This is a genomic window from Phenylobacterium montanum (assembly GCF_018135625.1).
GTDB lineage: Bacteria > Pseudomonadota > Alphaproteobacteria > Caulobacterales > Caulobacteraceae > Poindextera > Poindextera montana.
Window position 1 is genome coordinate 5,163,247 of the sequence record NZ_CP073078.1, and the last position, 112,017, is coordinate 5,275,263.

At 67.3% G+C, this 112,017-nt stretch carries 107 protein-coding genes (1 of these 107 only partly in view); 67 read left to right on the forward strand and 40 right to left on the reverse strand.

Annotated elements, in window-relative coordinates; all coding sequences use genetic code 11:
- The 3 genes from uvrA to KCG34_RS23605 all read right to left on the reverse strand — a co-directional run.
- Positions 1-2,316, reverse strand: partial view of an excinuclease ABC subunit UvrA gene (gene uvrA, locus KCG34_RS23595; RefSeq protein WP_211938033.1) — the 5' portion only. It extends 582 nt beyond the left edge of the window; 2,316 of the gene's 2,898 nt are visible here — the first part of the coding sequence; it begins with the start codon at positions 2,314-2,316; its stop codon lies beyond the left edge, outside the window.
- A 143-nt stretch (positions 2,317-2,459) separates the two neighbouring features.
- On the reverse strand, positions 2,460-3,809 hold the full coding sequence (locus KCG34_RS23600) for a VWA domain-containing protein (RefSeq protein ID WP_211938034.1): 1,350 nt from the start codon (positions 3,807-3,809) through the stop codon (positions 2,460-2,462).
- Between the two features lie 174 nt (positions 3,810-3,983).
- Complete coding sequence (locus KCG34_RS23605) at positions 3,984-4,928, reverse strand: AAA family ATPase (RefSeq protein ID WP_211938035.1); 945 nt, start codon at positions 4,926-4,928, stop codon at positions 3,984-3,986.
- Between the two features lie 367 nt (positions 4,929-5,295).
- Here KCG34_RS23605 and KCG34_RS23610 point away from each other — a divergent pair, with 367 nt between their 5' ends.
- Positions 5,296-6,867: a long-chain-fatty-acid--CoA ligase gene (locus tag KCG34_RS23610; RefSeq protein ID WP_211938036.1), complete on the forward strand. Its 1,572-nt coding sequence runs from the start codon at positions 5,296-5,298 to the stop codon at positions 6,865-6,867.
- Between the two features lie 12 nt (positions 6,868-6,879).
- Here the strand turns inward: KCG34_RS23610 and KCG34_RS23615 are convergent, their stop codons facing one another.
- The 3 genes from KCG34_RS23615 to KCG34_RS23625 all read right to left on the reverse strand — a co-directional run bounded on the left by KCG34_RS23615 (position 6,880) and on the right by KCG34_RS23625 (position 10,061).
- A complete protein-coding gene (locus tag KCG34_RS23615) occupies positions 6,880-7,485 on the reverse strand; it encodes a hypothetical protein (RefSeq protein ID WP_211938037.1) in 606 nt (201 codons plus the stop codon).
- 104 nt (positions 7,486-7,589) lie between these two features.
- Entirely contained in the window at positions 7,590-9,122 is a 1,533-nt protein-coding gene (locus KCG34_RS23620; RefSeq protein WP_249138135.1) for a DHA2 family efflux MFS transporter permease subunit, read from the reverse strand.
- Between the two features lie 60 nt (positions 9,123-9,182).
- Positions 9,183-10,061, reverse strand: coding sequence for a LysR family transcriptional regulator (locus tag KCG34_RS23625; RefSeq protein WP_211938038.1), 879 nt, complete (start codon positions 10,059-10,061; stop codon positions 9,183-9,185).
- A 238-nt stretch (positions 10,062-10,299) separates the two neighbouring features.
- Here KCG34_RS23625 and KCG34_RS23630 point away from each other — a divergent pair, with 238 nt between their 5' ends.
- From KCG34_RS23630 to KCG34_RS23655, 6 genes are all read left to right on the forward strand, one after another.
- A complete protein-coding gene (locus KCG34_RS23630; protein ID WP_211938039.1) occupies positions 10,300-11,796 on the forward strand; it encodes a CoA-acylating methylmalonate-semialdehyde dehydrogenase in 1,497 nt (498 codons plus the stop codon).
- Between the two features lie 22 nt (positions 11,797-11,818).
- Positions 11,819-13,006 (forward strand): isobutyryl-CoA dehydrogenase, encoded by a 1,188-nt coding sequence (locus KCG34_RS23635; protein ID WP_249138136.1) that lies wholly within the window; start codon positions 11,819-11,821, stop codon positions 13,004-13,006.
- Positions 13,003-14,082, forward strand: a complete 1,080-nt coding sequence (locus tag KCG34_RS23640; protein ID WP_211938041.1) for an enoyl-CoA hydratase/isomerase family protein — start codon at positions 13,003-13,005, stop codon at positions 14,080-14,082. The genes KCG34_RS23635 and KCG34_RS23640 overlap by 4 nt, the downstream gene beginning before the upstream one ends.
- Positions 14,079-14,975 (forward strand): 3-hydroxyisobutyrate dehydrogenase, encoded by an 897-nt coding sequence (gene mmsB, locus KCG34_RS23645; RefSeq protein ID WP_211938042.1) that lies wholly within the window; start codon positions 14,079-14,081, stop codon positions 14,973-14,975. Before KCG34_RS23640 ends, mmsB begins: the two co-directional genes overlap by 4 nt.
- A 39-nt stretch (positions 14,976-15,014) precedes the next feature.
- Complete coding sequence (locus tag KCG34_RS23650; RefSeq protein ID WP_211938043.1) at positions 15,015-15,791, forward strand: enoyl-CoA hydratase; 777 nt, start codon at positions 15,015-15,017, stop codon at positions 15,789-15,791.
- A gap of 86 nt (positions 15,792-15,877) precedes the next feature.
- Positions 15,878-16,030, forward strand: coding sequence for a hypothetical protein (locus tag KCG34_RS23655; RefSeq protein ID WP_211938044.1), 153 nt, complete (start codon positions 15,878-15,880; stop codon positions 16,028-16,030).
- Between the two features lie 37 nt (positions 16,031-16,067).
- Here KCG34_RS23655 and KCG34_RS23660 read toward each other — a convergent pair whose 3' ends face one another.
- Positions 16,068-18,779: an MHYT domain-containing protein gene (locus tag KCG34_RS23660; RefSeq protein WP_211938045.1), complete on the reverse strand. Its 2,712-nt coding sequence runs from the start codon at positions 18,777-18,779 to the stop codon at positions 16,068-16,070.
- 303 nt (positions 18,780-19,082) lie between these two features.
- On the opposite strand from KCG34_RS23660, the gene KCG34_RS23665 reads away from it, so the two are divergent.
- From KCG34_RS23665 to KCG34_RS23725, 13 genes are all read left to right on the forward strand, one after another.
- Positions 19,083-21,230: a methyl-accepting chemotaxis protein gene (locus tag KCG34_RS23665; RefSeq protein ID WP_211938046.1), complete on the forward strand. Its 2,148-nt coding sequence runs from the start codon at positions 19,083-19,085 to the stop codon at positions 21,228-21,230.
- A 319-nt stretch (positions 21,231-21,549) separates the two neighbouring features.
- On the forward strand, positions 21,550-23,124 hold the full coding sequence (locus KCG34_RS23670) for a globin-coupled sensor protein (protein ID WP_211938047.1): 1,575 nt from the start codon (positions 21,550-21,552) through the stop codon (positions 23,122-23,124).
- Between the two features lie 3 nt (positions 23,125-23,127).
- Positions 23,128-23,430 (forward strand): STAS domain-containing protein, encoded by a 303-nt coding sequence (locus tag KCG34_RS23675; protein WP_211938048.1) that lies wholly within the window; start codon positions 23,128-23,130, stop codon positions 23,428-23,430.
- Positions 23,427-23,792, forward strand: a complete 366-nt coding sequence (locus tag KCG34_RS23680; protein WP_211938049.1) for a response regulator — start codon at positions 23,427-23,429, stop codon at positions 23,790-23,792. The genes KCG34_RS23675 and KCG34_RS23680 overlap by 4 nt, the downstream gene beginning before the upstream one ends.
- Positions 23,793-23,819: 27 nt before the next feature.
- Positions 23,820-26,060 carry a chemotaxis protein CheA gene (locus KCG34_RS23685; RefSeq protein WP_211938050.1) on the forward strand — a complete coding sequence of 747 codons (2,241 nt, stop codon included), beginning with the start codon at positions 23,820-23,822 and terminating at the stop codon, positions 26,058-26,060.
- A 4-nt stretch (positions 26,061-26,064) separates the two neighbouring features.
- Positions 26,065-26,529, forward strand: coding sequence for a chemotaxis protein CheW (locus KCG34_RS23690; protein ID WP_211938051.1), 465 nt, complete (start codon positions 26,065-26,067; stop codon positions 26,527-26,529).
- On the forward strand, positions 26,526-27,404 hold the full coding sequence (locus KCG34_RS23695) for a CheR family methyltransferase (protein WP_211938052.1): 879 nt from the start codon (positions 26,526-26,528) through the stop codon (positions 27,402-27,404). Before KCG34_RS23690 ends, KCG34_RS23695 begins: the two co-directional genes overlap by 4 nt.
- A 7-nt stretch (positions 27,405-27,411) precedes the next feature.
- On the forward strand, positions 27,412-28,443 hold the full coding sequence (locus KCG34_RS23700) for a protein-glutamate methylesterase/protein-glutamine glutaminase (RefSeq protein ID WP_211938053.1): 1,032 nt from the start codon (positions 27,412-27,414) through the stop codon (positions 28,441-28,443).
- A gap of 7 nt (positions 28,444-28,450) precedes the next feature.
- Positions 28,451-28,840 carry a response regulator gene (locus KCG34_RS23705; protein ID WP_211938054.1) on the forward strand — a complete coding sequence of 130 codons (390 nt, stop codon included), beginning with the start codon at positions 28,451-28,453 and terminating at the stop codon, positions 28,838-28,840.
- A complete protein-coding gene (locus KCG34_RS23710; protein WP_211938055.1) occupies positions 28,837-29,421 on the forward strand; it encodes a chemotaxis protein CheD in 585 nt (194 codons plus the stop codon). The genes KCG34_RS23705 and KCG34_RS23710 overlap by 4 nt, the downstream gene beginning before the upstream one ends.
- An 8-nt stretch (positions 29,422-29,429) precedes the next feature.
- The gene (locus KCG34_RS23715; protein WP_211938056.1) at positions 29,430-29,819 is read left to right on the forward strand and encodes a DUF8776 family protein; all 390 of its coding nucleotides are present in this window, start codon (positions 29,430-29,432) and stop codon (positions 29,817-29,819) included.
- 10 nt (positions 29,820-29,829) lie between these two features.
- A complete protein-coding gene (locus KCG34_RS23720; RefSeq protein WP_211938057.1) occupies positions 29,830-30,438 on the forward strand; it encodes a response regulator in 609 nt (202 codons plus the stop codon).
- Positions 30,435-30,956, forward strand: coding sequence for a chemotaxis protein CheE (locus KCG34_RS23725; protein ID WP_211938058.1), 522 nt, complete (start codon positions 30,435-30,437; stop codon positions 30,954-30,956). The genes KCG34_RS23720 and KCG34_RS23725 overlap by 4 nt, the downstream gene beginning before the upstream one ends.
- A 7-nt stretch (positions 30,957-30,963) precedes the next feature.
- Here the strand turns inward: KCG34_RS23725 and KCG34_RS23730 are convergent, their stop codons facing one another.
- Positions 30,964-32,772, reverse strand: coding sequence for an acyclic terpene utilization AtuA family protein (locus KCG34_RS23730; protein WP_211938059.1), 1,809 nt, complete (start codon positions 32,770-32,772; stop codon positions 30,964-30,966).
- Positions 32,773-32,841: 69 nt separating this feature from the next.
- Positions 32,842-33,621 carry an SDR family NAD(P)-dependent oxidoreductase gene (locus KCG34_RS23735; protein WP_211938060.1) on the reverse strand — a complete coding sequence of 260 codons (780 nt, stop codon included), beginning with the start codon at positions 33,619-33,621 and terminating at the stop codon, positions 32,842-32,844.
- 180 nt (positions 33,622-33,801) lie between these two features.
- Here KCG34_RS23735 and KCG34_RS23740 point away from each other — a divergent pair, with 180 nt between their 5' ends.
- Together KCG34_RS23740 and KCG34_RS23745 are read left to right on the forward strand one after the other, a co-directional pair.
- The gene (locus KCG34_RS23740) at positions 33,802-34,119 is read left to right on the forward strand and encodes a 2Fe-2S iron-sulfur cluster-binding protein (protein WP_211938061.1); all 318 of its coding nucleotides are present in this window, start codon (positions 33,802-33,804) and stop codon (positions 34,117-34,119) included.
- A gap of 29 nt (positions 34,120-34,148) precedes the next feature.
- Positions 34,149-35,240, forward strand: a complete 1,092-nt coding sequence (locus KCG34_RS23745; RefSeq protein WP_211938062.1) for a ferritin-like domain-containing protein — start codon at positions 34,149-34,151, stop codon at positions 35,238-35,240.
- 8 nt (positions 35,241-35,248) lie between these two features.
- On the opposite strand, the gene KCG34_RS23750 is transcribed toward KCG34_RS23745, so the two are convergent.
- Positions 35,249-37,846 carry a serine/threonine-protein kinase gene (locus KCG34_RS23750; RefSeq protein WP_211938063.1) on the reverse strand — a complete coding sequence of 866 codons (2,598 nt, stop codon included), beginning with the start codon at positions 37,844-37,846 and terminating at the stop codon, positions 35,249-35,251.
- A gap of 331 nt (positions 37,847-38,177) precedes the next feature.
- Between KCG34_RS23750 and KCG34_RS23755 the strand changes: the two genes are divergently transcribed.
- Positions 38,178-38,756: an ECF-type sigma factor gene (locus KCG34_RS23755; RefSeq protein ID WP_211938064.1), complete on the forward strand. Its 579-nt coding sequence runs from the start codon at positions 38,178-38,180 to the stop codon at positions 38,754-38,756.
- Here the strand turns inward: KCG34_RS23755 and KCG34_RS23760 are convergent.
- A complete protein-coding gene (locus tag KCG34_RS23760; protein ID WP_211938065.1) occupies positions 38,738-39,478 on the reverse strand; it encodes a PP2C family protein-serine/threonine phosphatase in 741 nt (246 codons plus the stop codon). The two genes, KCG34_RS23755 and KCG34_RS23760, sit on opposite strands and share 19 nt — an antisense overlap.
- Before the next feature lie 360 nt (positions 39,479-39,838).
- Here KCG34_RS23760 and KCG34_RS23765 point away from each other — a divergent pair, with 360 nt between their 5' ends.
- Positions 39,839-40,645, forward strand: coding sequence for a glycosyltransferase family 2 protein (locus tag KCG34_RS23765; protein WP_211938066.1), 807 nt, complete (start codon positions 39,839-39,841; stop codon positions 40,643-40,645).
- Here KCG34_RS23765 and KCG34_RS23770 read toward each other — a convergent pair.
- Both KCG34_RS23770 and KCG34_RS23775 read right to left on the reverse strand, forming a co-directional pair.
- The gene (locus tag KCG34_RS23770) at positions 40,637-41,251 is read right to left on the reverse strand and encodes a DedA family protein (protein ID WP_211938067.1); all 615 of its coding nucleotides are present in this window, start codon (positions 41,249-41,251) and stop codon (positions 40,637-40,639) included. The two genes, KCG34_RS23765 and KCG34_RS23770, sit on opposite strands and share 9 nt — an antisense overlap.
- A 180-nt stretch (positions 41,252-41,431) precedes the next feature.
- Positions 41,432-41,710 carry an HU family DNA-binding protein gene (locus KCG34_RS23775; protein ID WP_211938068.1) on the reverse strand — a complete coding sequence of 93 codons (279 nt, stop codon included), beginning with the start codon at positions 41,708-41,710 and terminating at the stop codon, positions 41,432-41,434.
- A 328-nt stretch (positions 41,711-42,038) separates the two neighbouring features.
- Here KCG34_RS23775 and KCG34_RS23780 point away from each other — a divergent pair, with 328 nt between their 5' ends.
- Positions 42,039-44,954: an ATP-binding protein gene (locus tag KCG34_RS23780; protein WP_211938069.1), complete on the forward strand. Its 2,916-nt coding sequence runs from the start codon at positions 42,039-42,041 to the stop codon at positions 44,952-44,954.
- Here KCG34_RS23780 and KCG34_RS23785 read toward each other — a convergent pair.
- The 3 genes from KCG34_RS23785 to KCG34_RS23795 are packed head-to-tail and all read right to left on the reverse strand — an operon-like array spanning position 44,937 to position 49,215.
- Positions 44,937-46,481, reverse strand: coding sequence for a DHA2 family efflux MFS transporter permease subunit (locus tag KCG34_RS23785; protein ID WP_211938070.1), 1,545 nt, complete (start codon positions 46,479-46,481; stop codon positions 44,937-44,939). The genes KCG34_RS23780 and KCG34_RS23785 overlap by 18 nt on opposite strands.
- A gap of 32 nt (positions 46,482-46,513) precedes the next feature.
- On the reverse strand, positions 46,514-47,677 hold the full coding sequence (locus tag KCG34_RS23790; RefSeq protein ID WP_211938071.1) for an HlyD family secretion protein: 1,164 nt from the start codon (positions 47,675-47,677) through the stop codon (positions 46,514-46,516).
- A 47-nt stretch (positions 47,678-47,724) separates the two neighbouring features.
- Positions 47,725-49,215 (reverse strand): efflux transporter outer membrane subunit, encoded by a 1,491-nt coding sequence (locus KCG34_RS23795; protein WP_211938072.1) that lies wholly within the window; start codon positions 49,213-49,215, stop codon positions 47,725-47,727.
- Between the two features lie 59 nt (positions 49,216-49,274).
- Here KCG34_RS23795 and KCG34_RS23800 point away from each other — a divergent pair, with 59 nt between their 5' ends.
- The 4 genes from KCG34_RS23800 to KCG34_RS23815 all read left to right on the forward strand — a co-directional run bounded on the left by KCG34_RS23800 (position 49,275) and on the right by KCG34_RS23815 (position 54,805).
- Positions 49,275-49,943 carry a TetR/AcrR family transcriptional regulator gene (locus KCG34_RS23800; protein ID WP_211938073.1) on the forward strand — a complete coding sequence of 223 codons (669 nt, stop codon included), beginning with the start codon at positions 49,275-49,277 and terminating at the stop codon, positions 49,941-49,943.
- Positions 49,944-50,150: 207 nt separating this feature from the next.
- Positions 50,151-50,828: a winged helix-turn-helix domain-containing protein gene (locus tag KCG34_RS23805; RefSeq protein ID WP_211938074.1), complete on the forward strand. Its 678-nt coding sequence runs from the start codon at positions 50,151-50,153 to the stop codon at positions 50,826-50,828.
- 62 nt (positions 50,829-50,890) lie between these two features.
- A complete protein-coding gene (locus tag KCG34_RS23810; RefSeq protein ID WP_211938075.1) occupies positions 50,891-52,261 on the forward strand; it encodes a sensor histidine kinase in 1,371 nt (456 codons plus the stop codon).
- Between the two features lie 327 nt (positions 52,262-52,588).
- Complete coding sequence (locus KCG34_RS23815) at positions 52,589-54,805, forward strand: TonB-dependent receptor (protein ID WP_211938076.1); 2,217 nt, start codon at positions 52,589-52,591, stop codon at positions 54,803-54,805.
- Positions 54,806-54,931: 126 nt separating this feature from the next.
- On the opposite strand, the gene trhA is transcribed toward KCG34_RS23815, so the two are convergent.
- On the reverse strand, positions 54,932-55,603 hold the full coding sequence (gene trhA / locus KCG34_RS23820; protein WP_249138137.1) for a PAQR family membrane homeostasis protein TrhA: 672 nt from the start codon (positions 55,601-55,603) through the stop codon (positions 54,932-54,934).
- A 201-nt stretch (positions 55,604-55,804) separates the two neighbouring features.
- Between trhA and KCG34_RS23825 the strand changes: the two genes are divergently transcribed.
- Both KCG34_RS23825 and KCG34_RS23830 read left to right on the forward strand, forming a co-directional pair.
- Positions 55,805-56,311 (forward strand): CinA family protein, encoded by a 507-nt coding sequence (locus KCG34_RS23825; RefSeq protein WP_249138138.1) that lies wholly within the window; start codon positions 55,805-55,807, stop codon positions 56,309-56,311.
- On the forward strand, positions 56,308-57,045 hold the full coding sequence (locus KCG34_RS23830; protein ID WP_211938077.1) for a class I SAM-dependent methyltransferase: 738 nt from the start codon (positions 56,308-56,310) through the stop codon (positions 57,043-57,045). The genes KCG34_RS23825 and KCG34_RS23830 overlap by 4 nt, the downstream gene beginning before the upstream one ends.
- A gap of 8 nt (positions 57,046-57,053) precedes the next feature.
- Here the strand turns inward: KCG34_RS23830 and KCG34_RS23835 are convergent, their stop codons facing one another.
- Together KCG34_RS23835 and KCG34_RS23840 are read right to left on the reverse strand one after the other, a co-directional pair.
- Positions 57,054-57,590, reverse strand: coding sequence for an NADPH-dependent FMN reductase (locus KCG34_RS23835; protein ID WP_211938078.1), 537 nt, complete (start codon positions 57,588-57,590; stop codon positions 57,054-57,056).
- A complete protein-coding gene (locus tag KCG34_RS23840) occupies positions 57,580-58,536 on the reverse strand; it encodes an EamA family transporter (RefSeq protein ID WP_249138139.1) in 957 nt (318 codons plus the stop codon). Before KCG34_RS23840 ends, KCG34_RS23835 begins: the two co-directional genes overlap by 11 nt.
- A gap of 56 nt (positions 58,537-58,592) precedes the next feature.
- On the opposite strand from KCG34_RS23840, the gene KCG34_RS23845 reads away from it, so the two are divergent.
- The 3 genes from KCG34_RS23845 (at position 58,593) to KCG34_RS23855 (ending at position 61,780) form a co-directional block, all read left to right on the forward strand.
- Positions 58,593-60,140 (forward strand): DHA2 family efflux MFS transporter permease subunit, encoded by a 1,548-nt coding sequence (locus KCG34_RS23845; protein ID WP_249138140.1) that lies wholly within the window; start codon positions 58,593-58,595, stop codon positions 60,138-60,140.
- A 115-nt stretch (positions 60,141-60,255) separates the two neighbouring features.
- Entirely contained in the window at positions 60,256-60,786 is a 531-nt protein-coding gene (locus KCG34_RS23850) for a Spy/CpxP family protein refolding chaperone (RefSeq protein WP_211938079.1), read from the forward strand.
- Positions 60,787-61,000: 214 nt separating this feature from the next.
- Positions 61,001-61,780 (forward strand): EF-hand domain-containing protein, encoded by a 780-nt coding sequence (locus KCG34_RS23855; protein ID WP_249138141.1) that lies wholly within the window; start codon positions 61,001-61,003, stop codon positions 61,778-61,780.
- Between the two features lie 34 nt (positions 61,781-61,814).
- On the opposite strand, the gene KCG34_RS23860 is transcribed toward KCG34_RS23855, so the two are convergent.
- The 6 genes from KCG34_RS23860 to KCG34_RS23885 all read right to left on the reverse strand — a co-directional run bounded on the left by KCG34_RS23860 (position 61,815) and on the right by KCG34_RS23885 (position 66,214).
- A complete protein-coding gene (locus KCG34_RS23860; RefSeq protein ID WP_211938080.1) occupies positions 61,815-63,419 on the reverse strand; it encodes an alpha-amylase family glycosyl hydrolase in 1,605 nt (534 codons plus the stop codon).
- Positions 63,420-63,430: 11 nt separating this feature from the next.
- Entirely contained in the window at positions 63,431-64,678 is a 1,248-nt protein-coding gene (locus tag KCG34_RS23865; RefSeq protein ID WP_211938081.1) for a cytochrome P450, read from the reverse strand.
- A gap of 188 nt (positions 64,679-64,866) precedes the next feature.
- Positions 64,867-65,139, reverse strand: a complete 273-nt coding sequence (locus tag KCG34_RS23870; protein WP_211938082.1) for a hypothetical protein — start codon at positions 65,137-65,139, stop codon at positions 64,867-64,869.
- A gap of 102 nt (positions 65,140-65,241) precedes the next feature.
- Positions 65,242-65,442, reverse strand: a complete 201-nt coding sequence (locus tag KCG34_RS23875) for a hypothetical protein (RefSeq protein WP_211938083.1) — start codon at positions 65,440-65,442, stop codon at positions 65,242-65,244.
- A 35-nt stretch (positions 65,443-65,477) separates the two neighbouring features.
- The gene (locus KCG34_RS23880; RefSeq protein WP_211938084.1) at positions 65,478-65,804 is read right to left on the reverse strand and encodes a hypothetical protein; all 327 of its coding nucleotides are present in this window, start codon (positions 65,802-65,804) and stop codon (positions 65,478-65,480) included.
- 83 nt (positions 65,805-65,887) lie between these two features.
- Positions 65,888-66,214, reverse strand: a complete 327-nt coding sequence (locus tag KCG34_RS23885; RefSeq protein WP_211938085.1) for a type II toxin-antitoxin system RelB family anti-toxin — start codon at positions 66,212-66,214, stop codon at positions 65,888-65,890.
- Between the two features lie 349 nt (positions 66,215-66,563).
- Here KCG34_RS23885 and KCG34_RS23890 point away from each other — a divergent pair, with 349 nt between their 5' ends.
- The 3 genes from KCG34_RS23890 to KCG34_RS23900 are packed head-to-tail and all read left to right on the forward strand — an operon-like array spanning position 66,564 to position 68,332.
- A complete protein-coding gene (locus tag KCG34_RS23890) occupies positions 66,564-67,019 on the forward strand; it encodes a GcrA family cell cycle regulator (RefSeq protein ID WP_211938086.1) in 456 nt (151 codons plus the stop codon).
- Positions 67,020-67,042: 23 nt separating this feature from the next.
- A complete protein-coding gene (locus tag KCG34_RS23895; RefSeq protein WP_211938087.1) occupies positions 67,043-67,753 on the forward strand; it encodes a hypothetical protein in 711 nt (236 codons plus the stop codon).
- Between the two features lie 27 nt (positions 67,754-67,780).
- The gene (locus KCG34_RS23900; protein WP_211938088.1) at positions 67,781-68,332 is read left to right on the forward strand and encodes a cytochrome b/b6 domain-containing protein; all 552 of its coding nucleotides are present in this window, start codon (positions 67,781-67,783) and stop codon (positions 68,330-68,332) included.
- 24 nt (positions 68,333-68,356) lie between these two features.
- Here KCG34_RS23900 and KCG34_RS23905 read toward each other — a convergent pair whose 3' ends face one another.
- Complete coding sequence (locus KCG34_RS23905) at positions 68,357-68,815, reverse strand: c-type cytochrome (protein WP_211938089.1); 459 nt, start codon at positions 68,813-68,815, stop codon at positions 68,357-68,359.
- A gap of 179 nt (positions 68,816-68,994) precedes the next feature.
- Between KCG34_RS23905 and KCG34_RS23910 the strand changes: the two genes are divergently transcribed.
- From KCG34_RS23910 to KCG34_RS23925, 4 genes are all read left to right on the forward strand, one after another.
- Positions 68,995-69,606, forward strand: coding sequence for a YceI family protein (locus tag KCG34_RS23910; protein WP_211938090.1), 612 nt, complete (start codon positions 68,995-68,997; stop codon positions 69,604-69,606).
- Between the two features lie 139 nt (positions 69,607-69,745).
- Complete coding sequence (locus KCG34_RS23915; RefSeq protein ID WP_211938091.1) at positions 69,746-70,102, forward strand: hypothetical protein; 357 nt, start codon at positions 69,746-69,748, stop codon at positions 70,100-70,102.
- Between the two features lie 237 nt (positions 70,103-70,339).
- The gene (locus KCG34_RS23920) at positions 70,340-70,504 is read left to right on the forward strand and encodes a Flp family type IVb pilin (protein WP_211938092.1); all 165 of its coding nucleotides are present in this window, start codon (positions 70,340-70,342) and stop codon (positions 70,502-70,504) included.
- Positions 70,505-70,646: 142 nt separating this feature from the next.
- On the forward strand, positions 70,647-71,282 hold the full coding sequence (locus KCG34_RS23925; RefSeq protein WP_211938093.1) for a sugar transferase: 636 nt from the start codon (positions 70,647-70,649) through the stop codon (positions 71,280-71,282).
- A 43-nt stretch (positions 71,283-71,325) separates the two neighbouring features.
- On the opposite strand, the gene KCG34_RS23930 is transcribed toward KCG34_RS23925, so the two are convergent.
- Entirely contained in the window at positions 71,326-71,607 is a 282-nt protein-coding gene (locus tag KCG34_RS23930) for a hypothetical protein (RefSeq protein WP_211938094.1), read from the reverse strand.
- Between the two features lie 164 nt (positions 71,608-71,771).
- On the reverse strand, positions 71,772-72,578 hold the full coding sequence (locus tag KCG34_RS23935; protein WP_211938095.1) for a polysaccharide deacetylase family protein: 807 nt from the start codon (positions 72,576-72,578) through the stop codon (positions 71,772-71,774).
- Positions 72,579-72,847: 269 nt separating this feature from the next.
- On the opposite strand from KCG34_RS23935, the gene KCG34_RS23940 reads away from it, so the two are divergent.
- The 3 genes from KCG34_RS23940 (at position 72,848) to KCG34_RS23950 (ending at position 76,432) form a co-directional block, all read left to right on the forward strand.
- Positions 72,848-74,515 carry a hypothetical protein gene (locus KCG34_RS23940; protein WP_211938096.1) on the forward strand — a complete coding sequence of 556 codons (1,668 nt, stop codon included), beginning with the start codon at positions 72,848-72,850 and terminating at the stop codon, positions 74,513-74,515.
- Between the two features lie 113 nt (positions 74,516-74,628).
- Positions 74,629-75,135: a hypothetical protein gene (locus KCG34_RS23945; RefSeq protein WP_211938097.1), complete on the forward strand. Its 507-nt coding sequence runs from the start codon at positions 74,629-74,631 to the stop codon at positions 75,133-75,135.
- On the forward strand, positions 75,095-76,432 hold the full coding sequence (locus KCG34_RS23950; protein WP_249138142.1) for a DNA-packaging protein: 1,338 nt from the start codon (positions 75,095-75,097) through the stop codon (positions 76,430-76,432). Before KCG34_RS23945 ends, KCG34_RS23950 begins: the two co-directional genes overlap by 41 nt.
- Here the strand turns inward: KCG34_RS23950 and KCG34_RS23955 are convergent.
- Entirely contained in the window at positions 76,420-76,854 is a 435-nt protein-coding gene (locus KCG34_RS23955; protein ID WP_211938099.1) for a hypothetical protein, read from the reverse strand. The genes KCG34_RS23950 and KCG34_RS23955 overlap by 13 nt on opposite strands.
- Before the next feature lie 26 nt (positions 76,855-76,880).
- Positions 76,881-77,420, reverse strand: a complete 540-nt coding sequence (gene ppa, locus KCG34_RS23960) for an inorganic diphosphatase (protein WP_211938100.1) — start codon at positions 77,418-77,420, stop codon at positions 76,881-76,883.
- 152 nt (positions 77,421-77,572) lie between these two features.
- Between ppa and KCG34_RS23965 the strand changes: the two genes are divergently transcribed.
- Entirely contained in the window at positions 77,573-78,886 is a 1,314-nt protein-coding gene (locus KCG34_RS23965; protein ID WP_211938101.1) for a phage portal protein, read from the forward strand.
- Here the strand turns inward: KCG34_RS23965 and KCG34_RS23970 are convergent.
- The gene (locus tag KCG34_RS23970; protein ID WP_211938102.1) at positions 78,831-79,241 is read right to left on the reverse strand and encodes a DUF6491 family protein; all 411 of its coding nucleotides are present in this window, start codon (positions 79,239-79,241) and stop codon (positions 78,831-78,833) included. The genes KCG34_RS23965 and KCG34_RS23970 overlap by 56 nt on opposite strands.
- A 127-nt stretch (positions 79,242-79,368) precedes the next feature.
- Between KCG34_RS23970 and KCG34_RS23975 the strand changes: the two genes are divergently transcribed.
- The 4 genes from KCG34_RS23975 to KCG34_RS23990 all read left to right on the forward strand — a co-directional run bounded on the left by KCG34_RS23975 (position 79,369) and on the right by KCG34_RS23990 (position 82,866).
- Positions 79,369-80,454, forward strand: coding sequence for an HK97 family phage prohead protease (locus KCG34_RS23975; protein WP_211938103.1), 1,086 nt, complete (start codon positions 79,369-79,371; stop codon positions 80,452-80,454).
- A gap of 311 nt (positions 80,455-80,765) precedes the next feature.
- On the forward strand, positions 80,766-80,951 hold the full coding sequence (locus KCG34_RS23980; protein ID WP_211938104.1) for a hypothetical protein: 186 nt from the start codon (positions 80,766-80,768) through the stop codon (positions 80,949-80,951).
- Between the two features lie 10 nt (positions 80,952-80,961).
- The gene (locus KCG34_RS23985) at positions 80,962-82,197 is read left to right on the forward strand and encodes a hypothetical protein (RefSeq protein WP_211938105.1); all 1,236 of its coding nucleotides are present in this window, start codon (positions 80,962-80,964) and stop codon (positions 82,195-82,197) included.
- Between the two features lie 6 nt (positions 82,198-82,203).
- Positions 82,204-82,866, forward strand: a complete 663-nt coding sequence (locus tag KCG34_RS23990) for a hypothetical protein (RefSeq protein ID WP_211938106.1) — start codon at positions 82,204-82,206, stop codon at positions 82,864-82,866.
- Positions 82,867-82,997: 131 nt separating this feature from the next.
- Here KCG34_RS23990 and KCG34_RS23995 read toward each other — a convergent pair whose 3' ends face one another.
- Entirely contained in the window at positions 82,998-84,119 is a 1,122-nt protein-coding gene (locus KCG34_RS23995; protein WP_211938107.1) for an acyltransferase family protein, read from the reverse strand.
- Between the two features lie 278 nt (positions 84,120-84,397).
- Positions 84,398-85,774: a phage holin family protein gene (locus KCG34_RS24000; protein WP_211938108.1), complete on the reverse strand. Its 1,377-nt coding sequence runs from the start codon at positions 85,772-85,774 to the stop codon at positions 84,398-84,400.
- A 413-nt stretch (positions 85,775-86,187) separates the two neighbouring features.
- Here KCG34_RS24000 and KCG34_RS24005 point away from each other — a divergent pair, with 413 nt between their 5' ends.
- The 7 genes from KCG34_RS24005 to KCG34_RS24035 all read left to right on the forward strand — a co-directional run bounded on the left by KCG34_RS24005 (position 86,188) and on the right by KCG34_RS24035 (position 91,103).
- Entirely contained in the window at positions 86,188-87,258 is a 1,071-nt protein-coding gene (locus KCG34_RS24005) for an acyltransferase family protein (RefSeq protein WP_211938109.1), read from the forward strand.
- Positions 87,259-87,400: 142 nt separating this feature from the next.
- Positions 87,401-88,435 carry an acyltransferase family protein gene (locus tag KCG34_RS24010; RefSeq protein ID WP_211938110.1) on the forward strand — a complete coding sequence of 345 codons (1,035 nt, stop codon included), beginning with the start codon at positions 87,401-87,403 and terminating at the stop codon, positions 88,433-88,435.
- Positions 88,436-88,610: 175 nt separating this feature from the next.
- Positions 88,611-89,534 (forward strand): hypothetical protein, encoded by a 924-nt coding sequence (locus tag KCG34_RS24015; RefSeq protein ID WP_211938111.1) that lies wholly within the window; start codon positions 88,611-88,613, stop codon positions 89,532-89,534.
- Between the two features lie 13 nt (positions 89,535-89,547).
- Entirely contained in the window at positions 89,548-89,874 is a 327-nt protein-coding gene (locus KCG34_RS24020) for a hypothetical protein (protein WP_211938112.1), read from the forward strand.
- Between the two features lie 37 nt (positions 89,875-89,911).
- Positions 89,912-90,370, forward strand: a complete 459-nt coding sequence (locus KCG34_RS24025) for a cell wall hydrolase (protein WP_211938113.1) — start codon at positions 89,912-89,914, stop codon at positions 90,368-90,370.
- Between the two features lie 5 nt (positions 90,371-90,375).
- Complete coding sequence (locus KCG34_RS24030) at positions 90,376-90,819, forward strand: hypothetical protein (protein ID WP_211938114.1); 444 nt, start codon at positions 90,376-90,378, stop codon at positions 90,817-90,819.
- The gene (locus KCG34_RS24035) at positions 90,816-91,103 is read left to right on the forward strand and encodes a hypothetical protein (RefSeq protein ID WP_211938115.1); all 288 of its coding nucleotides are present in this window, start codon (positions 90,816-90,818) and stop codon (positions 91,101-91,103) included. The genes KCG34_RS24030 and KCG34_RS24035 overlap by 4 nt, the downstream gene beginning before the upstream one ends.
- On the opposite strand, the gene KCG34_RS24040 is transcribed toward KCG34_RS24035, so the two are convergent.
- The gene (locus KCG34_RS24040) at positions 91,100-92,281 is read right to left on the reverse strand and encodes an MFS transporter (RefSeq protein WP_211938116.1); all 1,182 of its coding nucleotides are present in this window, start codon (positions 92,279-92,281) and stop codon (positions 91,100-91,102) included. The genes KCG34_RS24035 and KCG34_RS24040 overlap by 4 nt on opposite strands.
- Before the next feature lie 76 nt (positions 92,282-92,357).
- Between KCG34_RS24040 and KCG34_RS24045 the strand changes: the two genes are divergently transcribed.
- Positions 92,358-92,759, forward strand: a complete 402-nt coding sequence (locus KCG34_RS24045) for a hypothetical protein (RefSeq protein ID WP_211938117.1) — start codon at positions 92,358-92,360, stop codon at positions 92,757-92,759.
- Between the two features lie 133 nt (positions 92,760-92,892).
- Here the strand turns inward: KCG34_RS24045 and KCG34_RS24050 are convergent, their stop codons facing one another.
- Positions 92,893-93,036, reverse strand: a complete 144-nt coding sequence (locus KCG34_RS24050; RefSeq protein WP_211938118.1) for a hypothetical protein — start codon at positions 93,034-93,036, stop codon at positions 92,893-92,895.
- A 216-nt stretch (positions 93,037-93,252) separates the two neighbouring features.
- Between KCG34_RS24050 and KCG34_RS24055 the strand changes: the two genes are divergently transcribed.
- Complete coding sequence (locus KCG34_RS24055) at positions 93,253-94,671, forward strand: amidase (RefSeq protein ID WP_211938119.1); 1,419 nt, start codon at positions 93,253-93,255, stop codon at positions 94,669-94,671.
- A gap of 111 nt (positions 94,672-94,782) precedes the next feature.
- Here the strand turns inward: KCG34_RS24055 and KCG34_RS24060 are convergent, their stop codons facing one another.
- Together KCG34_RS24060 and KCG34_RS24065 are read right to left on the reverse strand one after the other, a co-directional pair.
- The gene (locus tag KCG34_RS24060; RefSeq protein ID WP_211938120.1) at positions 94,783-95,094 is read right to left on the reverse strand and encodes a hypothetical protein; all 312 of its coding nucleotides are present in this window, start codon (positions 95,092-95,094) and stop codon (positions 94,783-94,785) included.
- 22 nt (positions 95,095-95,116) lie between these two features.
- Entirely contained in the window at positions 95,117-95,416 is a 300-nt protein-coding gene (locus KCG34_RS24065) for a hypothetical protein (protein ID WP_211938121.1), read from the reverse strand.
- Positions 95,417-95,632: 216 nt separating this feature from the next.
- Between KCG34_RS24065 and KCG34_RS24070 the strand changes: the two genes are divergently transcribed.
- Positions 95,633-96,502: a TauD/TfdA dioxygenase family protein gene (locus KCG34_RS24070; RefSeq protein ID WP_211938122.1), complete on the forward strand. Its 870-nt coding sequence runs from the start codon at positions 95,633-95,635 to the stop codon at positions 96,500-96,502.
- A 1-nt stretch (position 96,503) separates the two neighbouring features.
- On the opposite strand, the gene KCG34_RS24075 is transcribed toward KCG34_RS24070, so the two are convergent.
- Positions 96,504-97,976, reverse strand: a complete 1,473-nt coding sequence (locus tag KCG34_RS24075) for an NAD(P)/FAD-dependent oxidoreductase (RefSeq protein ID WP_211938123.1) — start codon at positions 97,974-97,976, stop codon at positions 96,504-96,506.
- 328 nt (positions 97,977-98,304) lie between these two features.
- Between KCG34_RS24075 and KCG34_RS24080 the strand changes: the two genes are divergently transcribed.
- The 8 genes from KCG34_RS24080 to KCG34_RS24115 all read left to right on the forward strand — a co-directional run bounded on the left by KCG34_RS24080 (position 98,305) and on the right by KCG34_RS24115 (position 109,816).
- Positions 98,305-99,507, forward strand: coding sequence for an efflux RND transporter periplasmic adaptor subunit (locus KCG34_RS24080; protein WP_211938124.1), 1,203 nt, complete (start codon positions 98,305-98,307; stop codon positions 99,505-99,507).
- A gap of 6 nt (positions 99,508-99,513) precedes the next feature.
- On the forward strand, positions 99,514-102,720 hold the full coding sequence (locus KCG34_RS24085; RefSeq protein ID WP_211938125.1) for an efflux RND transporter permease subunit: 3,207 nt from the start codon (positions 99,514-99,516) through the stop codon (positions 102,718-102,720).
- A 5-nt stretch (positions 102,721-102,725) separates the two neighbouring features.
- Positions 102,726-104,171, forward strand: coding sequence for an efflux transporter outer membrane subunit (locus KCG34_RS24090; RefSeq protein WP_211938126.1), 1,446 nt, complete (start codon positions 102,726-102,728; stop codon positions 104,169-104,171).
- Complete coding sequence (locus KCG34_RS24095) at positions 104,171-105,625, forward strand: cryptochrome/photolyase family protein (RefSeq protein ID WP_211938127.1); 1,455 nt, start codon at positions 104,171-104,173, stop codon at positions 105,623-105,625. The genes KCG34_RS24090 and KCG34_RS24095 overlap by 1 nt, the downstream gene beginning before the upstream one ends.
- A gap of 168 nt (positions 105,626-105,793) precedes the next feature.
- Positions 105,794-107,026, forward strand: coding sequence for a 3-methyl-2-oxobutanoate dehydrogenase (2-methylpropanoyl-transferring) subunit alpha (locus KCG34_RS24100; RefSeq protein WP_211938128.1), 1,233 nt, complete (start codon positions 105,794-105,796; stop codon positions 107,024-107,026).
- 4 nt (positions 107,027-107,030) lie between these two features.
- Positions 107,031-108,044 carry an alpha-ketoacid dehydrogenase subunit beta gene (locus KCG34_RS24105; protein WP_211938129.1) on the forward strand — a complete coding sequence of 338 codons (1,014 nt, stop codon included), beginning with the start codon at positions 107,031-107,033 and terminating at the stop codon, positions 108,042-108,044.
- 6 nt (positions 108,045-108,050) lie between these two features.
- On the forward strand, positions 108,051-109,337 hold the full coding sequence (locus KCG34_RS24110; RefSeq protein WP_211938130.1) for a dihydrolipoamide acetyltransferase family protein: 1,287 nt from the start codon (positions 108,051-108,053) through the stop codon (positions 109,335-109,337).
- 29 nt (positions 109,338-109,366) lie between these two features.
- Positions 109,367-109,816, forward strand: a complete 450-nt coding sequence (locus KCG34_RS24115; RefSeq protein ID WP_211938131.1) for a YybH family protein — start codon at positions 109,367-109,369, stop codon at positions 109,814-109,816.
- 95 nt (positions 109,817-109,911) lie between these two features.
- Here the strand turns inward: KCG34_RS24115 and KCG34_RS24120 are convergent, their stop codons facing one another.
- Both KCG34_RS24120 and KCG34_RS24125 read right to left on the reverse strand, forming a co-directional pair.
- Positions 109,912-111,357: an ammonium transporter gene (locus KCG34_RS24120; protein ID WP_211938132.1), complete on the reverse strand. Its 1,446-nt coding sequence runs from the start codon at positions 111,355-111,357 to the stop codon at positions 109,912-109,914.
- 28 nt (positions 111,358-111,385) lie between these two features.
- Positions 111,386-111,724, reverse strand: a complete 339-nt coding sequence (locus tag KCG34_RS24125; RefSeq protein WP_211938133.1) for a P-II family nitrogen regulator — start codon at positions 111,722-111,724, stop codon at positions 111,386-111,388.
- Between the last annotated feature and the right edge of the window lie 293 nt (positions 111,725-112,017).

Below are 112,017 nucleotides of genomic sequence, written 5' to 3' on the forward strand. Positions count from 1 at the left end.
GTCGCAGGTGACGTAGACGTCGGGCAGGAAGTGCATCTCGATCTTGATCAGCCCGTCGCCCTGGCAGGCCTCGCAGCGCCCGCCCTTGACGTTGAAGCTGAACCGCCCCGGCCCATAGCCTCTAGCCTTGGCCTCGGGCAGCTGGGCGAACCAGTCGCGGATCGGCTGGAAGGCGCCGGTATAGGTTGCTGGGTTCGATCGCGGCGTGCGCCCGATCGGCGACTGGTCGATGTCGATGACCTTGTCGAAATGCTCCAGCCCCTCGATCCGCTCGTGCGCAGCCGGGGCGTCCGAGGCGTTGTTCAGCCGGCGGGCCGCGGCCTTGTAGAGGGTTTCGATGGTGAAGGTGGACTTGCCGCCGCCGGAGACGCCGGTGATGCAGGTGAACACCCCGACCGGGATTTCGCCGGTCACTTCCTTCAGATTGTTTCCCCGCGCGCCGATCACTTTCAGCTTCTTCTTGCCGATCGGCCGGCGGTCCTCGGGGATCGCGATCTCGCGCTCGCCGGTCAGATACTGGCCGGTCAGGCTCTTGGGATTGGCCATGATGTCGGCCGGCTTGCCCTCGGCGACGATCTCGCCGCCATGCACGCCCGCCGCCGGGCCCATGTCGATGACATGGTCGGCGGTCAGGATCGCCTCCTCGTCGTGCTCGACCACCAGCACCGAATTGCCCAGGTCCCGCAGCCCCTTCAGGCTGGTCAGCAGGCGATGGTTGTCGCGCTGGTGCAGGCCGATCGAGGGCTCGTCCAGCACATAGAGCACGCCGGTCAGGCCCGAGCCGATCTGCGAGGCCAGGCGGATGCGCTGGCTCTCGCCGCCCGACAGGGTGCCGGAATTGCGCGACAGGTTCAGGTAGTCCAGGCCCACATCGACCAGGAAGCGCAGGCGGTCGTTGATCTCCTTCAGGATCCGCCGGGCGATCTCCATCTGCTTCTCGGAGAGGGTGGTCTCCAGGCTCTCGAACCAGTCGCGGGCCTGGCGGATGGCCAGCAGAGAGACCTCGGCGATATGCCGGCCGGCGATCTTCACCGCCAGGGCCTCGGGCTTAAGGCGAAAGCCGGTGCAGGCCTCGCACGGGGTGTCGGACTGGTAGCGGCCCAGCTCCTCGCGGACCCAGCTTGAATCGGTCTCGCGCCAGCGCCGCTCAAGGTTTGGCAGCACGCCCTCGAAGGTCTTGTTGACCTCGTATTTGCGGGCGTTGTCGTCATAGACGAAGTTGATCTTCTGGCCGGCCGAGCCGTGCAGGATCACCTTCTGCGCCTCCTCCGGCAGCTTGTGCCAGGGCACGTCCATCGAGAAGCCGTAGTGCCGTGACAGGGCCTGCAGGGTCTGGGTGTAGAGCGGCGAGGGCCCCTTGGCCCAGGGCGAGACCGCGCCCTTGTGCAGGCTCTTGTCCTTGTCGGGAATGACCAGGTCGGCGTCGAATGCCAGCTTGGCCCCCAGGCCGTCGCAGACCGGGCAGGCGCCGAACGGGTTGTTGAACGAGAACAGCCGCGGCTCGATCTCGCTGATGGTGAAGCCGGAGACCGGACAGGCGAACTTCTCGCTGAACAGAAGCCGCCTGGGCTCCTTCTCGCCCTCTTCCACATTGGCCCATTCGGCCACCGCAATGCCGTCGGCCAGGCGTAGAGCGGTCTCCAGCGAGTCCGCCAGCCGCTGTTCCATGCCGTCCTTGGTGACGATGCGGTCGACCACCACGTCGATGTCGTGCTTGAACTTCTTGTCGAGCGCCGGGGCGTCCTCGATCGGATAGAACTCGCCGTCGATCTTAAGCCGCTGGAACCCCGAGCGCTGCCACTCGGCGATCTCCTTGCGGTACTCGCCCTTGCGGCCGCGCACCACGGGGGCCAGCAGATAGAGGCGCGTGCCTTCGGGCAGGGCGGTGATCTTATCGACCATCATGCTGACGGTCTGGCTCTCGATCGGCAGGCCGGTGGCCGGCGAATAGGGCACGCCGACCCGCGCCCATAAGAGGCGCATATAGTCGTGGATCTCGGTCACCGTGCCGACGGTCGAGCGCGGGTTGCGGCTGGTGGTCTTCTGCTCGATGGAGATGGCCGGCGACAGGCCCTCGATCAGGTCCACGTCCGGCTTGCTCATCAGCTCCAGGAACTGGCGGGCATAGGCCGATAGGCTCTCGACATAGCGGCGCTGGCCCTCGGCGTAGATGGTGTCGAAGGCGAGCGACGACTTGCCCGACCCGGAGAGACCAGTCAGCACCACCAGCTGGTCGCGCGGAATGTCGACGCTGACATCCTTCAGATTGTGCTCGCGCGCGCCGCGCACGCGGATGAACCGGTTCGGATCGGACATTCAGATGCTCGCCTAGGGGACCACCCCATTTAGGGCGGCCCAGCCCAAATTGTAATAGCGGGAGTCTGTCCCACAGCAAGAACGAAATGGGAACTGGTGGCGGGCTGCTGACAGAACCTGTCAGGAGACTGGCGGTGGGCCCCTTACCGCGGCAAATACGTCCGCAGCACGTCGTCGATGATCCGCTCCAGCTCGTTCAGCGTGTTGCAGGTCTTGGCCACGTGGCAGAAGCGGCGGTAGCGCTCCATCTCGCTGTCGCCGCGGCTCCAGAAGCTTTCAGGCTCCGGGTTCAGCCAGATCACCGCCCGGGCGCGCTTGTGGATCTGGCGCATCAGGTCGATGCGCGGGTTGACGTAGTTCGACCGCGCGTCGCCCAGGATGATCACGGTGGTGTGCCGGTCCAGCTGGTCCAGATGCAGGGCGCAGAAGTCCTCCCAGGCCTGGCCATAGTCGGTGGACCGCATGCCGATCCGCGCCAGCACCGCAGCGATGGCGCCCTCGACCTGCTCGTCCTCCAGGATGTCGCCCACCGCCACCAGCCTGTTGGAGAAGGCGAAGGCGTCCAGCCGCTCGACCACCTCGTGCAGGCTGTAGAGGAACAGCAGCAGAAACCGCGCCGCCGCCGCGACCGAGCCGGAGACGTCGCAGATGGCGACGATCTTGGGCTTTTCGATGGTCTCGTGCTTCCAGACGATGTCGAACGGCACCCCGCCATGGACCATCGATCGGCGCAGGGTGCGGCGCACGTCCAGCTTGCCGCGCTTGGAGCGGCGCTGCTGGTGGCTGTAACGGGCGGCCAGGCGCTTGGCCATGCGGCGGACCAGGGTCTGCATGGTCCCGATCTCGTGCCCGTCCAGCCCGGTCAGGCGCTCGTCGGCCAGGATCTGCTCGCGCAGGCGCTGGCTGGATTCGCCGGCATAGAGGTCGTGCTGACGCTCGACGTAGCTGTTGGCCTCGTCGAACAGGGCCTGGCGGCGCTCGGTCAGGCGCTGGGCCAGGGCGGCGCCTTGCGGATCGCCCGCCTGCTGCAGCCGGGCGATGAAGGCCTCCAGGTCCTTCAGCCCCATCTCGTCCAGCATCCGGCGGGTCAGCAGGCGCCGCTGGCTGGAGAGTCGGATGTCGGCCACCCCGGCGCGCTCGGCGGCCTCCTCCATGGCCTGGGACAGCGCCGCGGCGTCGTTCTCCATCAGCATCTGTCCGAGGGCGGACTCGCTGGCCTGGCCGCCCTGCGAGGGCGAGGCGTCCGGCTTGGGCGGCGGGGCCTTGCCGGGCTTGAACTCGTCGCGGCGGAAGAAGGTTTCGAAACAGGTCTCGAACCGAACGACCTCATCGGCGGTCTTGGCCGTGGCGGCGCACAGGGCGTCCTTCAGCGTCTCGCGGTCTGCATAGCCCACCAGCCGTACCGCCTGGTGCGCGTCGATCGCCTCGGCCGGCGAGACCCGGACGTCGACGGCGCGCAGGGCGCGGAGGAAGGATTCCAGGGTGCGCTGCATTAGGCTTGGCCTTCCAAGCCTCGAACGGCGGCGAGCCCCCTCCACCATGCTTCGCATGGTCCCCCTCCCCCGATGGGGGAGGAATGAGGGCCGAGCGCGCAACAGCAATTCCTCCCCCCTTGGGGGAGGGGGACCGCCCGCAGGGCGGTGGAGGGGGCTCGCTGCCGCACTAGTCTATCCCGCCTTGATCAGCTCGTTGATCTGCGGCTCCACCGCCGCGATGTCCTGCTCGAATTTCAAGAGCACGTTCAGGGTATCGCGCACCATCTCGCCTTCCAGGGCATGGGCGTGCAGCAACAGCAGCACCCGCGCCCAGTCCACCGTCTCCGAGATCGACGGTGACTTGCGCAGGTCCATCGCCCGCAGCTTCTGCACAAAGCCCACCAGCTGGTGGTTCAGAGCCTCCTCGATCCCCGGCACGCGGGTGGAGACGATCCGTTGCTCCAGCTTGGCGTCGGGCAGGGGGATGTGCAGGTGCAGGCAGCGGCGCTTCAGGGCGTCGCCCAGGTCGCGGACGTTGTTCGAGGTCAGGAACACGATCGGCGGCGTCACCGCCTTGATCACTCCCAATTCCGGCACCGAGACCTGATAGGCCGAGAGGATTTCCAGCAGGAACGCCTCGAACGCCTCGTCGGCCTTGTCCACCTCGTCGATCAAGAGCACGCAGCCCGCCTCGGTGCGCAGCGCCTGCAGCAAAGGCCGCGGCTCAAGGAAGGGCTCGGAGAAGAACAGGTCGGCCATGCCGTGCAGCCGGTCCATGGCCAGGTCCATGGTCGGCGCGTCGCCCAGGGTCTCGCCGATGCGGTCCTTCAGGATCTGGGTGTAGAGCAACTGCTTGCCGTACTTCCACTCATAGAGGGCGCGGCTCTCGTCCAGGCCCTCGTAGCACTGCATGCGGATCAGCGGCAGGCCGAGCATGGCGGCGGTGGACAGGGCCAGCTCGGTCTTGCCCACCCCGGCCGAGCCCTCCACCAGGATGGGCTTGGTCAGGTGCGAGGCCATGAACAGGGCGGTCGCGATCCGGCGCGAAGCGATATAGCCGACGGCGGCCAGGTTCTCGACGATGGCCTCGACCGAGGCGAGCGACGCCGGTTCCGGCGCGGAAGCGGAAATGGTCAAGCTGGAAAACTCATCAATGGGTGCGGCGAATGAATGGCTCCATGTGGGGCGCTGATTGACGCGAACGCAAGGGGAAACCGAACCACGTGAATGACCCGATCTCTTCCCGCTCACCCCGGCGAATGCCGGGGCCCAGATCGTATGGCTCCGACCGTTCACGCAAACCAAGATCAATCCCCGAAGGCACAGCTCTATGATCTGGACCCCGGCATTCGCCGGGGTGAGCGGGGCTTTGTTGGGCAGCTTCCAGGCGCCAGCCGATTGCTGCTCGCGCATCCATCGCAATCCCTGGACGCCCGCCGTCCTCTGTGAAAAATCACTAGCAGCGCCCGCGGGCGGGGAACGACCCGCGGGGCGAGGGAGTGAAATGTACGAACCTGACAAGATCCGCACGGTGGCGGACATTGCGCGCGTCCAGGCCGAGTTGCGCCCCGACGCCGTCGCCCTGGTCTGCGACGACCTCGAAATCACCTATGCCGCGTTCGAGCGCCTGACCAACCAGTGCGCCCACGCCCTGATTAACGCCGGCGTTCGCCCTGGCGACCGCATCGCCTGCCTGACCAAGAACAGCGCCGAGTTCTTCGTCCTGTGGTTCGGGGCGGTAAAGGCGCGCGCCTGCCTGGCCCCCGTCAACTGGCGCCTGGCCCCGCCGGAGGTGGCCTTCATCCTGCAGGACGCGGGCGCCAAACTGCTCGTCGCCAGCCGCGACTTCGAAGCGGTGGTCGACATGATCGTCTCCGACTGCCCCGACCTGCACCGCCTGATCCAGGTCGAGCCCGGCCACCCGCGCTGGCCCGCCTTCTTCGACTGGATCGGCGCCTATCCCGAAACCGACCCCGGCCTTCAGCTCCAGCCCGACGACGACGTCATCCAGCTCTACACCTCCGGCACCACCGGCCTGCCCAAGGGTGTGCGGCTGACCTCGGCCAATTTCGAGCAGGTGTTCGCGGCGGCGGCCAAGGGCCTGTGGGCCGACTTCGACGCCGGCAAGACCGTGCTGGTGGCCATGCCGACCTTCCACGTCTCCGGGACCAATGTCGGCCTCCTGGGCCTCTTGCAAGGCAGCCGCAACGTGGTGCTGCGCGAGATCAATCCGGTCCATCTGCTAGAGGTGCTGGAACAGGAACAGGTCGCCTACGCCTTCCTGGTGCCGGCGGTGATCAACATGCTGCTGCAGACGCCGGGCATCGAAACCGCCGACGTCTCCAAGCTCGAGCGCCTGTTCTACGGCGCCTCGCCGATCGCCGAGGAGGTGCTGCTGAAGGCCTCCGAGCGCTTCTCCGCCACCTTCACCCAGCTCTACGGCCTGACCGAGACCATCGGCGTCGGCGCCATGCTGCCGCCCGAGGACCACGACCCGCGCCGCGGCAAGCTCAGGGCCTGCGGCAAGCAGTGGGAGGCGGCCGAGCTGCGCGTGGTCCGCCCCGACGGCGAGATCGCCGAACCCGGCGAGGTCGGCGAAATCCAGATCCGCTCGAAAGGGGTGATGAAGGGCTACTGGAACCGCCCCGAGGCCACCGCCCAGGCCATCGACGCCGAGGGCTGGTTCCGCTCCGGCGACGCCGGCTATTTCGACGACGACGGCTATCTCTACATCTACGACCGGGTGAAGGACATGATCATCTCGGGCGGCGAGAACGTCTATCCCGCCGAGGTGGAGAACGCCCTGTTCAGCCACTTCGCGGTGGCCGACGCCGCCGTGATCGGCGTGCCCGACAGCCGCTGGGGCGAGGCGGTGAAGGCGGTGGTGGTCCTGCGACCCGGCATGTCCGTCTCCGCCGCCGACCTGATCGCCCACTGCAAGAAGCGCATCGCCGGTTACAAATGCCCCAAGAGCGTGGACTTCATCGCCGTGCTGCCACGAAATCCGTCGGGCAAGGTGCTGCGGCGGGAGCTGAGGGCGCCGTACTGGGAGGGGAAGCAGCGGCAGGTGGGGTAGAGCGCGCCGACTTCACCCCCGCGCCACCGACGCATAGATCCCGAAGTCCTGCTTCGCCAGCGGGCGCAGGAGGGTGACGATGGGGCCGATCTGGCCGACGCACTCCACAGCGAAGTCGAACGAGGACTCGCGCCCCTCGAACAGGGCTTCCAGCCGCGCAGTGGTTTCGGCCAGGGCGGGGTGGTCCGGGCCCATGGTCCGGACCTCGTCCTCCAAGAGGGCGATCCGCGCGCCGGTGTCGGCGAAGCCCTCCAGGGCCAGGGTCAGTCGCACCATCAGGGCGTGGATCTTGCCCCGCAGCTCGGCGTTGCGCAGGTCGTACAGCGCCTCGCGATTGCGGTCGTAGGTTTCGGCCTCGCGCCGCACCGCCCGCATCAGCCGCACCGTGAACGGCCCATAGGGTTCGCCCCGGCCGCGCGCGTCGTTGGCCAGTTTGGTGATCAGTTCCAGGATCGAGAGGATCTCGCCGAACAGCAGGGCTGCGGCGCGTTCCCGCTCGCGCCGGCGCAAGACCCCCTCCAACTGGGCGGAGACGAACCCGCCCGCGGTCGCCAGGACCGCGCCGATGACTACCGCGAGCAGGGTCTCGTCGCCCGGTTTGTAGTGCAGGCCGCCCACCTAGCCCCCTTCGGCCGATCGAATCTGGGGGCTCGCCCCGCGTCAGCTCATTCGCAGCACACCGCCGAAACGCGCGCAATGCAACTGGCCCGGCGAGGCGCGGCCTATTCCGAAATCTCCACCTCGATCGGCCCGCTCATCGAAGGCTTCCTGAGCAGCATCACCATCGGGATCAGCACCGCCGTGGCGATGAACATCATGCGGAACACGTCGATATAGGCGACCATGGCCGCCTGGCGGCTGACCTCGCCCTCCATCGCCGCAAGACCGAGCGGGGTGGTCAGGGGCGCCTGCAGATAGGGCGGCTGCATCAAGGGGTTGTCGGTGCGCACCGCCTCGGTCAGGCGCGCGTGCACCGCGTCGGAATTCCTGACGAACAGGGCCTGCATGATCGAGACCCCGACGCTCTGGCCCAGGTTGCGCACCAGGGCGAAGGCGCCGGCCGCGTCGGCGCGCAAGGCCGGGTTCAGGGTGGCGAAGGCCAGCACCGTCATCGGCATGAACACCAGCCCCGTGCCCAGGCCCTGGATCAGGCCGGTCATGGCGATGGCGTAGGCGTTCATCTGCAGCGAGAAGTGGCTCATCATGAAGAACGAGGCGCAGAAGAAGGCGAAGCCGGTGGCGATCAGCAGCCGCGCGTCGAACCGGTTGACCAACTGCCCCACCATCAGCATCGAGACCAGCCCGCCCAGGCCCCGCGGCGCCATGACCAGGCCCGTGGTCACCACCGGATAGCCCAGCAGGGTCTCGGCCATCGGCGGAAGCAAGGCCAGGACCGAGAACACCAGCATCCCCACCACCAGGCTCATGCCCGAGGCGGTCATCAGGTTGGCGTCCTTGAACAGGGCCCGCGGCAGGAACGGCCGGTCGAACAGCAGGGTGTGGATGGTGAACAGCACCAGGGCCAGCATCGACGCGGTGAACTCGATCTGCGTCTCCACCGAGTTGAACCAGTCGTTGTTCTGGCCGCGGTCTAGAAAAAGCTGCAAGCCGCCCAGGAACACGGACAGGAGGGAGAAGCCGACCACGTCGAAGCGGATCTTCCGCGGCTGATCGGTGTCGTGGATGAAGCCCATCACCCCCATCAGGCACAGCACCCCGATCGGCAGGTTGATGTAGAACACCCAGCGCCAGGAGAAGTCGTCGGTCAGCCAGCCGCCCAAAACCGGCCCGACGATCGGCGCCACCATCACGCCGACGCCCCAGATGGCCATGGCGGGGCCGCGCTGAGCGCCGGGAAAGGTGTCGAGCATCACCGCCTGGGACAGCGGCCCCATGGCCGCGCCGAACGCCCCCTGCAGGATGCGGAACAGCACGATCTGCTCCAGGCTCTGGGCCGCGCCGCACAGGGCCGAGGCGACCGTGAAGCCGATGATCGACCAGACGAACACCTGCTTGCGCCCCAGCCGCCCGGCCAGCCAGCCGCTCATCGGGGTCATGATCGCCGAGGCCACGATATAGCTGGTCAGGACCCAGGTGATCTGGTCCGCCGACGCCCCTACCGTTCCGGCCATGTGCGGCAGGGCGACATTGGCGATGGTCATGTCCAGCGCCGTCATGATCGTCGCCAGCATCACCGAGACGGTGACCATCACCTGGTTGACGGGCGCTTCGGTCTCGGCGGCGACGGCGGTCAAGGCGGTTCCTCTGGTCTTGTGATCAGGCTTCACCTGATTGCCGAGGCGGATGCAAGGGGCTCAGTAGGGCGACAGCAGTCTCCGCTGCTCCACCACCAGCCCCTTCATCCAGTCCCTCAGGGTCTTCAGCCGCGCGGTGTTGGAAAGCTCGCGGTGGGCGCTCATCCAGAAACGCCGGGTCAGCAGCACCTGGTCGTCCAGCACCCGCGTCAGGCCCTCGGCCATGAAGCAGGGCAGGACGCCCACCCCGCCGCCGGCGGTGATGATCTGCTGCTGGGCGCGGATCGAGGAGGAGGAGAGGGTGGGGCGCAGGTCCGGGTCCAACTCCTCCAGGTATTTCAGCGCCGCGGCAAAGATCAGGTCGTCGACATAGCCCACCAGGTCGAAGCGGTGCAGGTCGGCGATCTGCTCCGGCGTCCCGGCGCGCTTCAGGTAGTCCGGCGCGGCATAGAGGGCGAGCTGGTAGTCGGTCAGGGGTTCGATGAACAGGCGCGGGTCCGTGGGCGTGTCCAGGGTGATGGCCATGTCCACCTCGCGCCGGGTGGGCGAGAGAAAGCCGGCGTGGGCCGCCAGCTCGATCCGCACATTGGGCCTCAGGCGATGGAAGGCGGGCAGGGCGGGGGCCAGGACCGCGGTGCCGAAGCCTTCCGCGACGCTGATCCGCACCGTGCCGCCGACCACGTCGCTCTCGCCGACCTGGGCCACCGCCGCCATCGCCGCCTCGGCGTTCAGCCCGATCTCGAACAGCCGCGCGCCCGAGGCGGTCAGCTCCAGTCCCTGGGCCGAGCGGATGAACAGGGTCGAGCGCAGCGAACTCTCCAGCCGCGCCACCCGCCGCCCCACCGTGGCCGCATCTATGCCCAGCCGCCGCGCCGCCCCGGTCTGCGACCCGGCCCGGGCCGCGGCGACGAACACTTTGAGATCGTCCCAATCGTACAAGTGGCTCCTCCGCCCCCTCCACCGCTCATCCCGGCGAACGCCGGGACCCAGATCGTATGGAGAGGTCGAAGGGGGATGAGCCTCGAGCCTCCAGTGCCCTATGATCTGGGCCCCGGCATTCGCCGGGGTGAGCGGGAAGGATGGATCTGCAAATCTGCGTAGCCTATCCCGCAATTATGCAATAGCCGGCCCCGGCTTCGAGTGCTACCCCGCGCCCATAACTCCCCGAGGACATCCCATGCGTCAGATCGCCAACTTCGTGAACGGCCAGGCCTCCGAATCCACCTCCGGCCGGTTCGGCGACGTCTACAACCCCAACACCGGCGAGGTGCAGGCGCGGGTCGGCCTTTCCAGCGAGGCCGACATGGACCGGGCCGTCAAATCGGCCCTGACCGCCCAGCCGATCTGGGCGGCCATGAACCCGCAGCGCCGCGCCCGCGTGATGTTCGAGTTCAAGCGCCTGGTGGAAGCGCGCATGGACGAACTAGCCGAACTGCTCTCGTCCGAGCACGGCAAGGTGATCGCCGACTCCAAGGGCGATATCCAGCGCGGCCTGGAGGTGATCGAGTTCGCCTGCGGCATCCCCCATGCGCTGAAGGGTGAATATACCGAAGGCGCCGGCCCGGGCATCGACGTCTATTCCGTCCGCCAGCCCCTGGGCGTCGTGGCCGGCATCACCCCGTTCAACTTCCCGGCCATGATCCCGATGTGGATGTTCGGCGTGGCCATCGCCGTCGGCAACACCTTCATCCTAAAGCCCTCCGAGCGCGACCCTTCCGTGCCGGTGCGCCTGGGCGAGCTGATGATGGAGGCTGGCGCTCCCGCGGGCGTCCTGAACGTCGTCCACGGCGACAAGGTCGCGGTCGACGCCATCCTGCACCACCCGGCGATCAAGGCGGTCAGCTTCGTCGGCTCTTCCGACATCGCCCAGTACGTCTACGCCACCGGCGCCGCCAACGGTAAGCGGGTCCAGGCCATGGGCGGGGCCAAGAACCACGGCATCATCCTGCCCGACGCCGACCTCGACCAGGCGGTCAAGGATATCATCGGCGCCGCCTACGGCTCGGCCGGCGAGCGCTGCATGGCCCTGCCGGTGGTCACCCCCGTGGGGACCAAGACCGCCGAGGCTGTGCGCGAGCGCCTGCTGGGCGAGATCGACAAGCTGAAGGTCGGCATCTCCACCGACGCCTCGGCCCAGTACGGACCGGTGGTCAGCGCCGCCCACAAGCAGCGGATCAAGGACTACATCCAGATGGGCGTCGACGAGGGCGCCGAGCTGGTGGTCGACGGCCGCGAATTCGCGCTGCAGGGCTATGAGAACGGCTACTTCCTGGCCCCGACCCTGTTCGACCACGTCAAGCCCGAGATGAAGTCCTATCAGGACGAGATCTTCGGTCCGGTGCTGCAGATCGTCCGCGCCGACAGCTTCGAGGAGGCGCTGAGCCTGCCCTCCAAGCACCAGTACGGCAACGGCGTCGCCATCTTCACCCGTAACGGTCGCGCCGCGCGCGAGTTCGCGTCCCGCGTCGACGTCGGCATGGTCGGCATCAACGTGCCGATCCCGGTGCCGGTGGCCTACCACACCTTCGGCGGCTGGAAGCGCTCGGCCTTCGGCGACACCAACCAGCACGGCATGGAGGGGGTCAAATTCTACACCAAGGTCAAGACCATCACCGCCCGCTGGCCCGAAGGCATGACCGAGGACTCGGCCTTCGTCATCCCGACGATGAAATAGGGGGTAGGATGCCGTTGCGGCGATGAGGGATAGCCCCTCGTCGCCGTCCCGACTGCGGCATGGAGGTCGCATGAGCTTTGACCTGAATGAAGACCAGCGCGCGATCCAGGACGCGGCCCGCGCGTTCGCGACTGCGGAACTCGCCCCGCATTCGGCCCGCTGGGACGAGGAGTCCTTCTTCCCCGTCGACACCCTGCGCAAGGCGGCCGAGCTGGGTTTCGCCGGCATCTATGTGCGCGAGGACGTGGGCGGCTCTGGCCTGACGCGTCTCGACGCCTCGCTGATCTTCGAGGCCCTGTCCTACGGCGACGTCTCCACCGCGGCCTATATCTCGATCCACAACATGGCGTCGTGGATGATCGACCGGTTCGGCTCGGACGAGTTGCGCCAGCGCTACCTGCCGCGCCTGACCACAATGGAGCTGATCGCCTCCTACTGCCTGACCGAGCCGGGCTCGGGCTCGGACGCGGCAGGCCTCAGAACCACCGCCAAGCGCGACGGCGACCACTACGTCCTGAACGGCTCCAAGGCGTTCATTTCCGGCGCCGGGGTCTCGGACGTCTATGTGGTGATGGTCCGCACCGGCGAGTCCGGCCCGCGCGGGGTCTCGACCCTGGTGGTGGAGAAGGGGACCCCGGGCCTCTCCTTCGGCGCCAACGAGAAGAAGATGGGCTGGAAGAGCCAGCCGACCGCGGTGGTCAATTTCGACAACTGCCGGGTGCCGATCGAGAACCGGGTCGGCGAGGAGGGCGACGGCTTCAAGTTCGCCATGGCCGGCCTCGACGGCGGGCGCCTCAACATCGCCTCCTGCTCCCTGGGCGGCGCGGCGCTGGCGCTGGACTGCGCCAAGAGCCACCTGGAGACCCGCCACCAGTTCGGCCGGCCGCTGCGCGAGTTCCAGGCCCTGCAGTTCCGCCTGGCCGACATGGCCACCGAGCTGGAGGCCGCCCGGCTGATGGTTCGCCGGGGCGCCGCGGCCCTCGACGCCAAGCACCCCGACGCCACCCAGTTCTGCGCCATGGCCAAGCGCTTCGCCACCGACGCCGGCTTCGAGGTCGCCAACCAGGCCCTGCAGCTGCACGGCGGCTACGGCTACCTGAAGGACTATCCGCTGGAGCGGATCGTCCGCGACCTGCGTGTCCACCAGATCCTGGAAGGCACCAACGAGATCATGCGCGTGATCATCGCGCGGGAGATGTTCCGCCGATGAGCGAGGCCGAAGTCCTGACCCGTATCGAGGGCGGCGTTGGCCGCGTCACCCTCAACCGCCCCGCCGCCCTGCACGCCCTGACCACCAACATGTGCCGCCTGATCACGGCTGCGCTCTTGGACTGGCGCGGCAACCCGGCAGTGAAGGCCATCCTGCTCGACCACGCCGGCGAACGCGGCTTCTGCGCCGGCGGCGACATTCGCATGCTGGCCGAGAGCGGGGCGGGCGACGGCCGGGCCGCGCGCGAGTTCTTCCATGCCGAATACCGCCTGAACCACCTGCTGTTCGGCTATCCCAAGCCGGTCGTGGCCATCATGGACGGCGTGACCATGGGCGGCGGCGTGGGCCTTTCGATGCCGGCGCGCTACCGCATCGCCACCGAGCGGACCACCTACGCCATGCCCGAGACTGGCATTGGGCTGTTCCCGGATGTCGGCGGCGGCTGGTACCTGCCGCGCAAGCCCGGCAAGGCGGGCCTGTGGCTGGCCTTGACTGGCGCGCGGATCAAGGCGGCCGACTGTCTGGCGCTGGGCGTCGCCACCCACTACGCCCTCAGCGCCAATATCGAAGCCCTGAAGCAGGCCCTGGTCGAGGCCCTGGCGGACGGCGAGGCGGTCGACGCCATCGAAACCGTCCTGCCGCAGTTCACCGCCAACCCCGACCCGGCGCCGGTCGCCGCCCACCGCGCCGAGATCGACCGCCTGTTCGCCGGCCCCTCGGTCGAGGCGATCTTCGCCGCCCTTGAGGCTGACGGTGGCGAATGGGCGACCGCCCAGCTGAAGACGCTGAACACCAAATCGCCCCAGACCATGAAGGTCGCCTTCCGCCAGCTGGCCCTGGGCGCGGCCATGACCGACTTCGCCGACAACATGGCCATGGAGTACCGCATCGGCGCCCGGGTGGTGCAGAAGCACGACTTCATCGAAGGCGTGCGCGCGGTGATCGTCGACAAGGACAACAGTCCCCGCTGGCGCCCGGACACGCTGGAAGGCGTCACCGAGGCCCAGCTGGACGAGATCTTCGCGCCCCTGCCGCCGGGCGAGGAATGGACCCCGCTTCCGGAGTTGCAAGCATGACCCGCATCGCCTTCATCGGCCTTGGCAATATGGGCGGGGGCATGGCCGCCAACCAGGCCAAGGCCCAGCATCAGGTTGCGGCCTTCGACCTGTCCGAGGCCGCAGTGGCCCGCGCCGTCGAGCACGGCTGCCGCGCCGCCGGCTCTGTGGCCGAGGCGGTCAAGGACGCCGAGGTGGTGATCACCATGTTGCCCGCCGGCGCCCACGTCCGCGCCGTCTACGGCGACCACGTCCTGCCCCACGCGCCCAAGAGCGCGCTGCTGATCGACTGCTCGACCATCGACGTCGAAAGCGCCCGCGCCGTGGCCAAGCAGGCCGCCGAGGCCGGCTTCCGCTTCGCCGACGCCCCGGTCTCCGGCGGCACGGCCGCGGCCGACGCCGGGACCCTGGCCTTCATGGTCGGCTGCGAGGCGGCCGATTTCGCAGTGGTCGAGGCGGCGCTTCAGCCCATGGCGCGGGTGGTGATCCACGCCGGCTCCAGCGGCGCCGGCCAGGCGGCCAAGATCTGCAACAACATGCTGCTCGGCATCTCCATGCTGGGGACCTGCGAGGCCTTCGCCCTGGCGGAGAAGCTGGGCCTGGAGGCCGATCGCTTCTTCGAGATCGCTTCGAAGTCCTCCGGCCAGTGCTGGTCGATCACCAGCTATTGCCCGGTTCCCGGCCCCGTGCCGGCCGCCCCCTCCAACCGCGGCTATGCCGGCGGCTTCGCCACGGCGATGATGCTCAAGGACCTGAAGCTCGCCCAGGACGCCGCCGCCAAAGCCGGCGCCGCCACCCCGCTCGGCGCCCAGGCCGAGGCCCTCTACGCCTTGTTCGAGCGCCTGGGCCATGGCGGCAAGGACTTCTCGGCGGTAATCCAGATGCTGCGCGGCCAGCTCGACGCCCTCAACTGAACCAACACGCCCCCAAAAGACGCCCGAAGGATCCTCCCCATGGCCTACGAGACCCTGCTGACCGAGACCCACGACGGCGTGCGCCTGATCCGGCTGAACCGGCCCGAGGCGCTGAACGCCTTCAACAACCAGCTGATGAACGACCTCACCGCCGCCCTCGACGAGGCTGAGGCCGATGATGCGATCGGCTGCATGGTCATCACCGGCTCGGAAAAGGCCTTCGCCGCCGGCGCCGACATCAAGGAGATGGCCTCCAAGTCCTATGCCGAGGTCTATGGCGAGGACTTCATCACCCGCAACTGGGAGCGGGTCACGCGCTGCCGCAAGCCGGTGATCGCGGCGGTGGCCGGTTTCGCCCTGGGCGGCGGCTGCGAGATGGCCATGATGTGCGACTTCATCATCGCCGCCGACAACGCCAAGTTCGGCCAGCCGGAGATCAATCTCGGCGTCTCGCCGGGCGCCGGCGGCACCCAGCGCCTGACCCGCTTCATCGGCAAGTCCAAGGCCATGGACATGATCCTGACCGCCCGCTTCATGGACGCGGCCGAGGCCGAGCGCTGCGGCTTGGTCAGCCGGGTGGTGCCGGTGGCCGAACTGATCGACACGGCGATGGCTGCGGCGAAGAAGATCGCCTCTCTGTCGCCCAACGCCGTCAAGCTGACCAAGGAAATGGTGAACGCCGCCTACGAAACCCCGCTTTCGCAAGGGGTTATGCTCGAGCGCCGCCTGTTCCACTCCCTGTTCGCCTTCGAGGACCAGAAGGAGGGCATGGCCGCCTTCGTCGAAAAGCGTAAGCCTGCGTTCAAGGGGCGGTGAACGCCCGGGCTCAGCCTTGACGGACCGGGGGATCCGGATAAGCTTTCCCCCATAGAAACGAGCCAAACCCCCAGATGGGAGGCCGCATGGAAACGACAGGTCTCAGGCGCCGTCTTCCGACCCCGGAGGAATGTGTCGCCTCGTTGCGCTTCGAAGCCGCCAGCACGACCGTGGCCCTGATTTCGCTTGGGATCAGCGCGGTGATGATGGCGCTGGTCTGGCGGGTGCTGACCAGCTGAGGGTGGGCGAAGCGGCCTCCGCGCATTGCGCGGCGATCTATGTCGTGACCGGCTCGGGGCGCTTTGGCGCCCCTTCGTTTTGCTCGCTGTTCGCCAGCCGGCGGGCCACGGTGCGCAGGAAGGCGCTCGCGTCGATTGGCTTGGAGACGAAATCGTCCATGCCCGCGGCCAGGCAAGCCTCGCGGTCGCGGTCCATGACGTTGGCGGTCATGGCCACGATCGGAACCTGAGAGCCCGAGGCGCGGATCAGGCGCGTGGCCTGCAGCCCATCCATGACCGGCATCTGCAGGTCCATCAGGATCAGGTCGAAGCTCTGGTGCGCGGCGGCCGTCACCGCCTCCGCCCCGTTCGGCACCGTCCGCACCTCGAAGCCGACCTGTCTCAGCAGGGTCGTCGCCAGCAGGGTGTTGATCTCGTTGTCCTCGGCCAGGAGGATGCGCCCTGTCTCGCCCGGCGCGCGCATCGGCGCCGGGGCCGGCGTTTCGGCCGCGGTGAGTTCGCCGCCTCGCGGCCTGGCCAGGCCGGTCAGGGCCTCGACCAGGGCTTGGCGGCGCACGGGATTGGTCAGCCGCCGATAGTCGATCGGGGTCTCGCAGGCGGCGAGCGGCGCCTCCAGGTCGTCGAACACGACCAGCTTCGGCGGATCGCCGTCATTCAGGTTCATGAACGGTTCGGCGAGGCCGCAGTCGGTCGCTTCAGGCGCCCGGTGATCGCTGATGACCAGGTCGAAGGGCGCGCCTTCGTGTTCGGCCCGCTCCGCCAGCGCCAGGGCGTCGCGGCCGGCTTCGGCTTCGGACACCACCGCGCCTTCCGCCGCGAGCCGCCGGACCTGCAGCGCGCGCCGCAAGGGTTGATCGTCCAGCAGCAGGATGCGCAGGCCGGCGAGAGGCTCGTCCGCCCGCATGGGAGCGCCTACCTGGCAAAGCTCCACCTCGAACCAGAAGATCGCACCGCCGCCGGGACGGTCGGCCACGCCGATCGCGCCGCCCATCAGCTCGACCAACTCGCGACTGATCGACAGGCCCAGGCCGGTGCCGCCGTACTGACGCGTGATCGAGCCGTCGGCCTGCTGGAACTTCTGGAACAGTTTCTGTTTCGAGGCGTGATCCACTCCGATGCCGGTGTCCTGCACCTCGATTCGGATCTGTTGGCGGCCGGACGGGGCCTGGACGGCGCCGACCTCGACGGTCACGGCGCCGTCGCGGGTGAACTTGATGGCGTTGGAGACCAGGTTCAGCAGGATCTGGCGCAGGCGCAGCGGGTCGCCCCGCACCTTGCCGCGGGCGAGGGGGGCCACGAAGGCCCCCAGGGTCAGGCCCTTTTCGGCGGCCCTGGGCGATAGCAGCTCGACCACATCCTCGACCAGGGTTTCGAGGCAGAACTCCACCGCCTCCAGCTCGACCTTGCCGGCCTCGAGCTTGGAGATGTCCAGGATGTCGTCGATGATCGCCAGCAGTGAGCCGGCGGACTTTTGCACCGCCTGGGCGAAGCTGTGTTGTTGCTCGTCGAGGCCGCTGCGCAGCAGAAGCTGGTTCATGCCGATCACGCCGTTCATGGGCGTACGGATCTCGTGGCTCATATTGGCCAGGAATTCACTCTTGGCCAGGTTGGCCGCCTGCGCCTCGTCGCGGGCGCGGGCCAGGGCGCGGGTGTTGTGCTTGGCGCTGGTGATGTCGACGCAGACCGAGACCACGCCGCCCTGGCGCGTCGGCCGGTGGTGCACGCGCAGCCAGCCGCCGTCGCGAAACTCCTGTTCGCGACCCCCGACGTCGACGCGGTTGAGGGCCACGGCGGCGCTCGCCCACACGGCCTCTTCGCCCACGGGCACGGCGGGCGGGCGACGGCGGGACACGCTGGCCACCAGGTCGGCATAGCTCATGCCCACGACGAGGTCGCCGTCCTGCTGGCCCAGCAGTTCGGCGTAGCGACTGTTCCAGCTGACCAGGCGATCGGCGATGTCATAGATGGCCAGGCCGTCGGGCATGGCGTCGATGGCGTCGCGCAGATGGCCGAAAGCCTGACGCCGGCTGCGCCCGTCCAGGGCCAGGGCGCCCAGCACCAGGGCGATCACCGAAATGGCCAGGACCGCAACGGTGACGGCCATGGCGTCGTGCGACATCAGGGAGGTCGGCGCTTTCACGCTCGGGTCCGGCAGGATGCTAACCGCGGTCATGCCGGTGAAGTGCATGCCGCAGATGCCCAGGGTCAGCAGCAGCGAGGCAGGGAGCTGGCGGCCGGCCGCCTTGCCGTCCCGGGCGACCAGCAGGGCCATGGCGCCGAAGCCGGCGCCCACGGCAACCGAGGCGGCTACATAGCGAAAGTCCCAGAGCAGGCGCCCCTGGACCTCGAACGCGGCCATGCCGGCATAGTGCATCAGGCCTATGCCGAAGCCGAGCAAAGCGCCGCCGATCGCATGCCGCCGCTTCAGTCGCGTCGTCGTGGCGACGGCCAGGCCGCCGGCCGATACCAAAACGGCGATCAGCAGCGAGGCGAGGGTGAGAACCGGCTCATAACCCGTGCGGCCCCCAGGCTGGAAGGCGAGCATGGCGATGAAGTGGGTCGCCCAGATCCCAGACCCGGTGACGAGGCCGGTCAGGCCTAGCCAGGCCGCCCGCGCCGCCCCGTTGCTGTCGGGCGCGCGGCCATAGAGATTGAAGGTGATCCGCACGGAGGTCAGGCAGACCAGGCCGGCCAGGACGATCAGGCGCCAGTCGTGCCCCGTGCTGATGCAAGCCAGCACCTTCAGCATCGCACGCCCTCCTGCGAGGTCCGGCGCCGGCTGGCGCGCCGATATGGAAAGGCGCAAGATCGCATGGCACGAGGCGTACGCGGCCGTCCTTTCCCCACCCTTACCGACCCCCCGGAATCGGGCGGGGTGCGACAATTCGTGTAAGCGGCCAATCGATTGAGCGCGTTGAAGGAATCGGCCTACGGTTTAGTTCCGAGCACGCTCAAGAACCGCGCGTGATGATGGCCGGCCGTGAAGGTCGTCGCGCCCCTCGAAACCCGCGCGGCGTGCGATCTGCGGACGGCGCAGGATGACCGAACGGGCATGGGCGACAAACTCAACGCCAGGCTGTCGATCCGAGCGCGCTTGCGCCTCGTCGCGCTACTGTTCGCCGCGCCCGTGCTGATCGCCGGGGCGCTCGCGGGGCTGGGCCTCTGGCGCCAGCTGGATCAGGCCGAGCGCGAGCTGCGCGGCGCCGCCTACCTCGCCCAGATCTGGCCGGCGATGAACGCCACGGACCGCGATCTCGGCCCTTCGGAGCCGGCCTACGACCTCGAGTTCGGCACCTCCGAGGCGGCGGCTGCGATGATGCGGGCCACCGCCACCGATACGCGCTTCCGCGCCGGGGCCGCCCTGGTCGCAGACGTGGCCGACGGCTCGCGCCTGACCCTGGACCCGGACCTCGCCAGCTACCACCTGATGGCCGTGGCGACCCAGCGCCTGCCGACCTTGCTGAACGCCGCCACCGAGCTTTCCGAGGCGGCCCAGATCCGCACGCCCGACCAGCCCCAGCGCCTGGCCGTGGCCCTCGACCATCTGCAGGCCGCCGGCGACCAGGCCGAGGCCGAACTGGACATGGCCATGAATCGCGACGCCAGCGGGGTGGCCCACAGCGTCCTGCGCCCGCATGCCGCCGGGCTCGCCGGCGCGGTCCGTGATCTGCTGACCCACGGCCAGGCGGTGGCGCTCGGCGGCGACCCCAACGCCGTCACCGGCGCGCGCTTCGCCCTCCAGCGCCAGCTGGATTCGGCCTGGCGCGCCACGCAGGGCGAGCTTTCGCGCCAGTTGGAGGAGCGCGTGCTGCGCCTGCAGGTCATGCTCGCCGCCGAAGCCCTGGCGCTGGTTGCGCTCCTGGCCCTGGCGAGCCTGGTCGGCCGGAGCGTGGCCCGGGGGCTGACCCGTCGCGCCGACGACTTCGCTGAGGCGGCCGAGCGCCTGGCCACCGACGACATCCGCTTCGACACCCCGCACCTGTCCGACCGCGCCGAAAGCGGGCGTCTCGCCCGGGCGCTGTCGATCCTCAAGGATCGCCTGATCGAGCGCGAGCAGGGGCGCACCGATTCCGGCGAACTCAGGCAGGCGCTCGAGGCCCGGCTGGCGACCGCCGAAGCCGCCCTGGCCGCGGGCGAGGCGCAGCGGCGACGGGTGGTCGAGGCCCTGGGCGCCGCGCTGAACCGCCTGGCGGATGGCGATCTCGCCGTGACGCTGAAGAGCGAGCTCGATGGCGGCTTCGAGCAGCTGAAGGAGGATTTCGGCGCCCTGGTCGCCGTGCTGCGCGAGGTGATCTCGGGTCTGGCGGGCGGCGCCGAGTTGGTCCGCCGCAACGCCATCGACGCCGCCCAGGCCGGCCAGGAGCAGGCCCGGCGCGAGGCGGGCCGAGCCGCAAGCCTGGACGCTGCGGTCGGCGGGCTCGGCGCGGTGTCGCAATCCCTTGGCCAGTCGGCGGCCGGGACCCGCCAGACCATCGAGGCGGTGGGCGCCGCGCGCACCGAGGCCGAAGCCGGGGACGCCGTGCTGCGCCAGGCCGTTGGCGCCATGGGCGAGATCGAGCGCTCCGGCCGGCAGGTGGCCGAGGTGGTGGCGATGATCGACCAGATCGCCTTCCAGACCAATCTCCTGGCCTTGAACGCCGGCGTCGAAGCGGCGCGGGCGGGGGAGGCGGGCCGCGGCTTCGCCGTGGTCGCCCAGGAAGTGCGGGCCCTCGCCCAGCGCGCCTCCGAGGCCAATGGCCAGATCAAGGCCTTGATGGCCGAGAGCGCCGTCCAGGCTGGGCGTGGCGCGGCCCTGGTCGGCCAGAGCGGCGAGGTGCTGAAGCGGGTGCTGGAGCGCGTCGCCGATGTCGAGGTTCTGGTAGAGGCGCTGAACGCGGCTGGACAGGAGCAGGCCGAGGGTGTCGCGGGGGTCGGCGAGGCGCTGTCCCGGATCGAAAAGTCCGAACGCCAGGACGCCGAGGCCTCGGAAACCTCGCGCAGGGCCATCGCAGCGCTCGACGAGGAAGCCGCCGAACTGGCCCGCCAGGTCTCGGGTTTCCATCTGGGCGCGGCTTTCCGCCAGCCGGAGCGGCCGCCCGCTACGCCTACGCCCAGTTCGCCGCCCCGGCCTCCCGCGCCGGTCGTCCGGCTGCATGGAGTCCGCGGCGGCCTGCGGTCGCCTTCGCGCCCGCCCAAGCCTGCGGGCCCGGACGAGCGCTGAAATCCGGGCCGCGTCTCGCGGACCCGCCGCGCCAGAACGTCGCAGCCCGGTCGCTTTGTACTTAATCATGCCTTCACGGGCCGCCCCGTAAAGCTGCCAGCGACTCCATTCACGGAGGGGACGGTGAGCCTCCCGGTCGCTTCGGCGGTCGGGCCGCGCTTGCGGTTCTCCTGGACGGAGCCGCGCGCCGAACACATCGCGCAACAACAGTAAGCATAACCGAAATCGGCCCTGCGTTAACGATACCGCTTACCAAGCCTTAACTTCGAAAACGCAGGATCGGACCGTGCCTAATGGGTCAGCTGGCTGGGGGAACGACGTGACGTCGGAAATTAGTCTTGGAGCGCGCCTGAGCTTCATCAAGCTCGATGAGAAGAGCCGCTCCGCGCTTCGGGGCCTCGGGCCGGTGGTGCGCAAGGACCTGCCGGGCGCGATCGAAGGGTATTTCAGCCAGTTCCAGTCGTTCTCCGAAACCCGCTCGGCCTATCGCGACAGCGCGGCCAAGAGCCGTCAGTCGGCGCACCTCGACGCCCTGGTTTCCGGCCAGGTCGACGAAGGCTTCGCCCGCGACGCCCGCAGCGTCGGCGAGGCTCTCGGCCGCGGCGACATCGACCCGTCCTATGTCATCGGCGCCTATGCCAGCCTGCTCGAACCCCTGATCCGCGCCGCCATCGTCGGCCGCTGGCCCAAGGGCTTCATGGGCGGCAAGAGCGAAGCCGCCGGCGAGGTCGCCGAATCGGTTACCGCCCTGGTCAAGGCGGCCCTGCTCGACATCGACCTGTGCCTGGCCGGCCATCGCTCGGTTGGCGGCATGGGCGGCCACAACGAATTCGAGGCCGTCGCGCTGGCCGCCGCTGAGCAGGAGCGGGTGATCGTCGCTCTGGGGCAGGCGCTGGGCAGCCTTTCGGAAGGCGACCTCACCGCCGAGCTGAACGGCCAGTTCGCCAAGGAATACCAATCGCTGAAGAGCGACTTCAACACAGCCGTCGCCGCCTTGCGCGAAGCGATGTCGGCGGTGATCGCCAATACCGACGGCATCCGCAACGGCGCCGACGAGATCGCGCACGCTTCCGACGATCTGTCCCGCCGCACCGAACAGCAGGCCGCCAGCCTCGAACAGACCGCCGCCGCCCTCGACCAGCTGACCGCCACGGTCAAGAAGTCGGCCGAAGGCGCCCGCCAGGCTAGCGACGTGGTCGACGAAGCCAAGGGCGAGGCCGAGCACAGCGGCGAAGTGGTCCGCCAGGCCGTCGCCGCCATGGGCGAAATCGAAAAGTCCTCCCACCAGATCAGCCAGATCATCGGGGTGATCGACGAGATCGCCTTCCAGACCAACCTTCTGGCCCTGAACGCCGGCGTCGAAGCGGCGCGGGCGGGCGAGGCGGGCCGCGGCTTCGCCGTTGTCGCCCAGGAAGTGCGGGCCCTGGCCCAGCGCTCGGCCGAGGCCGCCAAGCAGATCAAGACCCTGATCTCGGCCAGCTCGGCCCAGGTGGGCTCGGGCGTCGAGCTGGTCGGCCAGACCGGCGACGCGCTCAACCGGATCGTCACCAAGGTCGCCGAGATCGACAGCCTGGTCTCCGAGATCGCCGCCTCGGCCCAGGAGCAGGCCGTCGGCCTCTCCCAGGTCAACACCGCGGTCAACCAGATGGACCAGGTGACCCAGCAGAACGCGGCCATGGTCGAAGAGTCCACCGCCGCCACCCACACTCTGCGCAACGAAGCCGCCGACCTGATCCGCCTGGTCAGCGCCTTCCGCATCGGCTCCGGCGCGCCCTCGGCCCGTCCGGCCGCCCGCTCTGCGCCGACCGCCGCGGCGATGAAGCACGTGGGCGGCCGCGGCGCTTCCGCCGTCCGTAAGCCCGAGCCGGCCGCCGGCGAATGGGAGGAGTTCTGATCCATGTCGGAAGCCGTTGACGCCGTCGAGAGCTTTCAGCTCGCGCCGGTTCTGGACCTGAAGGCCGCTGCGCCCCTCAAGGCCGCTCTGATGGAGCGCCGGGGCCATCCGCTCGAGATCGACGCCGCCGATGTGCAGCGTATGGGCGGCCTTTGCCTGCAAGTGCTCCTGGCCGCCGCCGCCGCCTGGCGGACCGACGGCGTGTCCATGCGGATTGGCCCGCGCTCCGAAGCGTTCCTGGACGCGCTTCGGATTTTCGGCGGCGAGTCCGCCTTTCAGTATCAACCCGAGGGAGTCTCCCTGTGAGCCGCACCATCCTGACCGTCGATGACTCGCGGACCATGCGCGACATGCTGCGCCTGGCCCTGGTCAAAGCAGGCTTTGACGTGGTGGAGGCCGTCGACGGTCTTCACGGCCTTGAAGTCCTTGGCGGCGTCGAGCCCGACGTCATCATCACCGACATCAACATGCCCAACCTCGACGGCTTTGGCTTCATCGAGGCGGTTCGCGACGACGACCGCCATCGCGCCACGCCGATCCTGGTCCTGACCACGGAAAGCGATCCGGAAAAGAAGAGCCGCGCCCGCCAGGCCGGCGCCACCGGCTGGATCGTGAAGCCTTTCCATCCTGAAAAGCTGGTCGAAGCCATCCGACGCGTCGCCGCCTAACTCAAGCTTGCCTGGACGCTGATCGTCATGGACGAACTCGAAGAAATCAAAGCCACCTTCTTCATGGAATGCGAGGAACTGCTCGCAGACCTGGAGAATGGCCTGTCGGCCATGGAGTCCGGCTCGGCGGATGGCGAGACCATCAACGCCGTGTTCCGCGCCGTCCATTCGGTCAAGGGCGGCGCAGGGGCGTTCGGCCTCGACCCGCTGGTGCGGTTCGCGCACGTCTTCGAGACGCTGATGGACGACATCCGCAGTGGCAAGGTGCAGGCGACCGCGGTGCTGGTGCGCGAACTGCTGCGCGCCGCCGACATCCTGGCCGACCATGTCCAGGCGGCCAAGGGCGGCTTCGTCGCCGATGAAGAGCGCTCCGCCGAGATGGCGCGCATACTCGAAGCCCTGTCCTTCGATGGCCAGGCCGCCGCCGGCGCTGCGCCGGCCGCGCCGGCCCCGACTCCCATCGCCTTTACCCCCGCGCCGGCTCCCGCGGTGGGAGGCGATGACGATATCGGCGCCGGCTTCAAGCCGATGACCATCAGCCTTCCCACCTTCGACGAGCCCGCACCGGCGGCGCCGGCGGAACCCTGGAAGGTGACCTTCCGTCCCAAGGCCGAACTCTATCGCAACGCCAACGATCCGCTGCTGCTGCTGCGCGAGTTGGAGCGACTGGGCCCGATCACCGTCGAGATCGACGACAGCGGCCTGCCGGCCCTGGAAGAGATGGAGCCCGAGGGCGCCTATCTCGCCTTCACCGTGACGCTGGATGCGCCGGTCGAAGAGAACACCATCCGTGACGTCTTCGAGTTCGTCGATGGCGACTGCGATGTCGAGATCTCTGGTGGCGTGGCTGCTCCCGCCTTCGACCTCGCCGCCCTGCTGGCCGCCGCCGACGCGGTCGAGCCCCTGGCGGCCCCGCAAGCGGCTGCGCCGATCATCGAAGCCGCAGCGCCGCCTGCGTCTGAGCCTGCGCCCGCTCCGGTCCCGGAATTCACAGGCACGCTCGCCAACGCCATCAAGGCCCCGGCCCAGCAGCAGCCCACGAAGGCCGCGCCTGAGGCTCAGGCCACCATCCGTGTCGATCCCGAACGCATCGACCGCCTGATCGACCTCGTCGGCGAACTGGTCATCAACCAGGCCATGTTGGCCCAGCGCGTGATCGAGTCCGGCCTAGCCTCCTCTTCCGGCGTGGCCCTCGGCCTCGATGAGCTCGAGCAGCTGACCCGCCAGATCCAGGACGGGGTCATGGCCATCCGCGCCCAGTCGGTGAAGTCCGTATTCCAGCGCATGCCGCGCCTGGTGCGCGAAGTCGCCAACATGACCGGCAAGCAGGTCCGCCTGGTCACCGAGGGCGAGTCCACCGAGGTCGACAAGACCGTGATCGAACGCCTCGGCGAGCCGATCACCCACATGCTTCGCAACGCCATCGACCACGGGCTCGAGACGCCTGAGGAACGCAAGGCCGCCGGCAAGCCGCTCGAAGGCACGGTCAAATTGGTGGCCCTGCACCGCGGCGGCCGGATCGTCATCGAGGTCTCGGACGACGGCAAGGGCATCAACCGCAAGCGCGTGCACTCGATCGCCATCGAAAAGGGCCTGATTTCGCCTGAGGCGGTGCTGACCGACGAGGAGATCGACAACCTGATCTTCCTGCCGGGCTTCTCCACCGCCAGCACCGTGTCAGACATCTCCGGTCGCGGCGTCGGCATGGATGTGGTGCGCCGGAGCGTTCAGGCGCTGGGCGGCCGCATCTCGATCAGCTCGCGCCCGGGCGAGGGCTCGACCTTCACCATGAGCCTGCCCCTGACCCTGGCCGTGCTAGACGGCATGGTGGTCGACGTGGCCGGCCAGACCCTGGTGATCCCGCTGACCGCGATCGTGGAAAGCCTAAGGCCCAAGCCGGAAGAGGTGAAGGGTCTCGGCCCGCAGGGCGCGGTTCTGTCGGTCCGCGACACCTTTGTGCCCCTGGTCGATATCGGCAATGCGCTCGGCTATCGCGCTGAAAAGCGCGCGCCCACCGAAGGCGTTGTCCTGCTGATCGAGGTCGAGGATGGCGGCCGAGCGGCCCTCGTCGCCGACGCCATCCAGGGCCAGCGCCAGGTGGTGATCAAGAGCCTGGAGTCCAACTACCGCCAGGTCGAGGGCATCGCCGCCGCCACCATCCTCGGCGACGGCCGCGTGGCCCTGATCGTGGACGTCGACGCCCTGGTGGCCATGCGCAAACGCGAAACCGCCCGCTCCTCCGAACCGACGCTAATCGCAGCGGAATAGTCCCATGACCGAACCGAACGTGAACCTGCAAAATCGCCGCGAACTGATCTCCTTCCGCATCGGGGAGCAGGAGTTCTGCGTCGACATCATGGCCGTCCGCGAGATCCGCGGCTGGACGCCGGCCACGCCCCTGCCGCAGTCGCCGCCCTTCATCTGCGGGGTGATCAACCTGCGCGGCGCGGTGCTGCCGATCATGGATCTGGCCGCCCGCCTGGGCTTCGCCACCGCTGAAACCTCGGCCCGCAGCGTCATCATCGTGGTCAAGGTCGGCGAGCGCATGATCGGCCTCTTGGTCGACGCCGTGTCCGACATCCTGATGATCACCGACGACATGCTGCAGGTGGCGCCCGACGTGGCCTGCGACCGGGTTCGCAGCTTCGTCCGCGGCCTGATCTCGATCGACAACCGCATGATCAGCCTGATCGCGCTCGATCGCCTGCTGCCCGAACTGGAACAGCTCGCCGCATGAGCCTCGCCGTCCGTCCAACATCGGCTGCAAGCCGCCAGGAGAGCGTGGTCGACGGGGAATACCCGTTCACCGCGGACGACTTCCGGCGCATCGCCGCGCTGCTCTACGACACCGCGGGCATCACCCTGTCGGACTCGAAGACGGCGCTGGTCTATTCGCGCCTGGCCAAGCGCCTGCGCCTTCTGGGGCTATCCAGCTTCCGCGACTACTGCAAGCTGGTCGAAGGGCCAAACGGCCACGAGGAGCGCCAGGACATGCTCCGGGCGCTGACCACCAACGTCACGCGTTTCTTCCGCGAGCCGCACCACTTCGACCACCTGTTGCAAAACGTGATCCAGCCAGCGATCGACGGCGTGCGCCGCGGCGCCCGGCTTCGGATATGGTCCGCGGGCTGTTCCAGCGGGCAGGAGCCGTACTCCATGGCCCTGACCATCCTCTCGGCGCTGCCGGACGCGCCGAACTACGACGTCAAGATCCTGGCGACCGACATCGACACCAATGTCATCGCCAAGGGCTTGGCTGCGTCCTATGCCGAGGAGCTGGTCGACGCCATCCCCACGAGCGTCCGCTCCAAGTGGATGGAGCGCGATCCCGACGAACCGCGCAACTGGCGGATGGGGGAGGCGGCGCGCGCCCTGGTCGCTTTCAAGCCGCTGAACCTAATGGGAGACTGGCCGATGAAGGGCCAGTTCCAGGCGATCTTCTGCCGCAACGTGGTGATCTACTTCGACGAACCCACCCAGGAGCGGATTTTCCGCCGCTTCCATGGGCTGCTTACACCGGGCGGGCGCCTTTACGTCGGTCACTCGGAGCGGGTTGGCGTGCCCGGCTTCGAGACCGACGGCCTGACCACCTATAGACATGTGAGGGGTTAGAAGACCCATGTCCAAAGTTCGCGTTCTAGTCGTTGACGACAGCGCCACAATGCGCGGCCTGATCACGGCCGCCCTGCGTCGTGATCCCGAGATCGAGGTGGTGGGCACCGCCGGCGATCCGCTCGAGGCCCGCGAGGCCATCAAGGCCCTCAATCCCGATGTCATCACCCTGGACATCGAGATGCCGAACATGAACGGCCTCGATTTTCTGGAAAAGATCATGCGCCTTCGGCCGATGCCGGTGGTCATGGTCTCGACCCTGACCCTGGCCGGCGCCGAGGCCACCTTGCAGGCCCTGGAGCTGGGCGCCGTGGACTGCATCGCCAAGCCGGCCAACCTGGCCAGCAGCAGCGAGGTGTTCGCTGAGATGACCCTCAGGGTCAAATCGGCCGCCCGGTCCTCCGTCCGCCCGCGCACTACCAACCATGCGCCCGCGCCGCGCCGTGCGGGCTATCGCGCCAATGGCAGCCTGGTCGCGATCGGCTCTTCTACCGGCGGGGTCGAGGCCCTGCTGCAGATCATCAGCCGGTTCCCGGAAAACTGCCCGCCCACCGTTCTGACCCAGCACATGCCGGCGACCTTCACCAAGAGCTTCGCCGCGCGCCTCGACCGCGCCTGCGGGGCCACGGTGGAAGAGGCCTATGACGGCGCGCCGCTGGATCCTGGCCGAATCTATCTGGCGCCCGGCGGCTCGACCCACCTGGAGGTGGTGCGCTCCGGCGGCCATCTGCGCTGCCGCCTGCGCGAAGGCGACCCGGTCAGCGGCCACCGTCCCTCGGTGGACGTGCTGTTCAAGTCGGTCGCCGACGCCACCGGCGCCGCTTCGCTGGGCGTGATCCTGACCGGCATGGGCCGCGACGGGGCGCAAGGCCTTCTGGCCATGCGCAAGGCCGGCGCCAAGACCCTGGGCCAGGACGAGGCCACTTGCGTTGTCTATGGCATGCCGCGCGCCGCCTTCGAACTCGGCGCTGTCGAGCGTCAACTTCCACTCCCGGCGTTGGGCGAGGCGATCCTCGACCAGTGCTCGAACCTGCATTGAGATCGCCATGCCCGCCGCATCCGCTCTCCAGATCCTGGTCGTCGACGATCAGCTCACCATCCGCTCGCTGGTCCGCAATGGCCTGCAGCACATCGGGGTCAACGATATCCGCGAGGCCGCCGATGGCGAGGACGCCCTGCGCGCCCTGATCACCAAGCCGGCTCACCTGGTGATCTCGGACTACAACATGCCCAAGCTGGACGGCCTGGGCCTCCTGCGCGCGGTCCGCGCGCACCCGCCGCTGCGCAATACGGCCTTCATTATGCTTACCGGCCGGGCGGACAAGGACCTCGTCGAGCGCGCCGCCCAGTTCGGCGTCAACAACTACCTGGTCAAACCATTTACGGTCGTCACCCTGAGGGAGAAGATCGAGGAAGTGTTCGGGGCGCTCACATGACCTCACCGCAGCTTCGCGCGGCGCCCCCTGAAGACGATTACCCGAACGCCCGGAAGATTGCGGTCATCCAGGGAGAGTATCGCGTCGTCGACGACCCCAATGTGGTGCTCACCACCGTGCTCGGCTCCTGCGTCGCGGCCTGCATGCGCGATCCGGTGGCCCGGGTCGGCGGCATGAACCACTTCCTGCTGGCCAATCCGCAGAATGGGGCGGCCGGCGCGGACCAGGTCCGCTATGGCGCCTACGCCATGGAGCTCCTGATCAACGACCTGCTGAAGCGGGGCGCTCGCCGCGACCGGCTCGAGGTCAAGCTGTTCGGCGGGGCCAAGCTGTTCGACACCCTGCAGGATATCGGCGACAGCAATGCGCGCTTCGCCGAGCAGTTCATGCGCGACGAAGGCATTCCGGTCTCGGGGGGCAGCCTCAGGGGGCGCAGCGCCCGCCGGGTCGAGTTTTGGCCCATCAGCGGCCGGGTTCGCCAGCGCATGGTCGAAGACCGTTCGGTCGCCGAACAGGAAACCAGACTGGTGCGCCGGGCGCCTCCCGCTCCCGCCGACACCGGCGCCGTGGAGTTGTGGTAAGCCAAGCCATGAGCCTGAAGCCCAAAGAAATACAAGACGTCAGCATGGCCGACCTGCCGGTGAGGGAGCTCGCCAGCCGCCTGGGCGCCGAGGCGGCCCGGGCCGCCGAATTCTGCGACGACTGCCAGGCCATCTCGGCCGGCTTCTTCACCGCCAAGGAGCCGACGCCGGACCTGATCGCCCGGGCCCAGGACCTGGACCGGCTGAGCCAGCAGCTGCGCGCCATCGCCACCGCTCTGCACAGCCTGGCCGGCGAAGCCATGCCCGACTGGGCGGTGCCCGCCGGCAAGATCACCGAGGGCATCAGCCTGGCCGAGGTGGCCGACCGCCTGGATGGCGGCGCGCGCAACCTGCCAGACCACATTCGCGCGCCGGCTGGCGACATGGAGATGTTTTAGGCGCTCCGCAATGGTGACGGTCACCAACCCATCACCGACCACGCGCATCAACCTCGCCAAGGTGAGTGTGCTGATCCTCGACGATAACCAGCAGTCCCTGGATATCATGAGCCAGGTCCTGTCCGGGTTCGGCGTCGGCTCGATGGTCAAGTGCGAGACGGCGGACGAGGCGCTGAAGGTCATCGCGCGCCAGGCCTTCGACTTCATCATGACCGACGCCAATATGCCGGGCATGGACGGCTATGAGTTCATTCAGACGGTGCGCCGGCTGCCCAACCAGCCCAACGCCCATATTCCGATCCTTCTGGTGACCGGGCACACACGTGAATCCCAGGTCATGAAGGCGCGCGACTGCGGGGCGAACTTCGTCGTCGCCAAGCCGATCACGCCCAAGGTCCTGCTGGACCGCATCTTCTGGGTCGCCAAGGAAGATCGCATGTTCGTCGAGACCGACACCTATGTCGGCCCCGACCGGCGCTTCAAGCGCGAGGGCCCGCCGGTCGGCATGGCGGGTCGGCGCAAGGACGATCTGCCGCTGGAACTCGGCGCCGCCTCCACCCCCAACCTGTCCCAGGACCAGATCGACGGCTTGCTCAAGCCGATGAAGGTGAACCTATGAGCGAGCCACGCTTCTTCAAGGTGCCCAACAGGCTGCGCAAGAAGATCGCCGAGGCCGGCGGCGCCCGGGTCATGGAACACCTGGCCGCGGCGGACCAGAACCTCGAAGACCTGCGCGAGCCCAGCCTGGCGATGATCGACGGCATCATCGCCGAGATGATCCAGACCTACGGCAAGGCCAACCGCAGGGGCGACGAGGATTTCGCCGATCTGTACAGCCTGGCGGCGCGGATCATCGATGTTTCGGCGCCGGTCGCCGAGCTGGAAATCGATCGCGCCGCATTCCACATGTGCGAACTGGTGGACCGCTGCATGGGGCTGGACCGCTGGGACTGGCCCTCGGTGGACGTGCACCTCGACGCCCTGGTGCTGCTGCGCAACGACGAAGGCGCCCTGCCGGCCGCGGCGCGGGCGCAGATCTTCCTCGGCCTGAAGAAGGTGCACGACAAGCTGCCCAAGCCGCCCCCGCCGGCGGCCGAGGACGCCGTCGACGGTGAGGCGGCCCAGCTAGAGGCCTGAAAACAGGCTATTGCAGCGTCAGTCGCCGCGGAACCTCGATCGGCATGTCCAGCAGCTGCTGAGCCTTGCCCTTGGCCAAGGGGTCCAGCCTCAGGCTGGCGAACTGGCCGCCGCCGAGAGCCTGCAGGCAGTGCAGGTTGATCGCGCTCATCCCCGGCAGGTCGTAGCGGATCACCTTTGGACTTTCCGCCCCTTCGAACTCATGGGCGAAGAAGGCCAGCACCGCAGTTTCCGTCAGGCCACGCCGGATCCATGGCAAAAGCTCCGGCCGCCGGGCGATCACCCCGATATTGAAGGCGTCGCCCTTGTCGCCCGACCGCGCCCAGGCGAGCTCGATCAGCGGGACCTTGATCGTGTCCGCCTCGGGCGTCGGCTCCTGCGGTGAAGGCGGGCGATCGATCATGGCCTGTGTGAAGGGTTCGACCGGAGCGGGTGATGCGACCGCGAACTCGTCCGCGCCGATCGAAACCTGCGCCGGCGCCTCTTCGCCCGGCAGAAGTCCGGAGAACACCCGCGCCACCGGAGAAATGGTCGGCCGCCCGCCGAACCAGCCGGTCGAACCGACGCTCATCGAGGTGGTCGGAGAGTCGAACTCCCGCGCCATGATTCCCAGCGCTTCGGCGCTGTCGTGCTCGGCGCCCAGCCGACAGATCACCTCGCGGCTCGCGCCCGCCTCGGCCCGGGCCTGGGCGCCGTAGCTGGACTCTGTGCCCAGAAGCTCGATCCGGTGGTCCCGCAACGGCGGCAGATTGCGGTCGCGCAGCATTTCGTCCACCCGGATCAGCACCGCTTCGGCCTGGCGCTGGGCCTTTCGCGCCGCGTCGCGCCCGACCACCGGCATGGTCCCGATGAAGCGCCAGCCGTCCTCATGGGTGATGCAGACCTTCAGCTTGCCGCTGGGCGGATAGCCCTTGGCGCCGGTCACCCGCACTCGCTGCGGCCCGGCCGTCTCCACCTTCACCTGCGAGAAGTCGCAGACCACGTCGGGCAGGGCGTAGGCCTGAGGATCGCCGACCTCGTACAGGATCTGCTCGGCCACCGCTGCCGGGCTGACCAGGCCGCCCGTGCCTTCGGGCTTCATCACCACGAAGTCGCCGTTCGAGTGGCACTCCACGACCGGATAGCCGATATGGGCCCAGTCCTCGACCTCCTCCCAGTCGGTGAACAGGCCGCCGGTGGCCTGGGCGCCGCACTCGATGACATGGCCGGCCAAGGAGCCGGCCGACAGGCGATCATGCTCGTCCGCCGTCCAGCCGAACTCGTGCATAAGGGGGCCGAGCGTCAGGGCGCTGTCGACCACCCGCCCGGTGATCACCACCTCGGCGCCGGCGGCCAGGGCGGCGGCGATCGGCCCACCGCCGAAATAGGCGTTGGCGGTGAACACCCGCGCCGGATCGGGAAACGAGGCGCCGCTGAACATTTCCGTGTAGCCCGCGCCGGCCAGGGCCGGCAGGCGCTCCATCAGATCGTCGCCCTCGATCACCGCGATCTTGAATGACAGGCCTGCTTCGGCGGCGATCTCTTCCATGCGCTCGCGGCAGGCCCTGGGGTTCACCCCACCGGCGTTGGTGACCACCTTGACCCCTTGGGCCTTGAATTCCCTCAGATTGTCCTTCCACACCCACTCGGTGAAGTCGCGGGCGTAGCCCTGGTCCGGCCGCGCGCGCTTCAATTGGCCCAGCGCGGACATGGTCGCCTCGGCCAGATAGTCCAGGATCATGTAGTCCAGCCGCCCGCCGCGCAGCAGCTGGGGCGCGGCGGTCGAACTGTCGCCCAGAAACCCGCCGGCCCCGCCGATCCGAACCACCTTGGCCATGTCGTTTCTCCCTTGCGGGGAACGATCGCCCCTGGGTCGGCCCGGATCAACCGTGACCCAACGGCAGGGTCAGAAGATCGTATAACCGCCGTCGATCACGAAGCTGTCGCCGGTGTGGAAGCGGGCGGTGTCCGAGGCCAGATAGACCGCGATGCCGGCGAAATCCTCCGGCTCGCCCCAGCGGCGCATGGGCACCCGTCCGATGGCCTTTTCGTTGAACTTGTCCCAGGCCTGCAGGCCCGCGGTCATGTCCGAGCGGATCCAGCCCGGCAGGATGGCGTTGGCGCGGATCTCATAGCGCGCGTACTCCACCGCCAGGCCTCGGATCATGGCGATCACCCCGCCCTTGGTCGCGGCGTAGGCCTCGTTGCGCGGGGCGCCATGGATGGCCGAGGTCGACGACGTGACGACCAGGGAGCCGCCGGGATCGCCCGCCTGGGCGCGGGCGATCATGGACTTGACCGCCTCGCGGAAGGTCCAGAACACCGCGTCCAGATTGACGGTGGTCACGCGCCGCCAATTTTCCGTGGTCATGTCTTCAAACGGGCCGCCGCCGCCCACTCCCGCGTTGGCGGCGACGAAATCCAGCCGGCCCATCCGCTTCAAGGCTTCGGCCACGCCGTCGACCACCGCCGCCTCGTCCGCCACGTCGACACGCTGTACCAGCACGTCGCCGCCATAGGCCTTCAGCTTCGCCTCGGCGGCGGCGTTCTTATCCGGGTTCAGGCCCCAGACCACCACCTTGGCGCCGGCCTGGGCCAGGCCCTCGGCCATGCCGAGCCCGATGCCGCCGTTGCCGCCGGTGACCAGCGCGACCTTGCCGCTGAGATCGAACGGTTTGTAGCTCATGGTCCTGGCTTCCTCTGTTCTCTTTCCGCGACGGTTCAAGGCCCGGGCGTCATCGGCGTCAAGCCGTGACGCCACGGAAGGCGGCGAAGCGGGGGCTTGATCCAGATTAAAGATGACGCCAGCGTCATTTTTTAGGGTTTCCCAAATGCGCCCGCCAGCGGCGTCGACAGGAAGGAGACCATGGTCAAGCTTACCTACATCGAAAATACCGGCGCGCGCCGCGAGGTCGACGCCCGGGCCGGCGTTTCCGTGATGGACGCTGCTCACCGCTTCGACATCCCCGGCATCGACGGCGACTGCGGCGGCGCCTGCGCCTGCGCCACCTGCCACGTCTATGTCGAGGACGGCTGGTACGACCGGCTGCCGCCGATGGAAGAACTCGAAAGCGGCATGCTGGCCTTCGCCTGCGATGTCCGCCCGAACAGCCGTCTCGGCTGCCAGATCAGGCTCGACGAAGCCCTCGACGGCCTCGTGGTCCGCGTCCCCCAACACCAATAGCTGCAAGCCAGGCCCAGGGAGGTCCAATCATGACCGTGATCGACATCAACACGCCCAAGACACGGGACCAGTGGAAGGTCTCGATGAATCCAGACGACATCTACCGCAACCCGATGAGCATCGCCTGGTCGTTCAAATACCTGATGTCGGGCGACAAGGTCGAAGACCTGTACAAGCGCGCCAAGCAGAACCAGTGGGACGCCGACGAACTTCTGCCCTGGGACACCCCGGTCGATCCGTCCAAGCCGCTGATCAACGACCGCTCGGACATCTATCACCAGATGCCGTTCTTCAAAAAGCTGTCCAAGGCGCAGCAGGAAACCTTCACCGCCCACTCGACGGCCCAGCTTCTGTCTCAGTTCCTGCACGGCGAGCAGGGGGCCCTGATGACGGCGGCCTGTGTCACCCACTCGGTCCCCGACGCCACCGCCAAGCTCTACGCGGCCACCCAGACCATGGATGAAGCCCGCCACGTCGAGGTCTACGCCCGCTATTGCGACAAGATCGCCCTGGTCTATCCGATGTCGCTCTGGCTGAAGGCCCTGATCGACGCCACGCTGAAATCGGACCGCTACGAGAAGGTCATGATCGGCATGAACATGATCGTCGAGGGGCTGGCCCTGGGCGCCTTCAACAACATGTACCGCACCACCCAATGCGACCTCCTGAAGAAGATCACCTTCAACGTCATGCGCGACGAGAGCCGCCATGTCTCCTTCGGCCACGCCTATCTGGGGCCGGTGATCGCCAAGCTGCCGGAGGACGAGATCGAGGACCTTGCCGAGTTCGCCTTCCAGGCGGTCAACATTCTGGCCCACGGCGGCACCGCCGGCACCCTGGCCAGCCGGGTCGATCCGGGCTTCATGCAGGTGCTGGAGAACAGCAACATCGACCCCGACGACTTCTTCAAGGGGCTCGAAGAGGCGGAGGCTGCAGGCATAACTCAGGAACTGCCCCCCGGGCAGATTCATTCGCTGAAGGACCTGATGCTGCCGGCCCTGGCCCGGGTCGGCCTGCTGACGCCTACGGCGCGCAAGAAATACGTTGAAGCGGGGATCCCTGTGGACACCGATCCGCGGGTGCTCGAGGCCATGGAGGGCGGGCGGCCCATCGCCGCCTGAGCGGTCTCTCAGCGCGCGCCGCATCCTGCCAGGCGACCCTTGAGCCTGGCGATCGGGCCGTCTGCCGCGACATCGATCGGCATGGCGGCCCGGCCCTGCGCGACCAGGGTCCATTGCCCGAGCGCCCGGCTCGCGGCGGCGCATTCGGCGGCGTGGTTCTGGGCCATCTGCTCGATCTTGGCCGCGGCGCTCAGGTACAGGGCGAGGTTCCGCTGCACCGAAGCGTCTGCGGGTTGCCGGGCGATGGCGGCCTGGGTCGCGGCGATCGCCTGGCCGACCAGCCGCCGCGCCTCCGGATACTGCCCCGCCTGGGCGAGGGTGCTGGAAAGGCTGGCGGTCGTATAGATCAGGTTGCGAGAGACCTGATCGTTTGGGCCATTGGCCAGCAGCGTGTTCTGCAGGTCGATCGATTGGCGAAAGCGCGTGATGGCCGGCCCGTACCGCTTCAGCTTCGACAGCTGCCGAGCCATGCCGGCCAGGATGGATGAATCCATGAACTCGCTGTCCAGGCCCAGCCGGCCGGCCGCGCGCATGGCGTCGATATTGTCGTGGGCGCGGGTGAAGTAGGCCAGGGCCTGCTCGGGATGGCCTAGAGCCTCGGTGTTTTCCGCCAGGATCAGGTAGGAGCCGTTCAGCAGGTACTGGCGCTCCTGCTTCTGGTACTCGCTCACGGGCGCAGGGATGGGCGCCGCCAGCGCGGCGCTGACTGTGGCCGCGGCCTTGGCCGGATCGCCCTGGTACTGGATCAGCCGGGCGTGCATCACCTCGCCCCGCCAGCGTCCGAGCGCGGCGTCGATGTCGCCCGGGTTCTGCTTCAGATAGCGCGCATAGAGCGCTCTGGCCTGCTCCAGCGCTCGCACATTGGCGGCCATGGAATTGCTGTCGGGGGCGGCGAACACCTCGCAGGCTTGGGTCAGTTCGGCCTGGGCCTTGGCCAGCAGCAGGGCCGGGTCACCGGGATTGGCCCGCTCCAGCTGGTCGATGATCTGCTGCGCCCGCGCCAGGCTCTGGCGGGCCGCGGGCAGGTCGCCGAGCCCGCCGCTGACGTCCAGGCCATAGATCCGCGCCAGCCGCACATAGCCCATCGCCACTTCCAGCCTCAGGCTGGGCGAGGCGAACCGGTCCTGCTCCAGCGCCTGCAGATAGGCTTGGCTCTTCGAGACCAGCTCGCGCCGGAGGGGCAAGGCGCCGGGCAGTTGGGCCAGCTGGGCGTCGACATCGTTCATCATGTAGTTGGCCAGGCGCCGCGTGTCCGCAAACCGCCGCTCGGCCAGGGCGCGGCTCTTCTCGCTGTCGACATAGAGCAGGCTCGATCCCACGGCCGCCAGGGTCGCCAGCACCAGGGTCGCGGCTGTGAGCGAAAGGCCGACCCGATGGCGCACCATGAAGCGCCAGGAGCGATACTGCCAGCTGTCGGGCAGCGCCTTGACCGGCTGCCCGCGGAAATAGCGGTCGATGTCTTCCGACATCTGCACCACGCTGGCGTAGCGATCAGCCGGCTCTTCCGCCAGGGCCTTGAGCACTATGGCGTCAAGGTCGCCTCGCAGCTCATGCGGTCGCGCCACGGCGCCCGGCGTCACGGCCGCAGCTTGGCTGGGCGGGGTGACGGCGAAGGCTCCGGCCTCCGCCTCGCTGTCGGCCGGCGCATTCGGCAGGGTTCCGCTCAGCAGCTCGTAGAGCACGACGCCAAGGCTGTAGACGTCGCTGGAGACGCTCGGCGGGGCGCCCCGCCGCCGCTCCGGCGCGGCATAGGCGCGGGTCATGGGCTCGGGCTGCCCCTGGGTGGCGTCCTCGGCCAGCAGGGGCGCCAGCGCCCGCGCGATGCCGAAGTCCACCAGCTTCACGACGCCCTTGTCGGTGACGATGATGTTCGACGGCTTGATGTCGGCGTGCACCACGAGGTTCTGGTGCGAGAACTGCACCGCCGAGCAGGCGTCGAGGAACAGGCGCAGTATCTGGTTCAGGGAGGGGCGAGCCGTGGCGACATAGTCGGTAATCGCCTGGCCCTCGAGGTGCTCCATGACGATGAAGGAGTGGCCGGAGGGCGCCTCGCCGCCATCGAACAGCTGGGCGATGTTCGGGTGCTGCAGGCTCGCCAGAATCCGGCGCTCCTCGGCGAAGCGTTTGGCGAGTTGGCCGGAAAAGAGACCCTGCTTGATCACCTTGACCGCGACCGTGTGTTTGAACAGGCCGTCGTCGCGGACGCCCAGATAAACCTCGCCCATGCCCCCGCCGCCAAGCCGTTCGACAATGCGATAGGCGCCGATCCGCTCCGGCGGCCGGGCGGAATCGAACGGCATCGGCGCCGGGGGCGTGGTGGGCAGGTCTCGTCTGGCCCTGGCCTCAGCCTTCAACAGGGCTGCGACGCGGGTGGCCAGGATCGGATCGCTCGCAGCCGCCTCGGCGAACCAGGCGCGCCGGTCTTCTTCCGGAAGGTCGATCAACTCGTTCATGGCCTGAAGCACGCGGCGCTCGTGTTCGAACGCTGTGGCGTGGGCCATCGCCGGCATGGGGTCGGAACCGGTTTCAGCGTCTGGTCGCGGGCGCGCCTCGATCTCGGCCCCGTTCGGCGAAGGCGGTTCCAGGCTTTGCGACAACCGTGTCATCTGCGCCCCCGGCCCGCGAACGGCGACGCTTGGGCCTGATGGCGCATCAAGCGCCCGCGAGCTTCGAATTTGCAAGCCGGATCAAAGAAAACGAGCCCGCTTCTACCAACTGACATAGATGAGAGCGCGAGGCGCCGTATTAATTCTCGCCTGAATTGTGATTTTTCTGCGCTGCGCTGAAAGCTTCCAACCTTAGCAATACCGGCCTTCGTTAGCGCTGTCAGATCGCCGGGCTTTCAAATCTGGCCGATTGGGCAAAGTTAGAGCTTTCCTTTCTGGCGGCGGCGCCCTGTAATCACGCCTTGCGAACTCCGTCGGGTCGGGGCCGTCGATGTCGCTGATGACAAGTGATCTGCTGGACGCCACCGAGGCGCTGTGGACTGGGTTCTGCGCCGGCGATGCGGGTGCGCGCGATCGGCTCCTGGCCCTGCACTACCACGAGTTCCGCCGGATCGCCCGCAGCGTGCTGGCGGGCGACGGGGCCAAGCTGCAGATCCAGCCGACAGACCTCGCCCACGAGGCGGCGATCCGGGTGATGCGGCTCGACCGCATCCAGGTGCGCGACCGCGCCCACTTCATGGCCCTTTCCAGTCGCATCATGCGCCAGATCCTCCTGGACGAGGTGCGCCGCTTTCGCGCCTCCAAGCGTCAGGTCCCGTCGGTGGAGACCTACTGGGGCGAAGTGCTTGAGCGCCAGCGGGCGCCCGTCTTCGATCTGGAAGCCTTCGACCAGGCGCTGGAGCGGCTGATGGCGGTGGATCCGGAAAAGGGGCGCATCGTCGAGGACCGCTTCTACGGCGGCCTGACAATCGAGGAGATCGCCGAGGTTCGCGGGGTCTCCGAGAGCACCGTCAAGCGGCAATGGCGTGTGGCGCGCGCCTGGCTTCTGGGTCAGCTGTCCGAAGACTGATCCGCACGGATCAGCACCACGGTGACGTTGTCGCGGGCGCCGCGGTCCAGCGTGGCGCCAATCAGGCCGTCCGCGGCTGCGTCCAGGTCATAGCCTTGCAGCAGCGCGGCGATCTCCTCGTCCTCCATCATGCCGGTGAGGCCGTCGGAGCAGAGCAGGTAGAGATCGGACGCCTCGACCTCGCCCTCCACCTGATCGACCTCGAGCTCGGGATAGACTCCGACCGCCCGGGTGATGACATTGGCGCGCCTGCTGGTCCTGGCGTCTTCCGGGCTCAATTCGCCGCTGTCGATCAACTCCTGCACCACGCTGTGGTCGTGCGACAGGCGGCGCAGTTCTCCCTGGCGAAATACATAGCAGCGGCTGTCGCCAGCCCACAGGCAAGTGAAGCGGGACCCGTCGGCGATCAGCACCACGGCCGTCGATCCGATCACCGATCCGGGATCAAGCTGAGCGGCCCTTTCCACCAGGGTTCGGTTGACGCGGCCGAGCTGCTCTCGGGTTGCGTCGACCAGGCTATGCTCGCTCCTGGCCGAAGGCATGTCGCTCAGCGCTTGCACGATCAGGCCCGACGCCAGCGCCCCGCCCTGATGCCCGCCCATCCCGTCCGCCACCGCCCATAGGCGATCTTTCGGCCGATCGACGAAGGCGTCTTCGTTGCGCCGCCGCACGCAGCCGATATGGGTCCTCGCCGCTGACTGGAAACGAAAGGACATCGCCATGAGTGTGACCAGCCTTTCGATGCAGGTCTCGGCGCCCGTAGTGCGGCTCCTTCCAAAGCCCGCTCGGCGTGCGCCTGTCAATGAAAGCGTGGGCGAAAACGGTTTCGGGTCGGCCCTCCGGAGGGTGGAACACTTGCCCGAGAGCGCGCATTTGAGTGGCGGAGGTGCAGAAGGCTGGAATGGAAACCATTGCTCAGCCGCTGATGTTTTGGCATCACTGACGCGGAGAGTCGTCGTCTGTCCGGGGAATCATCCCGCGGCAGATCAACATCAGGCCAACCGACCCGATTCTGATCGGGCCCTGAGGAATTTGATGCGGATCACCCCTTCGACGGCCGCCCGGCGCATAACCTTGGCGCCATGTTGATCGACAGCCACAAGCCGAAGGTCCAATTCGCCCCGCCCTGGGGGGCGAGGCCTGTTCCTGCGCCGCGGCGGGTCAACCCGAACGCCAGCATCTCCTGCGTGGTCTGCGCCTATAACGAGGCTGACCGCATCCGTAACATTCTCGAAGCTGTCGACGGCCACCCCGCCCTTTGCGAGGTGATCGTGGTCAATGACGGCTCGACCGACGCCACCGAGGCCTTGCTCGCCGCCTATCCCAGCATCCGGGTGATCTCCTACAGCCCCAACCGGGGCAAGACCTACGCCCTCAGCCGCGGCATCGCAGCGGCCAAGGGCGACTATCTGATGCTGCTCGATGCGGACTTGGCCGGGGTCACCGCCGCCGACGTTCAGGCCCTGGCGGACCCGGTGATGACCGGCTGGGCCGACGCCAGCATCAGTCTGCGCAGCAACAGCCTCGCCCTCTATCGCCTGATCGGCCTGGACTTCGTCTCCGGGGAGCGCGTGCTGCCGGCCCCGCTGATCCGCGAGGCGGTGGCGACCATGGAGCAGCTGCCGCGTTGGGGCGGCGAAGCCTTCATCAACAATCTTGTCATCCGCGAGCAGCTCTCGATCGCTGTCGTGGACTGGCCCAAGGTGTTCAATATCCGCAAATACGCCAAACAAGGCCTTTGGCGCGGGATGCTGTCCGAATTCACCATGATCGGCGACGCCTTCCGCGTGCTCTCGCCGATCGGGGTGGTGCGCCAGAACCTGGCCTTGCTGCGGCTGGTCAAGCGCCGCCGCCGCGCCGAAGCGTTCGAACTGGCGACCTCAGACTGAGATATCGCCCGCCACGTCCTTCCAGAGGCGTCGGCGCAGGACGAAATACAGCACCAGGATGATCATGGCGGCGCCGAACAGCGTCACCGTGGCGTAGTCGAAATAGCGGGTCGAGTGCATGACGCTGTTGCCGATGCTGCGGCCGAGGAAATAGCCGACCAGCTCGAACAGGACCACCTTGGGCACAGTGCCGATCAGGTTCAGCACCATGAAGCGCAAGAACGGCATCCGCGTCGCGCCGGCGAAATAGAGGATCACCGATCCCAGGGCCTGGGTCTTGCCGATCATGATCAGCTTCCAGTCGTTCTCGAGGAAGCGTTGCTCGAGCGGCTTCAGCCGTTCGGCGGTCTGGGTCAGCCGCTTGCCGATCTGCTCTATCAGCGGGGCGTGGGCATAGCGTCCGATGCCGTAATAGACCGCATCGCCCACGAGGTCTGCGAGCACCAGCAGGACGCAGGAGGTGACCGCGTCGAAGTTCTGCGTTGCGACCAGGACACCGGCGATCATGGCGACGGCCGGCCCCTCGATCACTGCGATCGGCAGCAGGATCGCGTAACCGAAGCGGGCCAGCAGCGGCAGCAGGCGGGTCAGGAGGAGGTGAAGCATGGCTGCTCCTCAAAAAGACCCCTTGCCAACACGGTTGGAGCAGAAGGTGGGCTTGTTCGCGCCCCGCTTCAAGGCGCGGTTGAGGTAATCAGGAAGTCCAGAAAGGCGAGCTGGCGGCCCGCGCCGAAGCGGGGCCGCCGCGCGCCATGATCGCCTCGGGCGACCATGGCGGATGCCGGATCAGCCGTTTACGGCGTCCTTGAGGGCCTTGGCCGGCTGGAACACCACCTTCTTGGAGGCGGCGATCTGGATGGCGGCGCCCGTGGTCGGGTTGCGGCCGGTGCGGGCCGGCTTGGCCTGGACCTTGAACTTGCCGAAGCCCGGCAGGGAGACTTCCTCGCCGCGCACTGCGGCGTCCTTCAGGGCGCCCAGCAGGGCGTCGACCAGGGCCTTGGCCTGGGTCTTGGTCAGCTTTTCGTCGGCCGCGGCGAGCGTGTCGACAAGATCAGCAGTGTTCACGGGTTTGGCTCCATGGCTTCGAATCGAAGGCTCGGACCCTGCCAAGCCCTCCGCGGCTTGTCACGGGTTGATGCTCCAAAACCCCCAGAAATGGCCGATTTCGGCCCCAAATGCGGTGTCATTGGGGTAGAACGAGCTTGGCCGGGCGCTTCCCGGCGAGGCCGGCGCGAATCGGTTGCGCCGGTGAAAGGCCTGCTTTGGGTCGGCGTCGAGGTCGCAGGTGTTCGTTTGTGGGTGATTTAGTCCGGTGGCGAGCGTAGCGTTGGGCCATGGGCCAGAGGTTGCGGCTTCGAAAGACGCCGTTGTTGTCTGACTGATCGGGCCGAGATTGGACGATGGTAGGATAGACGGTGCGAGCGCGCCGCCGGAAGGGGTCCCTCCGGCGAACGGCTTCCTGTTGCCGGTCGGCGTCGCCTTAGCCACCTTTGGCCTGGCCGCCGTCAGCCTGCTCTATACCCGCGCGCTCGGCCACATCGCGGCGGTCTGGCCAGCCAACGCGATTCTCCTGTCGGCTCTCCTGAGCATCCGCACCTCGCGATGGGCCCTCGTCACCGCCTCGGCTTGGGCGGGGCTGGCGGGGGCCTTGCTTGTGGTATCTGGATTCAACTACTGGCCGGCGCCGATCATGGCTGCCTGCAACGCAGGCGAGGCGCTGCTCTGCGCCGCAGGTCTGCGCCGCGTCCTGGGACGAGACCTGGACCTCATAGAGGCCCGTGACCTATCGGTCTTTGTGGCGATGGCCGGCGTCGCTGCGCCCCTGGCCTCGGCGGTTCCGGCGGCCGCCATGCTGAGCTGGATCAAGCACGGACCATTCTTGCGCTACGCTGTCGAGTGGTTCGGCTCGACAGGCCTGGGCTTTCTGATCCTGACGCCGGCGCTCACCGCCCTGACGCCGGAGGCGCTGGCGCCGCTCGCAAGTCCTGACCGACGGTGGCGGGCGATCGGCCTCTTCGCCCTGCTCGGCGTCAGCCTCGGGCTGGTGTTCCTGCAGAGCCGCAATTCGCTGCTGTTCCTGCTGATGCCGGTCCTGATGGCGATCACCTTCCTGCTGGAGCAGGCTGGCGGCGCACTGGCCATGCTCGTCACCGCCATCGTCGCCGTGGCCGCCAGCATCGTCGGCCGCAAGACCGCCGGGGCCGCGCCCGCGCAGCTGGTCAGTCAACTGCTGCAGATCCAGTTTTTCCTGGCGGTCGCTGTCGTCAGCGTGCTGGCCGCGGCGGCCGTGCTGGGGCGTCAGCGCAGGCTCACCGACACGCTGCGGGAATCTCTGGCCGAGACAGAAGCCGCCAGGGCGCTGGCCCTCGAGCACCAGAGATGGGCGGCAATGGCCGAGGAGATCGCCAGCGTCGGCCACTGGCGCTTCGACCTGGTCACGGGCGCGACCGTCTGGTCGGACGAAATTTACAGGATCTACGGTCTCGATCCCGCTGACGGAATCCCGGACCGGGAAGACACGCTCAAGCTCTATCATCCTGACGATCAGCCGCTGGTACGGTCGAACTTCAACAGGTGCTGGCGCGACGGCGTTCCCTTCGCCGCCGAAGTGCGTGTGGTGCGGCCGGACGGCGCGGTCAGAAACGTGCTCTCGCGGGGCGCGGCCGAGCGCGACGCCGCCACCGGAAGGGTGCGGGCGATCTTCGGCGCCTTCATGGACATCACCGAAGCCAAGGCCGTCGAAAGGGTGCTGCGCGAGAGCGAAGAGCGCTATCGCATGCTGACCGACCGGGCGACGGACATCATCCTCCGCTACGACACCAGCGGCTTGATCGAGTTCGCTTCCCCCGCGGTTCGCCTGCTTGGCTACGAACCCGAGCAGGTCGTGGGCCGGCGCATGGGGGAGTTCGTGCATCCCGATGACGCCCGGGTCGCCGCCGAGGGGCGAAAGGCGGCGGCCGACGGCGTTTCCGGCGCCGAGGGCGACTGGCCCGACGTGCGCGTGCGCTGCGCCGACGGGGGGTGGATATGGGTTCAGGGCAGCCCCTCCGCCATCCGGAGCGAGCAGGGCGCCGTGATCGGGGTCGTGACCGTCCTACGGGATGTCACCGCGCGCAGGGCGATGGAAGACGAGCTGCGGCGCAAGAAGGCCGAGGCCGAAGCGGCCGACATCGCAAAGTCGGAATTCATGGCCAATATGAGCCATGAAATTCGCACTCCGCTGACGGCGATCATCGGCTTTTCGGCGCTGCTCGAGCGGTTCGACGCCCTGCCGGAGCAGGCTCGGCGGCATGTGCAGCGTATCGTCGCCGGAGGGCAGGCCCTGCTGGACGTGGTCAATCACATCCTCGATTTCTCCAAGCTGGAGGCCGCCCAGGTCGAGTTGGACCCGCAGCCGTTTGACCCGGAAGCCCTGCTGGACGAGGCCATGGCCCTGGTGGCCGGGCAGGCGGCCTTCAAGGGGCTGGAACTGGTGCGTGCGCCAGCCGCGCCGCTGCCGCCTCGGGTGCTCGCCGATCCGGCGCGGGTCAAGCAGATCCTGCTCAACCTGCTGACCAACGCCGTCAAGTTCACCGACCAAGGCTCCGTCACCGTCTCAGCGCACTATCATCGGCCGGCGGGGCGGCTGGAATTCGTCGTCAGCGACACCGGTTGCGGCATACCCGAGGACAAGCGCCACCGCCTGTTCGCGCGCTTCTCGCAGGTCGACAGCTCACTCAGCCGGCGCCACGGGGGAACCGGGTTGGGCCTGGCGATCTGCAAGAGCCTGGTCGACCTGATGGGCGGTGAGATCGAGGTCGAATCCCGGGAAGGCGTCGGCTCGACTTTCCGCTTCGCGGTTCCGGCCCCCTTGAGCATCAGGGGAGAGGCCGAGCGGGAAGGGCGGGCCGCGAACGAGGCGCCGGCTGCTCCGGTCTGTCAGATCCTGATCGTGGATGATCGACCAGAGAACCGGGAGCTGGTCCGCAACATGCTGGAAGCGCTCGGTCATGTGGTGGTCGAGGCCGGCGGCGGCGCCCAGGCCTTGGCCCTGGCCTCCAGCCGCCCTTACGACCTGATCCTGATGGACTTGCAGATGCCGGGCATGGACGGTTTCGCCGCGGCGCGCGCCATCCGCAGCCGCGCTCCGGCCAACCGGGACACGCCGATCGTCGCGCTCAGCGCCAATGTCCTGGCCGAGCACGTCGCGCTTTGCTTCGAGGCCGGCATGAACGACCACATCGGCAAGCCGGTTCGGATCGAGGACCTCGCGGCCAAGATCGCCGAATGGATGGCGCCGGACGACGAGCCGTCAGTGGCCGCCGGCTGACAGGTCCACCGCTGCGCGCGGCTTGGGCGCCAGCCACACCGACATCGAGGCGATGCAGAACACCAGGGCGCAGATGGCGAACACCTTGTCGGTGGCCAGCATCACCGATTGGCTTTGCACCAGGCCGTCCAGCTGCTGCAGCGCCTGGTCGGCGTTGAAACCCAGTCCCTGGAACAGGTTTAGGGTCTGCTGCGGGGCGATCAGCGCCCCGGAAATGTCGGAATGGCGGGCGGCGGCCAGGTTTTCCCAGGCGGTGGTGGTCAACGAGGTGCCGAAGGCGCCGGCGGTGGTGCGCATGAAGTTCATCAGGCCGGCTGCCGATGCCGTCTCCTGGGGCTCCACCGCCCCCAGCGCCAGGCCGGTCAGCGGCACGAAGAAGAATGGCATGCCGAAGCCCATGGCCAGCTGCGGGGCGGCCAGGCCCCAAAAGCCGATATTGGGGGCGAAGAAGGCCCGCCACAGGGTGACCGAGGCCAGCACCAGAATGCCGAACGAGACCAGGGCGCGCGGATCGACCTTGCCCATCAGCTTTGCCGCGATCGGCGACATCACCACCGCAAGCACGCCTTGGAAGGCCATCACCCGGCCCGCCCAGGCGGCGGTGTAGCCCATGTTGGTCTGCAGCCAGAGCGGGATCAGCACCACCGAGGAGAAGAACGCCCCGAAGGCGAGGCACATGATCACCGTCGAGGCGGAAAAGCCCCGGTGGCGGAAGATGCGCAGGTCGACGATCGGGTGCGCCTCGGTCATCTCCCAGATCACGAACGAGATGAAGCCGAGCACGGCGACGATCGCCAGGGTGAGGATGAAGGGCGAGGCGAACCAATCGAGGTCCTTGCCCTTGTCCAGCATGATCTGCATGGCCCCGATCCACAGGATCAGCAGGCCCAGGCCAACGAAATCGACGGGCAGCCGCTGCACCTTGGTTTCGGCAGGCTTCAGCATGCGCCAGGCGAAGAAGCCGGCCACGGCGGCGATCGGCACGTTGATATAGAACACCCAGGGCCAGCCGATGTCGTCGCAGATCGCGCCGCCCAGGAGCGGCCCGGCGATCGGCCCCACCACCGTGGTCATGCTCCACAGGCCCAGGGCCGCGCCCTGTAGCCTGGGCGGAAAGATCCGGCGCAGCAGGGTTTGCGAGAGGGGCATCATTGGCCCCCCCATCAGCCCTTGCCCGATGCGGAACGCGACCAGGGCGCCGAGCGAGGGCGCCACGCCGCAAAGGGCCGAGAACAGGCCGAAACCGATCATGGCCGCAACAAAAGTCTTCACCGCACCGAAGCGGTTCGCGAGCCATCCGGTAAGCGGCACCGTGACCGCCTCGGCCACGGCGTAGGAGGTGATCACCCAGGTGCCCTGGCTGGGCGAGACCGCCAGGCCGCCGGCGATGTTGGGGACCGAGACGTTGGCGATGGTGGTGTCCAGCACCACCATGAAATTGGCCAGCGCCAGAAGGGAGCCGGCGATCCAGAGTGTCGATCCGCTCATGGGAGCGAAATCGTCGGCGCCGGGGCGGGAGTCGGCCATGGCCTGGGCTCCTGGAATGCGGGGAAGTGGGACTATTGCGAGACGTCGACGTCGGCGGTCATGGAAAGGCCGACCCGCAGCGGGTGCTCCTTCATGTCTTCGGGAGCGATGGCGATGCGCACCGGCAGCCGCTGCACCACCTTGATCCAGTTGCCCGTGGCGTTCTGCGCCGGGATCAGCGAGAAGGCCGCGCCCGTGCCGCCGCCCAGGCCGACCACCTTGCCGTGGAACTTCACGCCCGAGCCGTAGTAGTCGGACGTCAGGGTCACCGGTTGGCCGACCTTCATCTTGCGCAGCTGCACTTCCTTGAAGTTGGCGTCGACATAGGACTGGGTGATCGGGACCACGGTCAGAAGGTTGGCGCCGACCGCGACGCGCTGGCCGACCGCCACGTTCTTCTTGGCGATCACTCCGTCGATTGGCGCGCGCAGCACGGTGCGGTCGAGATCCAGCTGGGCGGCGGCGACACGGGCGCGGGCGGCGGCGACCTCCGGATTCTGGTCGGCGGAGACCCCGCTGATCAGGGCGGTATTGATGTCGCGCGCCCCGCCGGCGGCGATGCGATTGGCCACCGCCTGGGCCTTGGCGGCCCTGGCCTGGGCCAGGGCTGCTTCGGCGGTCTTGAAGGCGTTCTCCGCCTGGGTCAGCTCGTCGCCCGAGACCGCCCCCGACGAGGCCAGCTTCTCCCGCCGACCGTATTCGGTGCGGGCTCGGTCGAGATCTGACTGGGCGGCGACGATCCGCGAGTCGGCGCTGACCACCTCGGCATCGCGGGCGGCGATCTGGCCGCTCAGCGCGCCTTCATTGGCGAAATAGCCCTGCACCTTGCGCTCGGCCTGGCCCAGCTGGGCCTGGGCTTGAGCGAGGGTGATCTTCTGGTCGGTGTCGTCCAGCTGCACCAGTACGTCGCCCTGCTTCACCGGCTGGGTGTCGATCACATTGACCTTGACCACCTGGGCGGCGATCTGCGGCGTCAGGGTGGCGCTGTCGGCGCCCACATAGGCGTTGTCGGTGACCTCGTGCCGGCTGCCGATCAAGAGCCAGTAGCCGCCGGCGCCCAAAGCGGCCAGGACAACGGCGCCCCCCAGCAGGCCGAACAGCTGGGCGCGGCGAGCTTTCGGGTCGCGCGTGGCGGCGGTGGACGGGGCTTCGGCGACGGGTGGAGTCTGCAGGCGGGCGGCGGCTGAATCGGCCATGGGAGGCATTCCTTGCGGGGGCGTGGCGTTGGTCTGTGTCGGGTGGGTCAGGCGCCGTTGAAGGCGCCGCTGAGCTTCTGCTGGCCGGCGTCGGCGAAGCCGCCGCCGAGGGATTTGACGAGCTGGACATCGAGGGTGAAGGCGCGCGCCTCCAGGTCGACCACCGTGCGGCGGCTCTCCAGGACCCGGTCCTCGGCGATCAGCACGCTCTGATAGTTGGCGAGGCCGCCCTCATACCGCAGGCGGGCGACCCGATAGGCCTCCTCCTCGCCGGCCAGGGCGTCGCGGCTCTCTTTCAGGCGGGTGGTCAAGGACCGCTCGGCGGCGGCGGCGTCCGCCACCTCGCGGAAGGCCTGGGTAACCGCCCCGTCATAGCTGGCCACGGCGCTCGCGTAGTCGGCTTCCGCGCCCTTGAGGTTGGCGCGGAGGCGCCCGCCCTCGAAAATCGGCAGGGTGATGGCCGGGCCGGCCTGGCCTATGCCCGAGCCTGACTTGAACAGCTCGCGCAGATAGAGCGACTCGTAGCCGGCGAAGCCGGCCAGGTTCACGTCCGGATAGAACTGAGCCTTGGCCACGCCGATGCGCTTGGCGGCCGCTTCGGCGCGCCAGCGGGCGGCGGCCACGTCCGGCCGCCGGCCCACGAGGTCTGCAGCCAGGTTTTGCGGCAGGCCGAAGGCCTTGAGCGAAGCCTTGGCCGGGCGGGCGATCGCCAGCCCCCGGTCCGGCCCGGCGCCCAGTAGCGCCGCCAGCTGGTTGCGGGTCTCGCTGATTTGCTCGTCGATCGCCGCCAGCTCAGCCCGGGCCGCCGGCGCCCCGGCTTCCGCCTGCTTCAGCTCGCCCTGGGTGTCCAGCCCGTTGGTCACCCGGCGGCTGACCAGGTCCAGGGTCTCCAGGCGAGACTGCACCGAGCGCTCGGCCACGTCGCGCTCGGCGAACAGGCGGGCGAGGTCTGCATAGGTCGCTGCGACGGCGGTGGAGAGGGTCAGGCGCGCCTCGGCGGCGTCGGCCGCGCTGGCCTTGGTTTCCGAGGTCGCCGCGGCGATCTGCGAACGCGTCTTGCCCCAGAAGTCGAGCTCCCAGCTGAAATTCAGCCGCAGGTCGCCGACGTCGTTATAGCCCTTGGGCACGAACTGGGGCGGGATGCCCAGGTGATAGCTCTGCTTGCTCTCGACCGCCGAGGCCTTGCCTTCGAGCGTGGGGAACAGGCCGGCCTGGGCGGTGGCCGCCTCGGCCTCGGCGTGCTGGATGCGAGAACGGGCGGCGGCCATGTTCGGCGAGCCGGCCAGGGCCTCATCGACCAATTGGTTCAGCTGCGGGTCGCCATAGGCCTTCCACCAGCCGTCGGCCGGCCAGTCGACGGCCGGAGCGGCGAAACTCTGGCTGGTCGCATAGGCGCCCGCGGCCTTGGCGACCGGCGGCGGCGCCGAGTGGGGCAGGCTGGCGCAGGCTGAAAGCGCCAGGGCGCTGGTCGAGGCGAGAGTAAGAACGAGACGCGATTGCAGTGCGGGCCGCTGCGCGCTCTTGGGTGGCGAACCCATGTCGATGCCCCTGTATCAAAAATTGACCGTACGGTACGGTCAACCTATATGGGCGCCGATTGCGCCTGTCGAGGAAAAACCGTACTGTACGGTCAGATATGATTGAAACGCCGCAGATCAACCGCCGGGACCAACGCCGCGAAGCGATTTTGAAGATCGCTCAGGGGGTTTTCCTTGAAGAAGGCTTCGCCGCCGCCTCGATGTCGACGATCGCGTCGCGGCTGGGCGGCTCCAAGGGCACGCTCTACAACTACTTCAAAAGCAAGGACGAACTGTTCGCGGCTTATGTCCAGGATGCCTGCGCCAAGGTCCAGGAGGAAACCTTCGACCACCGCCTGGACGACGCCGATCCGGTAGAAGTCGTCCTGCAGCGCGTTGGCGAAAGCCTGCTGGGCCACATCTATTCCGAGTGGGCCACCGACACCTTCCGGCTGATCATCGCCGAAGCGAAGCGCTCGCCCGAGCTGGCCCGCATCTTCTATAGCGCAGGCCCCACCGCCGGCCGCGACCGGCTCGCCGCCTATTTCGCCCGCGCGGCCGCCCGCGGCGCCCTGGCGATCGATGATGGCCACAGGGCGGCGGAACAGTTCATCGGACTGTGCCGAGGGGACAGGCATTTCCGCCTGGTCTTGAATCTCGAGCCGAAGCCGAGCGAAGCGGAAATCGCCGCCGACGTTTCGGCCGCGGTCAAAATGTTCATGGCCGCCTACGGGCCGGTCGATCGGTAATATTCAGTGACGAATTGCGACGGTTCTGTTTCATTCGCGTGAATATTTTACGTATGTCGTGGATATTTAACCTTATTCGAATGCTGGTCTATTGACGCCTGCTTGATATTTGCGCGATCGATTCGGTTTGTTCTTGGGCGAGTTTCTATCGGTTGTCTGGGGTGGAATATGCAGGGCGACCCGACTGGGGAACGCTGCGAAGGCGCGTTGCGCGCGTTGCTGATCGAAGACGAACCCGAAACCGTAGCCCACGTGGCTGAGGGGCTCGCGGCGGCTGGCTGGGCGGTCGAGGTCGCCAGCGATGGCGGCCGAGGCTATGAACTCGCCCGCCTGGGCGATTTCGACGTTCTGGTCGTCGATCGCATGTTGCCCCAACTGGATGGGCTGGCCCTGGTGAAAAAGCTGAGGGCGGGACAAGTCGCCACGCCGGCCCTGTTCGTCACCGCCATGGGGGCCATCGCCGACCGGGTCGATGGCCTGGAGGGCGGCGGGGACGACTATCTGGTCAAGCCGTTCTCGTTCGCCGAGTTGCAAGCCAGGGTCAACGCCCTGGTACGCCGCGCCCAGACCCAGCCGCGCGAGCGTACCCAGCTGCAGGTGCGCAACCTTGTCCTCGATCGGCTGGCCCGCACGGTCCGGCGCGGCGAGCGCGAGATCGAACTCCTGCCCTTGGAGTTCAAGCTCATGGAGTTCCTGCTGATGCACGTCGGCCAGCTGGTCACCCGGACCATGCTGCTGGAACAGGTCTGGGGCTTCCATTTCGACCCTCGCACCAACATCGTCGAGACCCACATCAGCCGCATCCGCGGCAAGATCGACGAACCCGGCGAGCCCGCCCTGATCGCCACCGTGCGCGGCGCTGGCTATCTGGTGGCTGGCGAATGAGGGGGCTTAGCCAGGCCCCGACGGGTCGCTGGCTGTCGGCGCGAACCACCGTCCGGTTGGCCATGACCCAAGCCGTCGTAGTGGTCGTGGCCTTCGCCATAGCCGGCTATCTGGCGCACGTTTCGATCGGCCGCCTCAATGAGCAGGCGGCCCGCGACCGCGTACGGGGCGAGGCCGCCTCACTTGAGGACGAATTCGCCCTGCGCGGCGGCGCCCACCTGCCGCACACCGTGGCCAAGCGTTCTCGGCAACGCCGGGGCTTCGAATATCGTCTGGTCGGGCACGATGGCCAGCTGAAAGCCGGGGTGCTGCCGGCGGCCTCGGGCGATTATGGCTGGGCCAGCTTGCGCGCGCCGGTCGGCGGGGCGAGCGAACGCTTTCTCGTCTTCAGCGAGCGCCTGCCGGACGGATCGGTGCTGTCGACCGGCGAGGCCCTCGCCCCAGGCGATGCGCAGATGGCGGCGGTCAACTGGACGCTCCTGGCCTGCGGAACCCTGGGCGTCATCTTCTGCTTCGGCGTCTCATACCTGTTCACCCGTCGCGACTGGCTGAGGATCGCGGCCGTGGCCCAGGCGGCGCACGCCGTCTCCGCCGGCCAGCTCGACGTGCGCGTGCCGCTGCAGCCTGGCGCGCCGCGCGACGACATGGACGAGATGGCCCAGACCTTCAACACCATGCTCGACCGCATCGGCGACCTTCTGCGCCAGGTGCGCCAGGTCTCGACCGACATCGCCCATGACCTGCGCACCCCACTGACCCGGCTACGACAGAAGATCGAGCGCCTGGCCCTGGAGGCCCGGGCCGATCCGGCGCTGCTCGCGGCGGTCCGCGGCCTGGACGGTGACGTCGGCGAGATCCTGCGGACCTTCGACGCCATGCTGCAGCTCTCGGAGATCGAATCGACCGGCCTCGACGACCGCGCCCGGCCCGTGGCGATCAACGACCTGGCCGAGATCGCCGGGCGGGTCGCCGACGCCTTCCGGCCCGACATTGAGGAGAGCGGGCGAACCCTCGCCGTGAGGACCGAGCCTGTGCTGGTCCGTGGCGATGGGCGGCTGTTGGCCCAGGCCATGGCCAACCTGCTGGAGAACGCCCTTCGCCACACGCCCCAAGGCGCGTCCATCCAGGTGCGTGTCGCGGCGGGCGACGGCCGGGCGGTGCTCGTGGTCCAGGACGACGGCCCCGGAATTCCGGCCGCCGAGGCGGCGGCGGTGCTGAAGCCTTTCGTGCGTCTTGAGCCCAGTCGGCGCATGCCGGGCTCCGGCCTGGGGCTGTCGATCGTGGCGGCGGTCGCCGCCCGCCACCGCGCCCAGCTCAGTCTCGAGGATGCGACCCCGGGCCTGAGGGTGAGGCTGGCCTTTGCCGCTGAAGGCGGTGCTTCGTCGGCTCCCGGGAGCCGGGCGGTCCAATCGCGCGCCGCCGTGGCCGCGTGACATCGCTTTTCCAGCGCAAGCCTCAAGCATACGTCCAAATCGTGGTCGCTCAAAGGGCTCGAAAGATTGAAAAGATTCAATCTTGCAGGCGCGGCGCCTCTTTTCGGCGAAGTATGTAAAATTCGATAAACTTATCTATGCCTTAGCATGGCTTCGTGGAACCGTCACAAAAGCCGTGCAAATCCTTCACTTGAAGCCCGTCTACAGCAACCGGCTATAGCCCCCTTGACGTCGGCGCGGCCCGAAAGGGCGTCCGACGGGGCTGTCGTACGGCATGGCGCCGCGGCGGCCCAGCGCGTGTTGGCGCAGGACAAGACGAGGGGATAGATGAAAACGACTTCTTTTGCCGGCGCCCTGGCGCTCGGCGCCTCGGTGGCCACGCTCTTGGCCGCCGTTCCGGCCCTCGCGGCCGACGCAGCGGCCGCCGCCGGCACGCCGGCCGGTTCCGGCGCCGAAGCGACCGACATCACCAACATCGTAGTGACCGCCGAGCACAATATCGCCGCCGCCACCGCCCCTACCAAGGCGTCGCTGACCGAGCAGCAGCCGGAATCAATCATCACCCATCGCTTCATCGAGGACGTGCGCCCCGAGAGCGGCGACTACACGACCACTGTCCTGATCGCCCCCAGCATGGCGGGCACCTCATCCAACGGCGGCGGCGTGGGCGAGACCAACAAGTCGACCCTGCGCGGCTTTCAGGACGGAATGTACAACCTGACCTACGACGGCATCGCCTTCGGCGACACCAACGACCCGACCCACCACCCTGCCTCCTACTTCCCGGCCTCGACCATCGGTGCGGCGGTGATCGACCGCGGCCCCGGCTCCGCCGGCGACCTTGGTCAAGCCAATTTCGGCGGCGCCATCCACCTGTTCTCCCCGACGGTCAGCAATGCCTTCGGCACGTCGCAGAAGTTCACCTATGGAACCTTCGACACCATGATGTCGGTCAGCCAGTTGCAGACCGGCGCGGTGGACGCCCTGCATGGCGGCAAGCTGCTCCTGGTCTTCCAGGAACTGCGGTCTGACGGCGAACTGTCCAATTCCGACGGCGTGGCTCAAAACCAGACGCTGAAGTACGTCCAGCCGATCAACGACAAGACCACCCTGACCCTGTTCGCGTCGCACAACTATACTCGCTACTTCCAGTCCGACGCCGGCCCGGGCGAGACATGGCGACAGGTCCAGACCTACGGGAAGAATTTCGCTCTTACGAACGACCCGACCGACGAGCACTACAAGGGCTTCAATCACGAGAAGAAGCAGACCGATTTCGAATATATCGACCTGAAGGGCGACGTTGGTTACGGCGTGACCTATGAGGATCAGGCCTACACCTACTTCTATTCCAACAAGACCATCTCGGTGAACGACATCACCGGCTTGATCGGCCAGAACACCTCGCCGCCAAAGAGCTCGAAGCTGCCGGCGACCGACATCGGCGGCTACGACAAGGGTAACCGATACCGTGTCTACGGCGACATCGTGCGGATCAACAAGGACTGGTCGTTCGGCACCTTGAAGGCCGGGGCTCTGTGGGAAGGCTCCAGCACCGACCGCCACAACCTCTATATCGACCTGACCCAGGGCGGCATCGCGGACAACAAGTTCAAGACCGGCGTGCTGAACGCCAAGACCCTCGAATACTCCAGCTGGGACCAGTACCAGGTGTTCGCCGATTTCGAATGGCGGCCGCTGGAGAACCTGACCATCCAGCCGGGGGTCAAGTACGTCAACTTCACCCGCAATATCGACGGGATCGAAGAAAATAGCGGCACGCCGAACTTCCCCAAGCACACCTCGGCGATCGGCAGCAACACCTATGACAAGCCGCTCTATTTCGCGACGGTGAACTACCGGATCCTGCCCTACTGGTCGGTCTACGGCCAATATGCGACCGGCTTTTTGATCCCCTCGCTGTCCTTCCTGCAGGCGACCAACCCCAGCCTGAACTCGCTCCAGCCGGAAGAGACCACCAACTATCAGCTCGGTACGGTCTTCACTCGCGGCCACGTCACCGCCGACGCCGACGTCTACCAGATCCACGTGACCAACCTGCAGGTCGCCGACCCGACCGGCCAGTTCTACGAGAACGCCGGCACGGCCGACTATTCCGGGGTGGAAGGCCAGGCCGCCTACGCCTTCGACTTCGGCCTGACCCTGTTCGCCAACGGCTCGCTCAACACGGCCAAGAACGCCACTGCGCACAATACCGAGCTCAATGCGCCGAAGTGGACCGACGCGGTGGGCGCTCTCTACAACAAGGGGCCGTGGTCGGCTGCGGTCACCTACAAGCAGACCGGCGCTCAGGTGGTGGCCTATTCGCCAAACGCCCAGGAACTCCCGGCCTACGACACCACCGACGCCTCGGTCGCCTACGATTTCGGCCATTTCAAGGTGAAGCTCGCCGGCTTCAACCTGTTCGACAACCGCGCTGTCATCAATTTCAGCGGCGCGACCCTCTATTCCGCGGCCGACGCCGGCCTCTACCAGTTCCAGGCGGGTCGTCAGATCCAGGTCACCCTGGAGGCCAAGTTCTAAGCGACGATATGTCAACTGGGCCGGCGAGGCCGGCCCAGTTAGCTTTAGGCCCGATCTTTTTGATCGGAGGTCACTTGACTAAAAAGCGGCGGCCCGCCCGGACCGCCGCTCTTTTTTTCACCGGCGTCAGGCGTGCGCCGCCAATACCACCCCGGTGAACACCGCCACATAGTGCAGGCTGGCCGCGGCGATGACGAAACCGTGCCAGATCGCCCGGCGGAAGGGCAGGCGGCTGTGGAACACCAGGGTTCCGGTCGTATAGATCAGTCCGCCCAGGACCAGGAGGACGAAGGCGCCGGTCGGTACGTCGACGAACAGCGGCCGGATCATGAACACCGCCAGCCAGCCGAAACCGACATAGACCGCCGTCCACAGCCAATCCGGCGACTTCTTGACCAAGAGCTTGCCGGCCACCCCGGCCAGGGCCACGCCCCAGACCAGGGCCGTGACCCCCAGCGCCCATCCACCCTCGAACCTCTGGCTGGTGAATGGGGTGTAGGAGCCGGCGATCATCATGAAGATGCCGGCCTCGTCCAGGCGGCGCAGGAACGGCCGCGCGGCCGAGGGGCGGCTCAGGTTGTAGGCGGCCGAACAGCCCAACATGGTGATCAGGCAGAGAGCGTAGAGGCTGGTCGCGGCGGTCAGCCCGCCGCCATGGCCGGTGCGCAGGGCCAAGCCTACCAGGAAGGCCCCGCCGGCGGCGGCGCCCACGATGCCGACGGCGTGCATCCACCAGTCGGCGAGCTTCTCCGCACGGTTCGGATAGTGTTCGACCAGATATTCAGCGGCGATCGACACGCTTGCCTCCCTTGACGCAGCAGGGCCTCGTTCCTCGCCGAGGGGGTTCTCCCATCGGCGGACAAAGAATCCTTCTTGAACAGATACTTGTGATCGACCACGCCGCCTGTGACTCAAGTAACGCTGGCCGATCACGACTACGACCCTGATATTGCGCAGGCCGGCTTAACAGGTGGTGGTCGGGATCGTCAGGAACCATTCATGGAGCCCAAAATGTGGCAGGACCTGTTGTCGCAGGGCGCAGTCGTCGGAGAACGCCTGAAGGCGCGAAAGGAAACCGTGGCCGTAGCGGAATCTTCCTCCGGCGGCCTGATTTCCGCCGCCCTGCTCAGCGTCGCCGGCGCCTCCGCCTATTTCCTCGGCGGCGGGGTGGTCTACACCGCCAAGGCGCGGGTGCTGCTCATGGACCTGCCGCGCGAGGCTGTGGCGGGCATGCGCTCGGCCAGCGAGCCCTACGCCCTGCTCCTGGCCCGCACCGCGCGCGAGCGATTCGGCGCCACCTGGGGCCTGTCCGAGACCGGCGCGGCCGGGCCGACCGGCAACCCCTATGGCGACGCCGCCGGTCACACCTGCATCGCCATCTCGGGGCCGGTTGAGATGGCCATCACCTTAGAAACCGGCTCAGGCGACCGCGCCGCCAATATGGAAGCCTTCGCCGCCAGGGCGCTCGAGGTCCTGTCGGTCGCTCTTGACGGAGACTCGCAATGATCAAGGCGCTGGTCCTGGCCGCGAGTCTGTCCCTCGTCGCCGCCGCGCCGGCGGTGAAGCCCTATGTCGCTGCGGCCCTGTCCGACCCGGCGCGCAGCGCCGACATCGGCGTCGACGCCCGCCGCAAGCCGGCCGAAATTCTGGCCTTCGCCGGGCTGAAGCCCGGAGACACGGTGGTCGATCTCCTGCCCGGCGGCGGCTACTTCACCCGCATCTTCTCCAAGGTGGTGGGGCCCAAGGGGCGGGTGATCGTCATCTGGGCCAAGGAATACGCCGCCGAGGCCCATCCCGACCCCGAGAACAGCCGCAAGCTCGCCGCTTCGCCCGGCTTCGGCAACATCACCGTGCTGGACGAGCCGGCCGCCGCCTTCTCCACGCCTGAGCCGGTGGACATGGTCTTCACCAGCCAGAACTATCACGACTACCCCGACAAGTTCATGGGCAAGGTCGATCCCGTCGCCTTCGACCGCCAGGTGTTCAAGGCGCTGAAGCCGGGCGGGACCTTCCTGGTCATCGACCATGTCGCCGAGGCGGGCTCAGCTATGCGCGACACCGACACCTTGCACCGGATCGACCCGGCCATCGTCAAGCGCCAGGTCACGTCGGTCGGCTTCGTCTTCCAGGGCGAGAGCCGCGCCCTGCGCAACCCGGCCGACGATCACAGGAAGGCTGTGTTCGACAAGGCGATCCGCGGCCACACCGACCAGTTCATCTACAAGTTCAGAAAGCCGTAGCGCGGAGCTTATTTCCGCGCCGCGGCGGCCAAGGCTGCAACAGCCGCGCGCAAGGCCGGCCCCAGAACCGGATCGGCGATCAAGCCGGCTTCGTCCAAGTCCCGCCCGGTCATCGGGATCACGGGCGAGGCTGCTTCGACCACCACGGCGCTCAACATGCCGACCGTGTCGACCAGCGAGGCCTGGGCGATCGTGGCCCGGGCCGAGGCGTTGATTAGGCCCGCCGGCTTGTCGACCATCTCTCCTGAGGAGACAATCCAGTCGAGCGCGTTCTTCAGGCTGCCCGGCACGCCGTGGGCATATTCCGGGCTGCAGATCAGGATCGCGTCCGCCGCCGCCAGCCTTCGCCGGAAGGCCTGGACCACCGCCGGCGCGCCGGCCTCGTCGAGGTCGGGGCTGAAGTGGGGCAGGTCGGCGAGACCCTCGAACAGGTCGAACACGACCCCCGGCGGCGCGACCTGGGCCGCGGCGCGGATCAGCACGCTGTTGGAGGAGGCGGCCCTCAGGCTGCCGGAAATGGCGAGGACGCGGATCTCAGCCGGCATGGCCGCCGCCCCCACCACGGGCCGTCATGGCTGCGCCCAGCGAGGCCGCCATCACGCAGCCCATGCCCAGCCATTGGGTGACGGTCAGTCGCTCGCCCAAGAGCGCCAGGCCGGACAGGGCGGCGAAGGCCGGCTCCAGGCTCATCAAGACGCCGAAGGTGCGGGTCGGCACGCGCTTCATCGCCATCATCTCAAGGGAGTAGGGCAATACGCTGGACAAGACCGCCACCGCCAGGGCCACCGGCAACACCGCCGGGTTCAGCAGCCGCACGCCGGCGCTCGCCGCGCCCACCGGAACCGCCACCAGGGCTGCGACGCAGGAGCCGAGCGCCGTCGCCCGGGCGCTGGGCAGAAGCACGCTCAGCTTCTGCCCGAACCAGATATAGGCCGCCCAGCAGGCCCCCGCCGCCAGGGCCAGGGCCACCCCGATCGGATCGACCGCGCCCTTGACCTGTTTCAGCAGCAGGATCAGGCAGACCCCCGCCACCGCCAGCGCCACCCAGGCCAGGTCCAGCCGGCGGTGCGAGGTGACCAGCGCCAGGCCCAAAGGCCCGGTGAACTCGATGGCCACCGCCAGGCCCAGGGGCAGGCGCTGCAGCGCGGAATAGAAAATCGGGTTCATGATCCCCAGCACCACGCCATAGGCCAGCACCGCCCGTCGCTCCGCAGGTCCAAGCTCGCCGCGCCACGGCCGCGCCACCAGGACCAGGATCAGGCTGGCGAAAACCAGCCGCAGGGCCGCCGCGCCCAGGGGACCGACCAGAGCAAACATCTGCTTGGCCAGGCTGGCCCCGATCTGCACCGTGGCCATGGCGGCCAGCAGCAGCAGGATCGAGCCCGCCAGGCCCGCGCTCCGGCCGGGCGCCCTTTCAAGCGTCGCTTGGGTCATGCTGCGCAGGTAGGCGTTCCAGGGCGCCGGCTCCAGCCTTTGTCCAAGGGGCGGCAAAAAAACTTCACCGCGGCAGGCCTCGCCATCCTGCGATCTCAGCCTAAATAGCGCCCATGACAGAACAGCAGTCCCCGGCGCAGCCCGGCCCGATGACCGGCCCGGCCCTGGCGATCACGGCCGTCGCCCTGGCGCTTGGCACCTTCATGCAGGTGCTGGACAGCACCATCGCCAACGTCTCCCTGCCGACCATCTCCGGCGACCTGGGCGTCAGCCCCAGCCAGGGGACCTGGGTGATCACCTCGTTCGCCGTGGCCAACGGGGTCTCGGTGCCCATGACCGGCTGGCTGATGCAGCGCTATGGCGTGGTCAAGACCTTCGTCGCCTCGGTGGCCCTGTTCACCCTGTTCTCCATGCTGTGCGGCCTTTCCTGGAGCATGGGCTCGCTGATCCTGTTCCGCATTCTGCAGGGCGCCACCTCCGGCCCGCTGATTCCGGGCTCCCAGGCGTTGCTGCTCTCGATCTTTCCGGCCAATCGCCGGGGAACGGCGCTCGGGGTCTGGTCGGTGACGACCCTGGTGGCCCCGGTCTGCGGCCCGCTGCTGGGCGGCTATATCTCGGACAACTGGTCCTGGCCCTGGATATTCCTGATCAATCTGCCGGTGGGCGTGGTCTGCGGCGTGATCTGCTGGCGCAATCTTGCTGCGCGCGAAACGCCGACCCGTCGGTTGCCGGTGGACACGGTGGGCTTGGGCCTGCTGATCCTCTTCGTAGGCTCGCTTCAGGTGATGCTGGACACCGGCAAGGACGCCGACTGGTTCTCCTCTCCCGTGATCGTGGCCTTGGCCTGTATCGCCGGGGTCAGTTTCTGCGCCTGGCTGATCTGGGAAACGACCACGCCCTATCCGATCGTCGACCTGTCCCTGTTCCGCTCGCGCAACTTCGCCCTCGGCACCCTGGCCTATTCGGCCGGCTACGCCATTTTCTTCGGCAACAACCTGCTTCTGCCGCTCTGGCTGCAGACCCAAGTGGGCTATGTGGCGACATGGGCGGGCATGGTGGCCGCGCCCAGCGGCGTTGTCGCCCTGCTTTGCACCCCCTTCGCCACTCGCTCCCTGCAGAAATACGACGCCCGGATGGTCGCTTCAGTGGCCATGGTCGCCTTCGCCGCCTCCTATTTCATGCGCGCCGGCTTCACGCCCGACGCCAATTTCATGACCTTCGTCATGCCCATGCTGGTTCAGGGCGTGTCGATGAGCGTCTTCTTCGTTTCGCTGGTCACGATCTGCCTGGGCGACATGCCGCCCCAGAGGACACCGGCGGCGGCCGGCCTCTCCAACTTCTGCCGCTACACCGCAGGCAGCTTCGCCGCTTCCGTGACCACCACGCTCTGGGACAACCGGGAGACCGTGCACCAGAGCCGCATGGCCGAGAACGCGCCTGACGCGGTCCTCAGCGGCGCGCTGGACCAGCTTCAGCACGTGGGCCTGACCGGGCTGCAAGCCCTGGGCAGCGTCACCAACATCGCTGTGCGCCAGGCCTACGCCTTGGCCTCGGTCGATTTCTTCTGGGCCTCCGGCTGGCTGATGCTGCTGGCCGTGCCGCTGATCTGGCTGACGCGCCGACCCGGCGCCCCTGGCGGGGCCGGCGCGGCCGCCGATTGAGGCGAACTCGCCACATAGCGTCTCGCAGCGGCAAAACTGCGCCATGTTTGCGCAACAACGAAGCAATGGAGGCAGGCTATGCCGTCGCCAGTCATCCATCGCTAGGACAACACCGATGAACCGTCCTTTCCGCGCTCTGGTCGGCCTGGCCGCCGGCGCCATCCTTCTCTGCGGCGCCGCCGTCGCGGTGGCCCAGGATCATCCCCAGCCGCCGCCGGGGGCTGCGGGCGAGAATTGGCATGAGCACATGCTCAAGCACATGCAGGCGCACATCAAAGCCCTGCATGACATGCTGCAGATCCGTCCCGACCAGGAAGCAGCCTTCCAAACCTTCATCGCTTCGATGAAGCCGCCGGAAGGCGCCGACAACGCCGACATGGCCCATGAGCATGACGAAATGGCGCAACTCACCACGCCGCAGCGCCTGGACCGCATGCAGGCGCGCATGGCCGAGCACCAGAAGGCGTTCGAGCGTCACGCAGCGGCGGTGAAGACCTTCTACGCCGCCCTCAGCCCTGAGCAGCAGCGCGCCTTCGACGCCATGGAGGCCATGCATCACCACGGCGGCCACGGCATGGGCGGCATGGGCGAGCACGGCCCGATGGGGCCGCCGCACGGCATGGGCGGCCCCGGCGAGATGCAGTGACACTCGGCCGGCCGGACCGGGGCTTCTTCGTCCGGCCGGCTGCCTTTTCAGGCGGGGCGGGGACGGCGGGCGCAATTCGGATCGACGGAGTTTTGATCATGGCCGAGAAATCTCCGCCGGTTGACAAGGCCGCACGCCTGTTCGTCCTCTGCTGCGCGGCCGGCTTCGTGGCCATCGCCGCCTCCGTCGTCATCGTGGTGGTCAAATTCCTGCTGTGAAAGTCTCGGCTCTTAGGCGATCCCTGCGCCCCGGTCTTGTGCTGCTGGCGGCGCTGAGCCTCGCCGCCTGCGCGTCTGATGAGCCGCCGCGCGGGGAGGGGCCGCAGGGCGGACGTGGGCCGCCGCGACCGCACGGACCCCAGCTGTTCATCAGCCCGGCCGGCGAGCCGTTTCGCGCCGGCCCAGACCAGCCCTACCCCTCAGCCGCTTGGTTCGCTAGGGCGGACGCCAATCACGATGGCCGGCTGGATCGCGCTGAGGTCAGGGCCGACGCGACCGGCTTCTTCCATGTGCTCGACGCCAACCACGATGGGGTGATCGATTCCTTCGAGATCTCCGACTACGAGCAGAAAATCGCGCCCGAGATCCTGGGCGCCTATCTGGGCGATGCGGGTCGGAGCCGGGGCGAGCCGGCGGGCCAATCGCGGAGCGGCGAAGGCGGTGGTCGCCGGGGCCACGGCGGCCGACGCGGCGGCGAAGGGCAAGGTCAGGGCGAAGGCGTCGAAGCCCCCGGCGGCGGCTACGAGGGCGCCGCCCCCTTCGAACTGACCGACGAACCGGAACCCGTCGCCGCGGCCGACCTTAACGTCAGCGGCCGCATCACCCTCAAGGAATTCCTGCAGACCGTCGATCGCCGCTTCGACGAGATCGACGTGGGCCACACCGGCTCGATCGCCTTCGCCGACCTGCCCAAGACCCCGGTCCAGCGGCAGGGCGCCCCTACGCACGGCCAGCGCGGCGGTCCGCAAGGCAAGCCGCCGCCCCCGCCGCAATAGGGGAGAGGGCCCCGCTGGCGGCGAGCGTAGCCGCTCAGCCCAGTTTCGCGATCACGCCGCCGAAAGGGGGCAGGTCCAGGCTATCTCCTTCGCGGCTCGCGGAGAGCCCGCAGCCCAATAGCGTCGCTTTGGCGAGGCCCGGCAGGCTCAAGGCGGCGGGCGCTGCGCCGAGATTGATCACGCACACGACTTCGGCGCCCCGCTCGCGGCGCCGGATCGCCAGCACGCCCTCCGGCGCCGCCAGCACCTCGGCTTCGCCGAGGCGTAGCGCCGGCTCCTCGGTCCTCAGCGCAATCAGCCGGCGGGTGAAAGCCAGCAGCGAGGCTGGATCGCGCTCCTGCGTGGAAACCGCCCGCTCGGCGTGGGCCGGGTCCACCGGCAACCAGGCGTGGCTGGCGGTGGTGAAGCCAGCCATGGGCTGGGCGCGGTCCCATGGAAACGGCGTGCGCGCGCCGTCGCGGCCGGCGTCCCCGGTGAAGGCGGCCCGCGCGAAGGGGTCCTGGAGGTCCTCGAACCGCACCCGGCCCTGGGGCAGGCCGAGCTCGTCGCCCTGATAGAGGAAGATGGTCCCGCGCAGGGCGAACAGGGCCGCCAGCAAGGCCTTGGCCTGTTCCGGGCCGGCATTGGCGCCGCCGAGGCGGGTCGGAAAGCGCGGCACATCGTGATTGCCGATCGACCAGGACGGCCAACCCGAAGCGCCAGCCCAGGCCGGCGCCGCCTCTGCGAACAGGGCCGGATCTCCACGCCGGCCGCCGATCAGGTGGAAGCTGTAGGCCGTGTGCAGCCGGTGATCGCCCTCGGTATATTCCCGCTGCCGCGCCAGCTCGTCGTCGTCGACGATCTCACCGACCATCATCCGCTCCGGATATTGGTCGGTCAGGGCCCGCAGGCGCTCGACGAATCTCAGGGTCTCGGGCCGCGACTTGTCGTGCACGTGCTTCTGGAACAGGTAGGTGCGCGCCGGCGTCCGTTCTCCGCCGCTCGGCGGGTTGTCTGTCAGGGCCGGGTCGTGAACGAAGTAGTTGACCACGTCCAGCCGGAAGCCGTCCACGCCTCGGTCCAGCCAGAACCGCGCCACGTCCAGCACCGCATCCTGCACCGCCGGATTGTGGAAATTCAGGTCCGGCTGCTCCTTCAGGAAATTGTGCAGATAGTACTGCCGCCGCCGCGGCCCCCAGGTCCAGGCCGGCCCGCCGAAGGAGGCCTGCCAGTTGTTAGGCGGCGTCCCGTCCGGCTTGGCGGGCGCCCAGACGTACCAGTCGGCCTTTGGGTTGTCGCGCGAGGCGGCGCTTTCAACGAACCAGGAGTGCTCTTCCGAGGTGTGCGAATAGACTTGGTCGATGATCACCTTCAGGCCGAGCTCATGCGCCCGCGCCAGCAGGGCGTCGAAATCGGCCAGTGTCCCGAACGACGGATCGACGTCGCAATAGTCGCTGACGTCATAGCCGAAGTCCTTCATCGGCGAGCGGAAGAAGGGCGACAGCCAGATCCCGTCGACGCCCAGCGAGGCGACGTAGTCCAGCTTGCTGGTTATCCCCTTCAGGTCGCCGACGCCGTCGCCGTCGGAGTCGCAGAAACTGCGCGGGTAGATCTGATAGATCACCGCTCCGCGCCACCACGGCGCCGACGCGTCGGTCATGGGGCCAGCCTCTAGGCGTGAATGCGGACCGGCAGGCTCTCATAGCCCTTGACGAAGCAGGACAGCACCCGCTTGGGCTCGCCCACCACCTCGACGAAGCTCCAGCGCTTGAGGATTTCCTCCCAGACGATGCGCAGTTGCATCTCGGCCAGGCGGTTGCCGACGCAGCGATGGATGCCGAAACCGAACGACAGGTGGTGGCGCGGCCGCTCGCGGTCGATGATGAATTCGTTCGGCCGGTCGATGGCGCGTTCGTCGCGGTTGCCCGAGACGTACCACATGACCACCTTGTCGCCCTTCTTGATGGTCTTGCCGCCCAGTTCGACATCCTGCAGCGCCCGGCGGCGCATGTGGGCCAGCGGGGTCTGCCAGCGGATGATCTCGGACACCAGGCTCGGGACCAGGTCGTGGTTCTTGCGCAGCTTGTCGTATTCCGCCGGGTTCTGGTTCAGCGCCACCACGCCGCCGCTGATCGAATTGCGGGTGGTGTCGTTGCCGCCCACGATCAGGAGGATCAGGTTGCCCAGGAATTCCTCGGGCGACATGTTCCGCGTCGACTCGCCGTGGGCCAGCATCGAGATCAGGTCGTTGCCCGGCTCCGAATTCACCCTCTGGTTCCACAGGTTCATGAAATAGCCGGCGCACTCCATCAGTTCGGCGCGCCGGGCCTCTTCCGACTCGACGATCCCGGCATCGAGGCCCGCCGTGGCCACGTCCGACCAGCGGGTCAGTTTGCGGCGATCCTCCCAGGGGAAGTCGAACAGGGTCGCCAGCATCTGGGTGGTCAGCTCGATCGAGACCCGGTCGACCCAGTCGAAAGTCTCGCCCACCGGCAGGTTGTCGAAGATCTCGCCGATCCGGCTTCGGATCAGGCCCTCCATCAGGGACAGGTTGTGCGGCGAGACGATCGGGCTGACCACCTTGCGCTGCGCGTCATGCTTGGGCGGGTCCATCGCAATGAACATCGGCAGCGGGAATTCTTCGTCCTCGTCGAAGATGGTGATGCCGCCCTCGGACGAGAAAACCCCGTGGTTGGTGTCCACGTGCATGATGTCGTCGAAGCGGGTCACCGACCAATAGGCGCCGTGCTCCTCGTTCACCGCATAGTGCACGGGGTCCTCATTGCGCAGCCGCTCGAAGAAGGGCCAGTGAGTGTCGTCGCGGAAGCGCTGCGGTTCGGCCGGATCGATCTGATCCAGCGGCATGGCGTAGGCTTCTTCCCGCGCGTTCTTTAGGACATCGACTGCGCCATCGGCCATTTCCGTTCTCCCTTGCGACGCCGAAGCGACCGCCGCTGGACGGGCGGATCCGCAAACTTGAGCAGGGCGTCATTTTCCTGGCGCAGGATTTATCAGAACCGGCCCCAGAGCAAGAGGGCGAGGCCCGGAAAGCGGCGAACCCGCCCCGGCGTGGGCCGAGGCGGGCGAAACCGGGCGGGTGTGCAGGCTTAGTAGCGCCAGCCATAGCCGCGGTATTCATGGCGCTCACGCCATATGTGGTGGCGCCAGGCGGCCCGTTCCCGCTCCCGCTCGCGCCAAAAGTGCTCACGTCCCCAGTCGTAGCGGTCGTGATCGTAGCCGTAGTCGCGGCCATACCCGTAGTCACGGCCATATGCTTGGTCGTCGTGGCCGCCCCAATAGGGATCGGCCAGGGCCGAGGCTGCCGGCGCGGCGATCGAGAGCACCGCCGCAGCGGCCAGCAGGGGCTTGAAGAAACGCATGGTCAGTCTCCTTTCGTCGAAGCCGGCCCATGGAGCGCCGGTATGAGGGAGACCATGCGCGGCTCAGCCTGACCTCGGCTTGAACCGCCCGTTGTCCGGCGTTCATCGCCTGGCTGGAGCGGGGCCGCTGGCTCGCCGCCACAGGGCCCAGGCGATCAGGGCGCGCTGCAGGTCGCGGGCCTGGCGCAGGGCGCTGGCCAGGGCCGGGCCATCGGCGGCGATCGAGGCGGCCGAGATCTCGTCGCCATAGGTCTCCTGCAACGCCAGGGCGTCGCTCAGGCTGAGGGGCTTGGCCCCGGCCATCAGTTGGCCGCCGCTGCAACGGAAAAACGGCGCCCTCACAGGCTGGCGTCCGCGCCCAGCCGCGCCGCAGCGTCGATCACACGCCAGGCCGGGGTGTCCACCTGGTCGTCGATCGCCTCCGACAAGCGGGCGGCGAGTGCGGCGGCTTCGGGCCTCCGGTTTGCGAAGGCGCTGCGGCGGCAGGCGTCGCGGATACGATCGGCCAAGTCGGCGATGGCGCCGCCCAGCCCAAGCCATAGTGCGATGTCTGCGTCCAGGGCGTTGGCGGATACCCCCGCGCTCTCGTGCCGTCTGGCCTGGTCATGGTCGAGCAGAGCATCCCGAAGGCGGCCTTCAGGTGACAAATAGGGCGATTGATACATGGCGAGAAGTGTGCCAAATAGTCACTCTATGGTCAAGCCGGAAGTGACAGATGGTGCTTGCCTGCATGCATTTCAATGAGGGTTCAGTCGTCCGTGCCGGTGAGTTGCATGGCCTTGAGTACGGCCACCGCCCGCTTCCGCTCAGTGGGGGGGATGCGTTCCCAGATCGACCAGATCCCCTCCGGGTCCGTCGGGTCGCGCGTGATCAGATCGCCCGGCCCACAGCGTAGGGCCTCTGCGGCCGCTTCCAGGAAGGGCTGGTCGTAACGGCGCTTGCCGGTCTCGATCTTGGTGAGATAGCTGCGGGCGATGCCGATGCGCTCGGCGAGCTGCTCTTGGGTCAGCCCCCGATGCTTGCGCCACTCGCGGATATAATGCCGCTGCTGTGCCATGAGCACATATTGGCACATTTTTCGGTTGGCGCCAGCCGAAAGTTTGACCGCGTGGCTTGACCCAATAAGTGACTATATGGCACCTTCGATTCATGCCAAACAATCAGACACGCCTTGACCGTTCGGACGGCTCCGCCGTTGTCCCCACAACTTCAACTGGTAAATGGATTTGCGCCGGCAAGACAAGTGGTGCTAAAAGCAAATGCCCGCGTAGGTCGTCAGCGACGGTCGGCCACCCCCGGCGCGGGCACTGGGCGCAGCCGCCAGTCTCCCCCGTCGGACCGGCGCCGCTCTCTGAGGGGGCGCGTTTCATCCTGCGGCCGCGTCCCCTCAGCCTTTCTCCTATGCCCGCCCATGGAGGCGCGGCATGAGCGGACCAGACCATCTTTCCGCCCTCGGCTGGACGCCGGACCGGGTCGATCTGCTGCGCCGGCACTTCGCCGTCGGCCTGACCGCCGCCGAGAGCGCCATTCTGCTCGGGGTCAGCAAGAATGCGGTCATCTCCAAGCGTACGCGGATGGGTCTCTTGGGGGGCGTTCGTCTCTTCAAGGCGGGCGAAGCGGCGCCTCAACGCCGGGGGCGGGAGCCGCGGCTCAAGCTGACGCCCACGCCCCAGTTCCGCCGCCTGCCGCTGCCGGACATGGACCAACCCCCGCCGCCGGCCGCGCGTCCAAAGCCCTTGGCCCAGCGCGAGCGCGGGGAGTGCGCCTGGCCGCTTGGGGCTGCCGAGCAGGAGGGCGACTGGCGCACCCTGTTCTGTTGCGCGCCGGTCCGCCCTGGCGGTCGATACTGCTGCGCCCACGCCGCCCGCGCGCGGCTTTGAGAGGTTCGTTCCAAGAGGTATCCATGCCCAAGACCCGCCGGCGCCCGCGCGCCCTGGCTGCGACTGTCCGCGTCAACGATCAGGTCCTGACCGGCGGCCAAGTCATCCTGCTGCGCTCGGCCGAGCAGGACGCTCAATCCCCAGCCTTCGCCGCCCGAGCCCGGGCCGCCGCCAAGTTTCACGCCCTGGAGGCCGAACTCGAGCGCCGCCGAGGCGAACTGGAGGTGATCCATGGCCTCGACGAGAGCCTTGCCTTGGCCCGTGCGAGGGGAGAACAGGTCGAATTCGCCCGAGCCGCCGACAGCATCGCCCGGGTTCGCGTTCGGTCGCGCGACGGTCTCGAAAGCCTGGCCAGCACGGGCGCCATCACCGACGTTCAGTTCCGCGCCGGCATGCTCTACCGCGACCTCTACGAAGCCAACGACCCCGAACGGGATCTCCGCTCGCAAATGAGCTCCAAGGCCTTTGTCGAGGGCGGTTCGGTCAGCGTGGGCGTCGGCCGGCCAGAGGCCTGGGCCGAGCGGCGGCTGCGCCTGTCCCGGCAGGTGGCTGCGGTCGAGGCCAAGGTGCGTGTCGCCGACCGTAACGATCGTGCGGTCACCGCCCTGCGCGAAGTGGCCGGCCACGCCCGCTGCGTCAGTCATGCGACGGCGGGCGGCGGCGCCCAGGCGCGGTATCGTCGCGCCCTGGTGTTGGCGCTGGACGTTGTCGCGGAGCATTTCGGCGTGCGATGAGGACGGTGAAGCAAGAGCGAGGCGCGGATGCGGCGGTATGTCTGGGATTGGGTCGTGCGCCTCTGCCACCTCATCTTCATTCTGGGCTGTGTGGGCGCCTGGCTGACTTATCAGACGGGTCAGATGGATCTGCACGCCTGGTGTGGCTACGCCGTTCTGGCGGCGCTCGCCGTCCGTTTGGTCTGGGCTGTGATCGGGACGCCTGCGGCTCGCTTCTCCGGCTTCGTGCGCCCGCCCGCCAAGGTGCTGGCCTATTTGCGCCGCTGGCGCAGCGAGCCTGCGCCCGTGGGCCATAACCCCCTGGGCGGCTATGCCGTCCTGGCCCTGCTGGCGGCGCTTCTGGCCGAAACCGGAACCGGCCTCTTCAGCGATGACGAGGTGGCGACGAGCGGCCCGCTCCGCACCCTGATCTCCGACGACGGCGCGCAGACCCTGACCCATCTGCATCGCCTGACCTTCGACCTGCTGCTCGCGCTGGTCGGTCTGCACCTGGCCGCGATCCTGGCCTATGCGGTCTTCAAGCGCGCCAACCTGGTCGGGCCGATGATCACCGGCTGGATGCACGACGAGCAGGCCTGAGCCCGACGACGGGAGAGGGGGACTCTATTCCTTGCGGAACTGCTTGTGGCAGCCGCCGCAAGCCTTGCCCACATCGCCGGCCTTGGTCGCCACCTCGTCGGGCGAGCCCTTTGCGGCGACGGCGTCGAGGGCGTCCACGGCCGCCAGCAGCTTGGTCTGGGCCGCCTTGAAGCCGGCGGCGTCGGTCCAGATCACCGGCTTGGCCTCGGTCTTGACGCTGGTTCCTCGAGTCTCCGGCCCGAACTTGCTCCAGGGCTGGGGGGCCAGGCTCTTCAGCTTGGCCGCATCAGCGACGACGGTCGCCCTCTGGGCGGCGATGTCGTTGGCGGCGACGATGGTGCGGATCTCCTTGAAAGCCTTGCCCATCGACTTCAGCGTCGTCTGCCGCGCCAGCACAGTCTCGTCCGCCGCGCCGGCGGCCAGGGCGCTCGCCGCCATGGCCAGGGCTGCGCCTGCAAATCCCGCCATCACCCAACCGCGCATCGCCCGTCCTTGTTTCTGAATCGCTCGGAGTTCGGCAGCGACCCTGTCGCATGGCGGTCCGGCTGTCGAGCGGCCTCGGCGCGGGCAGGCGTGCGGCTACCGCCAAGGCCCTTGAACTTGCCGCTGCTTGCGCCCAAGTGGCGGGCACGCCGCCTATTCCTTCACGGAGCAACAAGCAGATGCGAAATTTCACCGCTGTCGCAGCGGCCCTGGCGGTGTGCGCCCTGGCCCCCGCCCATGCCTCGGCTCAGGCCAGCAGCGATCCGTCCAAGGTCCAGGCCGGAACCTATGCCGTCGAGCCGTTCCACACCCGCGTGCTGTTCGCGGTGAACCACATGGGCTTCACCACCTACTATGGCAATTTCACCGGCGTTTCCGGCAGCCTTCAACTCGATCCGGCCAAGCTCGACGCCAGCCAGGTCAGCGTTTCGATCCCGGTCGCCTCCGTCAGCACCACCAACACTGTGCTGGACGGCGAACTTAAGAGCCCGGCTTGGCTGAACGCCGCCGCTGATCCGACCATCACCTTCAAGTCGACCAAGGTGGTCGTCACCGGCCCCAACACCGCCGACATCACCGGTGATCTGACCCTGCACGGCGTGACCAAGCCGGTGGTGCTGGCCGCCAAGTTCAACGCTTCGGGCGCCAATCCGATGAGCCACAAGACAACCGTCGGCTTCGACGCCACTGCGCACCTGAACCGCAGCGATTTCGGCGTAAAGACCTACGTCCCGGTGATCGGCGACCAAGTCGACGTGATCATCAGCGCCGCCTTCGAAAAGGCCAACTGAACGACGGCGGGACTGGCCCGCCGCCTGAACCGCAAATGAACGACGCGCTCCGCCTGGCTTCAGCCGGGCGGAGCCATGCTCCTCTCTGACGTCGGCCTTGCCTCCATGGCGCCGGCGCGGATCTTGAGGAGCCAGCCCCGTGTCCCTGCATTTCCTGAACCTATCGGTCTCGCCTGAACCGGCGCCGGCCGGTCTGGTCGGCTTCGCTGAGCCGGACTGGAAAGGCGACGCCGACTTCGACGGCCTTTCCGAAGCCATCGACCTCGACGGATGGCTGGCCGACCTCGCCGGCCAGATTGACGCGGGCGCTCGCCAAGGATGGCTGACGGCCTATCAGGCGCGCCGCGCCGGATTCGATCTCCAGTCCATCCGCTGCCAGGTTCGGTTCGAGCGCCTGAAGCCCTCGCCCGAAGGCCTGCGGGCCGTCCTGTCGCGTATCGATCGCCTCAGCCGGATTGTCGCCGCCATGCGGCCGGCAACCGTCGTCCGGAGTTGAGTTGCGGCGAAAAAATAATAACCTTTAATTGTGTCGTATCCCGAAATGTTTCTGCGGAGAGAACAATGTATCTGTGCAGAAATTCAATTGACTGCGCAAAGATCGGTGGTTTGGTTAAAGTTATCTTAGGTTGCAAAATTTACTCAATATTGAGCCTGTGTGCGCAGAACTCGTGCGGGTAAAGGGGCGCCGGTTTGCCGGTTCCCTGCGTCCAGATCTAGGATGGGGATCGCACACATGACCAAATTGGTCCGCAGGTTTGTCGCCGACGAGTCCGGCGCAACCGCAATCGAATACGGCCTGATCGTGGCCCTGATCGCCGTTGTCATCATCACGGCGGTCACGACCTTGGGCAGCAAGCTCAACACCTCCTTCGGCTCGGCCGCCTCCGCCCTGCCTTGATCGGCGAATTCGGGCGGCGGGTTTTCGCCCGTCGCTTGAATTTGGCACACCCTCTGCAAGGCGGCCCCCAACCGGGACAATAGCGTCCCGGAACGATCCGCAAGCTGGGCCGTTGACGACCTGGCTGAAGAGGAGAGGGCCTATGCCGTCGTTGCAAAGGAAGCGCAGCCTGGACCTGGCTGAGCGAGCCATAGAGCTTCCGATCTGCATCGCGCTCTTGGTCTTCTTCGCGCCGGTGATGTTGCTCGCGGCCCTGGCGGTCAAACTGCAGGACGGGGGACCGGTCCTGTTCGGCCACAGCCGCATCGGCCGCGACGGCAAGACCTTCAAGTGCCTGAAGTTCCGCAGCATGGTGGTCAATGCCGAGCAGCGCCTGCAGGCGCTTCTGGCCAGCGATCCAGCCGCCCGCGAGGAGTGGCGGCGCGACCACAAGCTGCGTCGCGACCCCCGCGTAACCATCCTTGGCGAATTCCTGCGTCGCTCCAGCATCGACGAGCTGCCGCAGCTGATCAATGTCCTGCGCGGTGAGATGAGCCTTGTCGGCCCGCGCCCGATCACCTCCTCCGAGGCCGCCCGCTATCGCCGCTATTTCAAGGTCTATTGCCAGGTCCGTCCTGGTATCACCGGCCTGTGGCAGGTCAGCGGCCGCAACGACGTCAGCTATCGCCGCCGTGTGGCCCTCGATGTCACCTACGCCAAGCTGCGCAGCCTGAAGCTCTATTTCGGCATCCTGGCAGCCACCGGCCCCGCGGTTCTGGCCCGGCGGGGCGCGCACTAGGCGCGGCTTTCCGTCCGCAACTCCCGCTACATTTCAGAACCGTTCACGAAAGCGAAGGCGCCGATCTGGCCGCTCTCGCTCTGAGCTGGGTCCTGCCCAGCTTCCCGGCTGGCAGCCGGAAGATCCACAAGAGCCTCGGCGCCGGGTCGAGCGCCCGCGCCACGGCCTTCAGCACCTTGCGCCGCCGAGTCCGCAGATCGGGCCTAGCCGCGGCCGCCAAGGCGGCCTGATAGGCCTGCTCGCCATAGCGGTTCAAAAGGAAGGTGATCTCGCGGTCGACATCCGAGCGGAAGTGCCGCCAGCGATCAATGGGGTTGGAGCGCATGGGTGTCCCAGCGGATAATTCTCGTCGCTCAATATAGCGTATTCACGTGCCGTTTGGGCGGCGCGCAGGGTGTTTCAGGCCCCTACGAACGTGGCCCGCCGCGATCTCCAGCGAGGTCTAGAACGCATTTGGCCCCGCCTGGTTCAAGCCGGCGTCGTGCTCCGTCAGGCTCGCCGCGCATGGGCGGCGATGTAGTCGAACACCTCGCCCATGGGCGCGCACCAGACGGGCTGCTGGGCGATCCAGTCCAATATGGCCTGGTGCGCAGCGCGGCTGGTTTCGCCGGTTTCTCGACGGACTTCGACGATGTCGTGGAAGATCAGGATCGCCCAATGGCCGCGGGCGATCGCCTTGCCGACATAGTCGATCGCCGGGCCGGCCCCGTCGGTGTCGTAGGTCGGCGCGCTGGCCTGCAGCAGGTAGCGGAAGCGGCGCACTAGCCGCGGATCGTTCGGCCCTCCGTCGACGATCCGCGCGGCCTCGAAGTTGCGCCGCAACAGGCGGACATAGAGGCTTTGTCGAGCGTTCAATCGGCCGCGGCGGCCCAGCTCGGTAGCGCCGCACGGATAGGCGAACAGCCGCTTGTGGGCGGCGCCGAAGTTGGCGTCCAGGAACGCCTCCATCGGCTTCAGTTCCCTCGCTTCGAAGCTCTTGGCGGTGAACGGGCGCAGTTCGCAGGGGTGATCGACCGTATGGTCCCCGATCTCGTGGCCCCGCCGCGCCAGGTCCTGCCAGTCGCCCAGGCGCGCCTCCATGTTCTCTCGCGTCAGGAAGAAGGTCGCCTGGAAGCCGTGCGCCTCGAGTTGCGGTGCGGCGATGTCGAGTTGCCCGTTCAGGCTGTCGTCATAGGTCAGGCTCACCGCCGCCCGCCGCCCCTCCGGCCAGGCGAAAGGCGCCGCGACCGCGGGGCCGGCGCCGGTGATCATCGTCACCGCACCCAGGCCACGACCGAATGTTCTGCGGCTGATCAATGCGACTCGCTCCTCGAGAGCTTGGGGACGCGGACGGTTTTAGGCCGCCAGTCGCTGTGACGATCAAGACCAGACGTCGACAAAGTTGGGGATGGCAAGGCCGACGCCTGATCAGATCGCGTTTCCCGCGCGTCCGTGCCAATCTCGCCAAGCTGAACCTTTCGGACCTGGACCCGTTCCATTGCCGTTCATGTTCGAAGGCTCATGCCTGGGCAGACGGATCGGATCCGCCAGCCAACGAATGACCATCAAGCCCGAGAAGGCGCAAAATGAAACGCTCGACCCTCTTCAATCATGGCGCCCTGCTGGTCGCCCTGGGCGCCGGCCTGGCGCTGAGCGCATGCAATCAGGCGCCGAGCGCGAGCCAGGCGCCGCCGCCCCAAGCCGCCCTGCCGCTCACCACCGCCTCGGCTCCGCCGATTGTCGACGCCCCGCCGGCCACGGCCTTGCCCGCTGCGCCCCGCGCCCGGGTGGCCCATGTGCGCGACCGGCGCGAGAGCTACGGCTACGCCGACCAGGCCTACGCTCAGGCCTACGGCTATGGCGAAGCTCCGCCGGACTATACCTTCGACTATGGCGGTTCGCGGCCCTGGGTCTGGCAGAGCGACGACAACGCCATGCAGGTGGTCGAGCCTGTGGGTGGCGGTGACCGCTATTACTACTACCAGCCCGGCCAGGAATATCCGTATCTGGTTCGCGACGTGGACTATACCTACGGCTACGACAACGGCGCCTTGGTGGTGGTCTACGACCGCGAAGGGCGGGTCATGCCGCCGGACTTCGTCGAACGCCGCGCCGACTATGCCGGCCGCTACCTCTATCGCGGCCGAGACCTGTACGACGCCTCGCGCCATCGCCAGCACGAAGCGGTCGCCGCCGCCAACTGGGACGCCCGCCGCACCCTGATCGCCGCAGCCATCGGCCTGTGGGCCAGCCAGCAGAACCAGCACCCCGACTGGCGCGACTACCACGCCCAGCACGAGGACGAACAGCGGGCCATGTGGGACCAGGAACGCTATCGCCGCGAGGCCCAGGCCGCCCGGACCTACCAGATGCTGAACGACCAGCAGGCCGCCCAGCGCGCCCTGCAAGCCTCGCAGCAGGCGGCGGCCGACGCCAGGGCCAGGGGGCAGAATGTCCCCGGCGCGCGGGGCGGCGGCTTCGCCGGCGGCCTGTTCGGGCAAAGGCCCAACCCGCCGCCGGCCACGATGCCGGTCAACCCGGGCGGCGGGCCGGGCGCTCGCCCGCCCTTCGGTCAGGCCCCGGCCAATCCGGGCTTCCAGGCCCAGGGACCGATGAACGCGGCTCCCGGTGCGCCGCAGTTCGGGGCGCCGGGCGCGAACCCCGCCGCCCAGGCCGAGGCGCTGAGGCAGGCGCAAAGGCAGGCCCAGATCCAGGCTCAGGCTCAAGCTCAGGCCAACGCCCAGGCTCAGGCCAACGCTCAGGCCCAGGCCCAGGCGCGCCAACAGCAGGCGGTCGCGGCCCGCGCCCAGGCGCAGCAACAGCAGGAAGCCGCGGCCAGAGCCAAGGCCGACGCCGCCCGCGTCGCGACCGCCGACCAGGCGCGCCTCCAGGCTCAGCGCCAGGCGCAGCAGCAGCAGGAGGCCGCCGCCCGGGCCAGGGCCGACGCCGCCCGTGTCGCCGCCGCCGACCAGGCGCGACTGCAAGCTCAGCACCAGCAGGACGCCGCCGCCCGGGCGAAGGCCGACGCCGCCCGTGTCGCCGCCGCCGACCAGGCGCGCCTGCAGGCCCAGCACCAGCAGCAGGCCGCCGCCCGCTCCGAGGCCCAAGCCCAGGCCAAGGCCCAGCAGCAGGCCGCCGCCAAGGCGCAGCAGCAAGCCAAGGCCCAGCCGGCCGGCAAGGGGCAGGAGCCGGACAAGGAAAAGGCCAAGCGCGAGCATGAGCGCGATCGCCCGCCGGGCAATCCCTCCAACTGAAGCCGCCAGCGCCGCCCCGCATGTCCGGGGCGGCGCGAACTTCGCCAAAAAGTGACAAATAGTGCTACATAAGTTCGCCAATCCTTGACGCGTAGGCGAATCTATAGTTACATATGGGCACGGTCGAGAGTTGCGCCGAACAGCAGCGCTCTCCACCAACTCATCCACAACAGGCAAGCCGCATGATCACGTCCGATCCTCAGGGCGCGCGAAAGGCTGCGTTCAAGCCCGAACTGGCTGACGACGCCGCCACCCTCGAACAGCTCGCCCGGTACGGCGAGGTGCTGTTCACCGAGGCGGAAACCGCCACGGCCATGAACGTCCCCCTCGAACAGCTCACAGACCTTTTCAGCCGGTCCCAGACGGCCCGCCGGGCCTTCGAGGGCGCCCGCCTGCGCACGCTCGAAACCCTGCGCAAGGCTCAGTTCAAGCACGCCCAGACCAACGCCAGCATGGCCATCTATCTGGGGCGGACCCATCTCGGCCAATCCGAACAGCGTGAGGGTGCGGATGGCGCAGCGCCAGCTTTCGATCTCAGCGGAGCCAGTCGAAGACTTCGAGATAAGCTCGCTGCCTTCATTGTCTCTGCCCCAGCGCCAGAAGATCCTGCGGGCGATTGAAGGGCTCGACGACGACGCCGCCAGCGTCCTGGAATTCAGATGGAGCTTCTGGGCGCGCCCAAACCAGATCCCGCCCCACGGAGACTGGCGCTACTGGCTGATCCTGGCCGGCCGTGGCTTCGGCAAGACCCGGGCTGGGGCCGAGTGGGTGAGGGACCAGGTGCTGCTCGGCCGCCAGCGCATCGCCCTGATCGGCCCCACCACCGCCGACGTGCGAGACGTGATGATCGAGGGCGAGTCCGGCCTGATCGCCATCTCGCCGCCCTGGGACCGGCCCCGTTTCGAACCTTCAAAGCGTCGGCTCACCTGGCCCAACGGGGCGACGGCTTACTGCTATTCCGCCCAGGAGCCCGAGCGTCTGCGCGGGCCTCAGCACGACGCGGCCTGGGCCGACGAACTCGCCGCCTGGATCAAACCCGAGGCGGTCTGGGACCAGTTGCAACTCGGCCTGCGCATCGGCGATGACCCGCGGGCGGCGGTGACAACGACACCCCGGCCTCTGCCCCTGATCCGCCAACTGGTCGACGACCCGAACTGCGTGATCAGCCGAGGCTCGACCTACGATAACCAGGGCAATCTCGCCCCAGCCTTCATCGAGCGCATTATCGCCCGCTACGAGGGTACGCGCCTGGGCCGCCAGGAGCTGCATGCCGAGATCCTCTCGGACGTCCCTGGGGCGCTCTGGTCGATCGGCACCCTGGTCGCCTGCCGCGTGGCGAGCGCGCCAGACCTCGTGCGGGTGGTGGTCGCCGTGGACCCCTCGGGCTCCAGCGGTCGCGACGCCGGCGACGCCCAGGGCATCGTCGTCGCCGGCCTCGGGGTCGATGGTCGGGGCTACGTCCTGGCCGACCGCACCTGCAAGCTCAGCCCCGAGGGCTGGGGCCGCCGAACGGTCGAGGCCTTCGACGCCTTCGGCGCCGATCGCATCGTCGCCGAGCGCAATTTCGGCGGCGACATGGTCCGCTCCACTCTCCAGGCTGTCCGCGCCACCGCGCCGGTCACCCTTGTCACCGCCTCCCGAGGCAAGGTCGTCCGCGCCGAGCCCGTCTCGGCCCTCTACGAACAGGGCCGGGTCAGCCACGTGGTCCCGTCCGGCCTCGAAAACCCCTTGGCCGACCTCGAAGCCGAGCTGCGCCAGGCCACAGCGAACGGCTATCTAGGCCAAGGCTCGCCCAACCGCCTCGACGCCCTGGTCTGGGCTCTGACCGAGCTGATGCTGAAGAAGGCCCCGCCCGGGGCGGCGTTCCTGGAACTGGCGCGGCGGGAGGTGGCGGATCGACCTGGTCAGATCGGCTGAATGAGGCTCACCGCGCCTCGGCCGGAAACCTCGATCACAGGAATTTGCCAGGGATGCAGGCCGGCGAGGGCGGACAGCAGCGCGGAAAGCTGATCCTCACCGACGGCCTCATCGACATAGGTCTTGATCACTGCAGTCGGGCTCAGCGTGTTCCCACCGCCTTCGCCGAGGGTCGGGTCCGCCTCCGCCGTCGGCGTGAACCCCTCCAACCCCAGCGAAATCTCGAACACGCCCTTGTAGAGCCCGAAGTCGCCCAGTTCGTTGTCGGCCCGGATCAGGGCCAGGATCGGCGCGGCGACCGGGTCCTGCTCGATCGCCTCCAGCCGCCCTGCGGCTAAAGCAACGAAGGTTTCTCGTGAAATCGGGCAATGGATGCGGATCGCCCGGACGCGGCGCAGGCCGATGGATGCTCTGTCGGTCACGTCCGGACGCTCCCTGTCTTTCGGCCTCAGCCGGCCTTGGCCGCCTTGGCGCGCTCGACGCCTTCCAGCACCAGCGCCCGGGCTTCGTCGGCGTCGCCCCAGCGCTGGATCTTCACCCACTTGTTGGGCTCCAGGTCCTTGTAGTGGACGAAGAAGTGCTCGATCTGCTCGAGGGTGATCTTCGGCAGGTCGGTATAGTTCTGTACGTTCTCATAGCGCTTGGTCAGCTTGGCCGAGGGCACGGCGACCAGCTTCTCGTCGCCGCCGGCCTCGTCCTCCATGAACAGCACGCCGACAATGCGGCAGCTCATGATCGCGCCGGGAACGATGGCGCGGGTGTTGGCGATGATCACGTCCACCGGGTCGCCGTCGTCCGACAGGGTATGCGGGATGAAGCCGTAATTCCCCGGGTAGCGCATCGAGGTGTACAGGAACCGGTCGACGACCAGGGCGCCGGCCTCCTTGTCCATCTCGTACTTGATCGGCTCGCCGCCGATGGGGACCTCGATCACGACGTTCACGTCGTGCGGGGGATTGGCGCCAATGGAGACGGCGTCTAGTCGCATAAGGGAATGCTCCGGGGAGGAAAGCGGTTCAGCGCGCCTCCATAGGAGGGCGAGGCCCCCAAGGCAATCTGAACCTACGTCCAATTCGGCGCCGCAACCACGATCTGCGCTGCAATGCGGCGCCGCCTGTTCAAGTCCACAGGAGCTCATCGATGCCACCTGCCGGCGGGACGCGCCTGTCCCTCAGTCATCGCCTGGGCCCGGTCCAGGGCCGCTTTTCCGACGGCTGGACGGTGTTCGGGCCGGGCGCCCCGGTCCAACCCGTCGAGGCCCAGCCAGTGCGGGCCTTCGACTTCCCCGTCGCCGTCAACAGCGTGGTTCAGCCTCGCGCTTACGAGCCCTTCAGCTTCGCCCAGTTGCGCGCCTTCGCCAATGTCGAGCTGGTACGCCTGGCGATCGAGACCCGCAAGGACCAGATCGAGCGCCTGGACTGGAGCATCATCCCCAGCGCCGGCGCGACCACGCCCGATCCGGCCGAGATCGCCCGCATCACCGCCTTCTGGCGCCGTCCCGACGGCGTCACCCCCTTCGCCACCTGGCTGCGCCTGGCGCTCGAGGACCTCTTGGTGCTGGACGCCCCGGCGATCGAGCGGCGCTTCGCCCGCGGCGGCGGCCTGACCGGCCTCGACATCATCCCCGGCGACACCATCCACCCCATGGTCGATGACACCGGCCGCCGCCCGCGCGGCCCGGGCGCGGTGGCCTACCAGCAGGTGATCAAGGGCGTCGCCTGGGCCGACCTGACCGAGGCCGACCTGATCTATGCCCCGCGCAACCCACGCCCGAACCACAACTACGGCTTCTCGCCGGTCGAACAGGTGATCGTCACCATCAACACGGTGATCCGCCGCCAGGCCGCCCAGCTCGCCTATTTCACGGAAGGCAACCTGCCCGCGGGGCTGCTGAACGGACCGGAGGGCTGGAGCCCGGACCAGATCCGCGACATGCAGCTCTGGCTGGACTCGCGCCTCTCCGGCCAGGCGGCCGAGCAGGCCAAGCTGCTCTGGGTGCCCAGCGGCACGCGCTATCAGGCCTTCAAGGACAGCCCGCTCAAGGACGAGTTCGACGAGTGGCTGGCGCGGGTGATCGCCTTCGCCTTCAGCCTGCCGCCGACGCCCTTCATTCGTCAGATGAACCGCGCCACCGCCGGCGCCGACCAGGACCGTGGCCAGGAGGAAGGGCTTCAGCCGCTCAAGCTCTGGGCCAAGCGCCTGATCGATGGGGTGATTCAGGATGACCTGGGCGCCCCGGGCCTCGAGTTCTCCTGGAACGACGCCCCAGCAGTGGACCCCATGGTCCAGGCCCGCATCGACGACCTCGCCATCCGCAACGGCTCGATGACCATCAACGAGGTTCGCGCCCGCCGTGGCCTGGCCCCCTTGTCGGCCCAGGCCCTGTCGGCCGAGGCCGCTACGGTTTCAGCTTTTTCGGGAGCGCCGCTACATCCGCCGGGCTCAGCGGGGTGATGCCGGAAACGATGCAAGGCACGGCCATGCCGCCCGGCGGATCGGCGACCTTCACGTCCATCTCGATCGGCGAGCAGATCAAATCGCTGATCGGCTTGGTGATCAGGTGGGCGTTGGGCGCCTGCAGAATAGGGCAGCTGTCGGTGAATTCGATCCGATAGAAATCGTGGATCCCCACCCGGATATAGATCGACTTGGCGTCGTCGGCCGGTTTCCAGCCCTCCCAGTCGTGACTGCGGAAGCACTTGGGCGCCGGCGTGGTCGAGGGCGCGGCGGGCTGGTCGGCCCAGGCCGCGCCCGACAGGGCGAAGGCCGCGATAGCGGCGCCTGTGAAGGCTCTGGCTCGAACTCGCATCTCTAGTTCCTCCCGCGTGGTTCACGCGCCCGGCGATGATCGCGCCGGCCCGTGTCGCGATTGTGGCCCGCCCTGATGGCCAAGCCAGTTTTTGTTTCCAACCTGAAGCCTGAAGGGGCCAGCCAGAATGCGAATTTTCGGCGAAATCACCAAGCTCGAACCCCAGGACGACGGCACCATCAAGGTGGTGGGCGTCGCCTCCAGCGGGGCGGTGGACCAGGCCGACGAGCGGGTCGACCCGGACGCGATGAAGGCGGCCCTCCCGGACTACATGAAGTTCGGCGCCCTGCGCGAAATGCATGGCCTCACCGCCGCCGGCGCCACCCTCAGCGCCGAGGTGGGCGAGGACGGCCAGACCCGCATCGAGGCCCATGTGGTCGATCCGGTGGCGGTCAAGAAGGTGCGCCTCGGCGTCTACAAGGGTTTCTCCATCGGCGGTCGGGTGCTCGGCCGCGACGGGCGCGATCGCAACCTGATCACCGCCCTGCGCCTGGACGAGATCAGCCTGGTCGATCGTCCCTGCAATCCCGAGGCCGTGATTGAGATGTGGAAGGCGGTCGCCGCGCCCGATCCGGCGCCTGGCCCCAGCAACGCTCAAGTAATCGCCAAAGCCATCGAGTTGGCCGCCGCCGCCGGCAAGCGCGGCCGCTACAAGGACTTCGTGGTCAAGGCCCGCCAGCAGCTCGTCGCCGCCCAGCCCGCCCATCCAGCGTCGGAGATGCTCGACAAGCTCGGCGCCCGCAATTCCAAGGCCGATCTTGCCCGCATCCAGGCCGCCCACGACGAACTCGTGGCCCTGGGCGCCCGATGCCACGGCTGCGACGGAGGCGACGATCCCGATGCCGGCGCCGTCGATCCGGGCGACCTGACGCCGCCGGCCGCCAACGACAACGATGCGCCGGCGGGCGACAGCGACGGCCTTTCCAAGACCGCCCTGGCCCTGCGCGCCGAGCTCAGCGGCGAGATCGACGGCCTGCGCCGCGCTTATGCCGACCTGCAGAAGCGCTTCGACGACCTCGCCGCCCAGCCCCTGCCGCCGCGCGCCCTGGCCGGCTGGGCCAGGGCGGTGACCAAGGCCGAAGACGCCGCCGGCGAACCCGCCTTCTGCGCCGAAGCCCTGCGCAAGCACATCGAGGACCTGCCGCCCGAAGCGCGCGCCCAGCTCGAGCTGCGCGCCGCGCTCGCCCGCCCCATCGCGATCCACGGCCGCTAGCCGCCGTCCCATTCGGCGACGCGACGCCGACCCGAACCTCCGACCAAGGAGCCCAGAAAGCATGAACATGCGCGTTAATCAGAACGATCTCCGCAAGGCGGTGGTCGACTCCCTCGCCAACCCCTCCGAGGACATCGCCCGCCACGTGCTGGCCATGGCCGGCGCCAACCCCGACCGGATCGAAAAATCGATCACAACCGGCACGGGCCTGGTCGCCTACGACCTGCAGGCGCCGGCGAAGAATTTAGCAGTGCTCCAACGCCGCCGCCGCCACCGCCTATATCCAGATCTTCGATTCCGCCGCCGCCGCCGTGATCCTGGGCTCGACCCCGCCCAAGCTCACCTACCCGATCCCGCCCTCTGGCTATTGGGAAGAGCACTACCCCGGCGAGGAACGCCCCGCCTTCACCTACGCCATCACCGTCGCCGTCACCACCACCCCCACCGGCGCCACAGCCCCGGCGACGGGCGCGGTGTGCAACTTCATCTTCAAGTGAGGAGGGTGGGATGAGAACACTAATTGGTCTCGTTATAACGTTTCTGGCATTCTTTTGCGCGCGCCTCGCAAACGCTGGCGGCTATGTTCCCCCACTAGTTCCTACCGATATGCTGGCAGGACAGCGCCTGCAAACTGGTGACTCTATGGTCGCGCTTTTCAGCGCGGCTTCAACAGGCGGCAATACTCGTACTGGCCCCTGGCACTACGCTTTCCGGCGCAAGATTCCCCTTGGGACACTAAACGGGGCCACGTCCTACTATCAATGCAGGCTTACGTTCTCAAACTGGGTTCAGGGGCCGGGTGCAAATCTGGTGGTTTCTGGTTCCGCGAACACATCTGGATCGCCAACCATCACGGTCTCGTCGACGGCTGGGATATGGGCGGGGCAGATCATTTCGATGACTGGGTTCCCGGCGGGGACCAAAGTCGCCTCGATCACGGACTCGACTCATGTGGTCGCTAACCAGAACGCTACCTCCACCAATTCATCGGTGGTGGCAGCTTTCACCTCAACGCCAAACTATTATGGAAATGCTGCGGGAGAAGTGGATACGATCGGTGATCCGTTGGTAATAGGTAATGTAGGGTTTCTTCCGACCTGGAACAGCGGCGCTCAGCCCATTCAAGTCTATTTCGATGGCCAAAAGTCGGTACAGGTCCCAGCTGGGGCTTCTGTCGACAGCGACTGGTTCGCAGTCAATTTGGTTCCATCGACCTCCATCGCGGCAGAGGAGCGCCACGACGTTTGGTACGACAATCAGACCAGTCTTTATGGCAATGAGGCTATGCGGCTCGATCTTGGTGAAGCTTACGACTACGCTGGCGAAATTCAGCCGATCAGCGGGACTTCGATCGATCAGTCGCTGCCTCTTTCTCCAAGTTATAGCAAAACAACAGCAATATATGGTTACGGCCCGACTACCCTGACGTGCCGGTCAAACGTTCCTGTGAACGCGAACAGATCTTTTGCTATTGTTGGAGATAGTAAAGGGCGCGGGGCGTGGGACGTATTTCTTGCGCCCGGCACCACGTCATTGATTCAATACGGGGATAGCAGCGGAAACGTCGGCTGGATTTCTCGACTCCTAGCCAACAATGGCTTCAACTATATCAACACTTCACAATCCTCCAAGTGGATGGCTAACTTCGTTTCGAATCCAAGCAATACACTTGATCTGATTCGACGAGGAAGCGTTACTGACGCGATCTTGGCCCTCGGCGTGAACGACATCGCCAACGGCTAGACCGCCGTGCAGCTTGAGGCAAATTTCGAATCAGCTGTCGCGATCCTGAAGGCGGCAGGTGTCCGAGTTTGGGCTGTTACCATCGGGACTGAGACGACAACGACTGACGGGGGCGCTACCACCGGCAACCAAACTCCCGTTCCCGGCTTTGCCCCTGGTGGTGCGGGCCAAGCTTACAACGACTGGCTTCGAACCACGGGTGCGCCGACTTACACGGGCGGTCGCATTCTCGACGAAGCTGACGCCGAAATGTCGAGCCGCGACAGCCAACTCTGGCGTGTCGACTACCACCCATTCGCCGACTGGTTTGGCAGCTTGATCGCAGTCAGCTTTGTCCCAGGTTCCGGTGGTATGAATGGAAGTTACAATATCACGGCGACCGGGGGCGGTTGCTTGGTTGAGCCAGTTGTTCAGGCAACTGTGTCTGGCGGCGCAATCTCGGCGGTGTCGACAACAAATGTCGGTGCGGGCTGCGGCTCAACACCCTCGTTCTCGACGAGTGCGATCGCGGGCCTGTCGGGCGGATCGATTACCGCAACCGTGACGGCGCTCCGGAACGGTATCCATCCGCGCTCGCTAACAGATTTGACGGGAAGCAGTGTCGACGCCAACGGCCTAGTGGCGACCTATCTTCAGTCGCAGTTCGTTTCGGGCTTAGCGCTTCCTTAGGAGCGGTTCAGCAGGTGCGACGGCAGTGCGGTTGTCGGCGCCGTCATCCATCGTTTGGTCGTCGAATCTGCTCCTGGCTCGTGGCGAACAGGAAGCCGTTCACAAACTACGATTGCGCGCTAGTCAAACAGTCAAGCGACAACGCCAACCTTCGGCCGAATGATCCGCTTCAGCGCGGCCAAGGTTGGTTTTTCCACATAAACGTAGACTGCTGATGCCAGCACCAGCGCCGCTATGAACCCCACGCCGAGGTACGCCAAACCACCCGCAAGGTGAAGCTTCTTCCAAACGGCGGTGAGTGGGCGAATGGCAAACATGTGCGACAAGTAGAGGGCGTAAGACGCGCCGCCCAAGAAGACCATCATTCGGACCAGCGGACCCGACTGACCGCCACTCTGCCGAGGGGGCGGCCCGAGAATGGCAGAGGACGCTAGGAGAATTGCGGGAATTCCGCCCCAGACGATGCGCCATCGTTGATCTGTGAGATTGAAGTGCACACAAACCAAGGAAGCAATGACGCCGAGCGCGGCTAGAAAAATTCTCGTGGAGAGATGAAGCCGCAAACCACCGACGAACGCCATGCTCAGTAGCACGCCCCCGATGAACTCCAAGATGATCGGCGCAGTCCAAAATTTGACCATGACTTGGCTATCAGGGATAAATTCGCCGACTGCAACGGCAATTAAGAACGCCGAAACCAGACCAACAATCGCTGTGCGCCGAGGAAAGAAAAGGGCAATTGTAAAGGCGAAATAAAACAGCATTTCATAGTTTAAGGTCCATCCAAGTCCCAGAATCGGAAAGACTTGGCCCTGTGCCCTCTGCCACGGGATAAATAAGTACGAACTTACGATGTGGCCGACGCTCCAGTCAAATTGCCTCACTTCCCCGGGGATCAAAATCGTGATAGCGAGCATCAAAGTTGTGAATAGCCAATATAGAGGCACAATTCGAACGAATCGGCGTCGCAAAAATTCAAATGGATAGTCTTTTTCGGCAAAATGCCTATTTGTCAGAAAATACATCAAGAAGCCACTGGTAACAAAAAATATATCGACGCCAACGGTCCATTCAAACCTCAACAGATTGTCCATTGGGATCGAAAAATTGGGGCCAGATAGCTCGCGTACTAGGTGGCGAAACAGGACCATCGCCGCAGCGATGAACCTCAGGATTTGAACATTTTCCAGAAACTCTCCACCGGACGCGTTGATGGGGCGGGCCGTTCTTTGTTCGGGAACCTGGAACTTCAACTCGCTGAACCCCTGTCAATCTGGCTTCGCGAGTCTGTTCGAACGTGATTCGCCTGTCAAACGGAGCGCGATCGGTAACCCATGATCGGTGCCGAAAAGTGCCCTATTTTCGATCTATCGGCTGGAGCGGAGTTTCGCGGTTGGCGGGCTGGCAGCGAGGGGTGTCGGCGATCGTGGCCGTCTCTGACAGCCTTCAAGGTTCGTCCGGGCCGAACACCATTCGTCACCTTGGTGTCGGACCCCTCCGCGGCCAAAGGGCCGGCGTGAGCCGCCACAGCTTATGATCCGGATTGAATGGGCGCGGCTTCAATTGACCTATTATATTGCCGCCAATCGCGACGCCCACGGCCGTACCGGCCAAACCCCAAATCCCAATTTGGAATTGGCTTCATATAAATTCCACCCAGGAAATAAGCAAAGAATATTTCGAAGGGCACTAGAAGGCCGCCATTCACAAATTCATACTGAATATATAGCATGAAAAGAATTCCTATAGGCACGTTAGATGAAAACAAAATCATTATAAAGAAGATGGACCAAACGACCGCGACAAATAATCCGTATTCGACGATTAGTTTGGTCGGCGTCCCCCAGCTCGGCGAGCCGTTTGGCTTTCCCTTGATAACAAGGGGGAGGCGTGCGTCGTCGGCCGCGTTGCTCGCGCCAACTCCAAGGAACGAGTCGTGGAAATCCGAAGTCGAGGTCAGCTGCTTCCAAGCAAGCTGGTATGGCCACACGAATCTCTGATTCCCGCTTTGCCCAACTTGGGTGAACTCGCTGGAGCGCCTGGTGTAGTCGTTGAGCGCGCCCTTAGCGAGCGCTGCCCCCAAAATCAGCGGAACAATCAGGACGGCGACCAGGAGCGTGGATATTTTTGTGCGCCAAAGCATGAGTGGAATAACGAGCGCCAGGAGTAGAAATCCCGTTCCGGCGAATGTAAGCAAAAGGGCCGAACCGAGAAACCCCAGGCGAAGCAGATTCTGTCGCGTATAAAATTCCACGACGATTCCCATCGCCATGAACTGTGAGGTGTGGGATGCTTCAAGCATGAAGAAGCCGTTAGGTTTCGTATACGGCGATCCCCAATGCGTGGGTTGAATGTAAACATAGTGGAGAAATTGGAAAGATTCCGGAAGGATCTTGTCGAAATTTGGAATTGGGTGGTGAGCCAAATTAAAAGCCCAGTCCACATAGACCATGAATCCGATGAATAATGTAACATTTACAAATGAGCACATTATCTTGAATATCGCTGGCCGCTCCATCGGGGCGATGAACATGAAGACTGAATAATATACCATCGCCGCAAGAATGGCCGGAATCGAAATCGGTTCCCGAAAATACGTAAACAACTGCTCTGAAACCAAAACAGCGGCGAATATGAAATATCCTATAGCCCGCTTTTTTTCTATGAAAAGTAATTTTCTCCAGAAAAGCATGGCAACACAGGCCACACCCTCGAAGAGGCACAGTTCAATGTTGAACGGTGGGAGTGCAATCTTTTCGGTAAGGACCACAAACCAAATTGAGAAGGTCACCCAGAAGACGATAATCTCCGAATTCGGCGAGATGGGTCCATGTGTATCTGGATCATACTTGTCGAACGCGTGGATGCGCCCAAGGAGTTTGGGGGCGGTCTGTCGGAGAGTGTTCATAGGCGTCCTAGCTCCTCCGGGCACGGCTACCATGAGGGGGTTAACATATCCACGATGTGTTGCGGCCTAGCTTGGCTTTCCATTTCGCCGTGGCGTCGGCTGCGAGGGGCTCGACCCTGTGGGTGTTGGACGCATTGATCGAGGCTGACCGGGCAGCGCCCGGCGACTCGGAATATCGGCATAGAACATTGTCCTTGGCGGCATGCTTCTCGAAATGCTCAGGCCTAGTTGCGTGTTCCGTCAGGCGGTCCTCGCCGTGGCCGGCAGCAGCGCTGAAAACAAGGGTTATGTTGCAGCGCGCTTCGACGACGTCGCCGCTGACAAAGGCAGGTTTGCATGCGGGGCCCACACCAACTGCTTCGCTGCGCCTTGTGGGCTAGCGCGCCTTTTCAATGACAGCCATAAAGCGGCCGATGGTGAAGCTGCAACCCCCACATCGTATCAAGGGATTCGACGGAATCCGCGCAATCGCCGTTTTCGGCGTCTTCCTCATGCATAAGACGGCCCTGGGCGAACGCTACGAGCTAGGCGCATACGGCGTGTGGCTGTTTTTTCTCCTCTCCGGGTTTTTGATCACCTCCCAGCTGGTCGCCGCCCGCGAGCGGGTCGAAGAGGGCGGGGAGAGCTGCTGGTCGGAGCTCGGCGGATTCTGGTGGCGCCGTTCATTCCGAATTTTGCCGCCGTACTACGCCCTGCTGATCGTGCTTGCAGGGCTCTATGCACTTTGGCGTCGCCCGGTCCCGGCCTTGAGTTGGCATTTTCTCTACGCAACCAACTGGTACGCAGAGTTTCATCCGCAGGTCGACCTCGGCACTTGGCAACATTTCTGGTCTCTCGCGATTGAGGAGCAGTTCTATCTCGTCTTCGCTCCGCTCCTGATCCTGACGCCGCGCCGCTGGGCACCTTGGTGGTGCGGCGGACTTATCGCTGCGGGGGTTTTGCGGCGAATCTGGATGGTCGAGGCTGGATGGCCACCGTTCTCGATCTATGTGGACAGCCTTGTGAACATGGCGAGTCTCGCAGTCGGTGGGTTAGGTGGCTTGATTGTCAGGCGACATGCCCTTCGCGGCGAGTGGATCGGGTGGGCCGCGCTTGCAGGTTTCCTCGTGCTGCCCTTTTGCCTGGGGGCCTTGGGATGGTCGAATTCGATCAGCCCGCTGCTGGCATTGGCGTTTGGCCTGATTGCGATCCTCGCCCTGCACGGCAATCAGGCCGGTCCGCTCGCGAACCTTCTGAGCTGGCCGCCGATAGCCTATTTTGGCCGAATTTCGTATGGATTCTATCTTTACGAGAGTTATCCGCCATCACAACTAGCGGCGGGATTGGCGCACCATGGTGGGGTCGCCTCTGAGGTCGAGGGTGCCTTGTTTGCGTTTTTCGCGAGCCTTGCGATTTCGGTCGCGTCGTATGAGCTTTTGGAAATGCCAATCCAGCGCTTGGGGCGTTCGTTGCGGATCGGGCGGGTGACACCAGAGCCTGCTTAGGTTGGATAGTTCGACGCTGGCGTGCTAGCGCTGAGTGGAGGCAAGTAAGGCGGACGATCATGACAATGGCGCGGGCGGGCCAGAGAGACCTCAATCTTCCCGACCCTGCGCCCATGTGGAAATGTCTGCGGCAGGTGAGACCATGAAATTCAGTGCGGTCATCCAGTATCTGCGCGCCGTGGCCGCGATCATGGTGCTCTGCTACCACGTGGTCCTGCACTGGATCCCCGAGCAGAAGCCGCACTACCTGTTCCTGTCCGGCGGGGTCGACATCTTCTTCGTCATCAGCGGCTTCGTCATGTGGAGCCTGACGGCGGGGCGGGAAGGGGGCGCGTGGGATTTCTTCAGCCGCCGGCTGAAGCGAATCGTGCCGCTCTACTGGCTGATGACCACCGCCATGCTGGTGGTGCTGGTGGTGCTGCCGGGCGCGACCCTGACCTCAAAGTTCGACCTGGGCCACGTCGTCTCGTCCTACCTATTCATCCCCGCGATCCACCCGGTCAAGGGCACGTTCGAGCCCCTGCTGTTCCCGGGCTGGACCCTGAACTACGAGATGTTCTTCTACGTCCTCATCACCCTGGCGCTCCTGGGGCCGATGCGTTTTCGCCTGGCGCTGATCCTGATTCCCCTGGCCGGGCTGACGGCCATGGGCCTGATCCCGCATTCCGACAGGTCGCTGGTCGCCTTCTACAGCAATAGCCTGTTGGCCGAGTTCGGCATGGGCTGCGTGCTGGGCGCCCTGCTGGAGAAGGACCTGGCCGAGCGCGCGCCCCCCTGGGCGGGCGTGGCCATGATCGGCCTGGCGATCGCCGCCTTCTTCGGCCTGGCCCAGGTTCCTGGCCTGGCCCGCGGCTTCGCCTGGGGCGTGCCCGCGGCGCTGTTCGTCAGCGGCTGGGTGTTCAACGAGCGCGCCCGCGGCACGGCGCGCTGGCCTCTGGTGCAGCTGCTGGGCGACGCCTCCTACGCCATCTACCTCAGCCACGTGATCGTGCTGTCGGCGCTGTTCCAGATCGCCCACCGCTTCGTCAGATCGGTCCCGGCCGAGATCGGGGCGTCGGTGGTCATCACCCTGACCTGCATCACCGTCGGCGTCGGGGTCTACTGGTTCGTGGAAAAGCCGATCATCAACTGGTTCAAGACGCCCCGGCTGAAGCCGGCCGTCGCCGCCGCGGAATAGCGGCTTCACTCCATGCGGGCATAGCGCGCGCCCACCGCGGCCACCGCTCCGACCAGCATCACAATCGTAAAAATCATCCCCGTCACGGCTCGACTCGCTGATGTACGCCCCCAATCAGGGACATCGGGCCTGACCGGCTGCGCGTCCAGAGGGTAGATCAAAGATGTTCACCAAAATGGGCCGCCGCCTCATCGGCTGGGCGGCCATCGCAGGCGGCTGCCTGATCGCCGGCGCCGCGGCGGCTCAACCGCTCGCCTGGGCGCCGCCGGTCCTGATCGACCCGCTGACCGTGGTCGTCCGGCCGGGCGACTTCACGGCCTCATGCCAGGGGCGGGACTGCCGCCTGGTCTGGCCCCCGGGCCGCCACGTCGGGGCGGTGCGGATCTTCAACGCCCGCAACCTGGTCTCGATCGGCGGCTGGACCAGCGTGCCCCAACCGGCAGACCATTCCAACGCCCCGCCCAGCCGCATCCTCGAGGTCTCCGGCGCCACCGGCGTGGTGCATATCGAGGGCCTCTTGGGCGACGCCTCGGCGGGCGGCATGTCCGACGGCCTCGACTTCAACGCGCCCAAGGCGGTGGTCCAGATCGAAAACGTCCGCATCGACGGCGTCTTCGGCTTCTATGACCAGTTCCACGCCGACTGCATCCAGCCGTTCGGCGGGGTCAAGGCGCTGCGGGTCGATCGCTTCACCTGCAGGACCGGCTACCAGGGCCTGTCGATCTGGCCCGTCTCCACTTCGCCCGCCGGCTGGAGCGTCGACCTGCGCCACGTCGACATCACCGCCATCGGCCCGGTCATCCATGGCGCCCACAACGACGGCGGCTATCTCTATTGGCCGTGCCGCGCCGCCGACTGCGCCAACGTGGCCCGAACCAGCCTGTCCGAGGTCTATCTGCAGCCCAGGCCGGGCATGGCCGCAGCCAGCACGGTCTGGACCGGCGGCCTGGTCCAGCCGATGGCCGGCGCGATCGGCTTCTCCCGCCTGCCGATCGACGGCCACGTCACGATTGGCGCGCCGCCGAACGGCGACTTCGTGCCGCCCGGCGTCGCCGGACCCGCCTATCGCTCGCCCGGCTATGCGCCGGCGGCCAACTGAAGGGGAGGGCGAGATGATCGATCAGGCTCCCGCCGCCGCTACGACCCGCCCCGGCTTCTGGCTCTCGCTGCTGTCCGGCCGCGACAATCGCTCCCCCGCCATCGGCCGCGTGCTGGGCGCTGTGATCGGCCTTCTGCTGGTGATCGACCTTCTGGTCGGCCTGCCCAGCCTGATCGCCGGCGTCTTCCTGCTCCAGGGCGTGCGGCCCGAGGCCTGGTTCGCGCTCCTGGGTGCTTTGACGCCCTATGTCACTGCCCTGGCGCTCGCCATCGGCGGCCTGGTGGGCGGCCTGATCGCCGGCACCGCCTTCACCGAGCCGAAGCCGCCGGCCCAGGGCTGAGTCCTCCCTTTCTTTGCAGCATGAAAGGAGCCGCATCATGGACGATGCGAGCCTTCTGGCGCTCTGCGCCTTTCAGGAAGCGGCGGGCGAGCCCGACGACGGCGTCGCCGCCATCGCCCGCGTGGTGCTGAACCGCATGGCCCGCCGCTACGCCTCGGACGGCGCCATCGCCGGCACGGTGCTGGCGCCCGACCAATTCTCCTGGACCGCCTTTGAGATGGTGGGCGGTCGCTACCGCCGCGTCTGCCACACCCCCGCCGAGGTCGCCGTCCGCGCCGATGGGCTGCTGTCCAAGGCCCAGAATTTCACCAGCCAATGGGCGCGCGTCCAGCGCATCATCCGCGAGGTGCGGGCGGGCGCCTATGTCGGTCCGGAGTACGACCGGCTGACCGACCAGGTGGTGCTCTACCTCAACCCTCGCCTCAGCCAGGCCACCTGGGCCAACCCGGCCCGCCACGTCTGCGACATCGGCCGCCACAGCTTCTATCGGGCCTGACCGCCATGCCTGCCTTCCTGCTTTCGCTGCTGGGCTCGCGCCAGGCCTGGGGCGCGCTCGGCCTCGCCCTGTTGCTGGCCACGGTCGGCGTCCAGACCGCGCGCCTGGCCCACGCCAAGTCCGACCTCGCCGCGGCGCGGGCGGCGGCGCTCGATCCGGCTACGCACCGCGCCTGGCAGGCCGAGGCCAAGGCCGCCGCCGCTGCGCTCGGGACCTGTCAGGCCGGCCTGGCCAGGTTGAGCAGCGCTGTCGAAGACCAGAACGCGGCGCTCTCCGCCCAGAAGGACCAGGACGCCGCCGCCACCGCCGCGGCCCAGGCCGCTCTGGGTCGGGCGCAACAGGCCGTCAAGGCCGCCGGCGTCCGCGCCGCCGCCGTGCTTTCCGCACCAGCCTCCGTCACCGGCTGCAGCGACGCTGACGCCCTGATCCTGAAGAGCCTCGATCCATGATCCGCAAACCCGGCCTGATCGCCGGCGCCGCCATCGCCTTGCTGGCCGGCTGCGCCAGCACGCCCGACGTGGCGCCGCCTTCAGTCATGCATACGGTCGAGGTGCCGACGCCCGTCCGCTGTCGACCAGATCTCGGGCCAGAGCCGGACTACCCCGATACCGATGAGGCCCTGCGCGCTGCGCCAGACCTGTTCTCCCGGGTGCGCCTGCTCCTGGCCGGCCGCATGCTGCGCATCGCGCGTGACCAGCAGAAGACCGCGGCCCTGGCCGCCTGCGCCGGCTAGGCCACCGCCTGGGTGCGGGTGAACCTCAGCCAGGCGATGACGGCCAGGCCCGAGCACAGCAGCGCCATGCCCAGCCACAGCGCTCCGCGCGCATCGGCCTGGCTGACCACGCGCGAGGCGAAGAACGGCCCTAGCGCCGCGCCGAGCAGCTGCACGGCCCCGCTCTGCACCGCCGCCCGCCGCGAGGGATCGGCCTCGATGGTCATCGGCACCAGGAACGGGTTGATGAAGATCGCGGTCAGGCCGGACAGGGCCGTGGCGGCGATGAACAGCCAGGCCGGCGCCGCGAAGCCATAGACCAGATAGACCGCGCCATAGGCGACCACGCCGCCAACGAAGACGACGAAGTACTTCACTCTTCCCGCCGCCACGGTCGCCAAGGCCCCGCCCAGAACCTGCGCCGCCAGGGAGAACGACGTCGCCGTCCGCGCGACCACCGTCGGCAGCCCGGCCTGGATGCAGAACGGCACGAGATAGATGGCCACGGCCGAGGCCGCCGAGACATAGAGCAGGGTGCCAGCTAGGGCGATCCAGCCTCTCGGGGGCGGCGCGCCGGTCTCGCCCTCGACCTTCGGCAGGGGCGGATAACGCGCCGGCAGCCACAGCGAGATCGGGGCGCCCGCCAGGCTGAGAACGCCGATCAGGGCGAAGCCGCCATTGGCGCCCAGCTTCGGCAGCACCCACCCCGCCATGCTTGCGGAAATCGCCAGCTGAGTCGCGGTCAGGGCGGTGAACATCACCCCGGCCCAGCGGTCGGGCGTCTCGGTGCGGGCGATCATGCCGATGGTGATCCACAGCAAGAGGCCTTCAGGCACGCCGCACAGACCTCGCACCGCCATCACCTGCAGGTCGTTGTGCACCAGCAGCACCGCCAGGTTGGTCGCGCACAGGGCGACGGAAGAAACCGCCCCGATCAGCTTCAGCCGGTGCGGCTTCAGCACCGCGCCCGCCACACCGGTGGTGATGGCCATGGTCAGGGCCTCGGTCATGGCCGATAGCCCGATCCCTCTTGCGCTCAGTCTGTGCTCCTCGGCCAGGGCGCCCAGCAGCACCGCCAACAGGCCTGAGATCAGCAGCGACACCACGCCGAAAGCGATGGCCGCGCTCGCCTGGGGCGGCGTCAATGGCGGGCCGAACGCCTCGTGCACCACATGCTCAGCCGCCGGCGTTTGTGTCATGGACCTATTCATCGCACGCCAGCCTATCCGAACCAGATTTGCAATCTAGCTTGCCCTTGGCGCAGGAGGCCCTTCCATGCCGCCCACCGACTGGATCACCGCCGGCGCCGCCAGCGGCATGTTCGTGCTGTCTCTCGGGGCGGTGGCGATCACCCAGGGCGCCCATCGCGCCCGCACCGAGGCGCTGGAAAGCGACGTGCGTGCGCTGGACGAACGGCTGACTGCGCTTGAAGCTCTGAAGATCGCGGTCGAAGGCCTCAGCCGCGGCATCGAGCACCTTGCGGACCGGCTGGCCGACAGCCAGAAACTCAGCGCCGCGGAACTTGCCCGCATGGCCGACCAGATCGCCGCCGGCCAGCGCCTGATCGACGCCCGCTTCGACGCCATGAAGGAACTCAGCGCGCGGGAACTCGACGAGGTCAAGCACGGGGTGCGCAACATCCGTCAGGTGCTGGAGCGAGATGGGCGGGCGGCCTGATCGGGCGAATGCGCCTCGCCCGGCCCGCAAGGCCAGTTGGTCCATGTCGCCCCGTCGCCGCTCCCAAAGGTTTTCCTCAGTGGGGGCCGACAGGGCCTGGGGTCAAATGACGAATGATTAACCTCAGCCGGCCTCAACCGACTGGCGGCTCCACCGTCCGCGCCGGGCTTCGCGCCGGCGCCGGATCGTATTCGTCAGGAATGATGCGCGATGCGATGACGAACGCGGCCATCAGGACTACAGCGGACGCTACAACGGTCACCAGGGACTCGATCATCGGACTCTCCGATCTTCGCCAGCTTGACCGGGCCAAGGTTCGTCGCCGGCGGCGGCGCGTCCATCAGGTTCACCTGACAGGTGATGGATTCGCTCCGAGTGAGCCCCGCTCGGGCGCCCGGCGCCCAACAAGCGGGCTCGCCGGTCGACCCGCCCGAATTTCGAGGCTAGCCTTTCGGTCAACGAAAACGGCGCACGACCTTCGGAGGGGAAATCCATGGACGAACTCGATCGCTACGACGCCCTGGGCCTCGGGGAACTCGTCGCCGGCCGCGAAGTACAGCCGGCCGAACTGCTGGATCGCGCCATCGCCCGGGTCGAGGCCGTCAATCCAGCCATCAACGCCGTGGTGCTCAAGCACTATGACGAGGCGAGGGCCCAGCTCGCCTCTGAGCCGCCTTCCGGCCCATTCGCCGGCGTGCCCTTCCTGCTCAAGGACCTGAATGTCGGCCTCGCCGGCACGGTCACCACCGAGGGATGCCGCGCCTTCGCCGATCATGTCTCGCCGGCCGACACGACCCTGGTGCGCCGCGCCAAGGCCGCCGGCCTCGTGGTTTTCGGCAAGACCGCCAGCCCCGAATTCGGCCTGACCACCACCACCGAAAGCCGGCTCTGGGGCCAGACGCGCAATCCCTGGAACCTCGACCGAATCGCCGGCGGCTCGTCCGGTGGCGCAGCAGCGTCTGTGGCCGCTCGCATCTCGCCGATCGCCCACGCCTCTGATGGTGGCGGCTCGATTCGCATTCCGGCCGCCTGCTGCGGCCTGTTCGGCCTCAAGCCCTCACGAGGGCGTGTTGCGACGGGACCTGGCGCCGGGATCGGCTGGAACGGGCTCTCCTGCCAGCACGCTGTCTCGATCAGCGTGCGCGATTCCGCCGCCCTGCTCGACGCCCTGGCTGGGCCGGAGATTGGCGACAGCATCATCGCCCCACAGACCGGCCCGTATCGCGAGGCCGCTGGTCGCGAGCCGGCCCGGCTGCGGATCGCCCTTGTCGAAGCCCCGGCCAGCGGCGCGGCCGTGCATTCCGATTGCCGCGAGGCCCTGCTGGATGCGGCTAGGCTTTGCGAAAGCCTGGGCCATGAGGTCGAACCCTTGGCCCTGGACCTTGACGCCGGCGCGCTGGGCGAGGCCATGACCGCCAGCATCGCGGTCGATATCGCGGCTCGCCTCGACGCCTGCGCCCAGGCTCGCGGCCGGCCGATCACCGAAGATGACGTGGAGGCGGTGACTTGGCGATTCGCCGAACGCGGCCGCACCGTCACGGGCCCGGACTACGTCGCCGCCCGGCGAACCTTCGACATGGCGGCCGCCCGCTACGCCGCCCGCTATGCCGACTACGACGTGGTGCTCTCGCCGGTTCTCGCCGCCCCGCCGGTCAGGCTGGGAGAATTGAGGCTCGATCAGGACATCGGCGCCTATGCCCGCGCCATTGGCGCGTTCAGCCCTTATACGGCCCTGCACAACCAGATCGGCGCGCCGGCCATGTCGGTTCCGCTCTTTTGGAACGCCGAGGGCCTGCCGATCGGGGTGATGTTCGCCGCGCCCTTCGGCCGGGAGGACCTGCTGTACAGCCTCGCCGGCCAACTGGAAGGCGCGCGCCCCTGGTCGGGCCGGCTGCCGCCGACGGTCGCCTAGATCACGATGAATTCGGATCGAAACGATCCGAATTCATAAGACGTGATCGATTCTAAAAGTTGAGAGCGGGATGCGAGCGGAAAACCGCTTCGCACTTTTCCTCATCCCGCTCTAGGCCTTGGCCTTGCGCGGGGTCGGGCGCCAGTTCAGGCCTTCGCGATTGTGCACCCAGCGGCCCACGCGGCGGTAATCATCGTCACCCGCCGCGCCGATCGGCAGCAGCTCGGTCAACGCCGCCTCGACATAGGCGAAGTTGGCGCCGCGATTGCGCTTGACGAACTGCAGCGCCTCGTCCTTGGCCCAATCAATGGCCACGGCGTCGTCCGCCAGCCGCAACCTCAAGGGCGGCAGGCGGTTGTCGTCGAGCGCGTTCAGCCGGTTCTTGGACGGCGCGTGCCTGAGGTCGAGCTGGTAGGTCTTCATCGTCGAATCCGCCGCGGCCCGTTCAGGCCTGAAACTGCTTTGTAAGGCGCCGCCGATTGGCGCGCACCCGGTGGCGATAGAGGGTCAGGGCGCGCGAGGAGGCGCGGTGCGGCCGGCCCACCAGGGCGTGGCTGAGAAAGTCGGTCTGCGCGTCCATGGCCGCCAGGGCTTTCTCCGAGACCATCCGCTCGGCCTCGGCGAAGGCGGACGGGCCGCCGAAGGTCAGCTTCAGAAGGCGCAGGCTGATCACGGTCTGCGCCTCCACGCCGAGCTGCATGGCTTTGAAAGGCAGTTCCAGCCAGCTGTTGGTGGTTACACCCACGATGACGCCCCATTTGCGATCCCGAAGGCGCTATGTTGCGCCGCAGCATCGCGAAATCAACCTTTGACGCCGGCCCGGAGCAATCCGCGCCGGCGTTGTTTCGTATCTGGGCCTTGCCTAGGGCATTGGCTTGGGACCTCTCCGGCGGCGCATTCTGTTACAAGTTTCCGATCCGCCCCCTTCGGTTCGACCGGAGTGAAGCGGCTAGGAGGAAGCATGGAACCGGAAGCGCTGCTCGACGGGCCAGTCTCGATCAAGCCAGGACAGGCGACGATCGGCGCCGAAATAACCGGCCTCGATCTGACACGGCCGCTCGTGCCGGCCGTGGCCGAGGCGGTGCGCCGGGCGTTTGCGAATTTTGCGGTGGTCTGGTTCCCCGACCAGCCGCTGGATCACGACCAGCTGGAGGCGGCGACGCGGATCTTCGGCGATTTCGGCGTCGACCCCTACGTCGCGCCGCTGGCCGAGCGGCCGCACATCCTGGAGGTCCGGCGCGAGGCGAAGGAGACCTCCAGCCCGTTCGGCGCCGCCTGGCATTCGGACTGGAGCTTTCAGGAGCGTCCGCCCGCCGCGACCCTGTTGCACGCCAAGATCGTCCCACCCCAAGGCGGCGACACGCTCTATGCCGACGGCTATGCGGCCTATGAAGCTCTGAGTCCCGACGTCCGGGGGCGCCTGGCCGGCCTGCGCGGCGTGCACTCTGCCTCCCGTCCCTATGGGCCCCAGGGCGCCTATGCGCGCGAGACCCAGTCGCGCAGCATGACGATCCTTTCGAGCCCCGAGGCCGAGAAGACCTGGTCGCACCCGATCGTACGCACGCACCCGTCCACGGGCCGAAAGGCCCTGTTCGTCAATCCGGTCTACACCGTGGGCGTCGAGGGCATGGAGCCGGCGCAAGCCGACCCCTTGCTGGCCTTCCTGTTCAAACACATGACGCAGGACGCCTTCGTCTATCGCCACAGCTGGCGGCCGAACATGCTGACCATCTGGGACAATCGCTGCCTGATGCACCATGCGACCGGCGGCTATGACGGCCACGAGCGGGTCATGCACCGGACGACGGTGGCGGGCGAAGTCCCGGTCTGAGCTATGCTTCTGCGATGCCCAATGCCGACAGCATGGACCGGCGATCGGGGCCGAGCGGCGGCGGGTAGAGGTGGGCGTTGCGCTTTTTGCCCCGCGCCCAGGACCCTACCACCTTGGCCATGTGCCGGGGCCGCTTCATCCAGGCGCCAGGCGGGTCGATCATGTGGAAGTCGCGCATGGCGGCGCGCAGCAGATGGATGTCCGATCGCACCGCAATCCGCACCCCGTCGTCTATAAAGCTCTGGCGAAGGCGCTGCTGCAAGGTGGGGGCGAAGTCCGGGTCGCGCGCCCGAAGCGCCCGCCGGACCGCCGCGCGGTCCTGGCTGCGCATGTCATCGTAGTAGACGGTGAGCTCGTCGCGCACGCGGGTGTCGTAGAGGCGCGCCCGCACGCCGGGATCTGTGGCCTGTTCCAGCACGCCGGCCAGGATCTGCGCCTCGACTGCGGCGAAGGAGCAGCCGCGGCCATAGAGCGGGTTGGTGCGCACGAGGCTGTCGCCGACGGCGAAGAAGCCCAGGGTCGCGCGCCCCTCGGAGCTGACAAAGCTGCGCCAGCGGCTCTTCAGGTCTCCCATGCCGAACACCTTGCTGATCGGCTCGGCGTTTTCCGCATCGGCCCAAGGGGCCAGGCCCGGAAGCAGGCCGCAGACCTTGTCGAACACCTCCGGCCGCACGATCGCCTGGCGGATGCCGGTTTCGACCTCCGGTACGGCCAGGGTGATGGAGAAGCAGCCGTTGTCGCCCGGAAACAGGCCGTACTTGATGAAGGCGAGGTCGCCCGTGCCCGGCGCCTTGCTCTGCGGCTCGGGCCGGTCGGGAAGGCGGCGATAGTGGCGGGTGTAATAGAGAATGCCGCAGTCCTCGGCCTCCTCGCCGACCGCGGCGCCGGCCTCCTGCAACTGCTCGAAGGCCTGCGAGTTGCGGCCAGCGGCGTCGATGGTCACCGCTGCGCGCCACTCGTGGGCCTCGCCCCCGACTTCGCCTTTGACGCCCGCCACTCGGAACTGCCCGGCCTCCATCGGCTCCAGCAAAAGGCCGCGTACGAAAACGTCGGACACCACCGACACGCCCGGTAGCTGCTCGACATAGCGGCGCATGACCAACTCCAGCGTGGTGCGCCGGCTGGTCAGCACCGCCATGTCCTGATCGCCCGGCTCTGGGGCGTAGGCCGCCTTCAGCGCGTCCGGCAGCATGTCGGCGAAGCGGATCTCGCGGCAGCCGGCAGCCAGCAATTGCTCCAGCAGGGCGGGGTGATGATCCTTGATGATCGTGCGTAGCCGGGCCAGGAAGGCGTGGCTGTGCCGCAGATGACCGACCCCGCGGCGGCTCCAGTCGAAAAAGGCGTGGTCCGGGTCGCTGGACGGCGGCGCCGCGTCCCGCTCCAGAAGCACCAGTCGATGGCCGTGCGGAGCAAGGGCCAGGGCTGTGTTCAGACCGGCGATCCCTGCGCCGATCACCAGAATGTCCTCGGACATGCGACCTCCGGGCGAGGGCGCCGCTCGCCGGCGCCTATTTTCCTACAGCCTAGGCTGGGCTTGCCATGCGCGCCACAACCTTCCGTACCGGTAACCCAGCCATTTGGCGGTGTTCGGCAAGGATTGTCCTCGTCATCGCGGCTGAATTGGGGACGGAGCGCCGGCGGCCGGTATTGAATTGCCAAATTTCCGCCCCAATCTGGAAACGCAAGGCCGCTAAGGCTGGCGTCACAAACGATCGAGGCTCGTCGCGGCCTTGCGAGGCGCTTCCGATGCGTCTAGCCCGCCTGCATGGACGCCTCGCAGAAGTCCTTTTAAAGAAAGCTGCATGCTAAGACTCTCCCCCCTGGCCGTCATCGTGGCCGTCTCCTTGATGGTCTCGGCCTGCGGGGGAAAGAAGAACGATCACGGTGTTCAACCGCTCGACGTGACCGTGGCCAATCCGCTTTCACGCAATGTGGTCGAATGGGACGACTTCGTCGGCCAGTTCATCGCCGTGGACTCGGTCGATGTCCGCCCGCGAGTCTCCGGCTATTTGCAGGAGGTCGCCTTCAAGGACGGCCAGACCGTACGCAAGGGGCAGCTTCTGTTCGTGATCGACCCGCGGCCCTACCAGGCGGCGCTCGACCAGGCCAAGGGGCAGGCCGCCCATGCCCAGGCCGCGATGGCCAACGCCAAGACCGAACTCGACCGTGGCAAGAAGCTCTTAGACGCCAAGGCGATCAGCGAGCAGGCCTATGACACCCTGGTGGCCACGGATCGCCAGGCCCAGGCGGACCTGGTCGCTGCGGAGGCCGCGGTGCGGACCGCCGCCCTCAATCTCGAATTCACCCGGGTCACCGCTCCGCTCGGCGGCCGAATCTCTGACCGGCGGGTCGCGCCCGGCAATCTGGTCGCCGCCGACACCACCGTCCTGACCAACATCGTCGACCTGAACCCGATCCGCTTCTCCTTCACCGGCTCAGAGGCGCTCTATCTCAAATACTCCCGCGCCAACGAGGCAGGGACGCGGACGTCTTCGCGCGACGCCGCCAATCCGGTGGAAATCCGGCTGCAGGATGAGCCGAACTATCGCTGGAAGGGGCATATGGAGTTCGTCGACAACGCGCTCGACAACAGCTCCGGCACCATCCGCGGCCGCGCGGTGGTCGACAATCCCGACGGCTTTTTGACCCCTGGCATGTTCGGGCACATGCGCCTGCTGGGTTCGGGCGCCTACAACGCCCTTCTGTTGCCCGACCAGGCCGTAGTCACCGACCAAACGCGCCAAGTGATCTATGTGGTCGATGGCGGCGGGGTGGTCAGCCAGCGCCCGGTCGAGCTCGGCCCCCTGTCCGGCGGACTGCGCGTGATCAAGTCCGGTGTGGGGCCGAACGATCGGGTGATCATCGACGGCATGCAGCGCGCCCGCCCGGGGCAGAAGGTCAACGCCAAGCCGGGCTCGATCCCGGTTTCGGCGTCCGCCAGCGGCCAGGGCGGATTGATCACGCCCCCGGCCGGATCGGCGACCATCGTCGATGCGGGTCGCTGACCCCAGATGAAGCTGTCGCACTTCTTCATCGAGCGGCCGGTGTTCGCGGCCGTGGTGGCGATCCTGATCACCCTGGTCGGCGCCATCGCCTACCCGTCTTTGCCGGTGGCGCAGTACCCCAATATCGCCCCGCCGACGGTGGTGGTCAGCGCCACCTATCCCGGCGCCTCGGCCGAGACCCTGGCCGACGCCGTGGCCACGCCGATCGAGGAGCAGATCAACGGGGTCGAGGACATGCTCTACATGTCCTCGCAGTCCACCGGCGACGGCCACGTCAACATCACCGTCACCTTTAAGCTGGGCACCGATCCCAACAACGCCCAGGTGCTGGTCGAAAACCGGGTGGCCACCGCCACGCCGCACCTGCCGGCCGAGGTGGTCGCTTCGGGCGTCACCGTGCGCAAAGCCTCGACCGATTTCCTGCTGGCGGTGCACATGTACTCGCCGGACGGGTCGCTGGATCAGCAATACATCGCCAACTATGTCGGCCTGCACATCCGCGACGCCCTGCTGCGGGTGCCGGGCGTGGGCGACATCGGCAGCCGGGCCGCCCGCGACTATTCGATGCGCATCTGGATCGATCCCGACCGGGCGGCGGCGCGCAACTTGACGGTCGACGACGTGGTCGCAGCCCTGCGAAGCCACAACGTCCAGGTCGCCGCCGGCGCCATCGGCGCCCCGCCGCTCAATCGGGAAGGCAGCGCCTATCAGCTGAACGTCGAGACCCTGGGGCGGCTGATGACCCCGCAGCAGTTCGGCGACATCGTCATCAAGTCCGATCTCCTGGGCCGGGTGACCAAGGTCACCGACGTGGCCCGCATCGAGCTGGGCGCCGCGGACTACACCACCAACGCCTACATGAACAAATACAACGCCGTGGCGCTCGGCATCCTGCAGCAGCCCGGCACCAACGCGCTGCAGACGGCCGACGCCATCGTGGCGCAGATGAACACCCTCAAACGCGATTTCCCGCCGGGGCTGGACTACAAGATCATCTACAATCCAACCGACTACGTGCGCGCGTCGATCGACGAGGTCGAAAAGACCCTGTTCGAGGCCCTGGCGCTGGTGGTCGTCGTGGTGATGATCTTCCTGCAGAGCTGGCGCGCGGCGGTGATCCCGATCATCGCCATCCCGGTCTCGCTGATTGGCACCTTTGCGGTGATGGGCGCTTTCGGGTTTTCGTTGAACACGCTGTCGCTGTTTGGCCTGGTCCTGGCCATCGGCATCGTGGTCGACGACGCCATCGTCGTGGTGGAGAACGTGGAGCGCCTGCTGCACCTGGGGATGACCCCGCGCGAGGCTGCGCACCAGACCATGGACGAGGTCGGTGGGGCCCTGGTCGCCATCGCCCTGGTGCTGACCGCCGTGTTCGTGCCGACGGCCTTCATCAGCGGCATTTCCGGGCAGTTCTACAAGCAGTTCGCTCTGACCATCGCAACGGCGACCGTGTTTTCTCTGATCATCTCGCTGACCCTGTCGCCGGCCCTGGCGGCCCTGATCATGAAGCCGCACGCCGCCCCCAAGGCGGGCGTCAAGCTGGGGCTGCTGACCCGCTTCGGCCAGAAGTTCAACGCGGGCTTCGACGCCCTCAGCGGTCGCTATTCCCGTCTCGTTCGCCGGCTGGTGCGGCTCGTGGCGGTGATGCTGCTGCTCTATGCCGGGCTGCTGGGCCTGACCGGCTGGCGCCTGACCGCCACGCCGACCGGCTTCATTCCGACCCAGGACCAGGGTCAGCTTCTGGTGGCGGTCAATCTGCCGCCCGGGGCTTCGCTCGGCCGCACGGACGCCATCATGCACCAGGTGCGCGACATCCTGCTCGGCACCCCGGGAGTCGAGGCCGCCTCAATCTATGCCGGCGTCGACGCCACCAGCGGCACGACCTCGTCGGACTCCGGCCAGATCTACTTGATGCTGAAGCCGTTCCCGGAGCGCTATCGAAAGCACCAGGAAACGCCGAAAGTGATGGCCGAGCTGAAGAAGCGGCTCAGCGTGATCAACGGCGCCGAAATCAAGCTGATCGTGCCCCCGTCGGTGCGCGGCATCGGCACCACCGGCGGCTTCAAGCTGATCGTCGAGGACCAGGGCGGGCACAGCTATCAGCAGCTCGAGGCCACGACCCGGGACCTTGCCGAAGCGACCAAGAGCGAGCCGGCGATCGGCTCGGCCTTCGTCACCTTCAACACCCGCACCCCGCGGATGTATGCCGACATCGACCGCACCAAGGCCGAGATGCTGGGCGTGCCCGACGCCAGCATCTTCGACACGCTGCAGACCTATCTCGGCTCGACCTACATCAACGACTTCAACCTGTTCGGCCACACCTTCCAGGTGCTGGCCCAGGCCGACGCCCCCTATCGCAACGACATCTCGCGGCTGCCGGAGTTGCAGACCCGCTCGAACACGGGCGCCATGGTGCCGCTGGGCTCGGTGGTTAATCTGAAGCCGATCACGGGCCCCTACCGGGTGCTGCGCTACAACCTGTTCCCGGCCGCCGAGATCAACGGCGACGCCGCGCCCGGCTATTCCAGCGGCCAGGCCATGGCGGCGATGGAACGGCTGGCGCGCGAGCGGCTTCCGGCCGGCTACAACGTCGAATGGACCGAGCTGGCCTACCAGCAGAAGCTGGCCGGCAACACCGGCGGGGTGGTGTTCGTACTGGCGGTCGTGTTCGTCTTCCTCCTGCTTGCGGCGCTTTATGAGAGTGTGACCCTGCCGCTGGCGGTGATCCTGATCGTGCCCATGTGCCTCTTGGCCGCCATGCTCGGCGTGAACCTGCGCGGCATGGACAACAACATCCTGACCCAGATCGGCCTGGTCGTGCTGATCGGCCTCGCCGCCAAGAACGCCATCCTGATCGTCGAGTTCGCCCGCCAGGGCGAGCTGGAGCATGGCCTGGAGTCCCACGACGCCGCCGTCGAGGCCGGGCGCACGCGCCTGCGGCCGATCCTGATGACCTCGGCCGCCTTCATCCTGGGCGTGTTCCCGCTGGCCTTCGCCACCGGCGCCGGGGCTGAGATGCGCCAGGCCCTGGGGGTGGCGGTGTTCTTCGGCATGATCGGGGTGACGGTGTTCGGCCTGATGTTCACGCCGGTGTTCTATGTCGCCTGCCGGTGGATCTCGCACCGCTTGCCGCAGCCGCCGCGCAAGCGGCCGGCGGTGCCCACGACCAGCGGCACGCCGCACGAGACCGAATTGGCCGAGGAGGGTTGAGCGCGATGAGGCGTCCGCTTTTCCTCCTGCTCGCCGCCGCCGGACTGGCCGGCTGCGCCGTCGGGCCGCGCTATGCGACGCCGCAGACGCCGGCGCCCGCCGCCGGGTCGTTCTCCTCGGCGCCAGCCGTCGTGACCTCGGGCGATGCGACCTCGCCGACCTGGTGGCGGCTCTACCAGGACCCGGTGCTGGACCGCCTGGTCGAACAGGCCCTGGCCGAGAACCTCGACCTCAAGGTCGCGGCCGCCAATCTCGACTACGCCGAAGGCCTGGTCAGCGAGACCCGCAGCAACCTTCTGCCCAGCACGACCCTCGACGCCGGCGCCGCCTATGGACGAAGCGCCGCCGCCAACCAGGCGGCCATCGCCGCCGGCAAGTCACATGCCAAGGCGGGCTGGGGCTATTCCACCGGCTTCAGCGCCGCCTATCAGGTCGATCTGTTCGGCCAGGTCCGCCGTGCGATCGAGGCCGCCCGGGCCAATGCCGGCGCCGCCCAGGCGGCGGAGGACGCGGTGCGCGTGACTGTCGCCGCCGAAGCCACCTCGGCCTACGCCCAGGCCTGCGGCTTTGCGGCCCAGGCGGCGGTGGCGCGCCGGTCGCTGGCGGCGGCGCAGGAAACCTTCGACATCTCCCGCCGCCAGCGGGAGGCCGGCGCCATATCCGACTTCGATCTCGCCCGCGCCGAGGCGGCGCTGGAGCAGGCGAGGGCGGCGATTGCGCCCTTGGATGGGCAGAGGCGCACGGCGCTGCTTGAGCTGGCGGCGCTCCTCGGCAAGACCCCCTCCGAGATCCCCGCCGAGGCTGCGGCCTGCGTTGCGCCCCCGCAGCTCGCCCAACCCCTGCCCACCGGCGATGGCGCGACCCTCTTGCGTCGGCGACCGGACGTGCGCCAGGCCGAGCGGGTGCTCGCCTCCGACACGGCCAGGATCGGCGTCGCGGTGGCGGAATTCTATCCCAGCGTCTCCCTTGGCGGCTCGATCGCCGACGCTGCGGGTTCGGTCGGCGGCCTGCGCAGGCCGGGGTCGATCTCCTATTCGCTGGGGCCGCTGGTAACCTGGTCGTTTCCCAATATCGCCCTGGCGCGGGCCCATGTGATCGAGGCCCGGGCTCAGGCCTCCGGCGCCCTGGCCAGCTTTGACTCCACCGTGTTGCAGGCCCTGAAGGAGACCGAGCAGGCGCTGACCGCCTATGGCGCCGAACTGGACCGTCACGGCGCGCTGAAGGCCGCCGCCGCCAGGAGCGACGAGGCGCTTCGGCTGGCGCGGATCCAGTATGAGGCCGGCACGATCAGCATGCTGGACCTTCTGACCGCCCAGGCGACAGCCCTGGGCGCTGACCAGGCTCTGGCGGCTTCGGACCAGCAACTGGCCCTAGACCAGGTGGCGGTATTCCAGGCCCTTGGCGGCGGCTGGGAGCAGGCGCCCAAGGTCACCGCGTTGAAGGTCGGCTGATGGTCGGAGCAAACCCGGCCCGCCCTGCGCTGGTCTGGTTCCGCCAGGACTTGAGGCTCGCGGACAATCCCGCCCTGGCGGCCGCCGCCGCCAGCGGGCGGCCGATCATTCCCGTCTTCGTGCTGGCGGTGGGCGATACGACACGGCCGCGTGGCGCTGCGTCGCTCTGGTGGCTGGACAAGTCCCTGCGCAAGCTGGCCGAAAGCCTGGAGGCGAAAGGCCTGCGCCTGGTCCTGCGGCTCGGCGATCCTCAGGTGCAGCTATTGAGCCTGGCCCAGGAGGTCGGGGCGGGCCTGGTGGTCTGGAACCGGCTCTACGATCCTGCCGCAGTCGAACGCGACACCGCCATCAAGCGTGACCTGGAAGAGGCGGGCGTGGAGGCGCGCTCGTTCAATGGCGCGCTTCTGAACGAGCCCTGGACCGTGCGCACCGGCGCCGGCGGCCCGTTCAAGGTTTTCACCGCCTATTGGCGGGCCGCAAAGCCGATGGTCGCCGCCGAGCCGGCGCCCGTGATCCCCGACGAGTTGACCGGCCCGCGCGATTGGCCCGCTGGCGACCACCTGGACGACTGGCGGCTGCACCCCACGGCGCCCGACTGGTCGACCGGCTTTTCCGACTGGGCGCCGGGCGAGGCGGGAGCCCTGGCCAGGCTCGAGGACTTTCTGCAGCATGGCCTGAAAGGCTACAGCGAGCGCCGCGACCCGCCAGCCCGCGACGGCGGATCGCGCCTTTCCCCGCATCTGCATTGGGGCGAGATCGGCCCTCGTCAGGTCTGGCGCATGGCCCTGGCGCACGCTGCCAGCCGGCCCGGCCTTGCCGATGACCTGGACAAGTTCCTCAGCGAACTCGGCTGGCGCGAGTTCAATCACCAGTTGCTGTTCAACCTGCCGGATCTGGCAAAGGTCAATGTGCGGCCTGAATTCGACCGCTTCGCCTGGCGCGGCGATCCGGCGGCGCTGGCCGCCTGGCGGCGGGGCCGGACCGGCTATCCCCTGGTCGACGCCGGCATGCGCGAGCTCTGGGCCACCGGCTTCATGCACAACCGCGTGCGCATGGTGGTCGCCTCGTTCCTGGTCAAGCACCTCTTGATCGACTGGCGTGTGGGCGAGGCCTGGTTCTGGGACACCCTGGTCGACGCGGACCTAGCCAACAACGCCGCCAACTGGCAGTGGACCGCCGGCAGCGGCGCCGACGCCGCCCCCTTCTTCCGCATCTTCAATCCCGTAGCCCAGGGCGAGCGGTTCGATCCCGAAGGCGCCTATGTCCGTCGCTGGGTTCCGGAGCTGGCCGGGATGCCTGCCGGCTACATCCACGCGCCCTGGACCGCGCCGGCCGCAGTGCTGGCCCAGGCCGGCATGAGGCTCGGCCGCGACTATCCCCATCCGATTGTCGAACACGCCGAGGCCCGCGCCCGCGCCCTGGCGGCGTTCCAGGACCTGCGAACCGGCGACTGAGTGCGCCTTGCCGCCGGCGCCCAAGCGGGCGCAGCATCATGGCGGTGGACAAGGGCGCCCCACCTTGTGCTATAGCGCGCGAAAATATGTTACCGATTTGCGCGATTGTCGAAGAATGATCCTCGTATCTGCGCAGATCGGAAATCGAATCCCAGGGTCAACGCCGCAATGAAGAACAGCCTGCCTCTCTCGCTGCACATTCCGGAGCCCAAGGTCCGGCCTGGCCAGGAGCCGGACTTCAGCGGCGTCAAGGTGCCGCCGGCAGGGGCCATGCCGCGCCCTGAAATCGACGTCGATCCTTCCTCGATCCACGAGTTGGCCTATGGCCTGGTGCGGGTGCTGGACGACGAGGGCAAGGCGGTCGGGTCCTGGAACCCGAAGCTTGAGCCCCAGGTCCTGCGCGACGGCCTGCGCGCCATGATGTTGACCCGCGCCTATGACGACAGGCTCTACAAGGTCCAGCGCCAGGGCAAGATCAGCTTCTACATCAAGTGCCGCGGCGAGGAGGCGGTGGCGGTGGCCCAGGCCGCGGCCCTGGCGCATGAGGACATGTGCTTTCCGACCTACCGCCAGCAGGGCCTTCTGATTGCGCGCGGCTATCCGCTGTTCGACATGATGTGCCAGATCTACTCCAACGCCGCCGACCCGCTGAAGGGCCGCCAGCTGCCCAGCATGTATTCCAGCAAGGCGTACGGCTTCTTCTCGATCTCCGGCAACCTGGGCACCCAGTTCAGTCAGGCGGTGGGCTGGGCCATGGCCTCGGCCTACAAGGGCGACGACCGGATCGCCGCGGCCTGGATCGGCGACGGCGCCACCGCCGAGGCCGACTTCCACCACGCCCTGACCTTCGCTTCGGTCTACCGGGCGCCGGTGATCCTGAACATCGTCAACAACCAGTGGGCCATTTCGTCCTTCCAGGGCATCGCCGGGGGCGAGCGCACCACCTTCGCCGCCCGCGCCCTGGGCTATGGCCTGCCCGGCCTTCGCGTGGACGGCAACGACTTCCTGGCGGTGCATGCGGCCACCACCTGGGCCGCCGAGCGCGCCCGCGCCAACCTCGGCTCGACGGTGATCGAGCTCTTCACCTACCGGGCCGAGGCGCACTCGACCAGCGACGACCCCGGCCGCTATCGGCCGGCGACGGAGGCCAGCAGCTGGCCGCTCGGCGATCCGATCGAGCGCCTGAAGCGGCACCTGATCGCCATCGGTGAATGGTCGGACGAACAACAAACGGCGCTGCAGGCCGAGGTCGACGAACAGGTGCGCGTCACCCAGCGCGAGGCCGAGGCGCAAGGCCTTCTCAGCGAGGGTTCGGCCCCGCCCATCCGCGAGATGTTCGCCGAGGTCTATGAGGACATGCCCTGGCACCTGCGTGAACAGCTGCAGTCGGTGGAGGGCTGATCCGATGGCGACCCAGAACATGATCCAGGCCCTCAACTCGGCCATGGACGTCCTTTTGGAGCGGGACGGCGACGTGCTGATCTTCGGCGAGGACGTCGGTTATTTCGGCGGCGTTTTTCGCGCCACCGACGGGTTGCAGAAAAAGCACGGCCTGACCCGCTGCTTCGACACCCCGATCGGCGAGGCCGGCATCGTGGCCATGGGCATCGGCATGGCCGCCTATGGCCTGCGCCCCATCATCGAGATCCAGTTCGCCGACTACATCTATCCGGCCTACGACCAGATCGTCTCCGAGGCGGCGCGCCTGCGCTACCGCTCGGCCGGCGACTTCACCGCGCCGATCACCGTGCGCACGCCTTATGGCGGAGGCATCTTCGGCGGCCAGACCCACAGCCAGAGCCCCGAGGCCCTGTTCACCCACGTGGCGGGCCTGAAGACCGTGATCCCCTCCAATCCCTACGACGCCAAGGGCCTCCTGATCAGCTCGGTCGAGTGCAACGACCCGGTGCTCTTCCTGGAGCCGAAGCGGATCTATAACGGCCCGTTTGACGGCCACCATGACCGACCGGTGCAGACCTGGGCCAAGCACCCGGCCAGCGAGGTGCCCGACGGTTACTACACCGTCCCCCTCGGGAAGGCAGCGATCGCGCGGGCCGGCGAGGCGGTGACCGTGCTGGCCTATGGCACCATGGTCCACGTGGCGTTGGCCGCGACCGAAGACGCGGGGATCGATGCGGAGGTCATAGACCTGCGCACCCTGGTGCCGGTGGACATCGAGACCATCGTGGCCTCGGTGGAGAAGACCGGCCGCTGCGTGATCGTGCATGAGGCCACCCGCACCAGCGGCTATGGCGCCGAGCTTTCGGCCCTGGTGCAGGAGCACTGCTTCCACCACCTGGAGGCGCCGATCGAGCGGGTCACGGGCTGGGACACGCCCTATCCTCACGCATTCGAGTGGAGCTATTTTCCTGGCCCCAAGCGGGTCGCGGCGGCGCTGCGCCGCGCGGTGGAGGCGTAAGAGCACATGGCCCGTTTCGTCTTCAAGCTGCCCGACGTGGGCGAAGGCATCGCCGAGGCCGAGATCGTCGCCTGGCACGTCAAGGCCGGCGACCACGTGGCCGAGGACCAGCCCCTGGTCGACGTGATGACCGACAAGGCGACCGTCGAGATCACCGCGCCGGTGGCCGGCGTTGTGGTTTCGGTCGGCGGCGCCGAGGGCGACATGGCGCCCGTGGGCTCCGAGATCGCCGTATTCGAACTGGACGCTGGGGCGCACGTCCCCGAGGAAGCGCCGGCCAAGCCGGCTGCCGCTCAAGCCCCGGCTCCCGCAGCCGTCGCGCCCGCGGCGGTGGATGACGACGAGGACTTCGGCGAGGAGTTCGGCGCGCGCTATCTGGCGGCAGCAGCGCCGCCCACGGTTCATGGCGACGCCCCTGCTGGCGCCGGCCACAAGAAGGCCCTGGCTTCCCCCGCCGTGCGCGCCCGCGCCCAGGCCCTCGGCATCGACCTTTCCGCGGTTCAGGGCCACGGTCCCGGCGGGCGGGTCGAGCACGCCGACCTCGACCGCCTGCTGGTCGGCGGCGCCGGCCGCGTGGCCGCGCCGGTCTTGGCCTCGGCCATCACCGAGACGAAGGTGATCGGGCTTCGCCGCCGCATCGCCGAGAAGATGCAGGAATCCAAGCGCAACATCCCGCACTATTCCTATGTCGAGGAGGTGGATGTCACCGAGTTGGAAGCGCTGCGTGGCCACCTGAACGCCACCGCGGCTGAGGGCAAACCCAAGCTGAGCTTCCTGCCGTTCATGATCCGCGCCCTGGTCAAGACGGTCCCGCGCTTCCCGCAGGTCAACGCCCTCTATGACGACGAGGCCGGAATCCTGCGCCGCTACCAGGCTTTGCACGTCGGCATCGCCACCCAGACCGACGACGGCCTGATCGTGCCGGTGGTCAAGCACGCCGAGGGCAGGGACGTGTGGGAACTGGCCGGCGAGATCGCTCGCCTGGCTGGCCTGGCGCGCCAGGGCAAGGCCTCGCGCGAAGAGCTGACCGGCTCGACGATCACCCTGACCAGTCTGGGCGCCCTGGGCGGGATCACGACCACCCCGGTGATCAACCGGCCGGAGGTGGCCATCGTCGGGCCGAACAAGATCGTCGAGCGTCCCGTGGTCCGCCAGGGTCAGGTGGTGGTGCGCAAGATGATGAACGTCTCGTCCTCATTCGATCACCGCGTGGTTGACGGCTACGACGCCGCGTCCTTCATTCAGGCGCTGAAAGGCGCCCTGGAGCATCCGGCGAGCCTGTTCGTCGGCTGACAGGAGCGCCGCTGGAGAAGGGGCGCTTCATGAGGATCAAGCTTCTGGCGGCCGGCCTGGGGCTGGCCGCTTTTGCTGCATTCGGGGCCAAGGCCGCCGAGCCGTCGACGGCCGACCAGCTGATCGCCGTCGACAAGGCGTTCGAGGCCTACGTGGCCGAACACGGCGTGGCCCAGGGCTTCAAGAGCTATATGGACCCTAAGGACGGCTTGGAGTTCGCTGGCGGCGAGCCCAAGCGTGGCGCTGAGGCCATCTTCCAGGCGGAGGGCGGCGACAAGCCGCCGACCTCCAAGCTCACCTGGACCCCGACCGAAGCCTTCGCCTCCAAGTCCGGCGACATGGGCGTCACCTGGGGACGCTGGACCGAAACGCCGAATGACACGACCAAGAAGCCTTTCACCGGCCGCTATGTCACCGTCTGGCGCAAGGACGCCGAGGGCCATTGGAAGGGCCTAATCGACATCGGTACGCCCGACTGATCCCAAAGAAAAAAGCGGAGGGCTTTGGGGCCCTCCGCTCCGATTTGTCCCGACTGACGGGCCCGCGAGAGAAAGTGCAGGCCCTCCAATCCCCATCAGCCGTGGACGACCTCGCCGTGCAGGTTGATGTCCAGGCCTTCTTCCTCGGCCTCTTCCGAGACCCGGATGCCGATGGTGTACTTCAGCACCGCCAGGATGATGAAGGTCACCACGGCGCAGTAGATGAAGGTCGCACCGACATCCTGGAATTGCAGCAGCATCTGCTTCGGGTTATGGTCCGCCAGCCAACCGCCGGTGATCGAAGGGTTGATCGCCTTCTTGGCGAACACGCCGGTCAGGATTGCGCCCAGGGCGCCACCGATGCCGTGCACGCCCCAGCAGTCCAGCGCGTCGTCGTAGCCGAGCATCTTCTTCAGGTGGACGGCCGACAGGTAGCAGACCACGCCAGCAGCCAAGCCGATGATCAGCGCCCCGACCGGATCGACGTAGCCCGAGGCCGGAGTGATGGCCACGAGGCCGGCGACGGCGCCCGAGACCAGGCCAAGAATCGAGGGCTTCTTGGCGATCATCCACTCCATGCCCATCCAGGCCAGGGCGGCCATGGCGGTGGCGATCTGGGTGGCGGCCGCAGCCATGCCGGCTTGCCAACCCGAGGTCACAGCTGAACCCGCGTTGAACCCGAACCAGCCGACCCAGAGCAGCGAGGCGCCGATCACCGAATAGGCGAGGTTGTGCGGAGCGAAGTTGACGGTGCCGAGACCCTTGCGCTTGCCCAGCATCAGGGCGGCGATCAGGCCTGCAGTGCCGGCGTTCAGGTGGACCACGGTGCCGCCAGCGAAGTCCAGCGCGCCTGCTGCGCCTAGCCAGCCGCCGGGACCCCAGACCCAGTGGGCGATGGGGCAGTAGACGAACAGAAGCCAGGCGCCCATGAACAGCAGGAAGGCGGAATACTTCATGCGATCCGCCAGCGCCCCGGCGATCAGGGCCGGGGTGATGATGGCGAAGGTCATCTGGAAGAACATGTAGACCGACTCGGGGATGGTCGGCGCGAGCGCGTTCGTCGCGTTTATCCCCATCGGCGCCAGCATGAAGTATTTGAACCCGCCGATGAAGGCGGTGTTCTTGCCTCCGTCGGTGAAGGCGATCGAGTAGCCGATAATGGTCCACAGGACCGTGATCAGGGCTGTGGCGCCGAAGCTCTGGGCCAGGGTGGCCAAGATGTTCTTCTTGCGCACCATGCCGGCGTAGAACAGGGCCAGGCCCGGGATGGTCATCATCAGGACCAGCACCGAGGAGGTCAGCATCCAGGCCGTGTCGCCGCTGTCGATCTTGGGCGGCGCAGGCGTGGCGGCCGGGGCCGGGGTCGCGGCGGCAGGCGCAGCCGCCGGGGCTGCGGCAGCGGCGGCCGAGGTCGCGGCGGCGGAGGAGGCGGCCGGCGTCCCGCTCGCCGACTGCGCGAAGGCCGGCGACGCCAGCGGCGCTCCGACGATCGCGGCCGCGAGCAGCAGACCCGCCAGCCTGTTGGATCCCAAAAGCTTCATCTTATGATTCCCCTTGTCCCCTTGAGTCTCAGAGCGCGGCCGAACCGGTCTCGCCGGTCCTGATGCGCACGGCGTCTTCCACGCCCAGAACGAAGATTTTCCCGTCGCCGATCTTGCCGGTGCCGGCCGCGGCCTTGATGGCGTCAACCGCCCTGGCCACCGCTGCGTCGTCCACGACGACTTCGAGCTTCACCTTGGGCACGAAGTTCACCTGGTATTCGGCCCCCCGATAGATCTCGGTCTGGCCCTTCTGGCGGCCATAACCTTTGACTTCCGAAACCGTCAGGCCCTCCACGCCCGCATTGACGAGGGCTTCGCGCACCTCGTCGAGCTTGAAGGGTTTGACGATCGCCATGATCAGTTTCATTCGCTTGCTCCCACGCGGACGATCCCCTCGCACGCACCTGTCTGGCTGCTGAGCCGCTCAGGCAGCAGGCGTCAGCCCCCCGCCTCCTGCGACTGAGGCACGCTAGCGAAAGGCGCCGCTTGGACAGGCGCCGGACGTTAGGACCTTGGTCACAATCACCGCGGGGCGCCGCTTTTTCGGGCATGGGTCTGGAGCGGTGATCAAAATCACGGCGCTTTGAGCGGCCCGCCGTGCCAGGATCCCGCTACTGGCCCGATCGGCCCGTGCGAAAGCGGGGCGCACCGGGACCCATT

Excerpts from the sequence above, each read along its gene's own strand:
- KCG34_RS23975 (WP_211938103.1), top strand. The coding sequence starts at position 79,369 with ATGCGAATTTTCGGCGAAATCACCAAGCTCGAACCCCAGGACGACGGC.
- KCG34_RS23675 (WP_211938048.1), top strand. The coding sequence starts at position 23,128 with ATGTCGGAAGCCGTTGACGCCGTCGAGAGCTTTCAGCTCGCGCCGGTT.
- KCG34_RS24100 (WP_211938128.1), top strand. The coding sequence starts at position 105,794 with ATGAAGAACAGCCTGCCTCTCTCGCTGCACATTCCGGAGCCCAAGGTC.
- KCG34_RS23865 (WP_211938081.1), bottom strand. The coding sequence starts at position 64,678 with ATGGCCGATGGCGCAGTCGATGTCCTAAAGAACGCGCGGGAAGAAGCC.
- KCG34_RS23600 (WP_211938034.1), bottom strand. The coding sequence starts at position 3,809 with ATGCAGCGCACCCTGGAATCCTTCCTCCGCGCCCTGCGCGCCGTCGAC.
- KCG34_RS24045 (WP_211938117.1), top strand. The coding sequence starts at position 92,358 with ATGCCGCCCACCGACTGGATCACCGCCGGCGCCGCCAGCGGCATGTTC.
- KCG34_RS23640 (WP_211938041.1), top strand. The coding sequence starts at position 13,003 with ATGAGCGAGGCCGAAGTCCTGACCCGTATCGAGGGCGGCGTTGGCCGC.
- KCG34_RS24090 (WP_211938126.1), top strand. The coding sequence starts at position 102,726 with ATGAGGCGTCCGCTTTTCCTCCTGCTCGCCGCCGCCGGACTGGCCGGC.
- KCG34_RS24125 (WP_211938133.1), bottom strand. The coding sequence starts at position 111,724 with ATGAAACTGATCATGGCGATCGTCAAACCCTTCAAGCTCGACGAGGTG.
- KCG34_RS23770 (WP_211938067.1), bottom strand. The coding sequence starts at position 41,251 with ATGCTTCACCTCCTCCTGACCCGCCTGCTGCCGCTGCTGGCCCGCTTC.
- KCG34_RS24075 (WP_211938123.1), bottom strand. The coding sequence starts at position 97,976 with ATGTCCGAGGACATTCTGGTGATCGGCGCAGGGATCGCCGGTCTGAAC.
- KCG34_RS23735 (WP_211938060.1), bottom strand. The coding sequence starts at position 33,621 with ATGAGCTACAAACCGTTCGATCTCAGCGGCAAGGTCGCGCTGGTCACC.
- KCG34_RS23850 (WP_211938079.1), top strand. The coding sequence starts at position 60,256 with ATGAACCGTCCTTTCCGCGCTCTGGTCGGCCTGGCCGCCGGCGCCATC.
- KCG34_RS23785 (WP_211938070.1), bottom strand. The coding sequence starts at position 46,481 with ATGGCCGACTCCCGCCCCGGCGCCGACGATTTCGCTCCCATGAGCGGA.
- KCG34_RS23810 (WP_211938075.1), top strand. The coding sequence starts at position 50,891 with ATGACCCAAGCCGTCGTAGTGGTCGTGGCCTTCGCCATAGCCGGCTAT.
- KCG34_RS24035 (WP_211938115.1), top strand. The coding sequence starts at position 90,816 with ATGATCCGCAAACCCGGCCTGATCGCCGGCGCCGCCATCGCCTTGCTG.
- KCG34_RS23985 (WP_211938105.1), top strand. The coding sequence starts at position 80,962 with ATGAGAACACTAATTGGTCTCGTTATAACGTTTCTGGCATTCTTTTGC.
- KCG34_RS23650 (WP_211938043.1), top strand. The coding sequence starts at position 15,015 with ATGGCCTACGAGACCCTGCTGACCGAGACCCACGACGGCGTGCGCCTG.
- KCG34_RS24020 (WP_211938112.1), top strand. The coding sequence starts at position 89,548 with ATGATCGATCAGGCTCCCGCCGCCGCTACGACCCGCCCCGGCTTCTGG.
- KCG34_RS23750 (WP_211938063.1), bottom strand. The coding sequence starts at position 37,846 with ATGACACGGTTGTCGCAAAGCCTGGAACCGCCTTCGCCGAACGGGGCC.
- KCG34_RS24080 (WP_211938124.1), top strand. The coding sequence starts at position 98,305 with ATGCTAAGACTCTCCCCCCTGGCCGTCATCGTGGCCGTCTCCTTGATG.
- KCG34_RS23765 (WP_211938066.1), top strand. The coding sequence starts at position 39,839 with ATGTTGATCGACAGCCACAAGCCGAAGGTCCAATTCGCCCCGCCCTGG.
- mmsB (WP_211938042.1), top strand. The coding sequence starts at position 14,079 with ATGACCCGCATCGCCTTCATCGGCCTTGGCAATATGGGCGGGGGCATG.
- KCG34_RS23870 (WP_211938082.1), bottom strand. The coding sequence starts at position 65,139 with ATGCGTTTCTTCAAGCCCCTGCTGGCCGCTGCGGCGGTGCTCTCGATC.
- KCG34_RS24095 (WP_211938127.1), top strand. The coding sequence starts at position 104,171 with ATGGTCGGAGCAAACCCGGCCCGCCCTGCGCTGGTCTGGTTCCGCCAG.
- KCG34_RS23685 (WP_211938050.1), top strand. The coding sequence starts at position 23,820 with ATGGACGAACTCGAAGAAATCAAAGCCACCTTCTTCATGGAATGCGAG.
- KCG34_RS23730 (WP_211938059.1), bottom strand. The coding sequence starts at position 32,772 with ATGGCCAAGGTGGTTCGGATCGGCGGGGCCGGCGGGTTTCTGGGCGAC.
- KCG34_RS23745 (WP_211938062.1), top strand. The coding sequence starts at position 34,149 with ATGACCGTGATCGACATCAACACGCCCAAGACACGGGACCAGTGGAAG.
- KCG34_RS23965 (WP_211938101.1), top strand. The coding sequence starts at position 77,573 with ATGCCACCTGCCGGCGGGACGCGCCTGTCCCTCAGTCATCGCCTGGGC.
- KCG34_RS24120 (WP_211938132.1), bottom strand. The coding sequence starts at position 111,357 with ATGAAGCTTTTGGGATCCAACAGGCTGGCGGGTCTGCTGCTCGCGGCC.
- KCG34_RS23700 (WP_211938053.1), top strand. The coding sequence starts at position 27,412 with ATGTCCAAAGTTCGCGTTCTAGTCGTTGACGACAGCGCCACAATGCGC.
- KCG34_RS23900 (WP_211938088.1), top strand. The coding sequence starts at position 67,781 with ATGCGGCGGTATGTCTGGGATTGGGTCGTGCGCCTCTGCCACCTCATC.
- KCG34_RS23910 (WP_211938090.1), top strand. The coding sequence starts at position 68,995 with ATGCGAAATTTCACCGCTGTCGCAGCGGCCCTGGCGGTGTGCGCCCTG.
- KCG34_RS23940 (WP_211938096.1), top strand. The coding sequence starts at position 72,848 with ATGAAACGCTCGACCCTCTTCAATCATGGCGCCCTGCTGGTCGCCCTG.
- KCG34_RS23655 (WP_211938044.1), top strand. The coding sequence starts at position 15,878 with ATGGAAACGACAGGTCTCAGGCGCCGTCTTCCGACCCCGGAGGAATGT.
- KCG34_RS23880 (WP_211938084.1), bottom strand. The coding sequence starts at position 65,804 with ATGTATCAATCGCCCTATTTGTCACCTGAAGGCCGCCTTCGGGATGCT.
- KCG34_RS23920 (WP_211938092.1), top strand. The coding sequence starts at position 70,340 with ATGACCAAATTGGTCCGCAGGTTTGTCGCCGACGAGTCCGGCGCAACC.
- KCG34_RS23725 (WP_211938058.1), top strand. The coding sequence starts at position 30,435 with ATGAGCGAGCCACGCTTCTTCAAGGTGCCCAACAGGCTGCGCAAGAAG.
- KCG34_RS23720 (WP_211938057.1), top strand. The coding sequence starts at position 29,830 with ATGGTGACGGTCACCAACCCATCACCGACCACGCGCATCAACCTCGCC.
- KCG34_RS23740 (WP_211938061.1), top strand. The coding sequence starts at position 33,802 with ATGGTCAAGCTTACCTACATCGAAAATACCGGCGCGCGCCGCGAGGTC.
- KCG34_RS23630 (WP_211938039.1), top strand. The coding sequence starts at position 10,300 with ATGCGTCAGATCGCCAACTTCGTGAACGGCCAGGCCTCCGAATCCACC.
- KCG34_RS24055 (WP_211938119.1), top strand. The coding sequence starts at position 93,253 with ATGGACGAACTCGATCGCTACGACGCCCTGGGCCTCGGGGAACTCGTC.
- KCG34_RS23930 (WP_211938094.1), bottom strand. The coding sequence starts at position 71,607 with ATGCGCTCCAACCCCATTGATCGCTGGCGGCACTTCCGCTCGGATGTC.
- KCG34_RS24025 (WP_211938113.1), top strand. The coding sequence starts at position 89,912 with ATGGACGATGCGAGCCTTCTGGCGCTCTGCGCCTTTCAGGAAGCGGCG.
- KCG34_RS24060 (WP_211938120.1), bottom strand. The coding sequence starts at position 95,094 with ATGAAGACCTACCAGCTCGACCTCAGGCACGCGCCGTCCAAGAACCGG.
- KCG34_RS23695 (WP_211938052.1), top strand. The coding sequence starts at position 26,526 with ATGAGCCTCGCCGTCCGTCCAACATCGGCTGCAAGCCGCCAGGAGAGC.
- KCG34_RS23660 (WP_211938045.1), bottom strand. The coding sequence starts at position 18,779 with ATGCTGAAGGTGCTGGCTTGCATCAGCACGGGGCACGACTGGCGCCTG.
- KCG34_RS23825 (WP_249138138.1), top strand. The coding sequence starts at position 55,805 with ATGGAGCCCAAAATGTGGCAGGACCTGTTGTCGCAGGGCGCAGTCGTC.
- KCG34_RS23830 (WP_211938077.1), top strand. The coding sequence starts at position 56,308 with ATGATCAAGGCGCTGGTCCTGGCCGCGAGTCTGTCCCTCGTCGCCGCC.
- KCG34_RS23665 (WP_211938046.1), top strand. The coding sequence starts at position 19,083 with ATGGGCGACAAACTCAACGCCAGGCTGTCGATCCGAGCGCGCTTGCGC.
- KCG34_RS23635 (WP_249138136.1), top strand. The coding sequence starts at position 11,819 with ATGAGGGATAGCCCCTCGTCGCCGTCCCGACTGCGGCATGGAGGTCGC.
- KCG34_RS23795 (WP_211938072.1), bottom strand. The coding sequence starts at position 49,215 with ATGGGTTCGCCACCCAAGAGCGCGCAGCGGCCCGCACTGCAATCGCGT.
- ppa (WP_211938100.1), bottom strand. The coding sequence starts at position 77,420 with ATGCGACTAGACGCCGTCTCCATTGGCGCCAATCCCCCGCACGACGTG.
- KCG34_RS23860 (WP_211938080.1), bottom strand. The coding sequence starts at position 63,419 with ATGACCGACGCGTCGGCGCCGTGGTGGCGCGGAGCGGTGATCTATCAG.
- KCG34_RS23925 (WP_211938093.1), top strand. The coding sequence starts at position 70,647 with ATGCCGTCGTTGCAAAGGAAGCGCAGCCTGGACCTGGCTGAGCGAGCC.
- KCG34_RS23715 (WP_211938056.1), top strand. The coding sequence starts at position 29,430 with ATGAGCCTGAAGCCCAAAGAAATACAAGACGTCAGCATGGCCGACCTG.
- KCG34_RS24030 (WP_211938114.1), top strand. The coding sequence starts at position 90,376 with ATGCCTGCCTTCCTGCTTTCGCTGCTGGGCTCGCGCCAGGCCTGGGGC.
- KCG34_RS23790 (WP_211938071.1), bottom strand. The coding sequence starts at position 47,677 with ATGGCCGATTCAGCCGCCGCCCGCCTGCAGACTCCACCCGTCGCCGAA.
- KCG34_RS23610 (WP_211938036.1), top strand. The coding sequence starts at position 5,296 with ATGTACGAACCTGACAAGATCCGCACGGTGGCGGACATTGCGCGCGTC.
- KCG34_RS24015 (WP_211938111.1), top strand. The coding sequence starts at position 88,611 with ATGGGCCGCCGCCTCATCGGCTGGGCGGCCATCGCAGGCGGCTGCCTG.
- KCG34_RS23890 (WP_211938086.1), top strand. The coding sequence starts at position 66,564 with ATGAGCGGACCAGACCATCTTTCCGCCCTCGGCTGGACGCCGGACCGG.
- KCG34_RS23845 (WP_249138140.1), top strand. The coding sequence starts at position 58,593 with ATGACAGAACAGCAGTCCCCGGCGCAGCCCGGCCCGATGACCGGCCCG.
- KCG34_RS24105 (WP_211938129.1), top strand. The coding sequence starts at position 107,031 with ATGGCGACCCAGAACATGATCCAGGCCCTCAACTCGGCCATGGACGTC.
- KCG34_RS23755 (WP_211938064.1), top strand. The coding sequence starts at position 38,178 with ATGTCGCTGATGACAAGTGATCTGCTGGACGCCACCGAGGCGCTGTGG.
- KCG34_RS23835 (WP_211938078.1), bottom strand. The coding sequence starts at position 57,590 with ATGCCGGCTGAGATCCGCGTCCTCGCCATTTCCGGCAGCCTGAGGGCC.
- KCG34_RS23760 (WP_211938065.1), bottom strand. The coding sequence starts at position 39,478 with ATGGCGATGTCCTTTCGTTTCCAGTCAGCGGCGAGGACCCATATCGGC.
- KCG34_RS23875 (WP_211938083.1), bottom strand. The coding sequence starts at position 65,442 with ATGGCCGGGGCCAAGCCCCTCAGCCTGAGCGACGCCCTGGCGTTGCAG.
- KCG34_RS24085 (WP_211938125.1), top strand. The coding sequence starts at position 99,514 with ATGAAGCTGTCGCACTTCTTCATCGAGCGGCCGGTGTTCGCGGCCGTG.
- KCG34_RS24110 (WP_211938130.1), top strand. The coding sequence starts at position 108,051 with ATGGCCCGTTTCGTCTTCAAGCTGCCCGACGTGGGCGAAGGCATCGCC.
- KCG34_RS24000 (WP_211938108.1), bottom strand. The coding sequence starts at position 85,774 with ATGAACACTCTCCGACAGACCGCCCCCAAACTCCTTGGGCGCATCCAC.
- KCG34_RS23905 (WP_211938089.1), bottom strand. The coding sequence starts at position 68,815 with ATGCGCGGTTGGGTGATGGCGGGATTTGCAGGCGCAGCCCTGGCCATG.
- KCG34_RS24115 (WP_211938131.1), top strand. The coding sequence starts at position 109,367 with ATGAGGATCAAGCTTCTGGCGGCCGGCCTGGGGCTGGCCGCTTTTGCT.
- KCG34_RS23945 (WP_211938097.1), top strand. The coding sequence starts at position 74,629 with ATGGGCACGGTCGAGAGTTGCGCCGAACAGCAGCGCTCTCCACCAACT.
- KCG34_RS23815 (WP_211938076.1), top strand. The coding sequence starts at position 52,589 with ATGAAAACGACTTCTTTTGCCGGCGCCCTGGCGCTCGGCGCCTCGGTG.
- KCG34_RS24040 (WP_211938116.1), bottom strand. The coding sequence starts at position 92,281 with ATGACACAAACGCCGGCGGCTGAGCATGTGGTGCACGAGGCGTTCGGC.
- KCG34_RS23895 (WP_211938087.1), top strand. The coding sequence starts at position 67,043 with ATGCCCAAGACCCGCCGGCGCCCGCGCGCCCTGGCTGCGACTGTCCGC.
- KCG34_RS23690 (WP_211938051.1), top strand. The coding sequence starts at position 26,065 with ATGACCGAACCGAACGTGAACCTGCAAAATCGCCGCGAACTGATCTCC.
- KCG34_RS23710 (WP_211938055.1), top strand. The coding sequence starts at position 28,837 with ATGACCTCACCGCAGCTTCGCGCGGCGCCCCCTGAAGACGATTACCCG.
- KCG34_RS24070 (WP_211938122.1), top strand. The coding sequence starts at position 95,633 with ATGGAACCGGAAGCGCTGCTCGACGGGCCAGTCTCGATCAAGCCAGGA.
- KCG34_RS24050 (WP_211938118.1), bottom strand. The coding sequence starts at position 93,036 with ATGATCGAGTCCCTGGTGACCGTTGTAGCGTCCGCTGTAGTCCTGATG.
- KCG34_RS23705 (WP_211938054.1), top strand. The coding sequence starts at position 28,451 with ATGCCCGCCGCATCCGCTCTCCAGATCCTGGTCGTCGACGATCAGCTC.
- KCG34_RS24005 (WP_211938109.1), top strand. The coding sequence starts at position 86,188 with ATGGTGAAGCTGCAACCCCCACATCGTATCAAGGGATTCGACGGAATC.
- KCG34_RS23970 (WP_211938102.1), bottom strand. The coding sequence starts at position 79,241 with ATGCGAGTTCGAGCCAGAGCCTTCACAGGCGCCGCTATCGCGGCCTTC.
- KCG34_RS23885 (WP_211938085.1), bottom strand. The coding sequence starts at position 66,214 with ATGTGCCAATATGTGCTCATGGCACAGCAGCGGCATTATATCCGCGAG.
- KCG34_RS24010 (WP_211938110.1), top strand. The coding sequence starts at position 87,401 with ATGAAATTCAGTGCGGTCATCCAGTATCTGCGCGCCGTGGCCGCGATC.